The organism is Flavobacterium maritimum (assembly GCF_040049085.1).
GTDB classification, from domain to species: Bacteria; Bacteroidota; Bacteroidia; order Flavobacteriales; family Flavobacteriaceae; genus Flavobacterium; species Flavobacterium maritimum.
Genome location: NZ_JBDLZY010000002.1, coordinates 692,058 through 794,758, shown reverse-complemented (window position 1 = coordinate 794,758; position 102,701 = coordinate 692,058). Strand labels below are relative to the sequence as shown.

General features: G+C 35.7%; 86 protein-coding genes and 3 tRNA genes (1 of these 89 only partly in view). 39 read left to right on the top strand and 50 right to left on the bottom strand.

The window, feature by feature from the left end; translation table 11 throughout:
• Nucleotides 1–176: 176 nt before the first annotated feature.
• The 3 genes from ABEB23_RS07395 to ABEB23_RS07385 all read left to right on the top strand — a co-directional run bounded on the left by ABEB23_RS07395 (nt 177) and on the right by ABEB23_RS07385 (nt 2,265).
• Nucleotides 177–1,028, top strand: coding sequence for an NAD(P)H-hydrate dehydratase (locus ABEB23_RS07395; RefSeq protein WP_348811873.1), 852 nt, complete (start codon nt 177–179; stop codon nt 1,026–1,028).
• Nucleotides 1,029–1,109: 81 nt separating this feature from the next.
• A complete protein-coding gene (locus ABEB23_RS07390; protein ID WP_348811872.1) occupies nt 1,110–1,904 on the top strand; it encodes a HipA family kinase in 795 nt (264 codons plus the stop codon).
• Nucleotides 1,882–2,265, top strand: a complete 384-nt coding sequence (locus tag ABEB23_RS07385; protein ID WP_348811871.1) for a DUF3037 domain-containing protein — start codon at nt 1,882–1,884, stop codon at nt 2,263–2,265. The genes ABEB23_RS07390 and ABEB23_RS07385 overlap by 23 nt, the downstream gene beginning before the upstream one ends.
• A gap of 266 nt (nt 2,266–2,531) precedes the next feature.
• Here ABEB23_RS07385 and ABEB23_RS07380 read toward each other — a convergent pair whose 3' ends face one another.
• The gene (locus ABEB23_RS07380; RefSeq protein WP_348811870.1) at nt 2,532–3,047 is read right to left on the bottom strand and encodes a GNAT family N-acetyltransferase; all 516 of its coding nucleotides are present in this window, start codon (nt 3,045–3,047) and stop codon (nt 2,532–2,534) included.
• Between the two features lie 334 nt (nt 3,048–3,381).
• On the opposite strand from ABEB23_RS07380, the gene ABEB23_RS07375 reads away from it, so the two are divergent.
• Nucleotides 3,382–3,921, top strand: a complete 540-nt coding sequence (locus ABEB23_RS07375) for a lipid-binding SYLF domain-containing protein (protein ID WP_348811868.1) — start codon at nt 3,382–3,384, stop codon at nt 3,919–3,921.
• A gap of 43 nt (nt 3,922–3,964) precedes the next feature.
• On the opposite strand, the gene ABEB23_RS07370 is transcribed toward ABEB23_RS07375, so the two are convergent.
• The 6 genes from ABEB23_RS07370 to thrA form a co-directional block, all read right to left on the bottom strand.
• Nucleotides 3,965–4,444 (bottom strand): GNAT family N-acetyltransferase, encoded by a 480-nt coding sequence (locus ABEB23_RS07370; RefSeq protein ID WP_348811867.1) that lies wholly within the window; start codon nt 4,442–4,444, stop codon nt 3,965–3,967.
• 37 nt (nt 4,445–4,481) lie between these two features.
• Complete coding sequence (locus ABEB23_RS07365; RefSeq protein ID WP_348811866.1) at nt 4,482–4,970, bottom strand: hypothetical protein; 489 nt, start codon at nt 4,968–4,970, stop codon at nt 4,482–4,484.
• A gap of 259 nt (nt 4,971–5,229) precedes the next feature.
• Nucleotides 5,230–6,699, bottom strand: a complete 1,470-nt coding sequence (locus tag ABEB23_RS07360; protein ID WP_348811865.1) for an outer membrane protein assembly factor BamB family protein — start codon at nt 6,697–6,699, stop codon at nt 5,230–5,232.
• 381 nt (nt 6,700–7,080) lie between these two features.
• The gene (gene thrC / locus ABEB23_RS07355; RefSeq protein ID WP_348811864.1) at nt 7,081–8,370 is read right to left on the bottom strand and encodes a threonine synthase; all 1,290 of its coding nucleotides are present in this window, start codon (nt 8,368–8,370) and stop codon (nt 7,081–7,083) included.
• Nucleotides 8,371–8,433: 63 nt separating this feature from the next.
• The gene (locus ABEB23_RS07350) at nt 8,434–9,357 is read right to left on the bottom strand and encodes a homoserine kinase (RefSeq protein ID WP_348811863.1); all 924 of its coding nucleotides are present in this window, start codon (nt 9,355–9,357) and stop codon (nt 8,434–8,436) included.
• Nucleotides 9,358–9,440: 83 nt separating this feature from the next.
• Nucleotides 9,441–11,888, bottom strand: a complete 2,448-nt coding sequence (thrA, locus tag ABEB23_RS07345; protein ID WP_348811862.1) for a bifunctional aspartate kinase/homoserine dehydrogenase I — start codon at nt 11,886–11,888, stop codon at nt 9,441–9,443.
• Between the two features lie 786 nt (nt 11,889–12,674).
• Between thrA and hutH the strand changes: the two genes are divergently transcribed.
• The 3 genes from hutH to ABEB23_RS07330 are packed head-to-tail and all read left to right on the top strand — an operon-like array spanning nt 12,675 to nt 16,224.
• A complete protein-coding gene (gene hutH, locus ABEB23_RS07340) occupies nt 12,675–14,189 on the top strand; it encodes a histidine ammonia-lyase (protein WP_348811861.1) in 1,515 nt (504 codons plus the stop codon).
• Nucleotides 14,190–14,238: 49 nt separating this feature from the next.
• Nucleotides 14,239–14,883 carry a DUF47 domain-containing protein gene (locus ABEB23_RS07335; RefSeq protein ID WP_348811860.1) on the top strand — a complete coding sequence of 215 codons (645 nt, stop codon included), beginning with the start codon at nt 14,239–14,241 and terminating at the stop codon, nt 14,881–14,883.
• Nucleotides 14,884–14,910: 27 nt separating this feature from the next.
• Nucleotides 14,911–16,224 carry an inorganic phosphate transporter gene (locus ABEB23_RS07330; RefSeq protein WP_348811859.1) on the top strand — a complete coding sequence of 438 codons (1,314 nt, stop codon included), beginning with the start codon at nt 14,911–14,913 and terminating at the stop codon, nt 16,222–16,224.
• Between the two features lie 93 nt (nt 16,225–16,317).
• Here the strand turns inward: ABEB23_RS07330 and ABEB23_RS07325 are convergent, their stop codons facing one another.
• The 8 genes from ABEB23_RS07325 to ABEB23_RS07290 all read right to left on the bottom strand — a co-directional run bounded on the left by ABEB23_RS07325 (nt 16,318) and on the right by ABEB23_RS07290 (nt 24,185).
• A complete protein-coding gene (locus ABEB23_RS07325; protein ID WP_348811858.1) occupies nt 16,318–16,599 on the bottom strand; it encodes a GNAT family N-acetyltransferase in 282 nt (93 codons plus the stop codon).
• 11 nt (nt 16,600–16,610) lie between these two features.
• Nucleotides 16,611–17,000: an OsmC family protein gene (locus tag ABEB23_RS07320; RefSeq protein WP_348811857.1), complete on the bottom strand. Its 390-nt coding sequence runs from the start codon at nt 16,998–17,000 to the stop codon at nt 16,611–16,613.
• A gap of 2 nt (nt 17,001–17,002) precedes the next feature.
• On the bottom strand, nt 17,003–17,887 hold the full coding sequence (locus tag ABEB23_RS07315; RefSeq protein WP_348811856.1) for a pirin family protein: 885 nt from the start codon (nt 17,885–17,887) through the stop codon (nt 17,003–17,005).
• Nucleotides 17,888–17,921: 34 nt separating this feature from the next.
• Complete coding sequence (locus ABEB23_RS07310; RefSeq protein WP_348811855.1) at nt 17,922–18,800, bottom strand: pirin family protein; 879 nt, start codon at nt 18,798–18,800, stop codon at nt 17,922–17,924.
• 78 nt (nt 18,801–18,878) lie between these two features.
• Entirely contained in the window at nt 18,879–19,472 is a 594-nt protein-coding gene (locus ABEB23_RS07305; RefSeq protein WP_348811854.1) for a Crp/Fnr family transcriptional regulator, read from the bottom strand.
• Between the two features lie 63 nt (nt 19,473–19,535).
• On the bottom strand, nt 19,536–20,051 hold the full coding sequence (locus tag ABEB23_RS07300; RefSeq protein WP_348811853.1) for a DUF421 domain-containing protein: 516 nt from the start codon (nt 20,049–20,051) through the stop codon (nt 19,536–19,538).
• 71 nt (nt 20,052–20,122) lie between these two features.
• The gene (rimK, locus tag ABEB23_RS07295; RefSeq protein ID WP_348811852.1) at nt 20,123–21,499 is read right to left on the bottom strand and encodes a 30S ribosomal protein S6--L-glutamate ligase; all 1,377 of its coding nucleotides are present in this window, start codon (nt 21,497–21,499) and stop codon (nt 20,123–20,125) included.
• A 139-nt stretch (nt 21,500–21,638) separates the two neighbouring features.
• Nucleotides 21,639–24,185: an ATP-dependent Clp protease ATP-binding subunit gene (locus ABEB23_RS07290; protein WP_348811851.1), complete on the bottom strand. Its 2,547-nt coding sequence runs from the start codon at nt 24,183–24,185 to the stop codon at nt 21,639–21,641.
• A gap of 256 nt (nt 24,186–24,441) precedes the next feature.
• Here ABEB23_RS07290 and gyrA point away from each other — a divergent pair, with 256 nt between their 5' ends.
• From gyrA to ABEB23_RS07275, 3 genes are all read left to right on the top strand, one after another.
• Nucleotides 24,442–27,045, top strand: coding sequence for a DNA gyrase subunit A (gene gyrA / locus ABEB23_RS07285; protein ID WP_348811850.1), 2,604 nt, complete (start codon nt 24,442–24,444; stop codon nt 27,043–27,045).
• Nucleotides 27,046–27,082: 37 nt separating this feature from the next.
• Complete coding sequence (locus ABEB23_RS07280) at nt 27,083–28,354, top strand: tetratricopeptide repeat protein (protein WP_348811849.1); 1,272 nt, start codon at nt 27,083–27,085, stop codon at nt 28,352–28,354.
• A gap of 407 nt (nt 28,355–28,761) precedes the next feature.
• Nucleotides 28,762–29,826 (top strand): tetratricopeptide repeat protein, encoded by a 1,065-nt coding sequence (locus ABEB23_RS07275; protein ID WP_348811848.1) that lies wholly within the window; start codon nt 28,762–28,764, stop codon nt 29,824–29,826.
• Nucleotides 29,827–29,887: 61 nt separating this feature from the next.
• Here the strand turns inward: ABEB23_RS07275 and ABEB23_RS07270 are convergent, their stop codons facing one another.
• Nucleotides 29,888–30,649 (bottom strand): C40 family peptidase, encoded by a 762-nt coding sequence (locus ABEB23_RS07270; RefSeq protein WP_348811847.1) that lies wholly within the window; start codon nt 30,647–30,649, stop codon nt 29,888–29,890.
• Nucleotides 30,650–30,726: 77 nt separating this feature from the next.
• Nucleotides 30,727–31,905, bottom strand: coding sequence for an acetyl-CoA C-acyltransferase (locus ABEB23_RS07265; RefSeq protein WP_348811846.1), 1,179 nt, complete (start codon nt 31,903–31,905; stop codon nt 30,727–30,729).
• Between the two features lie 240 nt (nt 31,906–32,145).
• Between ABEB23_RS07265 and ABEB23_RS07260 the strand changes: the two genes are divergently transcribed.
• The 3 genes from ABEB23_RS07260 (at nt 32,146) to ABEB23_RS07250 (ending at nt 32,419) form a co-directional block, all read left to right on the top strand.
• A tRNA-Ser gene (locus tag ABEB23_RS07260) sits at nt 32,146–32,229 on the top strand.
• Between the two features lie 19 nt (nt 32,230–32,248).
• Nucleotides 32,249–32,323 (top strand) — tRNA-Pro (locus tag ABEB23_RS07255).
• Between the two features lie 22 nt (nt 32,324–32,345).
• A tRNA-Arg gene (locus ABEB23_RS07250) sits at nt 32,346–32,419 on the top strand.
• 533 nt (nt 32,420–32,952) lie between these two features.
• On the opposite strand, the gene secA is transcribed toward ABEB23_RS07250, so the two are convergent.
• The 4 genes from secA to ABEB23_RS07230 form a co-directional block, all read right to left on the bottom strand.
• Nucleotides 32,953–36,300 (bottom strand): preprotein translocase subunit SecA, encoded by a 3,348-nt coding sequence (gene secA / locus ABEB23_RS07245; protein WP_348811845.1) that lies wholly within the window; start codon nt 36,298–36,300, stop codon nt 32,953–32,955.
• Between the two features lie 86 nt (nt 36,301–36,386).
• Nucleotides 36,387–36,608, bottom strand: coding sequence for a DUF2795 domain-containing protein (locus tag ABEB23_RS07240; RefSeq protein WP_007138072.1), 222 nt, complete (start codon nt 36,606–36,608; stop codon nt 36,387–36,389).
• Nucleotides 36,609–36,855: 247 nt separating this feature from the next.
• A complete protein-coding gene (locus ABEB23_RS07235; RefSeq protein WP_348811844.1) occupies nt 36,856–37,425 on the bottom strand; it encodes a cob(I)yrinic acid a,c-diamide adenosyltransferase in 570 nt (189 codons plus the stop codon).
• Nucleotides 37,426–37,494: 69 nt separating this feature from the next.
• On the bottom strand, nt 37,495–38,187 hold the full coding sequence (locus tag ABEB23_RS07230) for an ABC transporter ATP-binding protein (RefSeq protein WP_348811843.1): 693 nt from the start codon (nt 38,185–38,187) through the stop codon (nt 37,495–37,497).
• A gap of 321 nt (nt 38,188–38,508) precedes the next feature.
• Here ABEB23_RS07230 and ABEB23_RS07225 point away from each other — a divergent pair, with 321 nt between their 5' ends.
• Nucleotides 38,509–39,183: a DUF6565 domain-containing protein gene (locus ABEB23_RS07225; protein WP_348811842.1), complete on the top strand. Its 675-nt coding sequence runs from the start codon at nt 38,509–38,511 to the stop codon at nt 39,181–39,183.
• Nucleotides 39,184–39,317: 134 nt separating this feature from the next.
• Here the strand turns inward: ABEB23_RS07225 and ABEB23_RS07220 are convergent, their stop codons facing one another.
• Entirely contained in the window at nt 39,318–39,944 is a 627-nt protein-coding gene (locus ABEB23_RS07220) for a carbonic anhydrase (RefSeq protein ID WP_348811841.1), read from the bottom strand.
• A 28-nt stretch (nt 39,945–39,972) separates the two neighbouring features.
• Nucleotides 39,973–40,764, bottom strand: a complete 792-nt coding sequence (locus ABEB23_RS07215) for an O-methyltransferase (protein ID WP_348811840.1) — start codon at nt 40,762–40,764, stop codon at nt 39,973–39,975.
• 172 nt (nt 40,765–40,936) lie between these two features.
• Here ABEB23_RS07215 and ABEB23_RS07210 point away from each other — a divergent pair, with 172 nt between their 5' ends.
• Nucleotides 40,937–42,484 (top strand): SDR family NAD(P)-dependent oxidoreductase, encoded by a 1,548-nt coding sequence (locus ABEB23_RS07210; RefSeq protein ID WP_438861671.1) that lies wholly within the window; start codon nt 40,937–40,939, stop codon nt 42,482–42,484.
• Between the two features lie 138 nt (nt 42,485–42,622).
• Here ABEB23_RS07210 and ABEB23_RS07205 read toward each other — a convergent pair whose 3' ends face one another.
• From ABEB23_RS07205 to ABEB23_RS07075, 27 genes are all read right to left on the bottom strand, one after another.
• Entirely contained in the window at nt 42,623–43,066 is a 444-nt protein-coding gene (locus tag ABEB23_RS07205; protein ID WP_348811838.1) for a hypothetical protein, read from the bottom strand.
• 293 nt (nt 43,067–43,359) lie between these two features.
• Complete coding sequence (locus tag ABEB23_RS07200; RefSeq protein WP_348811837.1) at nt 43,360–44,394, bottom strand: serine hydrolase domain-containing protein; 1,035 nt, start codon at nt 44,392–44,394, stop codon at nt 43,360–43,362.
• Between the two features lie 57 nt (nt 44,395–44,451).
• Nucleotides 44,452–45,189, bottom strand: coding sequence for an SIMPL domain-containing protein (locus ABEB23_RS07195; protein ID WP_348811836.1), 738 nt, complete (start codon nt 45,187–45,189; stop codon nt 44,452–44,454).
• A 195-nt stretch (nt 45,190–45,384) separates the two neighbouring features.
• A complete protein-coding gene (locus ABEB23_RS07190; RefSeq protein ID WP_348811835.1) occupies nt 45,385–46,182 on the bottom strand; it encodes a hypothetical protein in 798 nt (265 codons plus the stop codon).
• A 186-nt stretch (nt 46,183–46,368) separates the two neighbouring features.
• A complete protein-coding gene (locus ABEB23_RS07185) occupies nt 46,369–46,974 on the bottom strand; it encodes a hypothetical protein (protein ID WP_348811834.1) in 606 nt (201 codons plus the stop codon).
• Between the two features lie 311 nt (nt 46,975–47,285).
• On the bottom strand, nt 47,286–49,148 hold the full coding sequence (locus ABEB23_RS07180) for an ABC-F family ATP-binding cassette domain-containing protein (protein WP_348811832.1): 1,863 nt from the start codon (nt 49,146–49,148) through the stop codon (nt 47,286–47,288).
• 284 nt (nt 49,149–49,432) lie between these two features.
• Nucleotides 49,433–50,386 carry a fumarylacetoacetate hydrolase family protein gene (locus ABEB23_RS07175; protein WP_348811831.1) on the bottom strand — a complete coding sequence of 318 codons (954 nt, stop codon included), beginning with the start codon at nt 50,384–50,386 and terminating at the stop codon, nt 49,433–49,435.
• A gap of 9 nt (nt 50,387–50,395) precedes the next feature.
• The gene (locus tag ABEB23_RS07170) at nt 50,396–51,535 is read right to left on the bottom strand and encodes an FAD-dependent monooxygenase (RefSeq protein ID WP_348811830.1); all 1,140 of its coding nucleotides are present in this window, start codon (nt 51,533–51,535) and stop codon (nt 50,396–50,398) included.
• 43 nt (nt 51,536–51,578) lie between these two features.
• Nucleotides 51,579–52,688: an alpha/beta hydrolase family protein gene (locus ABEB23_RS07165; protein WP_348811829.1), complete on the bottom strand. Its 1,110-nt coding sequence runs from the start codon at nt 52,686–52,688 to the stop codon at nt 51,579–51,581.
• Nucleotides 52,689–52,782: 94 nt separating this feature from the next.
• Complete coding sequence (locus ABEB23_RS07160) at nt 52,783–53,772, bottom strand: VOC family protein (RefSeq protein WP_348811828.1); 990 nt, start codon at nt 53,770–53,772, stop codon at nt 52,783–52,785.
• 158 nt (nt 53,773–53,930) lie between these two features.
• The gene (locus ABEB23_RS07155; RefSeq protein ID WP_348811827.1) at nt 53,931–54,698 is read right to left on the bottom strand and encodes an SDR family oxidoreductase; all 768 of its coding nucleotides are present in this window, start codon (nt 54,696–54,698) and stop codon (nt 53,931–53,933) included.
• Complete coding sequence (locus ABEB23_RS07150; protein ID WP_348811826.1) at nt 54,695–55,885, bottom strand: multidrug effflux MFS transporter; 1,191 nt, start codon at nt 55,883–55,885, stop codon at nt 54,695–54,697. The genes ABEB23_RS07155 and ABEB23_RS07150 overlap by 4 nt, the downstream gene beginning before the upstream one ends.
• Nucleotides 55,886–55,984: 99 nt before the next feature.
• Nucleotides 55,985–56,473 (bottom strand): cupin domain-containing protein, encoded by a 489-nt coding sequence (locus tag ABEB23_RS07145; RefSeq protein ID WP_348811824.1) that lies wholly within the window; start codon nt 56,471–56,473, stop codon nt 55,985–55,987.
• 13 nt (nt 56,474–56,486) lie between these two features.
• On the bottom strand, nt 56,487–56,807 hold the full coding sequence (locus ABEB23_RS07140) for a DUF3861 domain-containing protein (protein ID WP_348811823.1): 321 nt from the start codon (nt 56,805–56,807) through the stop codon (nt 56,487–56,489).
• A gap of 66 nt (nt 56,808–56,873) precedes the next feature.
• Nucleotides 56,874–58,475, bottom strand: coding sequence for a glycoside hydrolase family 43 protein (locus ABEB23_RS07135; RefSeq protein WP_348811822.1), 1,602 nt, complete (start codon nt 58,473–58,475; stop codon nt 56,874–56,876).
• A 12-nt stretch (nt 58,476–58,487) separates the two neighbouring features.
• The gene (locus tag ABEB23_RS07130; protein WP_348811821.1) at nt 58,488–60,785 is read right to left on the bottom strand and encodes a glycoside hydrolase family 3 C-terminal domain-containing protein; all 2,298 of its coding nucleotides are present in this window, start codon (nt 60,783–60,785) and stop codon (nt 58,488–58,490) included.
• Nucleotides 60,786–60,838: 53 nt separating this feature from the next.
• Entirely contained in the window at nt 60,839–61,708 is an 870-nt protein-coding gene (locus ABEB23_RS07125) for an alpha/beta hydrolase (RefSeq protein WP_348811820.1), read from the bottom strand.
• Nucleotides 61,698–63,152 (bottom strand): glycoside hydrolase family 1 protein, encoded by a 1,455-nt coding sequence (locus ABEB23_RS07120; RefSeq protein ID WP_348811819.1) that lies wholly within the window; start codon nt 63,150–63,152, stop codon nt 61,698–61,700. The genes ABEB23_RS07125 and ABEB23_RS07120 overlap by 11 nt, the downstream gene beginning before the upstream one ends.
• 61 nt (nt 63,153–63,213) lie before the next feature.
• On the bottom strand, nt 63,214–64,596 hold the full coding sequence (locus ABEB23_RS07115; protein ID WP_348811818.1) for a DUF1593 domain-containing protein: 1,383 nt from the start codon (nt 64,594–64,596) through the stop codon (nt 63,214–63,216).
• Between the two features lie 59 nt (nt 64,597–64,655).
• A complete protein-coding gene (locus ABEB23_RS07110; protein WP_348811817.1) occupies nt 64,656–65,897 on the bottom strand; it encodes an MFS transporter in 1,242 nt (413 codons plus the stop codon).
• A gap of 40 nt (nt 65,898–65,937) precedes the next feature.
• Entirely contained in the window at nt 65,938–68,790 is a 2,853-nt protein-coding gene (locus tag ABEB23_RS07105) for a TonB-dependent receptor (RefSeq protein ID WP_348811816.1), read from the bottom strand.
• Between the two features lie 760 nt (nt 68,791–69,550).
• Entirely contained in the window at nt 69,551–70,459 is a 909-nt protein-coding gene (locus ABEB23_RS07100) for a helix-turn-helix domain-containing protein (protein WP_348811814.1), read from the bottom strand.
• A 155-nt stretch (nt 70,460–70,614) separates the two neighbouring features.
• On the bottom strand, nt 70,615–71,373 hold the full coding sequence (locus ABEB23_RS07095; RefSeq protein WP_348811813.1) for a cyclase family protein: 759 nt from the start codon (nt 71,371–71,373) through the stop codon (nt 70,615–70,617).
• A gap of 108 nt (nt 71,374–71,481) precedes the next feature.
• Entirely contained in the window at nt 71,482–72,222 is a 741-nt protein-coding gene (locus ABEB23_RS07090) for an SDR family NAD(P)-dependent oxidoreductase (RefSeq protein ID WP_348811812.1), read from the bottom strand.
• Nucleotides 72,223–72,284: 62 nt separating this feature from the next.
• Entirely contained in the window at nt 72,285–73,580 is a 1,296-nt protein-coding gene (gene hisD / locus ABEB23_RS07085; RefSeq protein WP_348811811.1) for a histidinol dehydrogenase, read from the bottom strand.
• A 34-nt stretch (nt 73,581–73,614) separates the two neighbouring features.
• On the bottom strand, nt 73,615–73,914 hold the full coding sequence (locus ABEB23_RS07080; RefSeq protein ID WP_348811810.1) for an antibiotic biosynthesis monooxygenase family protein: 300 nt from the start codon (nt 73,912–73,914) through the stop codon (nt 73,615–73,617).
• 229 nt (nt 73,915–74,143) lie between these two features.
• Complete coding sequence (locus ABEB23_RS07075) at nt 74,144–75,034, bottom strand: helix-turn-helix domain-containing protein (protein WP_348811809.1); 891 nt, start codon at nt 75,032–75,034, stop codon at nt 74,144–74,146.
• Nucleotides 75,035–75,189: 155 nt separating this feature from the next.
• Here ABEB23_RS07075 and pcaH point away from each other — a divergent pair, with 155 nt between their 5' ends.
• The 24 genes from pcaH to ABEB23_RS06955 form a co-directional block, all read left to right on the top strand.
• The gene (pcaH, locus tag ABEB23_RS07070) at nt 75,190–75,897 is read left to right on the top strand and encodes a protocatechuate 3,4-dioxygenase subunit beta (protein ID WP_348811808.1); all 708 of its coding nucleotides are present in this window, start codon (nt 75,190–75,192) and stop codon (nt 75,895–75,897) included.
• A gap of 4 nt (nt 75,898–75,901) precedes the next feature.
• The gene (gene pcaG, locus ABEB23_RS07065) at nt 75,902–76,438 is read left to right on the top strand and encodes a protocatechuate 3,4-dioxygenase subunit alpha (RefSeq protein WP_348811806.1); all 537 of its coding nucleotides are present in this window, start codon (nt 75,902–75,904) and stop codon (nt 76,436–76,438) included.
• A gap of 31 nt (nt 76,439–76,469) precedes the next feature.
• Nucleotides 76,470–77,777: a 3-carboxy-cis,cis-muconate cycloisomerase gene (gene pcaB, locus ABEB23_RS07060; RefSeq protein WP_348811805.1), complete on the top strand. Its 1,308-nt coding sequence runs from the start codon at nt 76,470–76,472 to the stop codon at nt 77,775–77,777.
• 10 nt (nt 77,778–77,787) lie between these two features.
• Entirely contained in the window at nt 77,788–78,912 is a 1,125-nt protein-coding gene (gene pcaDC, locus ABEB23_RS07055) for a bifunctional 3-oxoadipate enol-lactonase/4-carboxymuconolactone decarboxylase PcaDC (protein ID WP_348811804.1), read from the top strand.
• 23 nt (nt 78,913–78,935) lie between these two features.
• Nucleotides 78,936–80,126 (top strand): 4-hydroxybenzoate 3-monooxygenase, encoded by a 1,191-nt coding sequence (locus ABEB23_RS07050; protein ID WP_348811803.1) that lies wholly within the window; start codon nt 78,936–78,938, stop codon nt 80,124–80,126.
• A 53-nt stretch (nt 80,127–80,179) separates the two neighbouring features.
• The gene (locus ABEB23_RS07045; RefSeq protein WP_348811802.1) at nt 80,180–81,526 is read left to right on the top strand and encodes a 3-oxoacid CoA-transferase; all 1,347 of its coding nucleotides are present in this window, start codon (nt 80,180–80,182) and stop codon (nt 81,524–81,526) included.
• A 6-nt stretch (nt 81,527–81,532) separates the two neighbouring features.
• Nucleotides 81,533–82,750, top strand: a complete 1,218-nt coding sequence (pcaF, locus tag ABEB23_RS07040; RefSeq protein WP_348811801.1) for a 3-oxoadipyl-CoA thiolase — start codon at nt 81,533–81,535, stop codon at nt 82,748–82,750.
• Between the two features lie 717 nt (nt 82,751–83,467).
• Nucleotides 83,468–84,691 (top strand): oligosaccharide flippase family protein, encoded by a 1,224-nt coding sequence (locus ABEB23_RS07035; RefSeq protein ID WP_348811799.1) that lies wholly within the window; start codon nt 83,468–83,470, stop codon nt 84,689–84,691.
• A 10-nt stretch (nt 84,692–84,701) separates the two neighbouring features.
• Nucleotides 84,702–85,637, top strand: a complete 936-nt coding sequence (locus ABEB23_RS07030) for a glycosyltransferase family 2 protein (RefSeq protein WP_348811798.1) — start codon at nt 84,702–84,704, stop codon at nt 85,635–85,637.
• Nucleotides 85,638–85,667: 30 nt separating this feature from the next.
• Nucleotides 85,668–86,705 (top strand): ATP-grasp domain-containing protein, encoded by a 1,038-nt coding sequence (locus ABEB23_RS07025; protein ID WP_348811797.1) that lies wholly within the window; start codon nt 85,668–85,670, stop codon nt 86,703–86,705.
• 47 nt (nt 86,706–86,752) lie between these two features.
• Nucleotides 86,753–87,772, top strand: coding sequence for an ATP-grasp domain-containing protein (locus ABEB23_RS07020; RefSeq protein ID WP_348811796.1), 1,020 nt, complete (start codon nt 86,753–86,755; stop codon nt 87,770–87,772).
• A 3-nt stretch (nt 87,773–87,775) separates the two neighbouring features.
• On the top strand, nt 87,776–88,924 hold the full coding sequence (locus ABEB23_RS07015; RefSeq protein WP_348811795.1) for an O-antigen ligase family protein: 1,149 nt from the start codon (nt 87,776–87,778) through the stop codon (nt 88,922–88,924).
• Nucleotides 88,925–88,986: 62 nt separating this feature from the next.
• On the top strand, nt 88,987–90,084 hold the full coding sequence (locus ABEB23_RS07010) for a glycosyltransferase family 4 protein (protein ID WP_348811794.1): 1,098 nt from the start codon (nt 88,987–88,989) through the stop codon (nt 90,082–90,084).
• 7 nt (nt 90,085–90,091) lie between these two features.
• Nucleotides 90,092–90,643, top strand: a complete 552-nt coding sequence (locus tag ABEB23_RS07005; protein WP_348811793.1) for an acyltransferase — start codon at nt 90,092–90,094, stop codon at nt 90,641–90,643.
• Entirely contained in the window at nt 90,640–91,737 is a 1,098-nt protein-coding gene (locus tag ABEB23_RS07000) for a glycosyltransferase family 4 protein (RefSeq protein WP_348811792.1), read from the top strand. The genes ABEB23_RS07005 and ABEB23_RS07000 overlap by 4 nt, the downstream gene beginning before the upstream one ends.
• Before the next feature lie 4 nt (nt 91,738–91,741).
• A complete protein-coding gene (locus ABEB23_RS06995) occupies nt 91,742–92,770 on the top strand; it encodes a polysaccharide biosynthesis protein (protein WP_348811791.1) in 1,029 nt (342 codons plus the stop codon).
• Nucleotides 92,771–92,790: 20 nt separating this feature from the next.
• Nucleotides 92,791–93,207: a WxcM-like domain-containing protein gene (locus ABEB23_RS06990; protein ID WP_348811790.1), complete on the top strand. Its 417-nt coding sequence runs from the start codon at nt 92,791–92,793 to the stop codon at nt 93,205–93,207.
• 61 nt (nt 93,208–93,268) lie between these two features.
• Nucleotides 93,269–94,387 carry a polysaccharide biosynthesis C-terminal domain-containing protein gene (locus tag ABEB23_RS06985; protein ID WP_348811789.1) on the top strand — a complete coding sequence of 373 codons (1,119 nt, stop codon included), beginning with the start codon at nt 93,269–93,271 and terminating at the stop codon, nt 94,385–94,387.
• Between the two features lie 31 nt (nt 94,388–94,418).
• Entirely contained in the window at nt 94,419–95,555 is a 1,137-nt protein-coding gene (gene wecB, locus ABEB23_RS06980; RefSeq protein WP_348811788.1) for a non-hydrolyzing UDP-N-acetylglucosamine 2-epimerase, read from the top strand.
• Between the two features lie 17 nt (nt 95,556–95,572).
• The gene (locus ABEB23_RS06975) at nt 95,573–96,793 is read left to right on the top strand and encodes a glycosyltransferase family 4 protein (RefSeq protein ID WP_348811787.1); all 1,221 of its coding nucleotides are present in this window, start codon (nt 95,573–95,575) and stop codon (nt 96,791–96,793) included.
• On the top strand, nt 96,774–97,379 hold the full coding sequence (locus ABEB23_RS06970) for a sugar transferase (RefSeq protein ID WP_348811786.1): 606 nt from the start codon (nt 96,774–96,776) through the stop codon (nt 97,377–97,379). Before ABEB23_RS06975 ends, ABEB23_RS06970 begins: the two co-directional genes overlap by 20 nt.
• A gap of 941 nt (nt 97,380–98,320) precedes the next feature.
• Nucleotides 98,321–99,430 (top strand): GNAT family N-acetyltransferase, encoded by a 1,110-nt coding sequence (locus ABEB23_RS06965; RefSeq protein ID WP_348811785.1) that lies wholly within the window; start codon nt 98,321–98,323, stop codon nt 99,428–99,430.
• Between the two features lie 834 nt (nt 99,431–100,264).
• The gene (locus tag ABEB23_RS06960) at nt 100,265–101,404 is read left to right on the top strand and encodes a DegT/DnrJ/EryC1/StrS family aminotransferase (RefSeq protein ID WP_348811784.1); all 1,140 of its coding nucleotides are present in this window, start codon (nt 100,265–100,267) and stop codon (nt 101,402–101,404) included.
• A 242-nt stretch (nt 101,405–101,646) separates the two neighbouring features.
• Nucleotides 101,647–102,701, top strand: the 5' portion of a protein-coding gene (locus ABEB23_RS06955) for a polysaccharide biosynthesis protein (RefSeq protein ID WP_348811783.1). 946 nt of this gene lie beyond the right edge of the window; only the first 1,055 of its 2,001 coding nucleotides appear in the window; its start codon is at nt 101,647–101,649; its stop codon lies off the right edge, out of view.

Genomic DNA, 102,701 nt, shown 5'->3' with positions numbered 1-102,701 from the left:
TGCAATTATGTGGGAGAGTATGTCGTCGCCTTTCTTTAATCTGAATCTTCAGATTCTAAAACCCTGTTCTAACGAACAGGGTTTTTTCGTTTATAACGTTTTTTGGTTTCTGTAGAGAGTTATAAGCCGATTTTAGCTACTATTTTGTAATTTTAAGCTAGAAAATTAGCCAAAGAATGAATTCTCTAATCTATATTGACCAAAAAGAAGTCCTGAAACGATATAAACCGATCGATCAACACACCCATAAAGGAATTCAGGGACATGTTATTATTATTGGTGGAAGTTATGGTAAAATTGGAGCGGTTTGTCTTTCTACCAAAGCAGCTCTCAAAACAGGTTGTGGATTAGTAACCGCTTACATCCCTAAATGTGGTTATGAAATTCTTCAAATATCAGTTCCTGAAGTCATGGTTTTGACCGACAATCAGGAAAAATATATTTCTGAAATTATTTTTGAGATCAGTCCACAAGCAATCGGAATAGGACCAGGAATCGATCAGGAAATACAAACCCAGCAGGCGCTGTATAATTTTTTGAAAACAAATACAATTCCTTTGGTAATAGATGCAGATGCCTTAAATATTCTATCACAAAACAAGGAATGGCTTTCTTTATTGCAACCCAAAACGATTATTACTCCACATCCTAAGGAATTGGAACGTTTAATCGGAAAATGGATTTCCGAAGAAGATAAAATCAACAAAGCAATCGCATTTTCGAAGCAGCATCAGCTTATAATAGTGGTGAAAGGCGCTCCTACCCGAATTATTGACGGCGAAATCATCTACGAAAACACTACGGGAAACGCTGCTCTAGCCACTGCCGGTAGTGGCGATGTTCTTACCGGTATGATTAGCAGTTTGTTAGCTCAGTCCTATGATCCAGTCAGTGCTGCAATACTAGGTGTTTATCTCCACGGTTTAACTGCCGATATTGCCTTACCCGAAACTGGTTACCAATCATTTGTTGCTTCTGATATTGTTGCAACTCTTGGTAAAGCATTTTTGAGTTTAGGAAAATTGTAGTAAATAGCATTTGGAGGTAAAATTTCCCCCTACTTATTTGTAAGTTTGTACTCAAGCAAAACAGCTTTATCCAATTCGATTATGGAAAAAATACCCCATCTTAGAACCGTAAATGTTACGCGATACATTACCCCTTTGCGGGAAGGAGGCTCTTTGCCTGCTCTGGCCGAAGCCGATGATGATTTTAAGTATGTTCTAAAATTTAAAGGTGCCGGTCATGGTGTCAAAGCTTTGATTGCCGAATTATTGGGAGGAGAAATTGCACGTGTTTTAAACTTGAAACTACCAGAGCTCGTTTTTGCTAATCTGGATGAAGCTTTTGGGCGCTCTGAAGGGGATGAGGAAATTCAGGACTTGCTTCAAGGGAGTCAGGGACTGAATTTAGCTTTACACTTTTTATCTGGAGCCATTACTTTTGACCCGGTGGTTACTGTAGTTGACCCAAAATTAGCTTCTCAAATTGTTTGGTTGGATGCTTTTATTACCAATGTCGATCGTACCTTTAGAAATACCAATATGTTGATTTGGCACAAAGAATTATGGCTAATCGACCATGGTGCTTCGTTTTATTTTCATCATTCGTGGACCAATTGGGAAAAGCATGCCCAAAGTCCTTTTGCACTCATCAAAGATCATGTATTATTGCCTCAGGCATCTTTGTTAGCAGAAACAGATGAGTTATTCAAAAAAATATTGTCGACTGAAGTATTACAGTCCATAGTGAACCTTATTCCGGAGGACTGGCTAATTTGGGAAGATACAGATGAAACTCCCGAAGCAATACGGAACGTCTATTTCCAGTTTTTGACTACACGTTTAAACCATTCCGAAATTTTTATAAACGAAGCACAAAATGCAAGAAAAGCACTTATATGAGTATGCCGTAATCCGGGTTGTGCCAAGGGTGGAACGCGAAGAATTCCTCAATGTAGGTATTATTCTCTTTTGCAAAAAAGCGAAGTTTATAAAAGTGCTGTGCTCGATGAACGAAACCAAACTTCAATTGTTTGCTGCCGATTTAGACTTGGAGCAATTGCATTTAAATTTGCAGGCTTTCGAGAAAGTAGCGCATGGCGAAAAATCGGGTGGGCCAATCGGGCAATTCGAAATACCGGAGCGTTTTCGTTGGTTGACTGCTATTCGTAGTTCTGCAATCCAAACCTCAAGACCGCATTCGGGATTTTGTGATGATTTAGACCAAACCGCACAACGCCTGTTGGAAGAATTGGTTCTGTAGTGAGAATATAAACTCAAGAATAATTTTTATAATGTGGGCGTAACCCCAAAGCAGAAAATTTCGTTTTTGATTGAAGAATCTGCAACTTCGGGGTCGGGCTTTTGGCTTTATCTTTATTTTTTTAAAGTAAAAAAATAAAGAATATCGCCGCAATCCCTTACGTGGGCTGCTAGTAGACCTAGAAGAATAGTTGGTTATCAGTTAAACCGAGTCAAACGGAGTAAATATTTTCTGTAAAAAGCAAGAATTCTACAATTATGGAACAGCTATAACCGTCCCATTCTTTTTTCTAAAACAATAAATTCCAAAGGCTGTTCCGTGATGGTAACATGTACTCCACTTTCCGGAAACGGCTCTCTTTTTCCTGTTTCAACATAATCGTTGCGTTTATACCATGCAATCAATTCTTCTCGAACCGATATTACAGTCATTACAATTTTAGGTAAACCTAATTCTGAAGCGTGAATTTCAGCCTGTTGTAATAATTTTTTACCAATCCCACTATTTTGTAACTCGGGTGAAACGGTCAGCATTCCTAAATACAATTGATGCTCTTTTTCAATTAGCAATACGCAACCTATAAGTTCGTTGTTCTGGGTAAATTTCAGTATAGTGTTTTTTGGGTCTTGAATGATTTCCGTGAGTTCTTCTCTCGTGGTTCTGAGCCCTTCTAATAAATTAGCCTCTGTAGTCCATCCTTTTTTTGAAGATTCACCTCGGTAGGCTGAATTTATTAATTTATTTAATGGAGAAACGTCTTCTAATGTCGCTTTTGTAATCATTGGTAATTTTTATTCCTGGGTTCTGATTTTGTGTTTTTCAAAGGTAAAAAAAATTGCGACAAAACGGTATTTCATTCTAGTTCGCGTTCGTCTCGTATTGTTGTTGGGAGCGAAAAAAATTCTGCATTATCCAGACAGGAGAGGCTTGAGATTTTCAACCGAGTATGGATTAATTAATGAGCTGATCGTTTCTTTTTTTTATGATATAAAGATGCTTTTTATTGATAAAAATATATTCTTATTGTATTGATAATCAGGTTATTTTGTTGTTATATGAGAAGATTATATTATCTTTGAATAACGAATTTTTACAACAATTTAATATATATAAAGCATGAAAACAATAAATATTATTTGGGTAATAGTATTGGCTTGTGTAGTAAACATAATGCCAATATTCGGACAAGGAGACTCTAAAAAGACTAAAGTTATTGCGGACAGCAATACAGCAAAGGCTGATTTCATTGCTGCAGATGGTCTTATGAAACCAATTTTTGAAAAAGCATATGGTTATGTCATCTTTCCTAATGTAGGTAAGGGTGGACTCGGTGTTGGCGGAGCAGCTGGTAACGGTGCTGTTTACGAAAATAACCAGTTGATAGGCATGGCAAAATTATCGCAGGTGAGCATAGGATTCCAAGCAGGCGGGCAAGCGTATCGTGAGGTAATATTTTTTGAAACAAAAAGGGAAATGGACCGTTTTAAAGAAAGTAAATTTGAGTTTTCCGCTCAAGCTTCAGCAGTAGCCGTAACCGCTGGTGCCTCCGCAAATGCCAAGTATACGGACGGTGTTATGGTGTTTACCATGCAAAAGGGTGGACTTATGTACGAAGCATCGATTGGCGGGCAAAAGTTCAAGTTTAATAAAATGTAACACTCTTGTTTTACTTAAATCCGAGCGATTTGGGCTGTCATTTTCATTCTATATGTTTATATAATGGAAGTGAAGTTAAACGCGCAATTTCTGCTGCGCCCAAATCGCCCTCTTTACTGAATGTCCATACAAACAATGCTTTTATTGGGTGGTCTTTTCGAATGTTGTCAATTGCCTCCATCGTAAGTCGTTTTGCAATTCCTTTTCTGCGATACTCCTGTAAAACTAGCGCAGAGCATAAGTATAGTGCCTCATATTTTGTATTTAAAGGGGTTAGGTCGAAGAGTTCTTTTTCCGAGATTTTATTTTCAATAAATCGGTTCATCAATTCCAGCGTGGTTGGAATTAGTAAAATCCAAGCCACAGGACCATTACCGTCATCATACTCGGATAGAGTAGCTGGATGAATCTGTTTTAATCGTTCTAATACTGCTGGATTTACATCGAGCTGGTTCGGATCATTTTTAACAGAAAAAACTTCTTCTGCCAACTGAATCATTCTCTCCAAGTTACTTAGTGGCATAGGTATAATTTTTAAAGATGGCTTATCATTTTATCAATCAATATAATTCATTTCTTTTTCTCTCTATTAATATGTATTTTTTAAATACATATTTCCAAGGCATGAAGACTATCGGTATGATAATTCCCGAGAACATATACGCCATTTCTTCGGCAGGTGAACCTTTGAGCGTTCCTGCAGACCATAAAGGATAGGCCACAACAATAAGCCAAAGCCCTTTGTAGAAAATCATAAAAAGCATAATGGGTAACATTCGCAACGTATGGAATACACCTAAAAGTGCAAGTGTTGAGTAGGCAGCCCAGGTACACCAAGCCACAGCCCTGGTAGGGTCCCAGGCACCTTCATGGGTAAGAATAACTTTCCATGAATCCGTGGCAACAAAAACAAACATTAAGGCAAAGAACAGCCGCATTACATAAATATTGATTCTGCGCACACCTTCGTACTGTTCGTAGTCAGGAACAAAAATGTTTTTGATACTGAACTTTGATTGCTTCTGTGACGTTTGTTCTGTTGTGTTCATAATTTTCCCTATTCGTTGTTCAAATTGTTAAATCCTATTCTATCAGTGTCTTTTGGTTTTTATTTTAAGCCAAGGTATAAAAAAAAGCTAGGTCTTTTTATGAACCTAGCTTTTTTTGTCTTGTTGTAGTTTATCGTGGGCACGAAAAAAAATTCCGTGCTATCGAACCGAAAGAAATTATGTATATCAGAGCGATGGGGTTATACATTTCGATTGCTTTTCTAGAATAAATTATAAAGATTTCGGGAGAGGCAACGAACTACTGTTTGTTTCCACTGTCCGAAGGATATCCCACTGTCTTGGTTTCGATGTCATAGACTACGGGAGAGGTATAAAAGCTTTTTACATTTGAGACATTCCAGGAATCAAATTTTCCGTAAATCCATAAAGTCACTCCCGATGCAGCATTTATTGCAGCAAGTCCCCCTGGCGCCGCCAAATAAACATAACCATCGAACACGGTAGGCGATTCCCTTGTGGATGTACCGAAACTGGTGTTCTTCCATAACAACGAACCGTCTGTTGCATTAAATGCTTGTAATCCATTGTTGGTACCGCAAACATATAATATGTTATTGTTTTCCGTAGGGGTTGACCAATCAGAAATTGTTGATGGCAAGGTATAACGCCATACTTCTGAACCATTGACCGCATTTAAACAAAACACAGCTTTTTCACTTTGAATATATACCTTGTCATTTGATATAGTTGGTGAATTCTCCCCAGCGATACCGGCATCAAAATCCCAAACCAAAGTTCCGTTTGAAGCATTCAATACATATAATTTCCCGTCGTCCGCACCTACATAAACTTTATCATTTGCAATGGCTGGTGAAGATCTTACATCGGTTGCACCAGTCTTATATTTCCATTTAAGGTTGCCTGAAAGGTCAAGGGCATAAGCATGGCTATCTGGTGCTCCAAAATATATAACGTTGTTTTCTACCGTTGGCACTGAGTTGATAACCGAAAACACTTCTGTTTGAAATGACCATTTTATCTCTCCGTTTGAAGCATCTAGAGCATAGATTTTGCCATTGTGCGAGCTGCAATATAATATATTGTTCGACAGGGTGACGGAACCATTGAAGTATCCCTGCGTAGTTTCGTTCGACCAAATTTGGACTCCGGTATTAATGTTTACCGCACATAAATTTCCGCTGATATTTAGGTAAACGATATCATTGGCAATTGCAACGGTATGCCCAAAACCCAATTTTGACCATAGTAAATTACCGCTGCCATTAACCGCATAAACATAATAATCAAAAGACATATGTGGTTGCCCGCATGAAATAATGATTTTGTTCCCTACGCTATTTGTTTTGGCGGATACGTTTACGTTAAACTGGCAATTGGTGCCACCATAACTTATTGAAAATTTATCCGTTTGTACTATTTCAGGAGTTCCCGAACCTTTTAGTTTGACTTCCTGAATTCCCAAAGTCGAGAAATTGCCACTAGCCGAAAAGCTATAGCCATTAACTGTATTTGTCGTGATTTGATAATCCCCAATCTTGACCACGTTTACTTTTACGGTTATATATTCATTGTCCCCTAAAACTGTTGTACTTTGGAAAGAACCATTCACTACAATTCCTGAGCAATCTCCTAAACTATTGACCTGAGTTGCGGGGGGATCGATAGCTGATTCATTTGTGCAAGATGATACTAGGATTAAAATAAGAATAAGAAAAAAAGCAGAAATTGGTATGGATTTAGACTTCATAAATTTAATTTTTATCAGTGACAGGTTTTTTTATTAGAATATTGATGGTTGTTATTATTGAATTTTTACTGAAGTTTTATATGTTTTATTTCTTCTTAAATTCCGATTCATTCTTTTTTGTTGTGAAAATTTTGTGTAAAAAATTATATTTTACAAGTTATTTATTTTTTATTCGTCTCATTTTGGTATTGGCCTTAACTGGTTATAATTCACCAAAATTAAGCTGGATTTAATTTTATAGGATGCTTAGGTATTATCAAACATAATGATTTTACTTACAGAAAGCTAATTTAATAATAAAAATAATCTGACTAATTTTCATAAAAAAACGACTGAAAATCACTTCTCAGTCGTCTTGTATTTTGGTTAGGATCTGTAATGTTATGCCAAAAACGATTTCAATTCTTCATACGTTTTAATTTTTACGCTTACTTTTTCCTTGTTCAACACACTTTCGATTTGGGTCGGAATTGGCAATTGCACGTTTAAGGTTGGTTCTACCATATCCAAAAACTTAATTGGGTGCGCAGTTTCTAAGAAAATACCAATTGCATTCGGGTGATTTTGTAATTCTTTTTTCAATCCCAAATATCCAACTGCTCCGTGTGGTTCTGCAATATAACCATCGGTATTGTATATGGTTTTCATTGCTGCAATAGTTTCTGCATCAGTGAAAGTAAAAGAAGAAAAATCTTTTTTGAACTGCTCCAAATCATTTTGGTACATTTCCTGAATTCGGATAAAATTACTAGGATTCCCAACATCCATTGCATTCGAAATTGTCGCGATAGAAGGTTTTGGATCATAAATACCGTTTACCAAAAATCTTGGTACCGTATCATTTACATTGGTAGCTGCCACAAAATGTTCAACAGGCAAGCCCATTTTTTTTGCAATGATACCTGCGCAAATATTTCCAAAGTTCCCGCTTGGACAAGAAAAAACTAATGGTTTGTTTTGTTTCTTTAATGCTTTGTATGCAAAGAAGAAATAAAACATTTGTGGCAACCAACGTGCAATATTAATGGAATTCGCCGATGTCAGGTTTTTATGTTTTAAACTGTCATCCAAGAACGCTTTCTTTACCATGTCCTGACAATCATCAAAAACACCATCAACTTCAAGAGCGGTAATGTTCTGCCCCAAAGTCGTTAATTGTCTTTCCTGAATATCACTTACTTTTCCGGATGGATATAAAATAACCACTTCAACTCCATTTACCCCAAGAAACCCGCTGGCTACTGCACCTCCAGTATCTCCGGAAGTCGCAACAAGAACCGTGTTTTTATTGTCTTTTTTGTCTTTATTAAAATATCCCAGACAACGAGACATGAAACGGGCGCCCACATCCTTGAAAGCCATCGTTGGACCATGAAATAACTCAAGAGAATAGATTCCTTTTTCAACTTCAACCACCGGAAAATCAAAACATAGGGTTTCGGCGATGATTTGTTTTAAAGTGTCTGCAGGAATTTCGTCACCTACAAATTGTTTGATCGCTTCAAAAGCAATTTCTTCATTGCTTAGATTTTCGATACTATCAAAAAAAGCTTTGTCTAAAGGGGTAATCGTTTCAGGAAAATACAATCCTTTATCAGTGGCTAATCCTTGTATTACGGCTTCTTGAAAAGAAACTTTTGGGGCATTATGGTTTAAACTGTAATATTTCATTTTTATTTGCTTTATGTGATAGGTTAATTAGGAAGCTTTTGCCTAATACCTACAGCGTATTGCTTATTTAATTATTTTCATTCCCTCGTCATTCACTTTGGAAACGTGAATTTCATACGGTAAATTCATTTCATCATACACGGCACTCATGGCTTCTGCGATTTTTTTGGCGGTTGCTTCTCCTTTGCTTAAAGCAAAAATAGAAGGACCTGAACCGGATATTCCCGAACCTAAGGCGCCGTTTTCATAAGCTGTTTTTTTGATCAGATCAAATCCCGGAATCAATACACTTCGTAAAGGTTCGACGATTTCATCATGTAATGAACGACCAATTAATTCGTAATCCTGCGTGTATAATCCGGCAACTAATCCGCCCACATTTCCCCATTGCGTAATAGCACTTTTTAAGGAAACGGTCTGTTTCAATACCGAACGTGCATCAGATGTTTTCAACTCAATTTGTGGGTGAACCACAGTAGCATACAATTCAGAAGGGCTGTCTATTTTGATAATGTCCAAAGGATTTGAACTCCTTACCAGTGTAAATCCACCCAAAAGGGCAGGAGCCACATTATCGGCATGGGCGTTTCCGCTGGCTAGTTTTTCGCCTTGCATAGCAAATAAAACCAATTCTTTTCGTGTAAAAGGACGTCCCAATAATTCATTGATTCCAAAAACGGCACCGGCTGAACTGGCAGCGCTACTACCAATTCCGCTTCCCGCTTTGATATGTTTGTAGATTTCAATTTCGAATCCAAAATCAGTATCAACCGCTTCCAACATGGCCAAAGCAGCAACTCCTGCTACATTTTTTTCGGTTTCTAAAGGCAGATCGGCACCCACTATTTTTGTGATACGAACCCCTTTTATGTCTGATTTTCGAATAATCATTTCGTCACCGGCAGTTGCTAAACAAAGACCAAGAACATCAAATCCACAGGATAGATTCGCAATTGTGGCGGGGCAAAATATTTTTATTTCTTTCATTTTTTTTAAGATTCTAAGTTCTAAGATTTTAAGATTCTGAGATGACTTAGCATCTTGGAGTCTTAGTATCTTAGCACCTTTTTTTAAACATTACCTATTCTAATTACATCTGCAAAAATTCCTGAAGCTGTAACCGCTGCTCCTGCACCAGCTCCTTTGATCAATAAAGGTTGGTCGACATAACGGTCAGTAAAGAACAATACAATATTATCTTTTCCTTCTAAGTTGTAAAAAGGATGTTCTTTTGGAATAAATCGCAAACCAACATTGGCTTTTCCGTTTTCGAATTGTGCTACATATTTCAATCGGGAATCCTTGCTTAAAGCTTCCTTGTAAATAGCATTAAAATGAGCAGCATGTGTTTTTAATGATTCGAAAAAAGCTTCGTTAGATGTCGTTTCTAAACAAGCCGCTGGCATAAATGATTCATTGACAATCTCATCAATTTCCATTTTATAACCACTTTCTCTGATCAGAATCAGGATTTTTCTGGCTACGTCGATTCCGCTCAAGTCAATTTTAGGGTCTGGCTCTGTAAATCCTTGAACACCGGCTTCTTTAACAACGTCATGAAAACTATGATTTTCATCGAAATTATTAAAAATAAAGTTCAGACTTCCTGATAAAACAGCTTGAATTTTGTTGACTTTATCTCCTGAAGCAATCAGGTTTTTTACGGTATCGATGATTGGTAATCCAGCCCCAACATTTGTTTCAAAAAGGAAAGGCGCGTTGTACTGACGGGATAATTTTTTTAGTTTTTTGTAATTGTCGTATTCAGAAGCGCAGGCAATTTTATTACAAGTTACCACAGCGACGCTTTGTTTTAAATACTGTTCGTAGGTTTTAGAAACCCCTTCATTGGCAGTAATGTCCACAAAAATACTGTTACGTAAATTGAGTGCTTTCACATTAGCAATGAACTTTTCCTGATCGGCAGGCTCTCCGGTTTCTAAGGCAAATTGCCATTCTTTTAAAGAGATTCCATCCTCGTCAAAATACATTTTTCTGGAATTTGACAATGCGATAACGCGCAGGTTTATTTTTAGATTCTCTTTTAGGAATTTCTTTTGTTGGTGGATTTGCTCGATGAATTTTTCACCTACATTTCCAACCCCCATTACAAAAAGGTTTAGCTGTTTGATGTTTTCTTCGAAAAAGTTTTCGTGTAATGTATTCAATGCTTTTTTGACATCTCTTTCGTTAATTACTACAGAGATATTTCTTTCAGAAGCTCCTTGTGCAATCGCTCGGATGTTTACATTGTTTTTACCCAAAGTGCTAAACATACGACCACTTAAACCTTGGTGATTTTTCATGTTTTCACCTACCAGAGCAATGATGCACAGGTTTTTTTCAACGATGCAGGGATCAATTTTGTTTTGGGCAATTTCAATTTCAAAAGCTTTATTGATGGCATTTTCAGCAGCTTCGGCATCCGAATTTAAAATACCGATACAGATGGAGTGTTCTGAGGAAGCCTGGGTAATAAAAATAACATTAATACTTTCATTAGATAATACCTCAAAAAGTCTTTTGGATGAGCCCGCAACACCAATCATTCCTGGACCTTCAAGAGTAATCAAAGTAATATTGTCGATATGACTGATTCCTTTTACAGGCTGACCGTTAGAGTGTACCTGATTAGATATTAAAGTGCCTTCTGCATTTGGATCGAAAGTATTTTTGATATGAATTGGAATATTCTTTCTCAACACCGGTTGAATAGTTGGCGGATAGAGTACTTTGGCACCAAAATGTGACAACTCCATCGCTTCCTGATACGAAATAGAAGCAATAGGCTGTGCTTGTTTTACGATTTTTGGATTAGCAGTAAACATTCCGTTTACGTCGGTCCAGATTTCTAAGTCAGATGCATTTAGTGCTCCGGCAATAATGGCTGCAGTATAATCAGAACCACCACGGCCCAAAGTAGTATTGATACCATCTAGTGAAGAAGCGATAAATCCTGGCATAACCACCACCTGATTCTCATTCGAAGCAAAGAAATCAACAATTCGTTGATTTGAAATCTCAAAATTTACGGCCGCTTTTCCAAAGTTATTGTTTGTTTTGATCAGTTCACGGCTGTCTTTATAACCACTGTTTTTAAGGTGTTGTTTTAAAGCTTCCGCAATAATATATGAAGATAATAATTCACCAAAACTTAAAATCGTGTCTGAAGTTCTAGTGGATAACTCTCCCAAAAGAAAACAGCCGTCTAACAAGGTTTCAAGGTGATTGACAATTCTTTTGATATGACTTAAAAGACTGCTTTGCTCACTTACAGGAATAAGTTCTTTTAAAGCATCTAAATGTTTTTTCTCTATTTCGGCAACAATTTCTTTAAAGCCTTCATCTCCTGAAGCTGCTTTTATTGAAGCCAGTTGAAGCAAATCGGTTACTTTACTGAAAGCGGAAACTACTACTACTAATTTGTCCTCGTTTGCTTTATTGATTACTATATCTAAAACCAGTTTAATGTTTTGTGCATTGGCTACCGAAGTGCCGCCAAATTTTAATACTTTCATACGAAGTTTATATTTTTTTTAATTTGATCCCGATCGCTATCAGGAGGTATCGCCATTTTTTAATTTTTATTCACAAATCTTGAATTTTTATTTATCAGTGATGATTTTCAATTGTATTGTGAATGATGGCGATTTCATTTTGTTTCTTTTATTTTAAAAATGCAATGTTTTTTATACATCCAAAAACTTTCTTCCTTCCGAAAAAAAGTATAATAAACAGGATTATATGTAAAATGTATACCCCTAAGGGGTAGTAGTTGTTGTAGTAAATGTAACAGAAATGGCAACTCGGATTGGAGCTGTTATCGAAGAGTGATATGTAGTTCTGTTATTTGTCATTTTGATTTCCCAAAAGTACAGTTTTTTATAAAATTGAAAACCATAATTTTGTTTTTTGTGAATATTTCAAAAAATAGATGTTGATTGAGTTGATATTGGTTAATTGGTAATATATCGGCTTTATATTGTGCTTATTCGTATATTTATATTGATTTTTTTAGACCAAAGATGTTGTTTTTTAGTTCGTTTTTTTATTTAAAAAAGCTATTTCTGTTTGGTTTGCATTTGAGACACTAACTTTTTTTTGCTTTTTAGAAGCGAACCCTCCTAATTGGAATACCATATTCTAAAAATAGTATGTAATTCGGAAATAAATCGCTAAATTTAGTGTCGCTTGAACGGAAAATATGATTTTATTTTTTTTAGATGTAATTTTTAAATTATTATCAAAAATGTTGCTTTTTAATATTGATTTATTGAATTTTGGGTCCTCAAACACATCGCAAAATGGATAATATACATTATGTAAGTACAGAGGTACTTTCTTTGGAAATAGTAGAGGAGATTATATCCTATAATAAATCATTGGCATTGTCTGATGAAGCCAAAATAAATATCCAGAAATGCAGGGAATATTTAGATAAAAAAATGGCTTCACATTCAGAACCAATTTATGGAATCAATACGGGTTTCGGTTCACTTTGTAATGTGAAGATATCCAATGAAAATTTATCCAAACTACAGGAGAATTTAGTGAAATCCCATTCTTGCGGGACAGGGGAGGAAGTACCTTCCGAAATCGTGAAGTTGATGCTATTGCTGAAAATTCAATCCTTGAGCTACGGCCACTCTGGAATTCAGTTGCAAACAGTAGAACGATTAGTTGATTTTTATAATAATGACATTCTTCCTGTAATTTATACGCAAGGTTCTCTTGGAGCTTCAGGAGATTTAGCACCATTGGCGCATTTGTCATTGCCGTTGTTGGGAGAAGGTGAGGTCTATTTTGAAGGCAAAAAAGTCCATTCAAGCGAAGTTTTAAAGAAGTTTAATTGGGAACCAATCGTTTTGCAATCCAAAGAAGGTTTGGCATTATTGAATGGAACGCAATTTATGAGTGCTTATGGTGCCCATATTTTGATGAAAGCTAATAAATTTTCTTATTTGGCAGATTTAATTGCCACTATATCTTTAGAAGGTTTTGATGGACGTATTGAGCCATTTCACGAATTGATTCATTTTATTCGTCCTCACAAAGGTCAGATTGTAACTGCAAATCGTGTAAAAGGATTTTTAGAAGGAAGTGAAATTATCGAACAGGTGAAAACCCATGTTCAGGACCCATATTCGTTCCGTTGTGTGCCTCAGGTTCATGGTGCTTCGAAAGATGCTATTGAATATGTCAAAAAAGTATTTAAAACGGAAATCAATTCGGTTACAGACAATCCTAATATATTTATAGAAAGTGATGAGATTATTTCTGGCGGTAACTTTCATGGGCAGCCTTTGGCATTAGCCTTAGATTTTATGGCGATTGCTTTGGCAGAATTGGGAAGTATTTCTGAACGCAGAACGTATCAACTGATATCGGGATTGCGAAATCTTCCTGCATTTTTAGTGGATAATCCGGGCTTGAATTCCGGTTTGATGATTCCACAATATACTGCTGCCAGTATTGCAAGTCAGAATAAGCAATTGGCAACACCTTCCAGTATCGATAGTATTGTTTCCAGTAACGGACAGGAAGATCATGTGAGTATGGGTGCTAATGGTGCTACAAAAGCACTTCGTGTGATGGATAATCTGGAACGAATTTTAGCAATCGAGTTAATGAATGCTTCTCAAGCAATCGAATATAGAAGACCATTACAGTCTAGTGACTTCATTGAAATGTTCTTGAGCGCTTACCGTGAGGAAGTTCCATTGGTGAAAGAGGACAGGATTTTGCATTATGATATTGAAAAAACGGTTTCTTTTTTGAATAGTTTTCAGATAGAAGTTGATTTGTTAACAATTACTTAACATTGGCATAAAATAATGAACTAATTTTGCAATTCTAAATTAAACTAAAATGTCATTAAATAGTATTTTCCAATTTCTGGTACCAAAGGACAAAAAATTCTTTCCCCTTTTTGAAGAGGCCTCAACTAATTTAATTCAATTGGCAACATTGCTGCATGAAGCAGTGAATCTTCCTTTGAAAGAAAGAGAAGTGCTTTTTCAGAAAATAGATGAGTTGGAGCAAAGAGGTGAAGACTTAACACGCCAAACTAACCTTGAGCTAAGCAGAAATTTTATCACTCCATTTGATAGAGAAGATATTCACTCGTTGATTACTTCGATTGATAACGTAGCAGATAATCTTCACGGGGCGGCCAGCAGAATGAGATTGTATCAGGTTGATAAGATTACAAAATCAATCAGGAAATTGACTGAAATCAATTTGGAGGCTTGTCAAAATATTGATGTAGCCGTAAAAGAATTGAAAGATTTCAAGAGAATCAAGAATATTACAGCTGCCTGTTCAAGAATCAGTAAATTGGAGAACAAATCAGATACGGTATATAATAAGGCTGTTTTCGAAATTTTCGAAAATGAAACTGATGCCAAAAACATTATTAAGTACAAAGAAGTATTATCCGTTTTGGAAACTGCAACTGATAAATGTAAAAGCGTGGCAAGTGTTTTAGAATCAATTGCTGTAAAACATTCTTAATTCTATCAGTTTTACTGAAACATATTTATGGATTTTACTCTACTTATTATAATTATAGTTTTAGCATTAATCTTTGATTATATCAATGGTTTTCATGATGCAGCTAATTCTATAGCAACGATTGTAGCTACTAAAGTATTGACTCCTTTTCAAGCGGTACTTTGGGCAGCATTCTTTAACTTTTTGGCCTATTGGGTTTTTGGTTTTGGAGTAGCTGATACCGTTGCGAAAACGGCACACACCAGCAGTATTGATTTGACAGTTATATTAGCGGGTGTTATTGCAGCAATTATTTGGAACTTATTCACTTGGTGGAAAGGTATTCCTTCTTCATCTTCACATACTTTAATCGGTGGTTTTGCCGGAGCAGCTATTGCCCATGGATTTTCTGGCGTAGTACAGGATCCGGAACATTACGGACTTAAGATAGTAAGTTGGCTGAAAGCTGCAAAAGAAGGTGAATTGTTGCCATCTGGTGTATTAATTGTCATTTTGTTTATTGTTTTTGCTCCACTATTGGGGATGATCATATCGTATTTTATCTCCTTATGGTTGATGTATTCCTCAAAGAAAAATATATATCCTAAAGTGCTTACTGTATTGTTAATGCTTGTGGCTCTTTGGTTTTTATCAGCAGTGCTAATTCCATACGAAGAGATTAAAAAACCTAGATTTGACAGTCATTTTTGGAGTGTTGTAACAGAACCGCATAATATTAAGTGGTTTTTGGTTGCTGTTATATTCTTTAGTTTAGCCATATTCAATTTATTTTTCAGTTCCTTTTCTACTTCTAAATCAGAGGCTGTATTGAAAAAAATGCAATTGTTATCTTCAGCTGCATTCAGCTTAGGTCACGGGGGTAATGATTCACAAAAAGTAATGGGTATTATTGCTGCAGCAGTTGCTGTTTATGTTAAAACAGCTCATGTCGTTGACATGCCTGCCTGGCTTGATGTAGAACTTCCAAAAGAGGACGGTTCATTTAAAATGCCCGCTTGGATTCCGTTAACCTGTTATTCAGTTATCGCGTTGGGAACCTTGAGTGGTGGTTGGAAAATTGTAAAGACTATGGGGTCAAAGATAACCAAAGTGAATGCCTTTGAAGGTGTTGTTGCAGAATCTGCTGGTGCATTAACATTGTTTTTGACAGAACATTTTAAAATTCCGGTATCAACAACACATACAATAACAGGTTCTATTATTGGTGTTGGTGTAACTAAAAGAGTATCGGCTGTTCGTTGGGGGGTAACCGTAAGTCTGATTTGGGCATGGATTTTAACAATTCCTGTCTCTGCAATTTTAGCAGCTTTGGTTTACTATTTACTTAATTTGTTTCTATAAAATTTTAGATTTTAAATCATATAAAAAAAACCATTCGCTACGAATGGTTTTTTTATGCTTTCTAAGTAATCTCTAATCTTTTTGATTTGGTTTTTAATACAAAAGATCTTGTATTTCTTTCGTTTTGTCAAATAGACTTTTTGCAAAAGGGCATAGCGGTAAAATTTTGAGATTATTTCCACGGGCGAATCGTACGGCTTCCATTACTAATTTTTTTCCTACTCCCAAACCTGCAAAACCGGAATTTACTTCAGTATGGTCAATGATGAATTTATCTGTTCCTGCCCAGGTATAGGTCATTCTTCCAGCTTCAATTTCATTTTCCGTAGCCCTAAAGTAGCCGTTTTTTGGGTCATTTATTTGTTCTATTATCATCTGTCTTTGGTTTAATACTCTGTTGTTATTTCGATTGGGTTGGTTAAAATTTTGTGCACAGGACAACTATTGGCAACGATTATTAATCTTTCTTTTTGGGTGTCGTCTAAGTTTCCTAATAATTCGATTGAACGGTTTATTTGAAATTTGTTTTCAGTTGTACTTTGACCAAATGTAACTTCAACTTTTACATCTGTTAGATCCCAACCTTTCCTGTTGGCGTACATGCGTAAAGTAATACTGGTACAAGCAGCGAGGGCGGAAGCCAGTAATTCTTTTGGCGCTAATCCTAAATCTTTACCACCGCTACTTTCAGGTTCGTCAGAAATAATATAATTTGTTTCTGATTGTATTTCTGTTTTATAAAGTTCGGTGCCAATATGGGCAGCTATTTTAATCATAATTATTGCTTTTTATTTTGCTCCGGAAGAGGAACAAATTCGGTTTCACCAGGAACTTTATCAAAAGTTTGCGCAATCCATTTTTCTTTTGCTTTTTCTATCAGTTCTTTGTTGGAAGCCACAAAATTCCAATAAATGATTCTTTCTTCAGGAAATGGCTCTCCTCCAAAAATATAAATTGTCGTATTTGCTGCCATATTGAAGGAGCAGAGTTTTGTGTCTTTAGCAATCAGAATCTGTTTTGGCCCAAAAACGTTACCTTCACTTTCAATACTACCTTCTAGAATGTATAGAGCGCTTTCGCCAAATAAATGCTCTCCAATAGTTACCGTTTGAGGAGTTGTGCTTTTTAATTCTAAAAGATAAAGAGGACTGTAAACAGGAACAGGTGATTTTCGACCAAGTACTTCGCCAGCTATAAGTTTGAATTTAATATTGTCAGCTTCCCATTCCGGAATCTGATCTTCCGGAACATGAAAAAACGAAGGTTCCATTTCCTCCAAAGCTTTAGGTAAAGCCACCCAAATTTGAAGCCCGTGTAACATTTTATCTGAAGTCCGCAAATAGTCAGGTGTTCTTTCTGAATGGACAATTCCTTTTCCGGCAGTCATCCAATTGATTTGTCCAGGTTTGATTTCCATCTCGGTTCCCAGACTGTCCCTGTGCATGATGCTTCCTTCAAACAAATAGGTCAAAGTGGAGAGCCCGATGTGGGGATGTGGTGCCACATCAAGGTTTTCGTAATCACTCATGCAGGTTGGTCCCATATGATCAATGAATGCAAATGGACCAACCATTCTTTTTTCCCGAAAGGGTAGCAGTCGTCCCACCATAAAATTGCCAATATTACTTGGGCGCTCTTCTATTATCAGTTTGATGTTTGACATTGTATCTGTTTTTAAAAATATAAAAATAAGGAAATTAATCTTCTAAAAAACCAAACTTCCCTATATTCACATCATTGAATGCTTGCAGGATTTCAGCTTGTGTGTTCATTACAAAAGGTCCGTGTGCCGCAATAGGTTCATTTATAGGCTCGCCGCTCAAGATTAAAACTACCGATTTTTCAGTTGCTTCTATAGTAAATGTCTCTCCTTCATTTTCAAATAATACAAAATGGTCTGTTGGAACATTTTCGGTATCATTTACTTTGATACTTCCTTCGATTACCAATAATCCAGTGTTGAAATGGGAAGGGAAAGAGAAAGAAGCTTTGGCGCCTTTGTTTAATTTGGCATTCTGTAAATGAACGGGTGTGAAAGTAGATGCGCTACCTTTAATTTTTTCATATTGTCCCGCAATCACTTCAATGACTCCACCGTTTTCCGGAAGTTCAAATTTCTTGATTTGATCATTGGTAATTCCTTGATATTTTGGCGCTGACATTTTATCTTTTGCCGGAAGATTGATCCACAGCTGCACCATTTGAAAATCACCTCCATTTTTACTGAAGGTTTCTTCATGGTATTCTTTGTGCAAAATTCCTGAAGCTGCTGTCATCCATTGCACATCACCTTCACCAATGATACCGCTGTTCCCTGCACTGTCATGGTGAGCTACTTTTCCGTGATAAGCAATAGTAACCGTTTCAAAACCTCTATGAGGATGTACACTTACACCTCTGGGTTGATCTGTTGGAGGAAAATAAAATTTAGAATTGTAATCCATCATAATAAACGGACTCATTCTTTTCATATCTAAATGATAGCCACTCGGAATAAAGTTATGTACTCTAAATCCATCACCTACCATATGTGGTGGTGGAGGTGCTAATACTAATTCTACTTTTTTTGTTTTCATTGCGATGTCTGATTTAATTATAGTACAAATTTACTATCGTTTAAAACCAGATGCATTGATGTAGGATAAGAAATAAATCTATGACGGTTTAAAGTTTCTTTTTGCTAATTCCTTACGAACCCTGCTTAATGTTTCAGGTGTAATTCCCAGATAAGATGCAATCATCCATTGTGGTACTCGTAGAGTAAGCTTTGGGTAAATAGTTATGAAATCCAAATAACGTTGCTCAGCTGTTGCTCCCAGTAAAAGATTTACTCTTTTTTGAAGTTGGCGGATATGATTATGTAATGCAATATTGTCCTGCTCCCGAAATGAAACACTTAATTCGGCGGCCGCATTGATGAAATTTTTATCGATAAGAACAATTTCAGTGTCTTCAATAGCATCAATAAATAATTCAGAAGGCTCGTTAAAATAGGAACTGCTTCTGTCAGAAATGATCCAATTTTCGGACGCAAATTGAATAATATGTTCCTTGCCGGTTTCATCTATGGTGTACGAACGCAGTAACCCTTTAGATACAAAAAAAGAATGATTACAAATTTCACCCGGATGAAGAAGAATGGATCCTTTTTCTACTTTTTTGAATTGTAATGTACTTGTAATCGAAAGAAACTGCTCGTCCGTCAGATTGGTCTTGGATTGAAAGTATGTTTTGAATGAATCGAGCATATTTATCTCAGGCTACAATGTGAGGTTTGTTTTTTAATTTTTATAAAAAAATCTTAAGTCAGGCTAATTGATGCCACTCAAGTTTTTATGAATACGCTTTCTTTTATAATGGGTCTGACGAAGATTGTGAACACCAGAGATGATACTGATATTGCCGTCAATCTCAAGCATAGCTAGTTTTACATCTTTAAAATATTCAACTCCATGTTCTCGCATCGCTTCTTTCAATTCATCAGAAGAAATGTTTAATTTGCTTAACGCTTTAAAATCCAGATTCCCGTTGTGAATTAAGACTTCCGGTTTTTCTTGCATAAAGCCACTAAATTTCGGAAAACGAAACATCAATTTCTTTAAAGCAAAATTAATGGTAAAAAGTACGGTTGCCGCAGCTAAGCCACCATAAAGGCTGGTGTTGTTTCCAACCATGGCATTTTGCACAGAGTTGCTTATCAATAAAATTAAAATGACATCGGCTGTATTGAGTTGTGATAATTCTTTCTTTCCAAAAAACTGCAAAGCTACAACCATGAAAAAATAAACGGCAACACTGCGAATAATGATGTCAAAATATGGATTCATTGTTTTTATTTTTTCAGTCTCAGTTTTCAGTTACATAGCAGATTGGAAAAGGCGACTACGACTGAATACTCTTAAAACTGTTTCAGTTTAAAATTCTTTTCGATGGCTTTTATCATTTCTCCTGCAATGTCTTTATTGGTAGCGCCTTCAATGCCTTCTAGCCCTGGAGAAGAATTCACTTCCAATAGTAAGGGCCCTTTTGAAGAACGAATAATATCAACACCCGCAACTCTTAAATCCATGGCTTTTGCAGCTTTTATAGCGATACGTTTTTCATCACTTGTTACTTTTATGACAGATGCGGTTCCTCCAAGATGAATGTTGGCTCTAAACTCACCTGGCATAGCCTCACGTTGAATAGCAGCTACCACTTTACCGTCAATTACAAAACAACGGATATCTTTACCATTGGCTTCTTTTATGAATTCCTGAACTAATATATTAGCATTTAGGCTTTTGAATGCGTTAATAACACTTTCTGCTGCTTTTTTTGTTTCTGCTAATACAACTCCTTTGCCTTGAGTTCCTTCTAATAATTTGACGATCAAAGGTGGTCCTCCAACCATTTTTATCAAGTCATTGGTATCTAAAGGAGAGCTGGCAAAACCGGTAGTGGGAATTTCTACGCCATGGTTAAGCAATAATTGCAACGAGAATAATTTATCGCGAGACTGTGTGATGGCGGTTGAAGAATTCAGGCAATATACTTTCAAAGCCTCAAATTGTCGTGTCAGGGCACAACCGTAAAAGGTGATACTAGGTCTGATTCTGGGAATAACAGCATCAAATTGATTTAATATTTTACCACCGCGATAATGAATTTCGGGTGTTTTGGCGTCCAATTTCATGTAGCATTCCTTGATATTTAAAAAATGCATTTCATGACCGCGCATTTCCCCAGCTTCCATTATACGTTTGTTACTGTATAATTCGGGATTGCTCGCTAAAAGACCAATGCGTAAACCCGAGCTGGCTTTTTCAGCATTCTTGTACAATTCTTTTAGATTATCGGTTGTCGGTTGTCCCAATAGATATTTTTGTTCAGGATCTACCAGAACCCTTCCGCTCATGGCTTCACGACCTAAAAGCATTCTGAAACCCATGGAGTCTCTGTTGGTCAATGTCATTTCGATAGGCCATCTCGATTCGCCCATTTTTAAATGGGTTTGAATCACATAGCGTTGTTCCCTGAAACCGCTGGAGCTTTTCACAATTCGTTTATCAACCAATGGAGCTTCGCAATGAATAACGGTTTTTAAGTTATTTTGAATAGGATTAATGTCAAATTTTACCCAATTGGCATCATTTTTAATGAAAGGCGCAATGTTTATAGCATGTAAGGCAGATGTTTTGGCACCCGAATCAACTCGTGCTTTGATGGTAGGAATATCTAACTCAGGGAAAGAACACCATTCTTCGCTACCCAGAATAACTTTATTTTCAGACATAAATTAATTTTAGTTGACCTTTGTTTTAAATATCAAATGTAAATATTTGTTTTCAAAAAAATGGGGTATTTTTATAAAGAATAAACCCGTTAAGTTTTCATAACATAACGGGTTTATTTAATCTAATAAATTAAAGAATTTATGGGTTTGTTGGCTCGCCAGCTTTATGAACCTGAACGGTCAACTCTTGTGCGCCATCTTCAATATCCATGTAAATTTCGTCTCCGGATCCAATTTTAGAAGTGATTATTTCTTCTGCAAGGGAATCTTCAACGTATTTTTGGATTGCCCTTTTTAATGGTCTGGCTCCAAATTGCTTGTCAAAACCTTTCTCGGCAATGAATGCTTTTGCTTTGTCTGAAAGAGTCAGTTTATAACCTAATTCGGCTACACGTGCATATAGTTTTTTCAATTCAATTTCGATAATCAAATCAATATGTTCTTTCTCTAAAGCATTGAATACAATTACATCGTCAATTCTGTTTAAGAATTCAGGTGCAAAAGTTTTCTTCAATGCATTTTCAATAATACTTTTTGAATTATCGTCAGCTTGAGCTACTTTGGCAGCGGTTCCAAAACCAACACCTTGACCGAAATCTTTTAACTGTCTGGCTCCAACATTGGAAGTCATGATAATGATCGTGTTTTTAAAATCGATTTTACGACCTAAACTATCCGTCAAGAAACCATCGTCAAGAACTTGCAATAACATATTGAAAACGTCTGGATGTGCTTTTTCGATTTCGTCTAAAAGTACCACACAATACGGTTTTCTTCTAACTTTCTCTGTTAATTGGCCACCTTCTTCATAACCAACGTATCCCGGAGGCGCGCCCACTAATCTTGAAATAGCAAATTTCTCCATGTATTCACTCATGTCAATACGAATCAACGCGTCTTCAGAATCGAACAATTCTTTTGCTAATACTTTTGCTAATTGGGTTTTACCAACACCAGTTTGCCCTAAGAATATAAAAGAACCGATTGGTCGATTTGGATCTTTTAGACCGGCACGATTTCTTTGAATAGAACGGGCAATTTTCATTACGGCTTCTCTCTGTCCAATAACCTTTCCTTCAATAAGTTCCGGTAATTTTGCCAGTTTATTGCTTTCCGTTTGTGCAATACGATTTACCGGAATTCCAGTCATCATAGACACCACATCGGCAACATTATCTTCTGTAACTTCTATACGATTGTTTTTAGCATCTTCTTCCCATTGCTCTTGAGCTATAGCCAAATCTTTTTCGATTCGTTTTTCATCGTCACGAAGCTTAGCTGCTTCTTCATATTTTTGCTTTTTGACTACAACATTTTTCAATTCTCGAACATCTTCCAATTGACGTTCCAAGTCCAAAATTTGTTTAGGAACCTCAATATTGGTAATATGTACTCGAGAACCGGCTTCGTCTAAAGCATCGATCGCTTTGTCTGGTAAGAATCGCTCTGACATGTATCTGTCAGTTAATTTTACACAAGCTTCAATTGCTTCAGGAGTATAGGTAACATTATGATGGTCCTCGTATTTGTTTTTGATGTTGTTCAAAATGGTAATGGTTTCCGCAACAGAAGTTGGTTCAACGATTATCTTTTGAAAACGTCTTTCCAATGCACCATCTTTTTCTATGTATTGACGGTATTCATCTAGGGTGGTAGCTCCTATACATTGAATCTCGCCTCTGGCTAATGCTGGTTTAAACATGTTTGAAGCGTCCAAAGAACCTGTTGCTCCGCCTGCGCCAACGATGGTGTGAATTTCATCAATGAAAAGAATGATATCGTCATTTTTCTCTAATTCATTCATCACAGCTTTCATTCTTTCTTCGAACTGTCCACGGTATTTTGTTCCTGCGACAAGACTGGCTAAATCTAAGGTTACAACACGTTTATTGAAAAGTATTCTGGATACTTTCTTTTGAATAATACGCAATGCTAAACCTTCGGCAATAGCAGATTTACCTACCCCAGGTTCACCTATTAAAAGTGGATTGTTCTTTTTTCGACGGCTCAAAATCTGTGAAACACGCTCAATTTCTTTTTCGCGTCCCACAACAGGGTCTAATTTTCCTTCTTCTGCCATTTCTGTTAAATCTCTTCCAAAATTATCTAAAACAGGTGTTTTTGATTTTTTATTGGATTTATTGGCCGGATTATTAAAGGAACCTTCTTTAAGACTGTCATCTTGTCCTGAATCGTCATTATATGATTCGTTTCTTGGCAAGTTTTCTAAAAAATCTTCTTCGTTTGGAGTCATGTTTAAATATTGTTCTTTAGCTACATCATAATCAATTTTCATTTTGTTGAGCAGCTTGGTTGTGGGATCGTTTTCGTTTCGTAAAATGCATAGCAAAAGATGCGCGGTACTAATCGAAGAACTTTGAAATACTTTTGCTTCAAGAAAAGTAGTTTTCAAGGCTCTTTCCGCTTGGCGCGTCAGGTGGAGGTTTTTCTTTTCGACACTAACTTCAGTGCTGGGACTTGCAGGGCTTAGAATCTCAACTTTTCTGCGTAAGTGGTCTAAATCTACGGATAAGTTATTCAGTATTTGAATTGCTTTTCCGTTACCGTCTCTGAGGATACCCAGCATCAAGTGTTCGGTTCCTATGAAGTCATGCCCTAATCGCAAAGCCTCCTCTTTGCTATAAGTAATAACATCTTTTACTCTTGGTGAAAAATTGTCATCCATAATATATAATTGATACTGTAAATTTAGTGAATTAGTGACTCAAAAACAAAAATCGTTCCCTTAAGAAGTCCTGTCAGCTAATTGACAAAAAAAAAGGCAGATGACAGGTAAAAAGATGCTTATTTTATCAACTAAAAGGGTGGATTATTTTGTTAATAAATCATTGAAATAAGTAGTCTGAAATATGCTAAAAAAATTCAAAAATCCGTATATTGGCACGTTTGTAAACTAATATAATATTTTAATATAACAACTTATGTCTGAAGGAGAAAAGTTAATTCCTATTAACATAGAAGATGAAATGAAATCTGCTTACATCGATTATTCGATGTCGGTAATTGTATCAAGAGCACTTCCAGATGTTAGAGATGGCTTGAAACCAGTGCATCGACGAGTGCTTTACGGAATGTATGATTTAGGAGTTTTTTCAAATAGAGCCCATAAAAAATCCGCGAGAATTGTTGGGGAAGTTTTGGGTAAATATCACCCTCATGGAGATACATCAGTTTACGATGCCATGGTTCGTATGGCTCAGGAATGGAGTATGCGTTATTTATTGGTTGACGGACAAGGTAACTTTGGTTCGGTAGATGGTGATAGTCCTGCAGCAATGCGTTATACGGAAGCCAGAATGCGCAAGATTTCGGAAGAAATAATGGCAGACATAGAAAAAGAAACTGTTGATTTTCAGTTGAATTTTGATGATACACTTTATGAGCCAAAAGTAATGCCAACACGTGTTCCTACTTTGTTGGTAAATGGGGCTACCGGAATTGCTGTAGGTATGGCAACTAATATGCCTCCACATAATCTTACGGAAGTAATCAATGGGACATTGGCTTACATCGATAATAATGAAATTGAAGTTGATGAATTAATGACTCATATAAAGGCTCCGGATTTTCCAACTGGAGGTGTGATATATGGTTATGAAGGGGTTCGCGAAGCTTTCAAAACAGGAAGAGGTCGAATTGTAATGCGTGCCAAAGTTGGTTTTGAAGAAGTTGACGGAAGAGAATGTATCATTGTTACCGAAATTCCTTATCAAGTCAATAAAGCGGATATGATTAAGCGTACTGCTGATTTGGTAAATGATAAGAAAATTGATGGAATTGCAAATATTCGTGATGAATCGGATAGAAACGGTATGCGTATCGTTTATATTTTAAAACGTGATGCAACACCTAATGTAGTTTTGAACACGCTTTATAAGTTTACGCAATTACAAGCTTCTTTCAGTGTAAATAATATTGCCTTGGTAAAAGGACGTCCGCAAATGTTGAATCTGAAAGATATGATTCACTATTTTGTGGAGCATCGTCATGACGTGGTAATCCGCAGAACGCAATTTGAATTAAGAAAAGCGGAAGAAAGAGCTCATATTCTTGAAGGATTGATCATTGCCTCAGATAATATAGATGAAGTTATCGCTTTGATTAAGGCGTCTAAAAATACAGAAGAAGCCAGAGAGAAATTAATCGAAAGATTTAAATTGTCTGACATTCAGGCTCGTGCTATTGTTGAAATGCGTCTTCGTCAGTTAACTGGTCTGGAGCAAGATAAATTAAGAGCAGAGTACGAAGAAATAATGAAGTTGATTGAGCGTTTGAGAGCTTTATTAGCGGATGTAAATTTAAGAACCGAATTGATCAAAGAAGAACTTATTGAAATTCGTGATAAATATGGTGATGCCCGTCGTTCATTGATTGAATATTCAGGTGGAGATGTAAGTATTGAAGATTTGATTGCTGATGAAAATGTTGTTATTACCATTTCACATGCAGGTTATATCAAACGTACAAACTTATCTGAGTACAAAACACAAAATAGAGGTGGTGTTGGACAAAAAAGTGCCGGGACAAGAGATCAGGATTTCTTGGAGCACATGTTTGTTGCAACAAATCATCAATATATGATGTTCTTTACCCAAAAGGGAAAATGTTTCTGGATGCGTGTTTATGAAATACCGGAAGGAAGTAAAACAGCCAAAGGTAGAGCAATCCAAAATCTTGTTAATATAGAAAGTGATGATAAGGTAAAAGCATACATTTGTACCCAAGATTTAAAAGATCAAGACTACATTAAGAGCCATAATTTAGTTATGGTTACTAAAAAAGGTCAGGTTAAGAAAACTTCTTTAGAGAAATATTCTAAACCAAGGGTAAATGGTGTTGCTGCTATTACTATTAAAGAAGGGGATGAATTATTAGAAGCAAAACTGACCAATGGAGAAAGTCAAATTATTTTGGCTGTAAAATCTGGAAAACTTGTTCGTTTTGAAGAAACTAAAACGCGTCCAATGGGAAGAACAGCTTCTGGAGTTCGTGGAATTACGTTAAAAGATGATACTGATGAAGTTATTGGTATGGTTACTGTAAACGATATGAACAGCGAAATTTTAGTTGTTGCTGAAAATGGTTACGGAAAACGTTCTAGTCTTGACGAATACAGAATTACAAACCGTGGAGGTAAAGGGGTTAAAACCTTAAATATTACCGAGAAAACAGGGAAGCTTATTTCTATAAATGCGGTAACCGATGCAGATGATTTAATGATTATTAATAAATCTGGTTTAACTATTAGAATGGCTGTTGAAGACTTAAGAGTTATGGGACGTGCTACGCAAGGAGTTAAATTAATCAATATCAAAGGAAATGATTCGATTGCTGCTGTTACTAAAGTAATGAAAGATGACGTGGCCGAAGAAGAAGAAGGTGCTTCTGAAGCTATTGAAAGAGTGAAACCAGTCTTAGAAGTACTAGAAGATGATGGTGCCGAAGAAGACGAAGATGAGGATGATGATTCAGCAGAGGAAGATGATGATTCTGAAGATGAGGACGATTCTGATGATGAAGCATAAGAAAGTTAAGAATAAATATAAATAAAAATTGAATATTATGAAAAGTAAATATGTAATACTAGCGTCAGCATTATTGATATCAGTAGCTACTTTTGCTCAAAAGGACCAAATTAAAGCTGCTGAGAAAGCGTTAAAAGCTGGAAACTCTCAAGAAGCTGTCGCAATTCTTAAGGATGCGGAAAATTTAATAACTAATGCTACAGATGCAGAAAAAGCGCAATATTCTTTTGTGCAAGGGAATGCTTATTTGGATTTGGCTAATAAAAAGGTTGAGACATCTAAGAATCTTTCTCTTGCGGCAAAAGCATATCAGGATTTAATTGCTATTGAGAAAGCCTCGGGAAAAGTAAAATATTCTACACAGGCTGCCACTTCAATAACAGATATTAAATACAAATTGATTAACAGTGCTGTTGAAGATTCCAAAGCGGATAAACATGCGGATGGAGCCAAAAAATTATATGATGCATATTTATTAGACAAAAAAGATACGATCAATTTGTATTATGCTGCTTCTACTTATGTAAATGCAAAAGATTATAATGCAGCATATAAGTTATATGACGAGTTAAAAACCATAAATTATTCAGGAAAAGGAACTAATTATATGGCTGTTAATAAACTTTCTGGTGAAGAAGATGCGTTTTCAACAGCTGCTGAAAGAGACAAAATGGTTAAGATGGGAACCCATGAAAAGCCTAGAACTGAAGTAATACCATCTAAAAGAGGTGAGATTTATAAAAATATGGCGTTAATTTTGGTTCAGGAAGGAAAAACTGAAGAAGCAAAAAAATCAATTGCTGATGCCAGAAAAGCAAATCCAGATGATACTTCATTGGTTTTAACTGAAGCTAATTTGTATTTAGAAACAAAAGATTACGATACTTATAAAAAATTAATTGCTGAGGTATTAGAAAAAAATCCTAATAATGCGGACTTGATTTTTAATTTAGGGGTATTAAGTGCTAATGCAAAAAATACTCAAGAAGCTGAGAAGTATTATACAAAAGTTATGGAGATTGATCCTACTTATATCAATGCTTACATTAATATGGCTGCATTAAAGCTAGAAAATGAAAAAGTTATCATTGACGAAATGAATAAGTTAGGCACATCTACTAAAGACATGAAGCGTTATGATGAATTGAAGGCCAAAAGAGAAGCGTTGTTTAGAAGTACAATTCCTTATCTTCAAAAAGCGGTTGAATTAGATCCTAAAAACGTTGATGTAGCTAAAACACTTTTAAATGTGTACAGTGCTCTTGAAATGACTACGGAATACAAAGCGTTAAAAGCTAAAATTCAATAGTTCTCTTTGTTTAAAAAGGATTTCAAATTATATTTTAAAACCCGATTATTTATTAATCGGGTTTTTTTTATGCTTGTTTTAAATAGAAGAGGACTATATTTCTTTTAAAAAATACAAATCTGTGGTAAGTTGATTGGTTTTTGTTTTAAGATATGTTTACTTTTTTGGGTTCTTCTTTATTCTATTTTTATTTTTTGTAACCAAGTATTAATTTAAAGTTAAATTTTATGATAATTTCATTTGCTAAATCAAAATTTAATTCTATTTTAGTTGAAATAATTAATTTAAACCATTTATTAAGGAATAAAATTACACAAAGTAAAAAAAATATTGTTAAATTCTATTTTTTATGTAATGTTTACGATTGATTGTCCCAAATCTATTCTTGAACTAAAAACTTATTTGTTATGAAAAGTAAATTTGTAATACTATCTACAGTATTATTGATGTCTGTTTGCACTTTTGCGCAAAAAAACCAAATTAAAGCGGCACAAGGGGAATTAAATAGTGGGAATCCGCAGGGAGCTTTGAGTACATTAAAAGCCACTGAATATTTAATTGTGAATGCTAAGGATGAGGATAAATCTGATTTTTATTTTTTGAAGGCTAAAGTCCTGACCACTCTAGCGGGCAATAATATCGATTCTGCTGAAAATCTTTCTCTTGCTGTTTCAACTTATGAGGAGTTGATAACGGAAGAAGTAGCTTCTGGTAATTTGAAATATGCTGTCCAAGCAAGAGCGGCTATTAAGGAAATTAAAAGTAATTTAGAGAATAGTGCTATTGCTGATTCTAATTCAGGTAAGTATGTTGATTGTGCCGGAAAAATGTACTATTTGTATCAAATGGATAAGAAGGATACTTTGAAATTATTCTATGCTGCTTCCAATTACGTAAATGCCAAAAATTACGATTTAGCATTAAAACACTATAAAGAATTAGCGCAGTTAAATTATTCTGGAAAAGGATTAGAATATTATGCGACAAACAAAAAAACTAAAACAGAAGAGTTGTTTTCATCTGTAGCAGGTAGAGATGCAAGCGTAAAAGATGGGACGCATGAAAAATCCAGAAATTTCATGGCCCCTTCAAAAAGAACAGAAATATATAAAAATATGGGATATATATATTCTGAAAAAGGGGATTTGGATAATGCTGAAATCTGTTATAAAAAAATTCTAGAATTAGATCCTAAAAACTTAAATGCTTATATTGATTTGGCTTATCTAAAACAGGATTCCAGAAAGAAATTAGTAGATGAAATGAGTGCATTAGGTACATCTGCAAAGGATATGAAGGTGTATGAAGAACTGAGAGTGAAAAAAGATGAAATAATAAAAAGTGCCGTTTTTTATCTGGAAAAAGCAAATCAGATGGACTCTAAAAACGTTGAGGTTTCAAAAATGTTGCTGAACTCTTACAGGGCCTTAGATATGACAACAGAGTACAATGCTTTAAAAGCAAGAATGTAGTTTTAATCAAGAATATAAAAAAAACCTATCAAGAATTGTAATTCGAGATAGGTTTTTTTATTTATATAATTTTTTTAATTACTCTCAACTTATGAGTGTGCTTATTTATTTCTGGATTGTAGATTCCAAGATGATCTAAGCGGTCGATCCGGACTTTTCCACTGGCGTGAATGATATAGTTATTTTCCATGATGATTCCCACATGGATTATATTTCCTTCGTCATTGTCAAAGAATGCTAAATCTCCAGGTTCGCTTTCTTCTATAAAACTTAATGGTTCACCCTGTGTTGCCTGTTGGGAAGCATCCCGAAGTAATTTGTAGCCATTGAGTTTATAAACCATTTGCGTGAAACCGGAACAATCAATACCAAAAGGTGTTTTTCCTCCCCATAAATAAGGGGCGTTAAGATACATAAAGGCCGAACGAATTAAAGAATCTTTAGTTTTTACACCACTAATTTTTGTTCCTTCAAATTCAAAATTTAAAATATTAATATCATTGTAATTTAAAAAAGACAAAGAAGAAGCCAGTGGTATAGGAATTAATAAGTTGTTTGGAGTTGTGATGTATTCTATCAAATCGGCATTCAAAATAATGGCGTCTTTTGATAATTGATGATAGTTGGTTTCGGAAATGGGTTGAAATTGCTTTGAATCTACCCAACCTTCATATTCGTCATATTGCATTTTGATTCTCGACCATTGTTTGTATTGCTCCAAAACTTCAAAATGTTCACCAAACAAAACTTGGGAAACAATTTCGCTTTTGTCGCTGGGTTCAAATCGTAGAGGGATAATGGCTAGATTACAAATTCCGAACATCTATTGTGTTTTAAATTTTTAATGATGCATTCTAAATGATGAGGTTTCATTTAAAATGCATCATTTAGAATAATTTTTTAAATTCTTTCAATAACTATAGCAGAAGCGCCACCACCACCATTACAGATAGCTGCAGCACCAATTTTACTGTTATTTTGTTCTAAAACGTTTAAAAGAGTAACGATGATTCGAACTCCTGAGCATCCTAATGGATGTCCTAAAGATACAGCGCCACCATTTACGTTTACTTTATCGTTGTCTAAATTTAAAATCTTTGCATTCGCTAATCCAACTACTGCAAATGCTTCGTTGAATTCGAAATAATCTACATCCTCTATTGATAAACCTGCTTTCTTTACGGCTTTAGGAAGTGCCAGTGCGGGACTGGTTGTGAACCATTTTGGCTCTTGCGCTGCATCTGCATAACCGCTGATGTAAGCCAAAGGTTTTAAATCTAATGAAATTGCCTTTTCTTCACTCATCAATACTACTGCAGCAGCACCATCATTTATTGTTGAAGCATTGGCGGCTGTAACAGTTCCGTCTTTAGTAAAGACAGCATTTAAAGAGGCAATTTTGTCTAATTTAACGTTAGTGAATTCTTCGTCTTTTGAGATTATAATTGGATCTCCCTTTCTTTGAGGAACTGAAACCGGTACAATTTCGTTGTCAAATTTTCCAGATTCCCAAGCTTTCGCAGAACGCTCATAGGATTGAATTGCGAAGTTATCTTGATCTTCTCTGCTGATATTGTATTCGGCAGCACATAAGTCCGCACAAACACCCATAGCGCTGTTATCGTAGGCATCAGTAAGACCATCCTTTTGCATGCCGTCAACCATTGTGCCTGGTCCAAATTTGATTCCATTTCTCAAATGCATGTAATGAGGAATCAAACTCATGTTCTCCATACCTCCAGCTACAACGATTTCGGCGTCACCACATAAAATGGCCTGTGTTCCGAGCATAACAGATTTCATTCCTGAAGCACATACTTTATTTACAGTGGTACAAGCAACACTATTTGGTAAACCTGCAAATAGGGCAGCCTGACGAGCAGGGGCTTGACCCACACCAGCCTGAACGACATTACCCATAAACACTTCGTCAACTAAATTAGGATCTAATTGGATTCTATCCAAAGCACCTTTTATGGCTACTGCTCCTAATTTGGGAGCTGTAACTGTAGATAATCCGCCCATAAAACTTCCGATAGGTGTCCTAACGGCTGAAACGATAACGACTCTTTTGTTCATGATTTATATAATCTTAGTTTATGTAGCAAATTTAATCTTTTTTAGGTAAATTCATATTTTCATGTCAGTATTATATTTTTCAAAAAAGGACGTGTTTTTTAATTTTGGCTATAGGCTTGATAGTGAAGTGTTTTAAGAAAAATATGAAAAAACATTGAAAAAAAGTGTCAAAATAGTTGCGAGTAATGCAATGTTGTGTTACATTTGCAACCGCAAAATAGGACATGTTTCCTTGAGCTTGGAGAGGTGCCAGAGCGGTAATGGAGCAGATTGCTAATCTGTCGACGAGTAATCGTCGCCAGGGTTCGAGTCCCTGTCTCTCCGCTTATTAAATTTTGTGCATCGGGGTGTAGCGTAGCTCGGTTATCGCGCCTGCTTTGGGAGCAGGAGGCCGCAGGTTCGAATCCTGCCACCCCGACAAATTCTTTTTAATGAGAAATGGACGCATAGCTCAGCTGGATAGAGCACCTGCCTTCTAAGCAGGCGGTCGAAGGTTCGAATCCTTCTGCGTTCACATCAAAACCCACTTTTTATAAGTGGGTTTTTTGTTTTTGGGTGTTTTCTTATTTCTGTCTTCATGAGTCAAACCCAAAACCTGTGGGGTAGTAAAAATTAGGCAATATTAGTTAGTCTAAAAATGAAAAAAAGGTAATGTTTCTAACTCCCTTGAATTGTAATCAAAAACTATGATTTAGACATTAAAAGATTCAGCCGAAACATTTGTACTTCTGTTGTCAAAATAATTTAAGATTGATCTGTTAGTATTCAATTCTCTTTTGATTGAAATGAATAGAATTAAGCCCTTCCTTTTTTTAAAACCAATATTGGTAGTTGATTGCTTTTATCGTGTAAATAAGCCCTGTTTTAAAGCAATAGACCTCTAGTTGTAATTAAACCTGACTAATATAGATGCATACTCTAATTCATTTGTGATCGTCTCAAAGTGTTTGGGGAATACAAGATTTAATTTTTGTTTTATTATAATGTCAAAAAAAAATCCCCAATTACAAAAGTAATTGAGGATTGAATTATTAATTAATAGAAATATTATTCGTTGACAATAACCCATTCTCCAGTGGATAATAGATTTTCTGCTTTTTTATATTTCATACTTTCTGTTTTTCCTGTAGCAACCTGTTTGATAGTAACAGTATCATTACGATTGATTTTTGGCATATCTCTCACGATTGTTTCCGTCACGTGATGTTGTTGTGTTTCGCCAGCTTCACGATTGATACTTTCGCTATTTGGAATTTCGTCTTTACTCAATTTATAATCTTCTTTTTGACGAACTTCTTTTGCTTCTTCGATTTTTGGCGTGTTTTGAGCTGGTAAATCACCTTTGAATAAGAATGAAATCACTTCTTTGTTAACATCGTCAAGCATCGCTCTAAACAAATTGAAAGCTTCCAGTTTATAGATAAGCAATGGGTCTTTTTGTTCGTGAACGGCTAATTGAACAGATTGTTTCAACTCGTCCATTTTACGTAAATGTTTTTTCCAAGCTTCGTCTACAATAGATAAAGTGATGTTTTTCTCAAAATCAGCAATCAATTGGGCACCTTCAGTCTCGTATGCTTTTTTCAAATCGGTAACCACATTCAAGGTTTTGATCCCGTCTGTAAACGGAACTACAATACGCTCAAAGTGATTGTTTTTTTCTTCGTAAACTCCTTTTATAATAGGGTAGGCTTCTCTGGCGCTTCTTTCCGTCTTTTCAGTGTAAAATTGAAGTGTAGCTTTATAGATTTTACCAGTTAATTCCATTTCTGATAATTTCACAAACTCACTTTCCGAAACCGGAGAAGTGATAGAGAAATAACGGATCAATTCGAACTCGAAATTTTTGAAATTATTAGTTACTTTATTTTCACTTACAATTAATTCGCAAGTATCGTAAAGCATATTGGCAATATCCAGTTTTAAACGCTCGCCAAACAAGGCATGACGACGACGTTTGTAAACTACTTCACGTTGCGCATTCATAACATCATCATACTCTAATAAACGTTTACGAACACCGAAATTGTTTTCTTCTACTTTTTTCTGTGCACGCTCGATAGATTTAGTCATCATTGAATGTTGAATCACTTCACCTTCCTGCAATCCCATTCTGTCCATTACTTTAGCAACTCTTTCAGAACCAAATAAACGCATTAGGTTGTCTTCAAGTGAAACATAAAACTGAGAACTTCCCGGATCTCCCTGACGACCGGCACGACCTCTTAACTGACGGTCTACACGACGGGAATCATGACGTTCTGTACCTACAATTGCTAAACCTCCTGCTGCTTTTACTTCGGCAGATAATTTAATATCCGTTCCACGTCCAGCCATGTTGGTTGCGATTGTAACTACTCCAGGTTTTCCTGCTTCTTCAACAATTTGGGCTTCTTGTTTGTGCATTTTTGCATTCAATACATTATGAGTAACCCCTCTCATTTTTAGCATTCGGCTTAATAACTCCGAAATCTCTACAGATGTGGTACCAATAAGAACAGGTCTTCCTGCTTGTGATAATTCTGTTACATCTTCAATAACCGCGTTGAATTTTTCGCGAGTAGTTTTATAGATAAAATCTTCTTTGTCTTTTCTAGCCATCGGTCTGTTGGTAGGAATTTCTACAACATCCAATTTGTAAATTTGCCATAGCTCACCAGCTTCAGTAACAGCTGTTCCAGTCATACCTCCCAGTTTGTTGTACATCCTGAAATAGTTCTGAAGGGTTACTGTAGCAAATGTTTGTGTAGCAGCTTCAATTTTTACGTTTTCTTTTGCTTCAATTGCTTGGTGTAATCCATCAGAATAACGGCGACCATCCATGATACGACCAGTTTGTTCATCAACAATCATAATCTTATTGTCCATGATAACATACTCAACATCTTTTTCAAAAAGAGTATAGGCTTTCAAAAGCTGTGTCAAAGTGTGAATACGCTCACTTTTTACACCGAAATCTTGGAATAATTTTTCTTTCTCTTCTGCTTCTGCGTCTTTATCCAGTTTTTTCTTTTCGATAGCAGCAATTTCGGTTCCAATGTCTGGAAGTACAAAAAAGTTATTATCAGCTGAATCTGAAGACAAGAATTTAATTCCGTTATCAGTCAATTCAACCTGATTGTTTTTTTCTTCAATTACAAAATACAAAGCTTCATCCACTTTATGCATGTCACGTTTGTTATCTTGCATGTATTGATTTTCAGTTTTTTGAAGCAATTGCTTAATGCCTTCTTCACTTAAAAACTTAATCAAAGCTTTATTTTTAGGTAAGGATCTATACGCTCTCAATAGGTTGAATCCGCCGTCTTTTGTGTTTCCTTCTTTGATTAGTCTTTTTGCTTCCGCTAAAAAGCCGTTAGCCAATTGTCTTTGTAAACCAACAAGGTTTTCGATTTTAGGTTTTAGTTCGTTGAACTCATGACGATCTCCTTGCGGAACCGGACCCGAAATAATAAGAGGTGTTCTTGCGTCGTCAATCAATACAGAATCGACCTCATCGACAATTGCATAATTGTGTTTTCTTTGAACCAAATCATCAGGAGAATGTGCCATGTTATCTCTTAAGTAGTCAAAACCAAATTCATTATTGGTTCCATAAGTGATATCAGCATCATAGGCTTTTTTTCTACCTTCGGTACTTGGTTGGTAATTATCAATACATTCAACTGTTAACCCATGAAATTCGAATAAAGGAGCTTTCCATGTGCTGTCACGTTTAGCCAAGTAATCATTTACTGTAACCAAGTGTACACCATTTCCAGTCAAAGCATTCAAGTAAAGAGGTAAGGTTGCTACCAATGTTTTTCCTTCACCCGTTTGCATTTCAGCAATTTTTCCTTCATGTAAAACCATTCCACCAATCAATTGTACGTCATAGTGAATCATGTCCCAGGTAATTTGCTTACCTGCTGCATTCCATGAATTGGCCCATATAGCATTGTCTCCGTCCAAAGTGATATAATCTTTAGTAGCAGATAACTCTCTGTCTTTAGGCGTTGCGGTTACAACTAATTGGGTGTTTTCTTTAAATCTTCTGGCTGTTTCTTTGACAACAGCAAAAGCTTCAGGAAGAATTTCCATCAATGTTTTTTCAGAGATGTCGTAAGCTTCCTTTTCTAAAGCATCAATAGCGATATAAATATCCTCTCGTTTATCTATATCTTCAATAGTTTCCACTTCTTTTTGAAGTGCGGCAATTTTCGCGTCTTTTTCAGCGCGGTCCTGTTTTATTTTTTCTTTAAAAAAGACTGTTTTAGCTCTAAGTTCATCATTGGATAATGCCATTAAAGGACTCTCAAAAGTCTTAATTTTATTTAAATACGGTTGTAAAGCCTTGACATCATTTTGTGACTTGTCACCCACAAAGACTTTAATAATGCTGTTTATGAAACTCATGATTTATTGGTATTTCTATTTTTTGTAATTGTGTAAATTTAAACAAAAAAAAAGCCTCTTTTGAGACTTTTTCCTTGGGTTATTTTTTAATATTCATCCTCGTTCCAAAGATAATCTTCGTCTGTAGGATAATCTGGCCAAATTTCTTCCATTGATTCATATATCTCGCCTTCATCTTCTATTGATTGAAGGTTTTCTACCACCTCTAATGGAGCTCCTGCTCTAATAGCGTAGTCAATAAGTTCGTCTTTGTTAGCAGGCCATGGTGCATCACTAAGATAGGATGCTAATTCTAATGTCCAATACATGTTTTGTCGATTTAGTTTGTGCAAAAATAATTTTTTTACTGAAAAAGACAAGTAAAAATCGATTTATTTTGATAAAAAGTTAAGAACGTCTTTTTTATAGCTGATTTCTGATTTTTGATTAACAATTTTTGATTTTAAAAAAAAGGATATTTAAATCTTTTAAATCAATTTTTTTGATCTGTTAAACTGGAATCTTTAAGTCTTTAAAAAATCTGATACCAAAATAGTTAGTCTGAAATCAAAAATTTTATTTCCTTGGAATCCATTGAACTTCCTCAGCGTTTAAATCGTGTGACAACTTTCGTGCCAACACAAACAGGTAGTCAGAAAGTCGGTTTAAGTACCGGATTGCTATTTCGGCGACAGGCTCATTGTGGCTCAAATGTACCGCTAAACGTTCAGCACGACGGCAAACGCAACGTGCAATATGACAATATGACACAGTAGTGTGTCCTCCGGGAAGAACAAAATGCGTCATTGGTGGTAACGCTTCTTCCATACTGTCAATTTCGTTTTCGAGTAATTCGATATCAGATTCTAAAATTCCGAGTTTTTTTAAACGGAGTTCACCATTTTTTAGAACTTCTTTTTCTGGGGGAGTGGCAAGAATGGCTCCAACAGTAAACAAACGATCTTGAATTTCGATAAGGATATTTTTGTAGTGGGCATCCATTTCCTGATCCCGAATTAGGCCGATATGAGAATTCAGTTCATCAACTGTTCCATAACTTTCGATACGGGCATGATCTTTTGGAACTCTGGTTCCGCCAAAAAGTGCTGTGACTCCCTTATCTCCTGTTTTTGTATATACTTTCATTTTTTGTGTTTAATCGGTCATTTGTGTATCTGTTTAATCGATTTAACAATAACCGAATAAACAAATGATCTATTTAATTTTAATTGTATCGCTTTCTATCATTCCGTCACGCAAACGAATAACTCGGTGTGCATACGCTGCGATTTCTTCCTCGTGTGTTACCAGAATAACGGTGTTACCATTGGCATGGATATCACCAAAAAGTTTCATGATTTCAAGCGATGTTTTACTGTCTAAATTTCCGGTAGGCTCATCGGCAAGAATAATGGATGGTTTGTTTACCAAAGCTCTTGCAACAGCCACACGTTGACGTTGTCCTCCTGAGAGTTGGTTAGGTTGATGATCCATTCTGTCAGCAAGATTTACTTGTGCTAATACTTGCTTGGCACGTTTGTATCGATCGGCCTTAGAGTAACCTGCATAGATCATCGGTAAAGCAACATTGTCTAAAGCGGTTGTTCTGGGCAAAAGATTAAAAGTCTGGAAAACAAAGCCAATTTCTTTATTGCGAATTTCAGCTAATTCATCATCTTTCATCTGACTGACATCTTTTCCGTTCAAAATATAAGTTCCAGAAGTAGGTGTGTCCAAACATCCTAAAAGGTTCATCAAAGTAGATTTTCCTGATCCGGAAGGTCCCATTAGCGCAACGTATTCGCCTTTATTTATTTCTAAGTCAATGCCTTTTAATACATAAACGATTTCGTTTCCGAGAACAAAATCTCTTTTGATATTGGTTATTTTAATAAGCGGTTTTGCCATCGGGATTTAGGATTGTTGAATTACAATTTTCGATTTTAAAAGTACAAAAGACTTTTGAATTAAGACATAAGTAGCCATAAATACATTTTTGTTACAGCCGTTTTGTTACAAAAAAACAACGGCTTGTCATTGACTAATCTATTTTTGAGTATTTAAATATTGGTTCAAACAATAGTTGATTTTCAAATGAATATATTAGATCAGCCTGTTAATTGTTTTTGTTTCATAATTAAGAGGATTGTTTTCATAATTTTTGGATTTGTATTGAATGTCAAGTGTTTAAGCCTACATTTACTTGAATAATAAAAAAAATATAAAATTATGAAAAACGCAAAATTGTTTTTAGTGATAGCGTTAGTCGCTTTAGGATTCTCCTCTTGTAAAGATGAAAAGGAAACACAAGCTCAAAAAATAGTAGACACCTATGTAATGTATGTTGATTCATTAGGAAATGTTTCTTCGTTAGATGCCGAAGGAAATTGGGAAGATATTGATGGCAATTATCAAATGAGAAGTAAAGAAGCTGATGCGGCTTTAGCTAATTTGAAAGATAAAATTGAAGCTCAGAAACGTATTGATGCAAGTAGGGCTAAATATTTAGAATTAAAAGCTAAAGTGGAAGCAGATAGAGCAGCAGCTCAGAAAGCAGCAGCAAATACAAATCCGAAACAACAATTGCGTAATGCTTTGTTTGGTGAAGGTAAAATAGGGGATGATATGAATTTTAATTGGGTAAATGCTTCTAATATTCTTAGTGTATACCAACAATTTGTGCAAACTGCCGAAAGTAATAAGGACAATTATTCCCGTGAAGATTGGGATGAGGTGAAATTGATGTATGAAGCATTAGATAGCAGAAAAAATACAGTGGAAAATGAAGGGCTTACTTCTGAGGATAATAGGAAAATTGCAAGTTTAAAATTAAAATTTGGACCAATGTTTAAATTGAATAGAATGGGAGCAAAATCAGAAGAAATGGCTAAGGCTAAAGATTAGGTAATTATTAATTCAAGGAGAGATGACCGCAGTAATTGCGGTCATTTTTTTTGGTACAAATATAAAAAGGTTCTTGTTTCTGTTCTTTTCTAAAGAATACTACTAATTTTCAGGTTCTTGAAGCAAGAGCTCAATTATGATATTTTGTAAATTTTTGTAATATCCTTTAATATTTCATCAAAGTCAATCTTCAGATCAATTAATTTTCCGGTATGAATATCAAAAATCCATCCGTACACTTTTAAATTTCTTTCAATATTTGCTTTTTGAACTTCGGCAGTTTTGATGATATTAATGCATTGTTCCTGTACATTTAATTCCACCAGCTTTTTATATTTCTCTTCCTCATTTGTAATGGCGTCGAGTTTTTTTCTGTGTAGTCGGTATACATCACGAATATTTCTTAACCAAGGATTTAATATTCCTAAATCGGATTGTTGCATGGCCGCGAGCACACCGCCACAACCATAATGTCCACAAACAACAATATGATTCACTTTTAAATGCATGACGGCATAATTGATCACCGACATGGAGTTTAGGTCGGTATTGGGAACCATATTAGCGATATTGCGATGCACAAAAACCTCTCCCGGTTGCAGCCCCATAAGTTCTTCGGCAGAAACACGACTGTCAGAACAACCGACATAAAGGAATTCCGGTGACTGGCCCGCTGATAGTTTATCAAAATAGTTTTCGTCAGCTTGAAGTTGTTTGGCAATCCAATTTCTGTTATTCTTGAAAATCTGTTTGATATCCATACTGTTTTTTTTGTTTAAAGTTATTAATCTATGTTCGAATGACAAAATGTTGTTTTTCCTGTTCTCTCCTGAAAAACACCAATCCCCATTGAAAAGTATCAATGGTGACTTTTACTTTTGGATGATTTTTAATGATTTCCCAAGCTTCTTCCATTTCCGGAGACCAATGAATATCATCAAATATCCAGACGCTATCGTTAGTAATGCTTGGTAATAAAAGTTCAAAATAATCTAATGTTGCTTTTTTTGAATGATTCCCGTCGAAGTAAATAAGGTGAAAGTCAAAAGGCGAAAGTTGAAAGTCGCTCAAATAACTATTGAATTCTGTCACGACTGAATTTATATTGGTTAAGCCAAATTGTCTGAATTGGTTTTGGGCAATTTTAGCAGTTTCCGGACAACCTTCAAGGGTTGTGATTTTTGCTTTTGTCCCGACACTTCGGGATCCAAGAGAAAGAGCAGAAGTGGCCAGTCCCAGCGAAGTTCCAATTTCCAAAATAGATGAAGGTTGAAAATAATGTACAATTCTGAATAATAATTCCGCTCGTTTTGGACTAATTCCTGCCGTTTTAGCAATCTTGGAGATTTCTCTGGTATTGGATTTAAAAACTTTAGAACCCGCACCAAAATCAGTTACTTCAATCGAATTTTTATTAGTCAGAAGCGCTTTTCTGTATTCTTTTAAAATGGAATATTCCGGTTTTGATTTTTTATCGTAAAAACATTTGGTAATCAAATTAAACACAAAAGGCGAATGCACCGCATGTTCGTTTTTTGAGTGCCAAAGGAATTGTAGGTATGATTTTATTTGGAATACCATAGCGAATTTTACAAAGTGGGCACGAAGATACTAAGATAATAGTCTAAAGTCAAATGTCATAAAGTTGAAAGTTTCAGCGCGTCAAAGTCAGCATGAAGACTTTACGACTTTTAAAACACTATCTTTGCGGTCTTGGTGTTTTTGCTAATGAAAATGCCCGTTTTATATAATGATGACACCAGAAATAGAAAATAAGACAGCCATAAGTTCAGAAGAAATTGACCGCTGCATCGCTATTCTTGCACAATTGAATACCGATACTGACCAAATTTTTGAAATACCAAAAGAACAGAGAACGGCTTTAATCAAAGCGGCTGGACAATTTTCGCGCCCTGACCGTGATGAGTTTGCTAAAAGGAAAAAGGATGGAAAAGCTGTAGCCAAACGCAAACAGGAAAAGAAAGACAGAACCGCCCGCAAAGTAACCGGAATCCGTTCTGCCCGTGAAGCGAGTGTTTTTGTCGCACCAAAACTATTGGCTTTAAACGATCTTGCTCACAAAGAACAATTAGAATTGGAGACGCCAAGAAACTGCTATGTCTGTAAAACAGAGTTTACCAAAATGCACCATTTTTACGATACCATGTGTACCGATTGCGGTGATTTTAATTATGCTAAGCGCTTTCAAACCGCAGATGTAAAAGGACAGATTGCCGTGATTACAGGCTCTCGTTTGAAAATAGGTTATCATATTACCTTGATGTTATTAAGAGGAGGAGCTACGGTTGTTGCAACGACCCGTTTTCCTGTGGATTCAGCTTTGCGTTTTTCTAAGGAAGATGATTTCATGGAGTGGGGGCATCGCTTAAAAATTCACGGATTGGATTTGCGACACATTCCAAGTGTGGAGATTTTCTGCAATTTTATTGAGCAAAAGTACGGACGTTTAGATATTCTGATTAATAATGCGGCGCAAACCGTAAGACGTCCAGCTGGATTTTATACCCATTTAATGGAAAACGAAGAACGCTCCATAAGTTTTTTGCCTCAACAAGCACAAGATTTATTACTGGATCATACCAATTGTCTGGAAGAACTTAAAGTATTGACCACAGGAGCTTCACCAAATCAAAATATGCCGGTGACTTGGCACGGACCGGAACCGGGAATTGGGTTGCGGGCTTCCGCCAAATTATCCCAGATTCCGTATTCGTTTGATAATGCGCTGGTGGCCAATGAAGTTTTTCCGGAAGGGGAACTCGATGCCGATTTACAGCAAGTAGATTTGAGAAAAACCAACAGCTGGCGATTAAAACTAGGACAAATAGAAACCACTGAAATGATTGAAGTGCAGTTGGTGAATTCGGTAGCGCCTTTTGTATTGTGTAACCGTCTTTCAGAAGTAATGAAGAAGGATAATACAGGTAAAAAACACATTATTAATGTTTCGGCTATGGAAGGGAAGTTTTACCGAGATTTCAAGGAAGACCGTCATCCGCATACCAATATGGCCAAAGCCGCTTTGAATATGCTGACCCATACTGCTGCAGGAACTTTGGCAAAAGACGGTATTTTTATGAATGCGGTTGACACCGGTTGGGTAACCGACGAAGATCCCGCCGAATTAGCCAAAAGAAAACAGGAAGAAGAAGATTTTCAACCGCCATTAGACATTGTGGATGGTGCTGCACGGGTGATGGATCCTTTGTTCGACGGTATTAATTCAGGGAAACACTGGTGTGGGAAGTTTTTGAAAGATTACAGGCCAATTGCTTGGTAGTTTTCAGTCGCAGTCTCAGTTTTCAGTTCGGTAACTGTGATTGAAAAATCCTTTACCAGATAAAATAAAAACCACAACAAAATTGAATTTTGTTGTGGTTTTTTTAGTGGCTCGGCTTGGTTTCAGGCTTGTATTAGCCTAAGGGTTTAGTCTTTCAACACCTTTTGCGATAACATGTTCCGAAACAGCAAAAGTGTCTTTTTTGATTTCCCAGAATTTTTTGACAAAGGAGGCAATCTCATTTTCTAATTCCTCGTGCTCGGTTCTAAATTTATGAGAATCATATTTAAAGGGATCATCAATTAGTTCGGACAAATGATACAGGTGTTTGGACGTTTTCTCCAGCAGTCTGTCGCAGTTTTTGACATTTTCAGACAAGCCGGATGCTATATTTCTCATTTTATCCAAATTTTCTTTATTGACTAGCCAAATGAAATATTTATCAATAAGATGATACAAAAAATGCAAATCACCTTTATAGAATTTCAAATCTGACTGCCAATGTTCTGTCAGGACATATAACTCTCGGTATTCGGCAGTCCAGATAAAATCGCCTTGTGGTCTTAAACTAAAATTTATCATGATAACTAAGTATAGGATTAATAATTAGAATATTAAAATTAATTAGCTGGCTCAATACCAGTAGTAACCATAATTATTTTCTGTTCCCAACTTGGAATAGAATCTGCAAAAATCTATTATAAATTTAAGGATTTTAATTCAAAGAAAGGGTTTTACTTAGCGGTTTTTTTGCGTTGAGGTGCCGCAAAAATCATAGATATTTGGAGTGTAATCTAGAGCTATTTTATACTTAAAGGAGTGTGGGGCATTAGGAGTTTATTGCTTGAGCCGCTCATTCAGAGAACCTTTTGCTGTTAGTTATAGTTTTTTATTTCGTTTCTAATAATTTTCAAAATTTCGGTATGATAATAAAATGTCTTTTTTAAGTCATCCGTGTCATAGACAATATTTTCAAGTACAATGACACTGGTCTGGGTTTTCGGAAAGTAATAGTTCATTGAAACAAATCCTGGGGCAAAACCCGTCTGTCCATATTGTAAAATAGCGTCTTTTGTGTCAACCGTTATTCCATAGCCATATTCGGTAACGCCAAAAAGAGGATGGTTTCTGACAGCGCCTTTTTGTTTGGTCTCCAGCATTTTCATGGTTTCCCCTTTTAGCAATTTCCCACTATAGAATGTTTTGTTCCAAATGTTTAAATCTTCGGCTGTTGATATGAAAGAACCGGCAGCAACATAATTTTGAAAAGTTTTGGTTTCAAATTCAATTTTTCCGTTTTCATTTTCTGTGTAGCCTTTCACCAAATTTTTATATTCCTTTTGGTCTGGATGAAAAGTATTTTTCATCCCACATTCTTCAAATAGGTTTTTAGAAAGTTCTGCGAATGTTTTACCCGAAGTTTTCTCGACAATTTTAGCTAATAAATCATAGCCAATTTGTGAATAGGAATATTGAGTTCCTACTGTAAATATTGTGGGCTCATCAAGTTGCACGATGCCGTGCATATGTGTTAATAAATGATGGACAGTAACTGTATCTGCCCAACTTTGTGTCAGTTCTGGTAAATATTTACGAATTGGTGTAGTTAAATCAAGCTTTCTTTTGTCAAATTCCCGAAGTGCCAAAACTGCTGTAAACTGCTTGCTAATGGAACCGATTACAAATTGGTCATTAAATTTTAAATCCTTTTTTTTGTCAATATCCGAATAGCCATGAATTTTTGAATATTTTGTCTTTCCCTTTTGTGAAATAAGTATTATTCCGTTAAACGGTTTTGTTTTTTTATCAGAAACTACAGCGTCTATTTGTTTAGCAAAATTCAATTGTTGTCCATAAGACGCACTTAGTATTGTCAGGAATAAAAGAGTGGAGAGAAGTCGTTTTGTCATATTGTTTTTGCCTGTTAGAATAGGAACAAAGGCGGGAGAATGTATGCGATTACTTTTTTAACTTTTTGTTATTTCGTATATTATTGTGATTGTTTCTTCAAGTTGTTTTTCTTCAACTTCAAATTTGTCAAAAGATGTTTTTTGTATTACTTCTGATGCAGATTTAAGACTTGGTTTTACAAATTTAACAGCACTTCCGGAAATCATTTCGTCATAATCATGTTCACCATATTTTGTAACTTTTTTTATATTTACTAATTTCAAATTTAGTTCACTTGCAATATTCTCCGCATTACTTTTTGCATCAGAAATTGCTAATTTAACTAATTTTTTTCTTGATATATTTTCAAGTTCACTTGATATTTGAGTTTCAAATTCCACATCTAAATCTTTAAAATTTCCTAATTGAATTTCTTGATAAAACAAATCAATAAGTATATTGTTAATTCCAAATTCAACTTTCAAAGAATTCGATGCATAATATATTTTTTTCTCCTCTCGATTTTGTTCAGAATTGAGTTCAAAGTCTGAAATTTTGATTTCCTTGTTAGAAAATCCAATTTTCATTAATACGTCTTGCAATTTTCCAATTTCATCATTTAATTCTTTTATTGCTATTTTTTCAATTTCATTTCTTTTTTCTACAGTAATTTTAAAAATTCCAATATCAGGTTTTATATTAATTTTTGAGTTTCCTTCGGCTGTAATTTCATTTGGATTATTAGTTTGCGAATACGAACATAAGTTGATGCAAATAATTGCTACAAGGGTCAATATTTTTTTCATTTCTTTCATTTTTTTTGTTTACTGTCGCTCGAAGGTCTCGCCGAACGTTCTGGTAGCGGGTTTGGGATTAAATTAAGCCCATTCTTCGGATTTGCCACCCGAGCGATAGCGAACAGGCGAAGCAAATCATCCCAAATACAAAACCAACTTTCCATTAAGCCAATTGCCCAAATCCGTTGTAGTAGCTGTTGGCAGCTGGCTTATTTATGAATGAATGCTTGCTGCTTGGTTCAGAACCCATTTTACAAAGCTTAAACCAGCTTCATTTAAAAAATTATCTGAATCTTTTGTTTTTTGTAAAAAATCATATTTTCTGAAGATATTTATAATTTTTGCTCCTATGTTAACAAAAGGAATATCAGAATTTGTGTCTTTAGGAAATCGTGAGAAGCGTTCTAAATCCATTTCGGTTAGGTTCTCATCAATTATTATCTTTTGATAAAAATTATTTTTATTAGATCGATTATATTGGCTTTTTAAATTTATGGATAAAGTGTTATTTAGGTCATTAAGTTGGTTTTTATAACTATCGACAACAGTTTTATTCGATTCATTTAAATCAATTATTTGGTTTTCAAGTTGTTTTATTTTATCTATAAAATCTTGTTTTTCTTTGTTACCTGATCTTATATCTTGAAGTATTAATTCTTGTTTTGCTAAATCAATTTGGTATTCTGAATCAGAAATTTTTGTTTTATAGACATATTTTAACCTTGTTTTTTTTGGAGAAGAAATACTCCAATCTATTAATGTCATTAAAAATGGAACTCCTATTGTTATTATTAGTGCAATTAAAAATGGACCTAATATTGCTCCTAAATTACAGTACTCATTATTGATTACAATTATTTTATCTGATATTTTTGCATCTTCAAATAAAAGGACAAGAATAGGTCTCCAATTCCAAAGAATAAAAGCTATTGTGTATGCACCTGTAATTGGAGTTTTAATTCGATCTTTTGAAGAATCATAAATTTCTTTAAGAAGTTCTGATAAGTTCATTAATTTTAAGTTTAATTTATTGTTTTGCGATTCTGCGGTTTGCTTGCTGCCAACGTTCCGCTACTACAGCGGGTTTGGGGTTAAATTAAGCCCATATTTGGATTTGCAAAATCCCCCCAAATACAAAACCATTTTCCCATTAAGCATATTGCCCAAATCCGTTGTAGTAGCTGTTAGCACCTGTATTTATTCACCTTTGCAAGTTGTCAAGTATTTTGTGTACTCATTAATAAATTTATCACGCTGTTTTTTGTAGTCGTCAACATTTTCAAAATTTCTGTATTCTGGTTTGAGATTGTTGAAGTAGAAATAAACTGTAACACCATTTCCAGGGAACATAATAAATGTTCCTAATGTACTTCCAGATTCAATATTTCCTCTGCTAAGGCCATAAATTTTGTAACCATTAAATTCAAGTTCAATTAGGTTTTTAGTTTCCATTCCACTCGAATTTGAATTTAAATATTTTAAGTTTTCTAGTAGGTTCTTTTGATCCTTTTCATACTCTTTATTTTCTGAAAGCTCTACTTTTAGATTTACAAAGGGAACTTTTTTGTCGTTATTATACAAAACTCTATAACCGTCAATACAAGTAATTTCGACTTCGCCTTTATCCGTGGCAACTTTTCTCCCTTTTCTATAAGCTTCAGGAAGTCTGTCTGGTGTTGCAGGTGTTAGATTGGTTGATGATTTAAAAGAAATAAAGCATTCGTCAATTTCATTTTTATTAGTGAAACTAAATATAAGTACCGTAAGTATTAGAATTGAAATTGTTATTAATTTTGATTTCATTGTTGTTTTTCGTTTTTTGGTTGTATAGGTGCTAACTTATATATAGGTCTGACAAAACCATCCCAATCTACCCAAAATGAGCTGGCTTGGTCTCATTAACCTCATGTTTTATTTCCCTCAAAAATATACAAAATAAACTACAAAACATCAGTGGAACTTTTATTTTGTTCTACTTTTTCGTACTAATTTTAAATCGCTTTTTTGCTAAAAAACAACACCCACAACAAAATCTCATTCTGTTATGGGTGTTGTTACATTTTATTTTAAGAAAGTGTTCACGGCAAACTGCGACTGAACATGGGATACTAATTTTATCCTTCTATCTTCGCACTCAATTCAAACCATCGTTCCTCTTTCTCTTCAATTTTATTGATGATGTTTTTCAACTCGTTCGCTTTCTTTTCGATCGCTGATTCTTCAATTTTTCCGTCTGAAAAGAGTTGTTCAATATTCGTTTTCTGAATTTCTAAATCCTTGATTTCTCTTTCGATTTTTTGATATTCTTTTTGTTCGTTGAAAGTCAAGTTTCCTGTTGGATTGTTTTGTTTCCAATCTTTCTTCTCGGCTTTGTTTTCTTCTTTTTGAGCGACATCAGCACTGTCTTCGTACGCTCTGAAATCAGAGTAATTTCCTGGGAAATCTTCAATTTCACCTTCGCCTCTAAAGACAAATAAGTGGTCTACAATTTTATCCATAAAGTAACGGTCGTGGGAAACTACCAATAAACATCCGGGATAATCCAAAAGGAAGCTTTCCAAGACATTTAAGGTTACAATATCCAAATCGTTTGTTGGCTCATCGAGAATCAGGAAGTTTGGATTCTGAATCAGAACCGTACATAAATACAAACGTTTCAATTCACCACCACTTAGTTTTTCTACATAGTCGTGCTGTTTTTTTCGGTCAAAAAGAAAACGTTCCAGCAATTGTCCGGCCGAAATAATTTTCCCCTTCGTTAACGGAATGTATTCACCGTATTCTTTGATGATATCAATAACTTTTTGTCCCGGTTTTGGATTGATACCGCTTTGGGTGTAATACCCCATTTTAATCGTTTCACCCACAATTACTTTTCCGCCATCAACGGGAATAGTACCCGTTAATAAATTCAGGAAAGTAGATTTTCCGGTTCCGTTTTTTCCAATAATCCCAATGCGTTCTCCTCGTTGGAAGTCAAAACTGAAATTATCCAAAATCACGCGATCTTTAAATTTTTTGGAAATCTTGTGAAGCTCAATAATCTTGCTTCCCATTCGTTCCATATTAATTTCAAGCTCGACTTTATTTTCGCGACGACGACTTTGTGCTTTTTCCTTAATCACATAAAAGTCATCCTGACGCGATTTTGATTTGGTTGTTCTTGCTTTTGGCTGACGGCGCATCCATTCCAATTCTTTTACAAAAAGGTTTTGTGCTTTGTCCACACTGGCGTTTTCTGAGGCAATACGCTCTTCTTTTTTCTCTAAATAGTAAGAGTAATTTCCTTTGTATTGGTATAATTTTCCGTTGTCTAATTCGATGATTTCATTACAAACACGTTCCAAAAAGAAACGGTCGTGTGTCACCATAAACAAGGTGATGTTTTCTTTGGCAAAATAACTTTCTAACCATTCAATCATCTCTAAGTCCAAGTGATTGGTAGGCTCGTCAAGAATTAATAAGTCGGGACGATTAATCAGGATAATAGCCAATGACAAACGTTTTTTCTGGCCACCTGAAAGATTTTTTACTTTCAATTTGAAATCTTCCAGCTTTAATTTGAACAAAATTTGCTTGAACTGTGTTTCAAAATCCCAGGCATTGTATTGGTCCATTTGGTCAAAAGCTTTTTGGTACGCTTCTTCATCTTCCGGATTTTCAAGTGCTTTTTCGTAGCGTTCAATCACCTTCAAAGTTTCGTTATCGGAAGCGAAAATACTTTCTTCAATCGTCAATTCATCCTGTAGGTTATTGTCTTGTGAGAGGAACGCCATTTTAATGCCTTTTCTCAAAACAACCTGTCCTGTATCTGGTTCGTCTAAACCATTAATGATACTCATGATGGTCGTTTTTCCTGAACCATTTTTGGCTATAAATGCAATTTTTTGATCTTTGTTAATTCCAAAAGAAATATTTTCAAACAATGTTCTCTCACCAAAGGATTTAGAGATATTTTCAACAGATAAGTAATTCATGTAATTTTTGCAGCTGTAAAACAGCATTTTAATATATTAAGAAAGCATAGGTCTCTAATTAAGTCTCTAGTTTTAAATAGATACCCTGTATTAGTTTTTGCAAAGGTAGCTTATTTTAATAATAAAAAAAGATAGCGTTATGCTATCTTTTGGATTCAAATTTTAATGCGTTTTTTAATACGTTTTGGAGTTTATATCTGGGAATTACCGCAACCAAAAAAATATCTAAAACAACGGGTGCTTCAGATATTTAATCACTAATTCAAAATATTTATGTAAGCGTATTATACAACTGTGTTTTTCAGGATTCCAATTCCTTCAATTTCTAGTTCTACCACATCACCAGGTTCCAAAGGACGATGAACAGAAAAATTATTTTCAATTAAACTGCCCCAGCCCACAGTTCCTGAACCTAAAATATCTCCGGGCATAAGCGTTACATTGTTTTCTGAAGCACGTTCCATCATTTGAGGGAAAGTCCAATGAACGGTTTTATAGTTTCCTTCGCATATTGTTTCACCATTAATTTTAGAAGTCATTTTGATATCGAAACGGTCGGTTGTGCTTTTTGGCATGGCCAAATGTTCCGGATGTGATTCCCTTGAAATACTGCAACGGTATTTTTCAAACTCATCTTTGGTAACGATACACGGTCCAATAGCATTAGCGAAATCCTTTCCTTTGTGGGGGCCAAGAGGTACAGTCATTTCGTACTTTTGGATGGCGCGCGCAGTCCAGTCATTAAAAACCGTATAACCAAAAATATAATCCTCTGCATTTTCAGCTTTGATGTCTTTTCCTTTCTTGCCAATAATAACCGCCATTTCCAATTCGATATCCAGTTTCGTTTCTTTTTCAGGACGTTTAATGGCGTCATTTGGTCCATAAACACCATGATGATTGGTGAAATAGAAAATAGGCATTTCGTACCAAGCCTCTCCAACCGTATGACCAAAGGATTTAGAAGCATTCAACATGTGTTGTTCAAAACCAATATAATCTCTAAAGCTTCTTGGGTTTGGCAAAGGAGCCAATAGTTTTACTTCATTTAGAAAATAGTGCGGTTTTACCTCGCCAAGTTCCTTTATGATTTTAAAATTAGCTTCATGATTGTCTATGAACGAAAGCATGTCTGTCGGCAGTCTTGAATCGGCCAGATTCATATCTACTACCGAAACATTATCTAACCAGCCAATGCGACTTTCGCCTGCTTTATTTTCGAATGTTATTAATTTCATCTTAATTTTTTAAATGGGTTGTGTAAGTGCCATGCATGTTTTTCCCATTGTCGCTCCAATATTGGCGCCTTCCGGCAATGGTTTTCCTTCGAATGTCATTAATTCCCATTCTCCGAGTTTTTCAGAAGCTTCAACAACCATTTTACAACGGTCGTATCTGCGTTCCATGAATCTTGAAAAAATAGCATCGACACCATCTTGCTTTTTAATTTCTTCGGCCAATACTACAGCATCTTCAATAGCCAATGCCGCACCTGAACCTAATTGTGGAATCGTTGCATGGGCTGCATCACCAATAATAATAACATTTCCTTTGTACCAAGGTGCCGGAAGATCTAAAGTTTCTAATGGTCTGTAGTTTACCAGTTTTGGATCGACTACCTGATCGATTAAGCCTTGTATCATGGGAATAGGATATTCTGCCATGTAAGACTGTAACTTTGGAATCATTTGGTCCTCTGTTATAAAAGGATTATCAGCACCTTCTGCAGAAACTACAAAAATGTAGCAACTATCTTCTGTCATAGGAATTATTCCTAATTTACTTTTTTTGCCAAAATATATATATCCCGTATCTAAATCCTTGGGTCTTTTAAAAGCATAGCGCCAGTTAGATAATCCCACATAATTAGGTTTTGATTCCCCAAAAATTAAATTTCTAACTTTAGAGTTTATACCGTCTCCACCAATCAAAATATCATAACTTCCTGTAGATCCATCAGAGAAAACAACATCAACGCCATCTTCCTTATCTGTAATTGTATCAACAGTAAGCCCCATACGGTATACCGCCCCAACTTCTTTACTTCTTTCTAATAATACTTCGTGTAAAACTTTTCTTGAGATTCCATTATGACTCGGAAATCGTCCAATAGGTGGCGTTCCGGCTTCGGCTATTTGGTGACCGGTAGGCGTACACATTTTTACCATAGGGTAGGGCGAACCTCTTCTAAGGGCCTCATCTGCACAACCTAAAGTGTCAAGTGCCCTTAAAGCGTTTGCCTGTTGAATGATTCCCACACCATACACATCAAATTTTGGTTGCAGTTCTACTATTTCTACTTCAATACCTATTTGTCTAAGAGCAATACTAGCAGATTGACCACCAATGCCACCACCAACAATTAATACTTTATTTATGGACTTCATAATTTAGTCGGTTTTTGTAATTAAAATCAGTTATTATGACAGTTTACAGTCTTTTAGCGATCCAATCATACATGTTAAATGTCTTGGTGAAATCATCAATTTGGCAATGTTGCGAACCACTTTCTCCTGTCGGAATTACTTCTAACTTATGCTCGCAAGTTAAATGTTTTTCAAGGTTGTAAGCATGTTCAACAAAATTTTGTTTATCATCTTCACCATGAAGAATATAAGTAGGCATCGAAATTTTTTCGGCAACACCATTTTCAAGTGTAAAACCTTCCAGTCTTTTGCGAGTTTCCGTCATGTCTGGAGCTCCCACGATATGCTGAACAATTTCTGCCAGTGGATGACTGTCTGGACGTCCTGCCCAAACATCATAATAAGACCAAACGGCACCGTAAACCATACATACTTTGAAACGCGGTTCAAAAGCAGCACAACGGGCAGCCATATAACCTCCCATAGAAACCGCTCCGATACCAATGCGATCAACGGCTATTTCGTCTTTTAAATTTTCAATACTCCAATCTAAAACGGCTGTACCTGCAACATTGTAATCATGACGCGTATGGATATTATTTAAACGCAAAGCGGCTCCCTGACCTGGTCCATCCATTGCCAAAAGCGCAATGCCACGCTCGTTTAAATGCTGGCCAATACCAAAATAAAGCTCCTCAGCCAAACTATCCAAGCCACCAAACATAATCATCATCGGCGGGTTTTTTACTCCTGCCGGTTTAAACAAATACCCTGGAAGAAAGGAACCTTCAAAAGGAACTTCAACCTGCAATACTTTTTCATCAAAATATTTAATTGCTCTCAGGAACGCTTCTCTTGCTTTTAAATAAGTCGGTATTTTTTTCTCATGGCCAAGGTTCATAAAAAACTCAGCCGAACGCAGGTAATTAAAGGCTCTCAGATAGGTTCTTCTGGCTGAAATAAAGTTACCGTTTTTTTCAAAATCTTCGGCAAGTTCGTAAACGGGATTTCCCATTTCCAGCCAAGCTTCATTATAGGATTCTCTGTTATTAGGGTCTATTTTACTAGCTACTTCTAATATTTCTGCAAATTCGCCTCCTCCATAATGTGCCTGGGTAAGCGCACGGTTTACTTGATAAGAAGGCATGTATTGCCCTGGAAAATAGTGCCACATAATTTTTTCTATTAATAAGTTATCATTTTTAGTGAATACCAGTTGTAAAAATTTTATTGATTTTTTACAACTGACAACACTTAATTATTTTAGATTATACATCGGCTGGTTTTACCACTCCATCTGTTAATCCTAGTTTTTTACCTTTTGCCATTTCTGCAAATGGATTGGCTGATCCCCAAGCATCGTTTGGATTGTCTTTTAAATAGTGAACATCTAAATGGTCAGGTGCGAAAACCAATCTGGCGCAAGCGTAGTATTCGAATAAAATACCACTTCCCGGATCAACTATATAAATGAAGAATCCTTCGTCAGCTTTGTGACGGGTAGGAGCTCCCATAACACTTTTGTATCCTTTTTCGATAAAATAATCTAATGCCAACAGAACTTCTTCTCGGCTGTCCACATTCCAACAGATGTGATTTAGAACCGCTTCGTTTTCGCCAATATTTGGATCGGAGAAAATAGCAATATCGTGAGAAAGATTTCCGGTAGTCCATAAACCACCAATAGGCGGGATGTCATCAGCAATTCGGATTTCGTCCGGATTTCTTAAACCCAGACCTTGCCAAAATTCTTTTTCGGCTGCGTATTTACCTTTAGCTACCATGTAAGTTACGTGATCAAGTCGGCGTGGGTTAGCGCCTTTAAGACGGTTACTGGCATAACGATCTGTGTAAATACTTCCTGTTTCTCCTTCTGCGCGCAACCAAACAACATCCCAAAACACTTCATGAATATGACCTTCCGGAGATTTAAAGCGATAGGCTTTTCCATGTCCCAGATCTCCTTCATCCCAACCAATACCCGCTCCGGTTTTCTCTAGATAAGCGACTACTTCTTCTAAAGCTTCAGGGCTATCGGCACGCCAGCCTAAATGTCCTAAGCCTGATTTCTCACTTTGCGTGAGTTTCAAGGTGTGATGAAAATAATCACCCCAAGCTCTTAAGTAAACAGAATTATTTTCTCTTGCTGTTTCATCCATTCCTACTACATCGCGAAAAAATTCGACAGATTTATCTAAATCTGTTGTCAAAACTTCTACGTGAGCTAATTGTGAAAAATAATGTGGGTTCTTTGCCATTTTTATTTTTATTTACTGGTTTTTTTATATTTAGTGTAATTTATTTTACAAATTTATATTGATTTAGAAATAGGAGTGAATCAAACTAATTCTAATGCTATTCAAAATCAATTCATTTGTCTTTTTTGTAGGCTTATTTGCTGTTTTTTGTATTCTTTTTATGCAAATGCGCCGCCATCTACCGCCATGGCATGACCTGTAATAAAAGTCGATTGATCAGAACACATCCACAAAGCCACATCGGCAACTTCTTGTGGTTGTCCCATTCTTTTCATTCGTTGTAAATTGACAGCCGCTTGCAATGCTTCTGGGTTGTGTGCCAGTTTTCTTCTGCCTTCCATAATCATCGGGGTTTCAATAGCGGTTGGGCAAATGGCGTTGACACGAATATTTTTAGTGGCATATTCTATTGCGGCACTTTTTACAATACCAATCACGCCATGTTTGGATGCCGAGTAGGGAACGTTTTCTGGTTGTCCCACTAATCCGGCCGCCGATGCGACACATACGATATTGCCGCCGCCATGTTTTAGCATTTCGATTAGCTGGTATTTTACACAATACCAAGTTCCGGTTAAGTTGATATTAATTTGTTGCAACCAGGCTTCTTCTGGGTATTCATGTGTGGGTAACGAGAGCGACCCCGCTATTCCGGCAGAATTTATGGCGCAATCCAATCGACCAAATTGGGCTACGGTTTGCTGTATCAGGTTTTCTACTTCTTCTCTTTTTGAAATATCACATTTTACGAATATCGCCTGATGGCCTAAATCCATAATTTCTTTTACCACAACTGCTCCAGCTTGTTCATTCACATCCGAAACAACTACTTTGGCTCCTTCTTTTGCAAAGGAAAGTGCTGTAGCTTTTCCTATTCCTGATGAGGCGCCAGTGACCAGGCAAACTTTGTTTTCAAATCTTTTCATGTTGTTTTTGGTTTTAAAAAATATTGCATGCTAAAGCTCACGCTGCTTAATACAAGCATAGTTGTCACCATGGGAACCGCGCTGCCATTCTGAAAATAGCTAAGGATTCCGGTGATTAAAGCACTAAATGCCATTTGTGTAACCCCCATAATAGCATTGGCACTGCCTATGTTTTCTGTAAAGGGACGTATAGTAATGGCCATGGTATTAGGGGTAATCAAGGATAGAAACAACATAAAAAAGCACATTCCTAGCAGCAAATGAATTACGGTTAAAGAATACATAGCGGTATAAAGAAGAAAGCAGCAAACCAGTAATTGCAAGCCCACAGCCCAAAGTGCGATCGTATGGCTGGAAAATTTTCGTAATAATAGTCTGTTTATCTGACTTCCCAGAATCATACAGGAAGCAGTACAGGCGAATATCCATCCAAAATGCTGTTTGCTAATTCCTAAAATTCCAATAAATATCAAAGAAGAGCTGGAAATCCAACTGAATAATACGGCAGAGGCCAAAGCGGTAATGATAGTGTATCCGATATATCCTTTGGTTTGGATTACTTTTTTATAATTTCCCAATATGGCTTTAGGTTTTAAAGAATAGTTGCTGTCAGCTTCTTTTACATGGGGAAGAAAAAAATGAAGCGCAACTAATAAAGCCAAAGCCATTATTGCCAAAAAGATAAAAATGCCTTTCCAATCTGAAAAGAGCAAAATAAAACTTCCTAGTGTTGGCGCTATAATAGGTGCAACTCCCATAACAAGAGAAAGGGTCGAAAATATAGAAGCAATTTTTTCTACAGGAAATACATCTCTAACCATAGCACGACTTCCCACGGCACAAACGCTGATACTAATAGCCTGAAAAAAGCGAAAGACACATAAAACCGTGATATTATTTGCCATAGCACATCCTAAAGAAGTCAGGAAAAAAAAGAATAAGGCTATTAACATTGGGTTTTTACGTCCAAAGCGATCCAAGAGGGGACCATTAAAAAATTGACCCACACACGCCCCGGCAAAAAAAGTACTCATAGAAAGGGTTACCAGACCGGCATTTGTACCTAAATTTTCAGCCATCGCGGGGAATGCAGGTAAGTATAAATCGGTTGAAAAAGGCATCAGGCCATTCAAACAGCCCAATACGATAATTAGGGATTTTATATTAATTTCTTTTGATTTTGTCATTTGAATTTATTTCCAATTCCTCATTTTTCGTTTCATTAGACAAAAAGCATTCGGATTGAAGATTTAATAATTATGCAGAACTGTTATAGTAATGGATTTTTAATGTTGCATATATTCAGGAAGTGGGATTCCGTTAATCTCGTATGGTTTTGACTCAATGAGTACAAAAACAATTCTACAAATTTCCGTTTCACTTGGGTTTCTCCATTTATGTAATGTACCGCGTTGAATAATAATTTCTCCTGCACCAATTCTCTTTGAAGTTTCATTTTCTAATTCCAATTCGATTTCGCCGGTAATTACAATTCCATAATCGATACTGTTTGTTCGGTGAAGTGGGGAAGAAGCCCCTGGTAACATATCTACAATACGAATTACCGAACCTCCTTTTAGTGTCGTTCCTGCATCTCTTTTGGCACCATCGATTTCGTCATTGCAATCTGCTGGAACGCTAGTTGTTGTCCATAATGTTGCCATAGCTGCATCGCCAGTAGGGATAATAACGGTATTAAATTCTTCGTCGGAAGCAAATACCGCAGTACCTTCTGGAGTATGGCCCGTTACAATTCGTCTAATTGGTAAGTTCATTTTGCCTTTATTTTTATTCTTTTTTGTCTTCGTTTTGAGTTGGGGTTGATTTTAGCTTTTTCATAAACTCACTAAAAGCAGGTCTAAACTCAGTAAAAAGTTCATTCTCTCTGTTTTTTAACATGACTTCGCTAAACATTTTTAATCCAATAGCAAATTCAACGGCTTGGTTTTCAGTGTGAAAAATATTTCTTTGTTTCATCCTTTCAACAATGGTGAATATATTATCATGATTGTCAAACTCTAATTCTATTGGGGGATAGTTTGTATCATCGACTTTTGCTGTTGCTAACAGTTCCAATTTCAGTTTGTATTTGTTTGTTCTTTTTTCCATTTTTTTGTTTTTATGGTTGATTCTTAGTAAAGTGTAATTGTCTGGTTCGTCATCGGATCTTTAGAATTACTGTTGGACTACTTTGTAAATAAAATTATCAAAATCGGCAGTTGCTTTAGATTTTGCATTGTTCCCAGTGGCGTACAAACCGATATATGCTCCGGTAAAACCTCCTGCTGTTTCGGTACTTAAGTATTTTGTTTCCACTTTTCCGAGTGTTGTTATAGAATCATTTTCTTGTGAAAAACCAAATTCATAAAACTCTGGTGTTCCCGAAACACTCAATTTTACAGTTCCTTTTTTTAAAGGCATTCGCTTTTCAACCGCCTTGATGGTACCAATATGATACGCCAAAACGAGTTCCCGTTCTTTTCCGATTTTCCGAATAAATAGTTTGTAATGATGTAAAGCATCTTTGTACATTGTAATTCCTGCCTCCTCATTGTCAGTAATCGGATTAAAATCAATTGTAGTAACAGCATTAAAATTAAATTGCTGTTGTCTTCTGCCTACAAAGGTTACGCCCGGATTTTCACTCAAGGATTTTTCACTTCCAAGAAGTCTTAAATATCCTTTACGTTCTGTTAGCGAGTAGTTTTGAGGTGTTGGATTGTTGATGTAATTCCATTCCAATCCCAATTGATCTTTAGAAAAATCTTCCATCTGATCGTAGTTTTTAACGCTCAGTTGTCCAGGAAGTTTATCCACTTTCATGTCCAAAGAAATAGAGCCAGTAGCATTTACAACCGGCCATTCGTTTGGGTTCCAAACTACCGGAGTTAAAAAGGTTTCCCTTCCTAAAATTTGGTGGTCGTTTAAAGGGCGGAATCCTAGTGCTACCATAAACCAAGAACCATCGGTAGTCTGAACTAAATCCGCATGGCCTGTACCTTGAATCGGATTGTTTTCTTCGTTGGAATTGGCGTGTGTCAGTATGGGATTAGCGGGATTAGATTCATAAGTTCCCCAAATGTTTTTGCTTCTGGCGATGGTAACTTTATGTCCGTATTCTGTTCCACCTTCTGCTATCATCAAATAATATAAACCGTCTTTTTTATATAAATGTGGGCCTTCCGGATATTTACCACCGGTTCCTTTCCAAATCGTTACGGGTTCTGAAAGCAGTTTTCCGGTTGTGATATCTATTTCGGACATCACAATACGATTTTTTACGGCTCCCCAATTTTGCGCGGACGTAACATAGACTTTGCCAGTATCGTCAAAAAACAAGCTAGGGTCAATACCTGGAGTCGCTATCCAGATTGGATTTGACCAAGGGCCGGCAGGATTTTTTGCTGTTACATAAAAATTACCTTTATCGGTAATATTGGTCGTTATCATATAAAACAAACCATTATGGTATCGGATAGTAGGTGCAAAAATACCCAAAGTAGTTTGCGCTTTCGATAATGGTAATTGTTCCTCTCTATTCAAGACATAGCCAATTTGTTCCCAATTGACTAAATTTTTACTGTGAAAAATTGGCACTCCCGGAAAATATCCAAAACTGCTGTTCACCATATAATAGTCGTCATTTATCTTACAGATACTTGGGTCTGGGTAAAATCCCGGCAGCACAGGATTCTGGTAAGTTACCTGAGCATGCACTACTGCTTGTAGCAGCAATAGAAGTACCGTTGGAATTAATTTGGTTTTAATAGGACTCATTTTAGCATCTGTTTATTTTATTTTTATATCCTTTTTCAAGCTGAACTCTTTTGTTTGTTTGATATCCAATGAAGAGGCTCCAGTTCGAATAGTATATTTTCCCGCTTCGGCTATCCAAGAAGAAAGGCTAGGGTCATAAGACGCTAATTCTTCAGGTGTAAGAGTGAATTTGATAGTTTGTGATTCGTTCGGCTGTAATAATTTAGTTTTTGCAAATCCTTTCAGCTCTTCTGAAGGTTTTTTCAATTTTTCGGAAGGAGCGCTTAAATACAATTGTACTACTTCTTTTCCTGCGGTTGTACCACTGTTTTTTATGGTAATCGTTGCCGTGATTTTATCTTTAAATTCAGTTGAACTGAGTTTGACAGTGCTGTATTCAAATTGGGTGTAACTCAAACCGAAACCAAATTCATAAGCCGTTTTTATCTTTTTAGTGTTGAAATAACGGTAACCCACATAGATGTCATCATCGTAGGTTATCTCAGCAGGATACGATGGCATAACAGGATCCAGTGTTTCATTTTCTCTAAGAGGAAGTTGTTTTCCAGGGAAATTTTGTGATGAAGGTACGTCGGTATAGGAAATAGGAAATGTAGCCGTTAATTTTCCTGATGGGTTTACTTTACCTGATACTATATCGGCTATGGCATTACCACCCTCCATACCCGGTTGCCAAGCCATCAAAATAGCATCTGCCCAATGACTCCAACTCGCCATTTCAATAATACCACCAGAATTGATAATCACAATAACTTTCTTGTTTTTAGCATGGAAAGATTCTGAAAGTGTTTGAAGTGTTTGCTTTTCAGCATCGGTTAAATTGAAATCATTTTCTACTTTACGGTCTTTAGATTCGCCGGAGATTCTGCCGATTGTGATAATAGCAACATCAGCATTAGCGGCTGATTCTATAACCATCTCGTTTTTAACCTCCATTTCTTTTATATAAAAAGGATTAAAAACGTCCATAAATGAAGGAGCCGGTTTTTTTGCGTTTTCTGATTTTATATAATCTTCATAAATAGACTTGCTGTTTTGTTGTAGTTTGAATCCAGAATTTACTAAGCCCTCGTCAAGAGAAATCGTATATTTCTTTACCACATCTCCACTGCCAGTCCCTCCCGCAATAATGTCATAAGAAGCATTACCAAATAAGGCAATAGTACTGGATTTTGATAATGGTAACGCATGGTCATTTTTTAATAAAACCATTCCTTCTGATGCTACCATTCTGGAAATAGCTGCGTTTGCCGCTAAATTAGGCTCATTTGAATAGTTGTAATTATTGAACGTAATGGTTTTTACAACAAGATTTAACATGCGTTCGACACTCGAATCCAAATCACTCATAGCAAGCGAACCGTTTTTTACCGCATTGATAATGGTTTGCGCCTGATCTGGTCTTCCCGGCATTTGCAAATCATTTCCAGCTCCTAGGGAAATAGCCGCATTTTGTCCAGCAAACCAATCACTCATCACCAGACCTTTAAAGCCCCATTCTTTGCGTAAAATATTGTTTAACAAATTTTTGCTTTCGGAAGTGTAAGTACCATTGATTAGATTGTACGAAGTCATCAACGTCCAAGGATTTGATTTTTTGACTGCTATTTCAAAACCTTTCAGGTAGATTTCCCTTAAGGCACGTTCGCTAACAATCGTGTTCAATTTCATTCTGTTGGTTTCGGTATTATTAGCTGCAAAATGTTTTACGGAAACACCAATACCATATTTTTGAATACCGTTAGTTACCGCCGCGGCAATAGTACCTGAAAGGAAAGGGTCTTCAGAATAGTATTCGAAATTTCGACCTCCCAAAGGATTTCTTTGGATATTAAAAGCAGGGGTCAGTACAATATCGATTCCATAATCCTTAGCTTCACGACCTAATATTTCGCCCGCTTTTTTTGTCATAATGGTATCCCAAGTGCTGGCCAATAATGTACCTATTGGGATGGCTGTCGCATATTTTGGTTTGGCATTGGTTAAATCCATAAAATGAATTCCAGCCGGCCCGTCCGATAGGGTAATACTAGGAATTCCTAAACGGTTTATGGCGTGTGTTCTACCGGAGGTTCCCGGAACTTTAGGAGCTATTTTGTCATCTTCGGGATCATTAGGAGGTAATAAACCAGCTGGAGCTCCCGGAATATACATGCCCATACCCACGACTAATTTTACTTTTTCATCAAGGGTTAATGCTTTGATGACTTGTTTTATGTTAGTCTTGTTTAATTGTGGCAATGCTTTTTCCTGTGCCGAAACCATCAAGTTAAGACAAGCAAAACAAATTAGAAGAAGAGTTTTTTTCATGATGTATTATTTTTATCTTTTTAAATAAAATGGAAATTCGATGTAGACTATTACTACAACATTCCTTGTAGTTTTAACCAATCACCATAGCGATCAATCCAACTTTCAACGGGTAAATTCATTTTGCGCATTCCAAAACCATGACCACCTTTGGAGTAGATATGCAATTCGGCTGATTTTCCGGCGGTCAACCAATTGGAATAAGTTTGCACACTATTTGGGGCTAAACCCAATTGGTCGTCCGAGGCGGCTGCAATAAATAAGGGCGGAGCATCAACAGGGACAACAGTATTTTTTAAGGCTCCGGTATAAGCGTAAATTGGGGCTGCAAAATCCGGGCGATTGCTTCCTTTCGAATTGTAAACGGTTCCGGCAGCAACTGTTCCTCCGGCTGAGAAGCCTATAATTCCAATTTTATTTTGTTTAATATTAAACTCGGCGGCATGCTCTCTTACATATTGTATCGCTGCTAATCCATCGGCAATAGCCAAAGTGACAACAGGGGCATTGATGGAATCTAATTTTTTTCTGTTTTCGAATAAAGGAAAAAGTTCTTTTACGGGATCGTCGGTTTCGCTTTTTACGAGTCGGTATTTCAATACGAAGGCAGTTATTCCTTTTGCATTTAACCATTTCGCCACCTCAATTCCTTCACTGTTTATCGATAAGGTATGAAAACCGCCTCCGGGACAAATGATTACTGCAGTCCCATTTGCCAAAGCTTTGTCCGGTGCATAGATCGTAAGTGTGGGTTGGGAAACATTGTACACCACTTGGGTCTGAAACGTTTCTGAAAACATTTCTTTTTCCTGCCAATCCCATTTTTCTGAACCGGGAGCTTTGCCTTGATATAGAGGGATTGTTTTTTGGGCATTTGAAATAAATGCAGCTAATAATATAATTAGGAAGATTTTATTTTTCATTTTTATACTCTTTGATTAATTTTTGATACTCATAAAAACTTTGTTTTGGGATACGCTCCTGTGTTTCAAAATCAACGTAGATTAATCCGAAACGTTTGGTATAACCAAACACCCATTCGAAGTTATCCCAACCGCTCCATGCAAAATAACCAATCATTCTAACGCCATCTTTTTTAACTTTTTCAACCGCTTCAATATGACGTTTGATGTAGTCAGCTCTTAAAGGGTCTTTTACAATAGGATTTGCCTTGATATCTTCTCCTTCAAAACCAGCCCCATTTTCGGTAATCATAATCTCAGGATTGTTGTACTCTTTTTTTATTTTAATAAGGAACTTGTACAATTCTTCGGGCCTTACAGGTCCATTGTGGGATTTAATTTTGTCTGTGTTTACATCCATCCACTTCGTTTCAAATGGCTCTGAAGCATCATGTTTTACTAGGGCTGGAGCATAAAAATTAATCCCTAAGAAATCTGGCTTGTTTGCTGCCAGTATTTTCATATCGGCAGCTGTTGGTTGGAATGCAGGATCATATTTTGTAAAAAGATCAGTTACTTCTTTTGGATAAGTACCTTTGAAATACCCATCAAGAAAAACAGTGTTCAATAATTTTTCTTGTAAGGCAGAAGCTTGCACATCTTTTGGATTGTTAGGATCTAGTGGGGAACAAGGAGAAAAATTGAAAGTCATACCAATTTTTCCGCCCAAATTCATTTCGTGATACATTTTGATTACCTCGGCACTAGCCACCATCTGTCTGTGTGCTTTCATCATTCCTCTGGCAAAACGGATAACAGCAGCTTCTTTGCTTTGTTCCATGTTCATAAGATATTCTGCAACAAAGAATTCAATATAAGGCTCGTTGAAAGTGATGAAATGTTTAACCTTTTTACCGTAACGTTCCAAGGCTATTTTAGCATAGTTTTTATACCAGTTAATCATTTCCGGATTTCCCCAGCCTCCTTTTTGTACTAAAGCAAAAGGATAATCAAAATGATAAAGCGTAACTACCGGTTCTATTCCGGCGGCTTTCAAATCATCAATCAGAACGTCATAATGGGCTAATGCTTTTTCGTTCACGGCGCCAATGCCATCAGGAATTATACGGCTCCAGTCTAATGAAAAACGGTAGGAGTTAACCCCTAATTCTTTCATCAATTGAATGTCTTTCAAATATTGTGTTCTGTCATACATGTTGATGGATACATTGGCTGTTTCTTTTTTACCAATGATAAATTGAGTTACACCTACTTTATTGGTCAGGAAATCCCATTTCGATTCCCCTTTACCATCTGCTTGATAAGCGCCTTCCACTTGGTAAGCGGCAGAAGCTACTCCCCATAAGAAAGGTTCTTCTGTTGGTTGTTCCTGCGTTTTTATTTTTTCTTTGCATCCGATGAGACTTACTAATGCAATCAAAAGAATGGAGATACGTTTAATCATGATTTTTATGTTTATAAGTGATATTTATTTTTTTATTTCGACGTATAATGTGATTAAAAAATTAAAGAGATGGTAATACTGTTATTATAACTCTTTTGTAACGTGTTAATGAAGGAATACCATCATCATTTAAAATTAATACTATATGTATTGTTTCTGGTTTTGATACATTTGGAGCTACGAAAGAAGCTTTGGCAGCATTTTTATTTGTAATTTCAATAGGTCCCCAATTCATATAAGTACCTACTTCCTGATAATACATCCATTCAAATTGCAATTTGTTTTTATCGGGATCGTCACTATTTGAAGCATCTAAATAAACGGTTTCTCCACTTTTTACTGTTATCAAATCAGAATGCGTAATTTTAGAAATAGGTGGATGATTAGCCTCTTTATATGTTTTTACACACCAATCCATTCTGGCGGCAAAATCATTTTGATAGGCATTTCTCCAGCGCCATACAGTGGCTTTGTCACTAAAATAGAAATTGCCATCAAAGCCTTTTACTTTATCTTCGGTGTTAGTCCAAATTGGTCGGGTTTCAATTTCCGTATGCCAATTTCGATGGCGGGGAGTATACAGTTCATATCGACCACCCCAACTGCCATAATTTGGATTTTCAGGACTTCCTAAGCCATTGTTAATTAGGTACAAAAAACTTGGACTGTCACCTTCCATAATAAATTTCCATTCTGGGTACTCTGCACCTAATGCACCGTGATTAGTACGTATATTTTCTAATAACCATTTGTTGCTAACCAAATTAGAATCTGGTCCGGAAAATTGTCCCATTTTCTCACCGCTTATTCCTGCCCAAGTGGAATAATCGTAATAACCTGGACTAACTATATAGAACAAATTTGGAAAAGTTTTGCGTATCCAATAACCGGAGTCATCCTGATCACTGATTGTATATACCCGAAGTTTAGAAACAAACTTTTCGACTTCAAATGCTGAACGGGTCATTCTTACTTTCCATAAAGCCTGTGCTAAACAATTTGGGCCACCCCATACAGTAACCCAAACAGGTCTGTTGTCCTCCTTATCAACCACGGAAATTATCCAATCAGATCCTTCTGAATCTTTGTCTTTTCCAACGCCTTCCATTCCAAAAAGAGGAATTCCCTTTTTGATAATTCCATGTAAATAATCTTCTTTAGGAAAACCTTCTTCATGTAAAGTCAAATTGTTTCGGACTTTTCCATAGGCCGTGACAATTTCGTGCATTCGCCAATCTGCAATTTTATTTTTCATGTGAGCAGAAGTTGAAGCAATTATTCCTTCAATATCCCACATGTTTGAATATGTTAGAAAACGAACTAATGATTCAGCATCATCGGGCTCATTTTCAATATCACTTATTACTAAAACCCGTTGTTTTTGACCAAATGATAAACAAGAAAAAAGGATTAAAGAAAACGTTAAGATTATATATTTGTTCATAAGACGATTTTAAAATTGTAATCTGCAAGTCAACATGATTTTGCGTGTCTCGTTTGTATTTAATTCGTTTCAAATGCTGTTTCAACTTCCGAAAAACTTTCTTTTTTACTTAAGCTTTTATTGCTTTCCAGTAATTTAGAAACGAAAAACAAACCTAATGCAGCCATTACAGCAGAAACCCATAAAAATGCCGAGGGATCTGTTTTATCTGACAGAACACCTGCGATCGCAGGGATAATCACACCTCCCACTATTTCTCCAAGTCCCATTACGAGTCCCATGGCTTTAGCTCTTAAATGGATTGGCACCGCTTCCGAAGGAATCACTGCAGCCACCATCGCAATACAGCCCATCGCAAAATAGCTGATAAACATTATAGGAAGTTGAAGGAAATTGCCTTTAAGAAAGTATACTGCAAAAGGATATAAAATCCCTAGGCTTATAAAGATGTACATGATAGGTTTGCGTCCGTATTTATCAGAAAGTCCGGGAACAATTATTGAGCCTACTAAGCCAGATAATCCTAAGAGTCCCATCGTTTTTCCCATTTCATCCGGGCTCATGCCTTGTGCATCGACAAAATATTTAGAAATGAAGGGAAGTGTGGCAAACCACCATCCAAAGGCACAACAAGCCAAAGGAATTCCCCATTTTATATTGTTGTATTGTAAAAGTTCCGAAAAATTGATTGTTGATTCCGTTTTTGTTTTTGTACTTTCTGCTGTTGATTTTTTGATATAACGCCAGGAAAGTAATGCCAAAACAATTCCTGGGATTCCTGCTACATAAAAAGCGTTTCTCCATCCCATACTTTCAGCGATAGCCACTAAAATAATCGGGGCGAGGATAGAACCAAAAAGAGCCGATCCCACACCTTGCAGAATTCCGGCGTTGAGTCCTAACCGACTGGGAGACGATTCTCTTTCTACAAAATTTTGCGCCAGCGGGATGACCGCGCCTTCCGAAAATCCCATGATGAATCGGGCTAAAAACAGTCCTGCAAAGGAAAGGGCTATCCCTGAACCAAAGGAACACAGTGAAAAAGTGATTACGGCGGTCAGGAAAACCAATTTTTTTCGGTTTTTGACTTCTGCCCATGCCACTGTAAAATAACTTGAAAAAGCCCAGGCTAATGAAAGAGACCCAGCTAGTAATCCTATTTGGGTGTCACTCAACACAAGGTCTTTTGCAATATAAGGCATAAGGAAATTAAGCGCCAATCGGTCGAAAAAAAGGCAGCCAAATACTAAAGCCATAAGGCCAACCATTCCGTTTTCGTAAGTTAAAAATTTGTTTTTCATGATAAGGTAAATAATCCCCCTTTCGGGGGATTTAGTTAAATTAAAATCTGTAAGTACCTGTTAAGAAAAGGGCTCTAGGCATACTTCCTTGTGTAGAATAAGCTGCATTAGGATTCGCTGCAACAAACTCTTTTGTAACTGATTGACGGTCTAAGGCAGCAGGAAAACCTCCTGTACCGGACCAGCCCATTACGCCATAAGTGTTGAAAATATTATTTACGTTAGCTTGAATTCCGAATTTTTTGTTGAAATCGTAACCCATAGATAAATCTACTGTGGTGAAAGCTGGTAGTTTAAAAGCGTTTTGAACATTAGCTTGTCTCGAACCCATGTAGCTAATATTTAAAGAGCTGTAAAATTTATTCAAATTATAAGTTGGAGTAACGTTAAAAATTAATTTAGCATTATTATCTGTTTCATTTCCAGATAAATCCTGTACTACGTCATCATCCGGTCCAGGATTATTGGCAATCCATGTTTTATAGGTTGTTGCTTTAGAATTTTGCATTGTTGCACCAACTCTTAAACCCAAGGCATCAGTAAAGGCATAGGTGCTTTCTAATTCAAGTCCATAAGTTTTATATGCATTAAATTGGTTACCGGGATTGTAATAAGTTCCATCTGTATTGATGAAAGTTTGCACTGTTGACACATTGCTCAATACACTATAAAAAGGCGTTGCAAATACTTTCAATTTAGGAGTACTTATTTTATATCCTATCTCCAATTGCTCTACTTTTTGGGCATTAGCTTCAGTATTGTCAATCAAAAATTGAGTTGTTTGAGCCAAATAGAAATTAATATCCGGAGATTTTTTTCCATTAGAATAACGAACATAAACGGCTTGGTCATCAGCTAGTTTATAGTTTAAACCTCCTGAAAATGAAACTGTATTAACTGTGTTGTCAATATTCAAATGTGGTCCCGCAGTTCCTCCAAAATTGTCATATATGGTTAATGGATTATTGTCAAGACCTGCTGATTCTGCATTTGCAACAGCTGGTGCGTTATAACCATAAACATGTAATGATTCATAGCGAATTCCCCAATCAAAAATCAATTTATCAGTAATGTTCCATTCATGTCCAAAGTAGGCTGCAGATTGTATTTGTCTGAATGATGAGGTAGTAGCTCCAGAACTTCCAGGAAGCTGTACTCCATTTGGATCTGTTACTTGATAAGTATTTCCGTCAAAACCAGCTAAACTAATGTCAACCAAATGGGGTTTGTCTTGCATAGTACCCACTGCAAAACCGAAATCTTGAGATCCTCCAATTCGGCTCGTTTGAGAATTGGCATAAAAACCTCCCAAAATGAAATTCATGTTTTTTACTTTTTTGTTTATGCTAAAATTATCCATGAATTCATTCGTTTTATTTTCAGTATAGAAAAGTGGTAAAAAGAATAAAGAGTTGGCTTGTACATTGCCGCCAGGGAAATTATTATTAGCACCTGGTGTGAAATTAAATCCTGCAAAATTTCCATTAATTATATTAGGAGATTGTGTAACCGTTCCTAAAACTTGTCCATTTACACGATCAGTAAAAGTATAGGTTCCAAATTTTCCTAATGTATGTCCGATTGCATAAAATAATAAATCATCTGTAGCAAACGGAGTAACAACAGCAGGTGAATTGTTTTCGTATGTCATTTTTTGTATACGGGCATCATTTTTAAGTTTAAATCCTGCGCCTAAATCATGATTCCAGTTAATACCTGCAGCTTGTTGTTTTGAATGCGATTTCTTGCTGGAATCAAATGTTCTTGAATCAGTGTCATTGATAGGAATTTCCATTTTTAATTTTGGAAGATAATACGAGTCAGTAGAAGAGAAACCAGCAGGGATTTCTGGATTATTCCATCCTATTGTTGGTGTAAATTCGGCTGTCGCATTTTGATCATCAAGTATTTTAGCATATACTTTCACACTTCCTTTTTTATATTTGTTCATAATATTGGCTCTGAATTGACCACCATTATTCATAGGATAACCTAAGTCTCGTGCACCATCAGATTGTCTGTAAAAACCACTTAAGTCGTAAGTCAAAGAACCTGATTTGTTTATAGGTCCTCCTAGATTAAGATCGGTTCTGAAGTAAGGATTTTTCATGTTTCCTTCTAATCCAAATTTGGATCTTAATTCTCCACCAAAACTTTTTCCACCTTCTTTAGATACATAATTAAAGATGCCTCCAGGTGCATTAGCTCCTAGTATTGAAGCTGTTCCTCCTCTTACTGCTTCAACTCTCGCAGTTCCTGCATCGGCTCTTAAATAATAATCTACATTTGAATTCAGGTTAGTTACCGGTAATCCATCTTCCTGCATAGAAACATAATAGTATCCATTAGCATTTTCAACGGATCCTGCCGAAATTCCTCTTGAGTATACTGTATTCATTACTTCTCCTCGGGCTTGATTTACATAAAGACCAGGTATGTTTTTTAATAAATCAGCGGCACTAGTAGGTGCAGTTCTTTCAATTTGTTTAGCATTCAGTGTAGAAATCGCTACAGATGACTGCATTCTGGTACGTTTGTCAAATACTCCGGTTACCACAACTTCGTCTAAGGCTGTTTGGTCTTCTTGTAATGTGATGTTTGTTTTAGTAGTTTGAGGAACCGTAACCGATATTTTTTGGGTTATAAACCCCATAAAGGAAACCGTTATTTTATGGGTACCATTGGAAACATTTAGGAGGGTAAATTCTCCATTGAAGTCGGTAACACTACCCTTAGTATTTCCTTCGATAACGATTGCGGAACCAGCGATAGGCAAGCCTTTAGCGTCAACTACTTTTCCTTCAATTTTACCCTGTTGTGCTAACAAATTATTGCTGCTTAAGGCAAATCCGACAACTAGTATCAAAGTCCTAATTAAATGTGTTGTTTTCATAAATTTTAGTCTTTTTTTTTGGTATTAATTTTTTTTGGTTTGGTAAAATAAATATTCAGCAATATTTACTTTACAAAAGTGGTCATCTAAAATCAATTCCGTGAATCAAAAGAAGGCTACTGCTATTCAAAATCAATACACTTGAGGATATTTCATAAGAATTTGATTTTTTTTAAAAATATTTCTGCAGCAATGGTTAAAGCAAATTTTTATTTTGGATGCGTGGATTGGAGAAATGACCTCAGCAGAATTAGGAGTCGAAATTGGTCAAATAAATCCGATAGCAGAACTTTGTCTGAAGTAGTTTTCATGTCTTCGGATAGACTACCCAATTTGTTACGGTGTTGCGTTTTTACCGAAGGTTTTCGTTCTAAATTTAAAATAGGAGATGATGCCAGGATAGAGGTTGTCTGTTAGTTTTTGACAGTAAATATCCTTTAAAATAGGGATGTAGTGCTTTTGTTGTTTCTTCTGCTGACAAATAGTAATCGAGTTAATTTCGTCTTTTTGAGCAGTTTTTTTATGTTTTATTTCTTGCGTAACTGAAATTATCGCTAGAGCAGCTGGATAGGAAAATAATGATTTATTTCTCTGAAAAGAGTACTGTTTTTATAATGCTGTTCTTTGTTAATTTGGTTTTCACAACGGTTTATCGGAATGCCTGAATTTAAGAAAGCAATAAAAGAATAAGGCCGATGATTCAATAAAAAAAGCTTATTTGTAAGTATTCAAAATCAATATAGATGTGGTTGTATAGCGACTAACACATTTGTAGGTATTCCAGAGGGGTTACTCCTGTTTGTTTTTTGAAGAAGCGGGCAAAATTACTTGGTGTTTGGTCACAAAGTTTAACCGCAATTTCTGAGATATGAAGGTCGGAATATTTCAGAAGTGTTTTAGCTTCCAAAATAATCATTTCTTTTAATAAATCTTGTGCGGTTTTATTAGTGCTGGATTTTACACATTTATTCAGGTAATTTGGAGTGATGTGCAGTAATTCGGCGTAATCAGAGATGTTCTGAAGATTGTAGATGTTTTGAGACAGTGCGTGTTTGTATTTTTCGGTAATGTCAAAAAATGAATTTTTTGTTTTACTGGTTTCAAGAGGAATTTCATTCTTGATTTCCTCAAAAATAGCCAATAAATAAATCGCAATCAGATTCATGTTTGATTCCGCTGCGTCGTTGTACAAAATCAATAAACGCTCTAAGAGTGATTCAATAGTCTTAAGAGAAGTATCGGACATTGTAATCACTGGATTGGATTGGTATTGAAAAAAAGGAAATTGTTTGCTAAGATAGTTTTTAGGCAAAAAGCCAAAAATTTTTTCATCAAAATGGCAATAAAATCCTTCGGCATCATCGCTCATCATCTCATGTTGTGTGATTTGATACGCCGGTAAAAAAAACATACTGGCAGCACTGAAATCGAAATGATTCAATCCTTTACTTCTAATGGAGCGTCCTTTTTTTAGAAATATAAAATCGTGTAAGGTTTTACGATGCGGAAGCACTTGAAAACTCGATTTATTAGTAATGTCTTCTATTCGGTTAATGTGGTAATCCTGATGGCTACTAAAAGAAAGCACCGGCAGCCAATCAGTGGTGCTGGAATGGAATCCGTTCATTTCTGAAGGATTGATAGTAGGTATGTTTTCTTTATTAGGCATCAGGAATGTTTTTTGTAATAGAAAATTAAAATTACTTAAAAAAAGAATATAAAGTGGGGTGAGCATTTAGTTTTTAGTCCCCGTTTTCAGCCTCAAAAGGTGTTAATTTTATAAGTCTGAAAACTGTGACTTAAAACTAATGGTTACAAAATAAATTAATCCTCAATTATCGCAACGGCTCTTGTCCATCCTGCACTGGCTCCTTTTATTTTTGCAGGGAAACATGCCACTTTAAAACCAAATGGAGGCAGGGCTTCTAGATTGGCTAATTTTTCAATCTGACAATATTCTTTTTCGATACCTACATAGTGTGCCTGCCAAATAATGCCTGGACGCGGGTTGTTTCTAAAATCTTCTGCCTGAATGTGTAATGGAATATCCCAGCCCCAGCCATCAGTTCCCATTACTTTTATTCCTTGGTCGATCAACCAATGCGTTGCTTTTGCGGAAGCACCAACATGAATTCGGACAAAATTATCATTATGAATACGTTTATCAGCATCACAACGAATCAGTACAATATCATAAGGTTTTAAAGTATAGTTTATCGCCGCTAATTTTTCGATTAAATCTTCCGGCTCAAACATGTAACCGTCTGGTTTGTCAGTGAAATCTAAAACAACTCCATCGTGAAAAAACCAATCCAACGGCATTTCGTCAATAGTACGGGAAGGTTTTCCTTCGCAGGTTGGGTAATAATGATAAGGGGCATCTACGTGAGTACCACAGTGACTGGTTACCGACAGGAATTCTCCTGCAGGACCGTTGCCTTCAATGAATACATCTGTTAAGCCTTCAAAAAGTTTTCCGCCCATTTTTTTGGCTCCTTCTTTATGGTCTTCATAGACAATTTTAGTTGGTAACGGCTCTTTAATTTCCTCAGAAATTGTAACGGAAAGATCTATTATTTTCATGTTGTTTGTTTTTTAATTGTAAAATTGAATGGATAAATAATGCATTCTTTTAAATCATAAGTTTTTTAGCTCGAACGACTTTGTAACTTTCGATTGTAGGACTTTCGACTATTTCAAAAGTCTTCCGCCGTCCACAGTTATGATATTTCCTGTAGAAAACGTCAGTTGGGTAGCGACCGAAAAAACAGCGTTGGCAACATCTTCGCCTAAAGCAAATCTTCCTAAAGGTGTATGGTCTTTTTGAATTTTCAAAAAAGCAGGATCCATCGTCGCGGTGTATTCTCCTTCTACAAATCCGGGTGATACGGATACCACTCTTATTTTTGGTGCCAAAGCTCTTGCCAGAGAACGCGTCATAGAATCCAAAGCGGCTTTGGAAGCGCAATAAGCGACATTGCTTCCTGTGCCAAAAATTCCGGCAATGGAAGAAATGTTTACGATTAGTCCAGTGTCTGAAGCTGATTTTTGGAGCAAATCATGGAATGCTCTTGCCATCGCAAATGAACCGCGGAAATTAGTTTGCATGATTCGGTCAATCCATTCATCGGTCAAACCTTCAAGATCGTCATGTGGAACTGGAGTAGTTATACCGGCATTATTGACCAGAACGTCCAGTTTGCCATATTTCTCTTCAACGAAAACTCTAAAGGCATTTACTTTTTCAGTATCGGTGCTTGGCGCGTGAAAAACAGCATGGTTTCCTTGAGGTAATGTTGCAATAAATTCCTCGGCTCTTTGTGCGTTAGAATTATAGCTGATGATAACATCGAATCCGTTGTCAGCAAATCTTCGGCAAATCGCCGAGCCTATTTCACCGGAACCTCCTGTAACTAATACCGTTTTACGCATGTTGTTGTTTTTAAAAATAATTTGAATTTTATGGTAGTCAAGAATTGAAAACTGTGACTGATTTATTCTTGCACTACTTCTTTAGGTGAATATCTTCTTACTCGGATATCGGCTTGTTCTTTATGTCCCCAGAAATTTTCTATAGCACACAAACGGGAGCAATATTCTCCAATCATCGCACTTGCTTCCGGTGTTCTGATTTCCTGATAGGAGCATGTTTTCATGAATTTCCCAACCCATAATCCTCCGGTGTATTTTGCTCCGTGTTTTGTCGGTAAGGTATGATTGGTTCCAATTACCTTGTCGCCATAAGCTACATTAGTATATTTTCCTAAGAACAAAGCGCCAAAATTGGTCATGTGTTTCAGGAAGTATCTTGGGTCTGCCGTCATTACCTGCACGTGCTCGCTGGCAATGCGGTCGGCTTCGGCTACCATTTCGTCAATAGTGTCTACTAAGATAATTTGACCATAGTCTCTCCAGGAAATACTGGCAACATCTGCGGTAGGCAACGTTTTTAGTTGTCGTTCTACTTCCGCCAAAGTTTCATAAGCTAATTTCTCTGAATTGGTAAGTAATATAGAAGGAGAAGTTGGTCCGTGTTCCGCTTGTCCTAATAAATCTACCGCACAAATCTCAGCGTCAGAAGTTTCATCAGCAATTACTAAAGTTTCGGTAGGTCCAGCCAATAAATCGATTCCAATTTTTCCGAACAATTGTCTTTTGGCTTCCGCTACGTATGAATTTCCGGGACCAACAATCATATCGACTGCTTCAATAGTTTCTGTTCCTATTCCCATGGCTGCAATGGCTTGAATACCACCTAGTAAGTAAATTTCATCGGCACCGGCCATATACATTGCGGCAATTGTGGCAGCAGGAATTTGACCGTTAATAGGCGGTGTGTACGCAATAACTCGTTTTACTCCGGCCACTTTTGCGGTAAGCACACTCATGTGAGCAGAAGCTACCATTGGGTAACGGCCGCCCGGAATGTAACAACCCACACTGTTTACCGGTATATTTCTATGTCCAAGAAAGACACCTGGAAGTGTTTCTACTTCAATGTCATGCATAGAATCTTTTTGATGTTGCGCAAAATTTCTAACTTGTGTTTGGGCAAATTTAATGTCCTCTAAAACTTGTTCCGGAACACCACTGATAATTTCTTCTATCGCCTCAGCAGAAAGGCGGAAGCTTTCCGGCGACCATTTATCGTATTTTTCAGATAAAAATCGAATAGCATCATCGCCTCCTTTTTTTACTTCATCTAATACAGTTTCAACAATTTCTCTAACTTTTTTGTCATTTGATTCCGCTTCAAATAAAGCAATTCCTTCTTTAATAATTCTTTTCATTTTATTGATGCTTTTTTATGTTTGATTTTTTGGACTATTCTACTTTACTAATAATTTCAAAATGTTCTGCAACTGGCGGATTCTGGAAGTGCGGAGACAAAAGAGCTCTCCATTGTGTAAACAAATCCGATTCTCTAAAGCCTATGGTGTGGTCTTCTAAAGTTTTCCAGTGTATCAAAACAACATATTTAGTGCTGGTTTCGATGCAATGTTGAAGTTCTAATTTTATAAACCCTTTGGATTTTGAAACGACAAGTTTGGCTTCCTGAAAGGCATTTTCGAAAGCAGTCTGCGCTTCTTTTTTTATATCAAATGTGGCTATTTCTAAAATCATATTTGTAATTAAAAGTGTTTAAAATAATCTATTTGTTAGTTTAATAGCTTTATTATTATCTATTGAATAATAAATCAAAGTATTTTTTACAAATGTCATATAAATTAACACACGAAAAGAATCATAAAACTGCCAGATACATTCAAAATCAATCAATTTTGGTGTTTTAAAAGAATTTTAACATGATTGAGTATTCAATTTTAATATATATCTATAAGAAATATACTAACTATGAATTTTTTTGGGTGTTGTTGCTCCTGAAAATATTAGGAGAAAGGCCGGTTTGTTTTTTAAATAATCTTGAAAAATAAGCAGGGTCCTTAAAATTCAACAAATAGGAGATTTCGGAGATCGAATGAGAAGTATAAAGAAGGTATTTTTTTGCTTCAGTAAGATAGTATTCATGTACGACCTGCAAAGCGGATTTTTGTACTAGGGTCTGGCAAATTCGGTTTAAATGGACAGGAGTGATTCGCAACTCGCTGGCATACTCTTTTATGAGTTTAGATTCCGGAAATGTTTTTTTTGTCAGTTTTTGAAAAGCAAGGAAATAATCCAATGTTCTATTGTTGGAATGTTCTTTTTGACCTTCGAATGAGTTTTTTAAACTATGCAGTCCTATAAAGAATAACTGAAATAGTGATTGAAGACTAATTTTTTTATAGGGATTGTTCTCCGAAATGGCTTTGACTATTTTGCTTTTTAGATAGGTGAAATCATTTAAATCTTGACTATTATCATCAAAACTATATTGCTTTGCCTTGTTTAATTCTAATAAAATAAGGGGGGTGTTTTTAAAAATAGTTTCAATAAACTGTTCTGCAATTGTAAATACTTCTCCTGTCACATCTGATTGAAATTCAAATCCGTGAAAGGTATTTGTAGGGATTAAAAGTATGCATGGCGCTTTCAAATCCATTCGTTTATTGTCTTGAATGAGGACACCTTCTCCTGAAGTGATAAAGAAAATTTGAAACAGATCAGTGTGTAAATGTTCGTTGATTTCCCAGTCGTATAATTTGCTTCTGGTGGCCAATAATTCATGATGTACATAATCGTCAAAATCATGTCGATTATTATCTCCATAGAGTCCTTTATAATTGAGAAGATTTTTTTTCATGTTTCTTTTTGTTGATGCAATACTAATATTTTTTTTCGAATTAAAAACATGAAATGTTTCTTTTGTGCAAGACTATAATCGGATTATGCAAAATTCTAACAATTCCTTAGGATACATTTGTTTTATAGATTTTTATAACTATTTAATTCAATTATATGTGTGATTTCATTGAAAGCTCCTTTGATATAGATGTGCAGCCATCCCGTTTGTACACAGAATATACTTCTACAATTTTGCGTGCACCGAGTAAGGCATTGATTATTTTGAAGAAATCTTTAGCAGAAAAAACGGGGCCGCTTTTTGAAGATTTTAATTTGGGCATTTTAGATCATGATTTGACCAAAAATTCTATCAAAAACGGTGAGCCATTAGGAGAACGAATTGTGGTTCATGGTAAGGTGACGAATGAGAAAGGCCAACCGTTGCCTCATACACTCATTGAAATCTGGCAAGCCAATGCAGCGGGACGTTATGTACACAAAGTAGATCAGCATGATGCACCTTTGGATCCCAATTTTTTAGGAACAGGACGTTGCATGACGGATTCAGAAGGAAACTATAGATTTTACACCATTAAACCCGGAGCTTATCCATGGGGAAATCATCCCAATGCCTGGCGTCCCAATCATATTCATTTTTCGTTATTTGGAAATGAAATCTCTAGCAGATTAATCACACAGATGTATTTTCCGGGAGACCCTTTGTTAGAATATGATCCCATTTACCAGGCAGTAAAAGCTAAAGGCCGCGAATTATTGATTTCAAAATTCGATTTAGATATTACCGAACCCAATTTTGCGTTAGGCTACCGTTTTGATATTGTTTTAAGAGGTCACAATGCAACACCATTTGAAAACAGATAATATTATGAACACTACTATGATACAAACACCGTCACAAACCGTTGGACCTTATTTTGCTTATGGACTGACTCCTGAACAGTATGGTTATGATTTTAAAAGTCTAGTTGGTAATCACATTATCAATTCAGATGAAAATGCTGATTTGATAACGATAAAAGGGAAAGTTTTTGATGGAGAAAACAATCCTATTCCGGATGCGATGATTGAGCTTTGGCAAAATGACGGACAGAGCAAATTTTTTGGTAGATTTGGTACAGGTACAGATGTTGAAAATCATTTTGTTTTTCAAACGATAAAACCAAAATCGCTTGAGGGTCAGGCACCTTATGTTACCCTTATTGTATTTATGCGTGGACAATTAATTCATTCGTATACACGCATTTATTTTTCGGATGAAGAGGAGCTAAATGCAGGAGACAGTATTTTGAATGGAATTCCGCCTGAAAGAAGAAATACAATTATAGCACAAAAGAAAGCAGGAATTTACGAGTTTAATATTTACATGCAGGGATTAAACGAAACAGTTTTCTTTGCGATCTAGACTACATTTATATTAATCAAATACGGTACTTATGAGCTTATACACCCAATTATTTTATTCTAAAGAAATTGATACGTTGTTTTCTGATGCGGAATCCATCACACAAATGTTGCGTGTAGAAGCTACATTGGCAGAAGCACAAGCCAATAAAGGACTGTTTTCAAAAGCTGTTGCCGAAACAATAAAAGCCAGTTGCACGGTTTCTGAAATTGATATTGAAAAATTAAAGACGGAGCTATCGCTTGGCGGAAATGCAGCCATTCCTTTGGTAAAACAATTGACTCAAATAGTGAAAAGTAAGGATGCCAATGCTGCTAAATTCATTCATCTGGGAGCAACGAGTCAGGATGTGGTTGATACCGCCATGGTTTTGCAAATTCAGGAATATATAATTTGGCTGAATAAAAAAATTAACGTTTTAGAAGAACTATTGGTGTCGCTTACCCAGAAGCATCGCCAAACGATTATGATTGGCCGCACGCTTTTGCAACAGGCTAAACCAACAACTTTTGGATTCAAAACGGCCGGTTGGTTAGCGGCTGTTTCGAGAAGTAAACAACGTCTGGAGCAAGTTAAAAAGCGTGTTTTGGTCATTCAATTGGGCGGAGCAGTTGGGAACGGAAACACGAATATTTCAATTGAAATTCAAGAAGAATTTGCTCGTTTATTAGGTTTACAACCTTCTTTTACGTGGCATTCACACCGAGATAATTTAGCAGAAACAGCGAGTGTTTTAGGAATTTTGAGTGGCAGTTTAGGAAAAATAGCCAAAGACATTTCGTTACTGATGCAAACAGAAGTGGGAGAAGTTTTTGAAGGAGCGGCTGAAGGAAAAGGTGGTTCAAGCACAATGCCTCACAAAAGAAATCCGGTGACTTGTGCGGCTATTTTGGCCAATAGCAATCGAGTTCCGCATTTGGTGGCGAGCTTACTATCTGCAATGCCCCAAGAGCACGAACGTTCTGTTGGATTATGGCATTCGGAATGGGAAGTACTAATTGAAATCATGCAATTGACCGCCGGTTCTCTGGAAAAAAGCATTGCCTTACTCGAAGGATTAGAAGTTGATGAAAACCGAATGTCAGCAAACCTCGAATTGACCAAAGGATTAATTTATGCCGAAAATATTGCTTTGGCTTTAGCCCAAAAAATAGGGAAATCTGAAGCGCATGAATGGATTGAAAAGGCTTGTAAAAAAGCGGTTGAAGAGCAGAAACATCTAAAAGAAGTGGTTCTGGAAATGAATATTGATGTAATCGATCTGGATTCCTTATTTGATCCTAAAAATGCGATTGGATTAAGTCTGGAATTAATCGACCAAGTTGTAAAGAAATACTAATAAAGCGAGTATGAAAACAAATTATAAAATATCAGGAACGCCAAACAGTCCGGTTTTGGTTTTCTCTAACTCTTTGGGTGCCGATATGGGAATGTGGGATGAATTGATTCCTTTTTTGTTGCCTTATTTTCGAGTGTTGCAATACGATACCCGCGGACATGGAGGCAGTGAAGTTACCGAAAGTCCTTATACGATTGATGTATTAGGGAATGATGTTATTGCGCTATTGGATGAATTAAAGATTGACAAAGTATATTTCTGTGGTCTTTCGATGGGCGGATTGATCGGTCAATGGTTGGGAATTAATCATCCGGATCGAATTTTAAAATTGATTATCAGCAATACTGATGCAAAAATTGGCACGGCTGAAATTTGGAATGACAGAATCAATACCATCACCAAGGAAGGAATGCAAATCATTGCTGACGGGACTATGGAACGGTGGTTTACCGATGATTTTAGAAAAAATAATCCAAATAGAATTGCTGAAATTAAAGCGGTTTTTGTTAAAAATAATGCCCTGGGTTACGCCAATAGCTGTGCTGCGGTGAGAGACGCTGATTTTAGAAAAGATTTGCATAAAATAAGTGCAGAAACATTGGTGATTACTGGAAATGAAGATGCCGTTACAAATGTAGAGCAAGCTAAAGAATTGGTCAAAAACATCCCAAATTCCAATCTGGAAATACTTGCTGCCAGACATTTATCGAGCACAGAACTTCCTGAGGCCTATTCCGAAATACTGATCAATTTCATTATAGGAGAAAGCACTTTTGAGAGAGGAATGCACGTTAGAAGCACTGTTTTAGGAAAGGAACATGTAGATAAAGCGACTGGGAATATCAATGAGTTTAATGGTGACTTTCAAAATTTTATTTCCAATTATGCCTGGGGAGAAATTTGGACACGACCGGGATTATCCAAACACAACCGCAGTCTGATTACCATTGCGATGCTAATTGCATTAAACCGAAAAGCAGAATTACAAATGCACATCAAAGCAGCTTTCAATAATGGGGTTTCTAAGGATGAGATTAAAGAAGTAATAATGCAATCGGCATTGTATTGTGGCTTGCCAGCAGCCAATGAAGCCATTCATACCGCAGAAGAAGTTTTTAAAGAAATAGAAAAATAAAATTACAACAAAGAAACAGAAGGATGAAAAATATTAAAACACAGGTTGGAATTATTGGTGCGGGACCTGCAGGATTAACACTTGCCAATTGGTTAAGAAAACAAGGGATTTCATCCGTTATCATTGAACATCGCAGTAGAGAATATAGTGAATCTCGTGTACGTGCAGGATTGTTGGAGCAAAATACAGTAGATATTTTAGAGAATTTAGGTCTTGCAGACCGCTTGAAAAGAGAAGGAAAAGAACATCATGGAGTTAATTTGAGTTTTGATGGAGAGCGTATTCGGGTACCTTTTGGGGAACTCACTGGCGGTCGAAATATTACTATTTATGGACAACAAGAAGTAGTGAAAGACCTTACGGATGCTTGGCTGGAGGGTGGCGGTCAGCTGTTTTTTGAAGCGCCTGCAACTAAAATTGCCGATTTCGATACGGATCATCCCACTATTCATTTTGATTACGAAGGAGAACCTGCCACTTTAGAATGTGATTTTGTAGCGGCTTGTGATGGTTTTCATGGGTTGGGTCGTAAGACTATGCCAAAAGGTTCCTACAATGAATTTACAGTGACCTATCCATTTAGTTGGTTGGGGATTTTAGCGAATGTAGCTCCTTCGTCAGAAGAGTTAATCTATGCGTATCACGAACGCGGATTTGCTTTGAGCAGTTCCCGTTCCGAAAAAGTGAGCCGTTTGTATGTGCAATGTGATAATGATGACACGGTTGAGAATTGGTCTGATGAGAGAATTTGGGACGAGTTATCGGTGCGTTTGGGAACGCCGGGTTGGGAATTGCAACGCGGACCAATTTTCGAAAAAAGCATCACGCCCATGCGCAGTTATTTTATAGATAATATGCAAAGTGGCCGTTTGTTTTTGGCGGGTGATGCGGCACATATTGTTCCTCCAACGGGTGGAAAAGGATTGAATTTGGCTGTTGCCGATGTAAAGCATTTGGTAGATGGGTTGACTGAATTTTATCAAAATGGCTCTACGGCTGGTTTGGATTCCTATTCAGAAACGGCTTTGAAACGAATTTGGCGCGCACAGGATTTCTCCAATTTTATGACGACTTTATTTCATAAACAAGATGAGCATGGCTCTTTTGCCTATCAGTTGCAAAAAGCGAAATTCGATTACATAAAACGCTCAAAGGCTTATGCCACAACTATTGCGGAGAATTACGTAGGATTGCCATTTGAGGCTTTTGAATAAAAAAGAATTCAAAAAAGGAACCTCAATATTTAAAATTATTTACAAAAATAGAAATGAAACAAGTCCCTATAATAGATTTACATACAGCTGCCAAAATGGTAAAAGACGGTGATACATTGTTGCAAGGCGGTTTTGGAATGACTGGAAATCCTGTTCATCTGATGCATGCGCTGGCTGAAATTGGCACCAAAAACTTAACTTTTATTGGTAATAATACTGGTGAGGCTGGTCTTGGAGGAGGCCGTTTATTAAGGAACGGTCAGCTCAAAAAAATGATTGGTTCTTTTTTTACTTCTAATCCTGATGCAGTAAAAGCAGCGCAAACAGGACAAGTAGAGTATGAATTGTTACCGCAAGGAACCCTGGCTGAAGCGATTCGGGCAGGTGGTGCAGGAATTGGAGGTTTTTATACCCCAACTTCTGCCGGAACTTTGATTGCCGAGGGGAGAGAGACTAAAATTATCGATGGAGAAGAGCAAGTTTTTATAAAAGGAATTCGTGGAAACGTAGCCTTCATTAGAGCTTGGAGAGCTGATACGGCTGGAAATTTGCAATACCGAATGACCGAAAACAATTTCAATAAAGCCATGGCTACGGCTGCTGATTTGGTTATTGCCGAAGTAGAAGAAATTGTTCCAGTGGGTGAAATTGCCCCTGAATTTGTTCATACTCAAGGTTGTTTTGTGGATTATTTGGTTGAAGCCAAAATTACGCTGGAAGATTTAGGAAGCTCCGCCTCAGTATCGACTTCTAAAAAGGTAGATGAAAGCCGAATGAATATGGCCAAGCGTGCTTTGGCAGAATTAAAAAAAGGAGATGTAGTGAATTTAGGAATCGGAATTCCAACCTTGGTTGCCGATTTAATAAACGAAGAACACGGTATTATCCTGCATACCGAAAACGGAATGTTAGGTGTTGGTCCAGTTCCTACAGATGGTGGCGGTGCAATGGATTATCCTGTAAATGCGGGTAAAATTCCGGTTACAGCACTCAATGGGAGCAGTTATTTTGATAGCGCCGATTCCTTTGCCATGATTCGTGGAGGACATGTTGATACAGCCATTATGGGAGGATTGGAAGTGGATGAGTTTGCTAATTTGGCAAATTGGGCGGTTCCAGGAAAACCTTTATTGGGAGTAGGGGGCGCTATGGATTTGGCTAAAGGCGCCAAACGATTAATCATCACCATGACACATTCTAATCCCGATGGTTCCTCGAAGATGGTACCCAAATGTGTTTTGCCATTGACGGCCTCTAATGTGGTCGATTTGGTTATTACAGACTTAGCTGTTTTTTCTTTTGATGGAGGTATATTAACATTAATCGAAATTATGCCTGGTAGTTCTTTAGAAGAAGTACGAGAAAAAACAAGTGCAAAATTTATTGAAAAATTAAATTAGAAAATCATGAATCAATCCTATATCATAGATGCTATTCGAACGCCAATAGGGAGTTTTGGAGGAAGTTTATCTACTGTAAGAGCTGATGATTTGGCGGCATTAATCATCAAAGAGTTGGTCAAAAGAAACCCGAATATTCCTGTGGAAAAGATTGATGAGGTGATTTTGGGGAATCATAATCAGGCAGGCGAAGACAATCGAAATGTAGCTCGTATGGCTACTTTATTGGCAGGATTGCCTTATACGGTTCCAGCTCAGACTGTCAATCGTCTTTGCGCTTCTGGTATGTCGGCTATTATTGATGCATCACGCAGCATTCAAGTGGGTGATGCCGATATTATGATTGCCGGAGGAATGGAACACATGACCAGGAGTCCCTGGGTTATCTCAAAGACTTCAAAACCTTTTGGAAATGATGCCAAGATGTTTGATTCCAGCTTTGGATGGCGATTTGTAAATCCAAAAATGGAAGCGATGTATGGCACGGATGCGATGGGAATTACGGCAGAGAATCTAGTCGAAATGTATCACATAAGTCGTGAAGACCAAGATTTATTTGCTTATAATTCGCAACAAAAAGCTTTTGCAGCACAACAAAGTGGGCGTTTTGATGAAGAAATCATAGCGGTAGAGCTAGGCGATAATAAAGGAGCTTTGACTTCATTTTCTAAAGATGAATTTATAAAAGGAAATACTTCTCTCGAAAAACTGGCGACATTAAGAGCGGCTTTCAAGAAAGATTCAGGCAGCGTAACCGCAGGGAATGCATCGGGACTTAATGATGGTTCGGCAGCCATGTTTTTAGCTTCTGAAAAAGCCATTAAACAATACAGTCTGACTCCAATGGCCAGAATTGTTGCTTCGGCAGTAGTAGGAGTGGAGCCAAGAATTATGGGGATTGGTCCGGTAGGTGCGACTCAAAAAGCACTTCAAAAGGCCGGATTAACATTAGAGGATATCGATATTATAGAATTGAATGAGGCTTTTGCTGCCCAAGCATTGGCCTGTACAAGAGCTTTAGGATTGGCAGATAATGATGCAAGAGTGAATCCAAACGGGGGTGCAATTGCATTGGGACATCCACTGGGTATGTCAGGAACCCGTTTGATACAAACGGCCGCTATTGAACTTCAAAAGCAAAATAAAAGATTTGCCTTATGTACAATGTGCATTGGTGTTGGAATGGGCTATGCTGTCATTATTGAGAATGCGAATGTAGGATAGTTGTAAATACTGTCTAACTAATATTAAAAAAATAGATGCGAATCTATTATATTCACCTCTTTTGAGCTGTCTTTTCAACACAAATTCTCCGTGTTTAAAAGACAGCTTTTTTATTTTTTGTATGAATTTTTCAAAAGATATTTCTTGACTAAACAACTTCGAAGGATAAGTCAACGTATTGTACTTCTTCTTCAAATGGAGAATGATCAATTTAAGAAGCACAATTGTTTTTAACTTGTGTTTTTTTTAAATTTAATCTCCTAAGCTAGTGTGATTTAATAAAAAAATTTGTAATTTCACTATGTGGGGGTTACGATATATTTAGTAAAATTTTAGCTATGAAATAAGTCACTTTACACATTGTTTCAATAGCTTTTTTTCTCTCTCGCTTTCTCTCTCTGTATTCTTGTTTTTGATGATTTAAGTTGTAATTAGGTTTACTTTAAAATATCGTTTTCAACTCATTTTGTGAGTGTGAAGCGCGAAGCCGTACCTTTCTTTAAGGTTTTTTCTGAAAAATATAGTTTAAAAATAATGAAAAGATGGATAGATATTCGGAAGTAAGGGAGCATTTTTTTATGGCTTTTTGAAGTTTAGTTGTTAATCAGGTGGTTGAGATACTGTTTTTATGGAGATTTTGTTATTCGAAACAAAAGGGCATAGAAATTTGTAATATAATATCAAGAAAAATACGATTAAAAAGTTTCAGAAAAAAGAATGAATAAAGACGCTAAAAGGTTATTGGAGAATTTTATTTCCATCTATTCGATACAGATAGTTGGAATGATTTTACCTTTAATTACTTTGCCTTATGTCATAAAAACACTTGGATTTGATAAGTATGGCTTGATTATTTTGGCATCTTCCTTAATTGCCTATTTTCAGTCTATAACTGACTTTAGTTTTAGAATAACTGCCACACGGGATGTTGCCGTTTTTAGGGATAGCCCAAAAAAGCTCAATTTAATTTACAGTAAAGTGCTTACGGTGAAAGCAATTTTTTTATTGGTTTCTTTCTCTCTTCTGACAATAATTATTTTAGTTTACCCTCCATTTTATAAAGAGCGACTGGTGTTTTTTTTGACAATGCCCATGTTGCTGGGATACACATTATTTCCTGAATGGTATTTTCAAGGAATTGAAAAAATGAGGTACATTACAATATTGAATTTTTCCCTGAAAATCTTCTTTACTGTATGTGTTTTTATATTTATCAAAAATAAAACCGATTATTGGATTTATCCTTTGTTGCAAAGTGCCGGTTCTGTGGGTGTTGGGATTATTGCACAGTACATTTTAATAAAAAAACACAAATTAGAATTTATTTGGCTACCGTTAAAAATAATTAAAAGGACAATTGTATCCAACTTTCCTATTTTCTTAACACAATTTCTTCCAACATTATATAATAATACCACAACGTTTTTATTAGGTGTTTTAACAACAAATAATCTGTTAGGAATCTACAGCGCGATTTACACAGTTGTTGATATAAGTATTACATTATTGCATACCATATCACTTGTTTTCTTTCCTTTTTTAAACAGAAAAAAAGAAGCCTTTCAGAAATATAAAAAACTAATTTTTTCTTTAAGTTTTATATTGGTTTTTGGTTGCATACTCTTTCATCCTTTAGTGTTTTGGTTTTTGAATATTACCTATAAAGATGCTTTGGTTGTTTTATGCATCTTATCTTTTGGGATTCTGGGTATAGGAATGAACGATATATTTGGAACGAATTACTTTATAATCAAAAGAGATGACAAGTTAGTCATGTATAACACCATCATTGCATCCATTATGGGGTTAATTTTTTCATTCCCTTTAGTTTATTTTTTTGGAATTATTGGAGCCGCATTAAATCTTACTTTTTCACGTCTCATGATGGGCGGTCGATTATATTATAAATACTTATCTATCAAAAAAGGAATCATTACTTAAACGCTATGGTATGGAGAATTTTAGATTTTCAGTTTGGACAGCCACTTTCAATAGAGCCACTTTTTTAGTAAGACTGTATGAAAGTTTAAAAAAGCAGACATTTAAAGATTTTGAATGGATTATTGTTGATGATGGATCTACTGATAATACCAAAGAGATTGTTGATGGATTTATAGCAGAAAACAGCATAAAGTCCATCCGTTATTTAAAAAAAAATCATGGTGGCAAACATACTGCCTGGCGTGCTGTAATAAATGAGTTTCAATCAAAGTATGTTGTTACTATTGACAGTGATGATCAATTAAGTGAAAACGCTCTTGAGATATTTGACAGGCATTGGACTGAGCTGGAGAAATCGGAAGAATATGAGTCTTTTTGGGAAATTAAGGGCAGGGTTCAAGGTTCTGGGGGATTGATGATTGGAAAGCCACTCCCGACAAAAGTTTTTGACTCTACCTATGATGAGTTAACGTATAAACACAAATATACGTGGGAAATGCATGCATGCCGAAAAACGACTGTACTTCAAAACGAAGGAAAAGTTCCAGAGAATTTTTTGTTTGATTCGTTGTGCAGTAACTTTTCTGAAAGTATCCGATGGTCAAGGGCGGGCCAGAAATATAAATCCAGATTTATAGATGAAATAGTCAGAACCTATTTTTTTGATGCAGGAGATACACTGTCAAAATCTAATAATAAAACGAGATCAATAAAAAATACGTACAACAATTTGGTTGATGCAAAATATACGATTGAAGAACGAAAAAAATGGATGTTGAAGTGGGATAAAAAAGCCTATGTCTTTAGTTTAGCAACACTTCTATATACATCTTTTTGTTTGTCGAAAAACCCATTTTCAATTCTGGACAAAGCATCCGTTTCTGAGAATTTACTTTTGGGAGTTTTGTATATCCCCATTTTGACGATTTATAAAATAAGAAAATAAGCTGAGTTTAAATTAATAAAACAGTAGGAGATGAAAATTGCAATACACCATACCGAAGATACTTTTTCAGAACGTTGGATAGAATATTGCCAACAAAACAACATAGATTATAAATTAGTTAATTGTTATGAAAATGACATCATTAAACAAATAGAGGATTGTGATGCATTAATGTGGAATCATCATCAATCGGAATATAAAGATGTGCTTTTTGCAAAGCAACTATTATTTTCAGTTGAATTTTCAGGTAAAAAAGTTTTCCCGGATTTTAATACCAACTGGCATTTTGATGATAAAATAGGTCAGAAATATTTATTGGAAATTCTGGAAATACCCTTTATACCATCTTATGTTTTTTATACTAAAAAAGAAGCGATGGATTGGATTAAATCAGCAAGCTTTCCTAAAGTTTTTAAATTAAGAGGCGGGGCTGGTTCCAATCACGTCAAATTGGCCCGAACAAAAAATGATGCGATTAGGTTTACCAAAAAAGCCTTTGGTCGCGGATTCTCACAATTTGACAGATGGGGGTATCTGCAGGATAAAATATTGAAAGTAAAAGGAGGTCAGGAAACTTGGGTTGGAATTTTGAAAGGCATTGGCAGATTGTTTATTCCTACTGAGTTTGCAAAGATGCATGGCAGGGAAAAGGGCTATGTTTATTTCCAGGATTTTATTCCGAATAACAACTATGATACACGTGTGGTCGTGGTAGGGGATAAAGCGTTTGGTTTTAAACGAATGACTCGGAAGAATGATTTTCGGGCATCGGGAAGTCAAAATTACCATTTCGAGAAAAAAGGAATTGACGAGAGATGTGTTCAAATTGCTTTTGAGGTAAATAAGAAATTGAATTCCCAAAGTACCTATTATGATTTTGTTTTTGATGCCGCAAACAATCCTTTAATTATAGAAATAAGTTATACCTCTCTTGTTCATCCATATGATAATTGTCCGGGATATTGGGATGACAGTGTTAATTTTCATGAAGGGGAATTTAATCCGCAATACTGGCACATGGAAAACATAATTTCAACTATAAAAAAAGAGGAAAAAGTAATAGTTTGAGAAATTTATAATGTTTTGACGAAGGGAATGACTAAATGCATTAAAAGATGAAAATTGCAATACACTTTACCGAAGATAATTTTTCAGAACGTTGGATAGAATATTGCCAGCAAAATGACATAAACTATAAATTAGTTAATTGTTATGATACCAATATTATACATGATTTAGAGGACTGTGACGCCTTAATGTGGCATCATCATCACAGAGAATATAAAGATGTGTTGTTTGCCAAACAACTAATGTATTCGGTTGAATTTGCAGGTAAAAAAGTTTTTCCAAATTTCAATACAGCTTGGCATTTTGATGATAAAATTGGCCAGAAATACTTGTTCGAAGCCATGGGAGTTCCTTTTGTTCCAACCTATGTTTTTTACACCAAAAAAGAAGCAATCGACTGGATCGAATCCACAACTTTCCCTAAGGTCTTTAAGTTGAGATCTGGAGCAGGGGCAAGTAACGTTAATTTGGCCCGAACAAAAAAAGAAGCCATTTCTTTTACTCATAAAGCCTTTAGTCGTGGTTTCTCCCAATTTGACAGAATGGGTTATCTTAAGGATAAAATTATGAAAGTGAGGGCAGGTAAAGAACCTTTAATTGGTATTTTGAAAGGGATTGGCAGGTTGTTTATCCCTACGGAGTTTGCAAAGATGCATGGCAGGGAAAAAGGCTATGTTTATTTTCAGGATTTTATTCCCAATAACACTTTTGATATTCGTGTAGTAGTTGTAGGAGATAAAGCATTTGGCAATAAAAGAATAAACAGGAAGGATGATTTTAGGGCTTCGGGAAGCAGGAACTATCGATTCGAAAGAAGTGAAATTGACGAGAGATGTGTCCAGATTGCATTTGAAGTAAATAAAAAGCTGAATTCACAAAGTACGTATTACGATTTTGTTTTTGATGAAGCGAACAACCCTGTAATATTAGAGATCAGTTATTGTTCCGTTGTGCATAAATACGATAAATGTCCGGGATATTGGGATGAAAATCTCAATTTTTATGAAGGGAAATTTAATCCGCAATATTGGCATATTGAAAATTTAATTTCGACTATAAAACAATAGTTTATGAGTGATAGCCGCATTACTCGTGATTTGCTTTTTGGCCTTTTTGCAGTATATTATCTGCAAGGGACTTTTTATGCGCAAGGGTCTGTTATTTCTCAGGTTAGTCTAATGTTAATAATTGTAATTTCAAGTATTTATTTTATAAAGACTTTAATTGTCGAAGAAAGAAGACCTCTTTTTTATAATGTTTGGTCTTTATTAGTAGTACTCAATATTTTCGGATATATTTTCACAGCGGATTTTGATAATGAATACCATGTTAATATGTTTAAAGGGGTATTGTTATGCATGCTTCCTTTTTATCCTTTTTATCATTTTGCTCGAACAGAAGAATTAAAAGCGTATCATCTTCTTCGATTTTTTGCGATTATGGTTCCTATCATAATTGTCCTGTTTTACGCCAATCAAAGTAATATTTTACTGGAAAACGACCCTGAAGTCACTAATGTGGTTAACAATGTTTCTTTTTCTTTTGTCAGGTTGCTGCCTTTTGTGTTTTTGATTAAAAAAAATAAAATTATCTCCATTGTTTTGCTAATGGTTTTTTTGTTTTTCATTATCCAGGGAGCAAAACGAGGGGCGATGATTGTGGGAGTTCTGGCTATGCTATTATATTTTTTATTTCAAATATTGAATTTAGAAAGAGAAAGACGTGTCCAAGGGGTTTTAATTGCGGTTATCAGTCTTCTTTTTATAGGATTCTTTGCCTACAAAATGTATTTGGAAAACGAATTTTTAATAAGAAGAATGAATTCTATAGCGGAAGGTAATTCAAGCGGAAGGGACGAGATTTTTAATAAGATCCTTGACTCATGGTACAATGAGGAAAGTTTTAAGGTCTTTTTACTTGGATTTGGATTCGCAGGCTCTGTACAGCTGGCAGGCAATTATGCGCATAATGATTGGCTGGAATTGTTGTCTAACTTCGGCATATTAGGGGTTACAGTTTATTTGGTACTTTTTTATGCGGTAGCCAAACAATTATTGGATAGAAATTGGAAGATAGATAAGAAAATGTTGTTGTTTTCAATTAGTTTGATGTGGTTGACAACGACTATGTTTTCGATGTGGTATTCTGCCGGGCAGGGATTTTCGCAAGCAATTTTATTAGCGTATCTCATAGGGAGTAAAAAGGAATCATTGGTGTAACTGTTTTTTAGTAGAAAATTCTGTGATTGATTAATTTACTGTTGCAATTAAAAAAAGATAAGATGAAAATACTTTGCGTCATAGATAGTCTCGGTTCCGGTGGTGCGCAGCGCCAAATGGTGAATCTGGCCAGAGGATTCAAAGAAAAAGGAAATGAGGTTTCGTTTCTGACCTATCATCCAGATGATTTTTATGGTAAACTTCTGGACCAAGTTACTATTCCCGTCAAAACGATTACCGAAACAAATCATTTTAAACGCCTTTTTAAAATGCGAAACTACATCAGGTCCGGAAAATATGATGTGGTGTTATCCTTTTTGGAAGGGCCTAGTTTTATATGTGAAATGGCTGCTTTTCCTTCAAGAAATTGGAAACTGTTGGTTGGTGAAAGAAATGCAGATCCCAACATATTTAAATCGCGTAAACTTACGGCATACCGTTGGTTCCACGTAGTAGCAGATTATGTGGTATCCAATTCCCATGAAAATATTAAGATGGTGAAAAAAATTAACCCTTTGCTGTCTGATAATAAATGCAAGGTGATATATAACATGGTTGATTTTGAAAAATGGAAGCCTTCAGAAAACTTTGAATACAGAAGTAAAGATAAATTTTCATTAATTGTAGTTGCGAATCATCAGGAATCAAAAAATGCAAAGGGACTGGTTAACGCATTGCATTTACTTCCTCAAAAATATAAAGACCAAATTACAGTACATTGGTTTGGAAGAAGAGATTCATTTGAATTAGAATTAGCTTATTCTGAGGCTGAAAGTCTGGTGAAAGAGTTTGAATTAGAAGATATTATCTCTTTTTTTGATCCCAATCTTTCGATTCACGAAATAGTTCCCGATTATGATGCTTTGGGACTTTTTAGTTTTCATGAAGGATTATCGAATTCGGTTTGTGAAGGGATGGCAAGTGGTAAGCCCATAATATCAACAGATGTATCTGATATTAAATTAATTATTGAAAATGGTTTTAATGGATTTGTGGTGGATAGCTGTCAGCCAGAATCAATTAAAAATGCTTTAATTAAACTCCTGGATTGTTCTAAAGAAGACTTAGTAAAAATGGGAAAGAATGCAGGAGTCACGGCCAATAAATTATTTAATAAAGAGACTGTAGTTTCGGCCTATATTGATTTAATGCTTAAATAAGATTGGTATGTCATCTGTAAAAATTTACGACAATTTCCGCAATTCAGTAGCAGTATTAAATTTTGTTTTATTGCAATTTTATTTTTTTAGGAAGGCCTCATTTACTTTTCCGTCATTAACCTTTAATTACTTCCCTTTTTCAATACATAAAGGAGGTTCATTAGAGATTGGTCGAAGAGCAATTATAAATAAGCAAACAGAAATTTTAAGTAAAGGGGTTTTAAAAATCGGCAATAATTTCACCTTAAATAAATTTTCCAGAGTTGTGGCTCATGAGAATATTAATATTGGTGATAATGTTACCATAGCACAATTTGTTGCCATTTTGGATCATGATCATAAATATACAATGGTTGATGGAAATATGCTCTTGGAAGGATATCTCACAAAACCAATAACAATAGGAAATAATGTTTGGATTGGAGATAAAGTAACTATTTGTAAAGGAGTCACTATTGGTAATAATGTCATCATTGGAGCCAATAGTGTCGTAACAAAAGATATAGAAAGTGATAGTATAGCGGTAGGAAGCCCATGTGTTAAAATTAAACAGATATGAGGAAGATTATTTATATAGCACCTTTTGTTAAAAACCGTTATAAAGGCGGTATCATGCGAATTGCAGAGTATTTGAAAGAGGACGATGCTGGTATTCAATTTGAAAATAATAAAATTGAAATGGAATTTTTTAATTCAACTGTTCTGGACCAAAAAAAGAATTCCGAAGGCAAATGGACCGTAGAGAATATAAAACAAGCATTATATCTTTTATATACCCTTTCAAAAAGAGTCCTTAATAAAGATTTTGATGCGGTTCATATCAATTCTTCTGCTAAAGTCCCTTTGTTAAAAGATCAGATCATTTTCTTTTTAGTCAGTAAGCTGGCATCAAAAAAATATATTTTTCAGATTCATTTCAGTGGTGTAGAGGAAACGTTCTTATCAGTAGGTTTTTTAAGATCGCTTCAATTTTGGTTTCTTAAAAGATTAGATACAATTGTATTATTATCAGAAAGCTTCAAAAATGAATTAGTAATTGCTGGAATTCCGGAACGCAAGATTACTGTCCTGTATAATTTTCACACTGTAAAAAATGACTTAAAAAACAATACTTTAAGTTCAGGTCGTGAGCTGCAATTATTGTTTGTGGGAAGCATCAATCAAAGGAAAGGGTTCAATGATTTATTGGAAGCCTTACGACTCTTAACTATTGATTATAGCTTAAATGTTCTTGGTGATTTTTCATCTGATGAGATGAAAGAATTTTGCAATAATTTTATTAAAGAGAATCAATTAAAAGTAAACTTTCATGGGTACTTATCGGGACAAAATAAGTTTGATGTTATTGCTAAATCAGACCTATTACTGTTGCCATCTTATGCTGAGGGATTTCCAATGGTGATACCGGAAGCCATGGCTTTGGGATGTGCCGTTATTTCTACTAATATAGCCGGTATTCCTGAAATAGTTCAAAATGAGTTCAATGGATATTTAATAAACCCTGGGCAGATAGATGAATTAGCTAAAAAGATCACATATCTAGATAGCAATAGAGAAGTGCTTAAAGTATTCAGGGAAAATAGCTTAAGTCTGTCGTCACAATATAATTTGGAAAATTATATTGAAAAGATTTGTACAATTTATAACAATTGAAAAAATGGAAAATAAAACGCTCCTTATTACAGGTGGTACAGGCTCTTTCGGGAATGCTGTATTAAACCGTTTTTTGCATACAGATCATTTTAGCGAAATTCGTATTTTTTCCCGCGATGAAAAAAAGCAGGACGACATGCGTAACCAATTAAAGAACGACAAACTGAAGTTTTATATTGGCGATGTTCGTGATTATAACAGTATAGAACGTGCCATGCATGGTGTTGATTATGTATTTCATGCCGCCGCTTTAAAACAAGTGCCATCTTGTGAATTTTTTCCATTGGAAGCCACCAAGACCAATGTGTTCGGGACACAAAATGTTATTGATGCAGCTACTGCAAATAAAATACAAAAAATGATTTGCCTAAGTACAGATAAAGCCGCCTATCCCATCAATGCTATGGGGATTTCGAAAGCCCTGATGGAAAAAGTAGCCATTGCTGCTTCAAGAAATACAAAGGACACTACCGTTTGCCTTACACGTTATGGAAACGTGATGGGGTCAAGAGGATCGGTGATTCCGTTATTTTTAAAACAAATAAAAAATGGAGAACCCATCACAATCACGGACCCAAATATGACCCGTTTCTTAATGTCTTTGGAAGAAGCTGTAGAATTGGTTTTATTTGCTTTTCAACAAGGAAATTCAGGAGATTTGTTTGTAAATAAAGCACCTGCAGGAACCATAGGCGATTTGGCACAGGCATTAAAAGAAATTTGTCATGCGGATAATGAAATAAAAATTATTGGAACCCGTCACGGAGAGAAATTATACGAAACCCTATGCACACGGGAAGAAATGGTAAAAGCAGAAGACATGGGCGATTTTTTTAGGGTTCCAGCCGATAACCGTGATCTGAATTATGCAAAGTATTTTTCGAAAGGAAAAAAAGATGTTTCTGTAATTGAAGATTATCATTCTCACAATGCAGAGCAACAAGGAGTAGAAGGAATGAAGCGTTTGTTGTTACAATTACCACTGATACGAAAAGAAGTATTTGGTGAAGATGTAGCGCAAATGCCAGGGTAAAAACATAAAATAGAAATACAATGATTCCAGAAATAATTACAGGAAGTATTCATTCTGACGAGAGAGGTACTTTGTCTTACAATAATGATTTTGATGCTTCGATTATTAAGCGTGTGTATAGTATCGAAAATATAAACACCAATTATATACGTGCTTGGCAAGGGCATAAAATTGAACAACGATGGTTTTCGGCTATCAATGGATCGTTTAAGATTCAGTTGATTAAAATTGACAATTGGGAAAAACCATCAAAGGACTGCCAGTCTTTTACTTTTATAATAAGTGCCGGAAAACTGGATGTGCTTCATATTCCTGGAGGATATGTGAGCAGTATTCAGTCACTTGAGCCTAATTCGAAATTGTTGGTAATGGCGAATTATTTGTTGGGTGAAACCAAGGATGAATACCGTTATGAGGCAGATTATTTCGGAAATTAAAAATTAGAAATTGAAATTGTATAGAAGTTAATTTTTTATATTTCTAAAAAGAAAAAGATACATGTTAAGAATTGGAATAACGGGACAAGGAGGTTTTGTGGGGACACACCTCTATAATACATTAGGATTGTATCCTGAGGAGTTTATTCGGATTGATTTTCAAAGAAGTTTCTTTGGAAATGAAACACTTTTGGACACTTTTGTTTCTCAATGTGATGTGATTGTACATTTGGCAGCTTTGAACCGTCACAATAATCCCGAAGTAATTTATGGAACCAATTTAGGGTTGGTAAATACTTTGATCGCTTCATTAGAACGAACAGACAGTACAGCACATGTGATACTGTCATCATCTTCTCAGGAAGAAAGGGATAATATGTATGGCAAGTCTAAAAAGGAGGGAAGAGAACTTTTGGCGCAATGGGCTAATAAAGCCAACGCTACCTTTAGCGGTATGGTTATTCCAAATGTGTTTGGTCCTTTTGGTCAGCCTCATTATAATTCGGTTATTGCCACTTTTTCACATCAAATTGCCAGAGGAGAAACGCCACAGATTCAGGTTGACGGGGATTTAAAACTGATTTACGTTGGAGAACTGATAAGCGAAATCCTAAGTAAAATTAGAGCAAGACAAAATGAACCTATATGTATTGTTTCTCCTACGTCCGAAGCTAAGGTCTCGGAACTGTTAACTTTATTGCAGGGATTTAAAACAGGGTATCAGGAGAAAGGCGAAATACCCTCAATCAAAAACACATTTGAATTAAATTTGTTCAATACTTTTCGTTCTTACATGGATATTGCTAATCATTTCCCGGTAAAGCTCGTCCAGCACACCGACCCCAGAGGCTCTTTTGTAGAGGTGATACGATTGGGTATTGGGGGGCAAGTATCCTTTTCTACCACAGTTCCCGGCATTACTAGAGGGAATCATTATCATACCCGAAAAATTGAACGATTCGCAGTAATTAAGGGAAAAGCTTTAATTCAATTACGCCGTATAGGTACAGATGATATTTTAGATTTTTATTTGGATGGTAACGAACCAGCTTATGTTGATATGCCAATTTGGTATACGCATAATATTAGGAATATAGGTGAGGAGGTTTTGTATACCAACTTTTGGATTAATGAGTTTTATGATCCAAATGATCCGGATACGTATTTTGAAAATGTATAATAAAAAGGGAAGCTTAGATAAAAAATATAAGATGAAGGCAAAGTTAAAAGTAATGACCGTGGTGGGTACCCGTCCTGAGATTATTCGATTGTCGAGAGTGATGGCTGCTCTAGATCATTCTGAAGCGATAGAGCATATTCTCGTTCATACCGGACAAAATTATGACTATGAATTGAATCAAATTTTCTTTGAGGATTTAGGGATTCGCAAACCAGATTTTTTCTTAGATGCTGCCGGAGCAACTGCTGTTGAAACAATCGGCCAGATACTGATTAAAATTGACCCCTTATTGGAAAACGAAAAACCGGACGCCTTTTTGGTTTTAGGAGACACCAATAGTTGTTTGTGCGCTATTCCGGCTAAAAAACGGCATATTCCTATTTTTCATATGGAAGCCGGGAATCGTTGTTTTGATCAAAGAGTTCCTGAGGAAACTAATCGTAAAATTGTGGATCATATTTCGGATATTAACTTAACCTATAGTGATATTGCCCGTGAATATCTGCTGCGGGAAGGTTTGCCTGCTGATAGAATCATCAAAACAGGTTCTCCAATGTTTGAAGTTTTGAACCATTATTTACCTGAAATTAACGCTTCTGATATTCTAAATAAACTGGGGCTGGAGGAAAACAACTATTTTGTGGTTTCGGCTCATCGAGAAGAAAACATTAACAGTGAAAAAAACTTCAAGGGTTTGATGGATAGTCTGAATTTGATTGCGAAAAAATATAGATATCCAATTATTGTAAGTACACATCCGAGAACGCGTTTGATGATTGATAATAAGAAAATCGAAATGGAACCCGAAGTTCAGTTTTTGAAACCAATGGGGTTTAATGATTATAACGCATTACAAATGAAATCTTTTGCGGTCTTGTCTGATAGTGGAACCATTTCGGAAGAATCCTCTACACTAAATTTTCGGGCTTTAAATATTCGCGATGCGCACGAACGGCCCGAAGCTATGGAAGAAGCTTCTGTCATGATGGTGGGCTTGAATCCGGAAAGAATTATACAGGGATTAACCCAATTGCAATACCAGAAAAGAGGTGCCGAACGTAATTTTAGACCTGTGGCCGATTATTCAATGCCCAATGTGTCGGAGAAAATGGTTCGCATTATTTTGAGTTATACCGATTATGTGAAGCGTGTGGTTTGGAGTGAATAAAATTAAAACTAGTTTTTATGAATATTCTTTTTTTGACTTTGGATAAAATTGGATCGCTGGAGGAGCGAGGGATTTATACTGACTTGCTCCGAAAATTCAGAGAAGAAGGACATCATATTTTTGTTATGAATCCTTCGGAAAGAAGGGAAAATAAAAAGACCTCTCTTGTGAAGGGAGAGATGTTAAATATTTTGAGCGTACGCACATTGAATCTTCAAAAATCGCACATTATCGAAAAGGGGATAGGAACTTTAGCGATTGAATACCAGTTTGTAAAAGCCTTGAAAAAGTATTTTTCAAATGTAAAGTTTGATTTGGTTTTGTATTGTACTCCTCCCATTACTTTCTATAGAGTGATTCAATTTGTTAAAAAAAGAGATAATGCCTATTCCTATTTGATGTTAAAAGATATTTTTCCGCAAAATGCTGTTGATATGAGAATGCTTAAAGAGGGTGGTTTTTTACATCGAATGTTTTTAAGAAAAGAGCGCAAGTTGTATGAACTGTCCGATACAATAGGGTGTATGTCAGAGGCCAACAAGGAATATTTGATAAGGCATAATCCCGAGATACCTGTTGACAAAATAGAAGTAAATCCCAATTGTATAGAGCCGATAGTTTTTGACCAAACTGGTGAGGAAAAAATAAAAATAAAACAAAAGTATGGATTGCCTTTAGATAAGAAAGTCTTTGCTTATGGAGGGAATCTTGGAAAACCTCAAGGGATTGATTTTCTTTTAGAAACAATATCTTCAACGACCATTCCCGAAGTGTTTTTTTTAGTGGTAGGAAGTGGGACAGAGTACGGCAGGATTGTTAAATGGTTTCAGAACAAACAACCCAAAAACGCAATATTACTGGCAGGATTGCCTAAAGAAGATTTTGATATGCTTTTGAATGCTTGCGATGTGGGAATGATTTTTTTACACAAAGACTTTACGATTCCTAATTTTCCATCACGATTATTATCTTATTTAGAAATGAAACTGCCGGTGATCGCCGCCACTGATCCCAATACAGATATAGGAAGTGTAATAGAAAATAACAAATGTGGTTATTGGGTTTTATCAGGAGATGGTAGAGCTATGCAGACAGCCATCCATACCATGTGCTCTGATGAGATTGATTTCAATCAAATAAAGGAGAATTCTTGGAATTTGTTACAACGGGAATACAAAGTAGATTATTCTTACCAGCTCATAAAAAATAGATTAGAAAATGTACAAATCATTTTTTAAAAGAATACTGGATATTCTTGGGGCAATTTTTGGACTATTAGTATTAAGTCCTTTATTTATCATAGTGATGATAGGACTTTTTTTTGCCAATCAGGGCAAACCTTTTTTCTTTCAATCACGTCCCGGTAAGGATGAAAAAAGTTTCAAGATTATAAAGTTCAAAACCATGAATGACAAGAAAGATGTCTACGGGAATTTGCTTCCCGATGTACAGCGATTAACTCCAATAGGAATATTTGTTCGTAAAACATCTTTAGACGAAATTCCTCAATTGCTTAATGTTATTAAGGGTGACATGAGTCTTATTGGGCCAAGACCTTTGTTGCCCGAATATTTACCCTTGTATAACAAGGAGCAAAAACGCCGTCACGAATTGCTTCCTGGGATTACAGGTTGGGCACAAGTGAATGGCAGAAATGCAATTTCCTGGAAAAAGAAGTTTGAATATGATATCGAATATATTGACAATATAGATTTTAAATTTGATTGTAAAATTATTTTTTTGACAATAAAAAAAGTATTGAAAAGTGAGGGAGTTAATTTAAACGAACAAGTTTCAGCTGAATACTTTAATGGAAATAACTAAACGATCCATTTTTCCGTAGTAATGAAGAGTCAGTAAAATATAAAATTTGAGTCATTTATAGTAAAGATTAAATCAAAGTTTAATAGAGTAGTATCTCATAACGATAAAAAAATAACGGGGTTTTATAACTCCGTTATTTTTTTTTGCACTATTGTCAATGTAATGGTTTAAAGAAATTTGGATTAGAAAAACAAAATGCATCTGTTGAAACGGTAAAGTGATTGGTCTCAAAAATTATAAATATTTAATGGACAGAATTGCCATAATTTAGAAATCAATTTACAAATTATAAGCATAAAAAAAATATAAGTAAACCTGTCTTAAAATTTATTTTTTTACAATGTTAAGGTATTCTTAAAATAAAAATGGTCTAATGTCAAAAAATGCATTTGAACGATTATTTAGGTAGTTGATTTGAAAAAAAAAATTAAGTAATTATTTTTCTATAACTTTGATAGTAGATGTTAAATATTTGTTATTCAATGATTTATAATCAAATAAAATTGAATAATTTTAGTAGGAAAAGCTTCTTTAACCCCAAAAAAAGAAACCGCTCATACTTGATTAATTGTTACATGCATCTGGTTTTTTAGATTTTATTAATTTTAAAAAAAAATGCATTATTGACTACGAGGAAAAGGTTTTTTATCCCCAAAAAAGAAATCTTTCATCCCTGAAAAATTTAGATAAGCATCTAAATTTTAGATTTTAAATTTTAAAATTAATTCAAAGAGTATCACGTAAAAATTAGAAAGCAAAACTTTTTAAAAAGTCATGTTGTTGGAAATAATGTCCAAACAATACAAATGGCCTGTATTACCCATACTATTTTTTGGGAAGATATGGAATTGCGGTTAATAAGAATAAAATACATTCTTAAAGACAAGTATAGAAAAAATACTCCAGGAATACTATTGATTTTAACCAGAAATAATTAGACAATGATAATCTCAAAAATATATCATTCCAGCCCGCTTATAGGTTTAAAAAAACGAAAATACATTCAGAAAGCATTTGATCCCATTTCTATAAATAAATTTTCCGTTATAGAAGTTAATGACTCCAGCTGGTCAGCTATTGTAAAAAGAAGTAAGCAATTTGATTTTTATCATACACAAGAGTATCATTTATTAGAAAATGAAAATCGCCCGGTTTTGCTTGTTGCTTTTTTTAATAATGATTTTATAGCATTACCTTTAATCATTAGGGCAATTCCGGATACAAATTTGTTCGATTGTACTTCTGTTTATGGTTATTGCGGACTTATCAGCAGTACTGAAATCAGTACTATACCCTCAGAAAAAATCAATTATTTTAAAGAGCAGCTTTTGATTTTTTTTGAAAATAATGGAATTGTTTCCGTTTTTTCGAGATTACATCCTTTAATTGCACTGGATAGTTTTTTTAATGATTTTGGCTTAGTTAAATATATAAATAAAACGGTGGCTATTGATTTACGTCTTTCACCAGAGCAGCAACGTACACAATATAGAAAATCATGTAAATCTGAATTGAATCAATTACGAAGAAATGGGTATGAGGTGACAAATGCTAAAACGAAAGAAGATATTGATGCCTTTGTTGCCATTTATTGGGAAACCATGAAACGGGTGGGAGCTGATGAAAAATATTTTTTCAGCCATAATTATTTTTATACTTTTCTGAAAAATGAAGGATTTAAGTCCAGATTATTATTAGCTAAAAAAGACGGAGAAATCGTTGCTGGAGCGATTATTACAATTACAAATAAAATCATGCAATACCATTTGGCAGCAACTGCTGAAGCTCATCTAAATGAAAGGGCCATGAGATTGATTATAGATGAAGCCAGACTATTGGGAAATGAGTTGGGATTAGATTTTTTTCACATAGGTGGCGGTGTTGGCGGGAGTGATGATGATTCTTTATTTTATTTTAAATCTGGTTTTTCAGATTATAGATGTGAGTATAAAATTTGGCAAATGATTATCGATCCAGAAAAATATAATGAGTTGACTCAAAAAGTAACTATTGATGTCAATAAGAAATTTTTCCCATTGTACAGAGCTTAATAAGAAAGGCAATAAATAGGGAGGAATTACAATCATTATTAAATGTAATAATGCTAACAAAAAAATTGTAAGAATGGAATCAATTCATAATTTGATTTTTTTTGGCAGGACATTTTTTTAAGTTGTGGCTGTAAATTTAAACAGATAGGAACTTTTTTTTTAATAGCATTTTACCTCCAAATTTTTTTATTTTTCAAATGTTAATGTATTCTAAAAAAAAAAGACTTAATCTCAAAAAAATGCATTTGAACGATTATTTAGGTTATTGATTAGAAAAAGAAATTAATGTTATTTTTTTTATTTAACTTTGAGTACAGGTGTTAAATAATTGTTATTCAGTTATTTATGTTTGATAAAAATGAAATAATAATTTAATAGGAAAAGATCCTTTAATCCCCGAAAGGCAAAACTTTTTATCCTGAAGAAATTTTAAAAACATCTAATTTTAAGATTTTTAATAGTTATAAACAGTAAAAATCGTTTTGTTGGCTAGAAGGAAAAGATTCTTTAACCCCAAAAAAAGAAATCTTTCATTCCTGAAAAATTTAGAAACAGATCTAAATTTTAGATTTATAATTTTAGTACTAATTCAAATAGTGTTAATTTAAAATTATTAAGTTAAATCGTATTTAAGTAATTTTTTGAAACTCAAGTTTTTTGAAATTTGAGGTAGGGTAAAATCCCTTCTTTTATGAAAGTGGTCTGTATTACCAAATAGAATTTTTGGCGAGATATGGGAATGAGATTAATAGGAATGAAATATTCTTAAAAATTCAGTTATAGAAAAAAAATACTCTTGTAGTTTTCTTGTTTTAAATCAGAAATAAGTCGAAAATGATACACTCAAAAATATATCTCTCCAGTCCTCATATGGGAGGACATGAGCAAAAATACATCCAGGAAGCCTTTGATACAAACTGGGTGGCACCTTTGGGACCTAATGTCACTGGATTTGAGCAAGATATTGAAAATTATATTGGAGAAAATTCTTTTGTTGGAGCTTTAAGTTCGGGAACAGCGGCCATTCATTTAGGTTTAATCTTATTGGGAGTGAAAGCTGGGGACGAGGTACTTTGTCAAAGCATGACTTTTTCAGCTTCAGCCAATCCTATTCTGTACCAAGGTGCATTACCGATTTTTGTAGATAGTGAAATTGGTACCTGGAATATGTGTCCTATTGCGTTAGAAAAAGCCATTGTAGACAGAATGGCAAAAAACAAGAAGCCCAAAGCCATCATTACAGTCGAATTATATGGGATGCCTTATAATGTTGAAGGAGTTCATGCTGTAGCCGAAAAATATCAAATACCTATATTAGAAGACAGTTCAGAGGCATTAGGAAGTACCTATAAAGGGCAAAAATGCGGTACTTTCGGAACTATCAGTTCTTTATCCTTTAATGGGAATAAAATTATTACCACATCCTGTGGTGGTGCTATTGTTACTAAAACCAAAGAACTAAGGGACAAAGCAGTTTTTTTTGCCACGCAATCCAGAGATGTTGCGCCTTATTATCAACACAGCGAAATAGGCTATAATTACCGAATGAGTAATATTTGTGCAGGGATTGGTCGGGGTCAAATGGAAGTATTGGACAGTCATGTGGAACTAAGACGACATAGAAACGCATGGTATCAGGACTTTTTCAAATCGATTCCCGGTGTGACTGTTTTTAAAGAGCCAAGTAAGGATTATTTTTCTAACCATTGGTTGACCGCTATTGTAATCGATCCTAAAATAGTGGGAAAAACAAACGAAGACCTTCGATTGGCATTAGATGCCGTAAATATTGAAAGCCGACCGTTATGGAAACCAATGCATTTACAGCCTATTTTTGCAAATAATCCGTATTACGGAACTGATGTGGCCGAAAAATTATACTCCGATGGATTGTGTTTACCATCAGGTTCTAATTTAATCGAAGAAGACGATGAAAGAATCGCAGAAGCATTGCATCTTTTTTTTGATGTTTAAATGAATGTTTTTTAAAAAAGAATGTCACATTTGAATAGTAAAAAAGCTTGTCATTTTTGTAATCCAATAAATAGAACTCTTTAGAAGTTGATGGTTTACATAAAGAATTTAGGGAGATTTTATGAATTTATAGAAAAAGTAAGTGAATTGTTCACCGTTTCCTTACTTTTTCATATAACTTAAAAAGAATTAATCTTCACCCCACTGGTTAATTCTTCGGTAATCAATAATTTGTTTTGAAAATGGATTCAGAATTAAATATTAAATCGCCATTAAATCAGTTTTTTAGCGGAGCTCGAATTGATTTTAATATCAGAAAGCTTAATTATTTACCGAGGTGGATTATTCTTTCGATTGATATACTGCTAGTTTTCTTTTCAGGGATTCTAAGTTGTTTATTATTGAAGGAGGTTGGGGTTGATTTTGTTCCCAATAAATATTTTGAAACTCTTGTATTCATTTATTTTGCGGTCACAATTTTCTTTTTTTGGCAGTTTCGTACCTATTCGGGAATCATTAGGCATTCTACTTTTATCGATGAGATAAAATTGCTTGTGGCACAATCCTCTACTTTTGTAATTATGTTTTTGCTCAATACAGGTTTTGAGATTTGGCAAGGGGAAAAACTATTTTTAAATGCCCAATTGTTTATATGTGTTTTATTGACTTTTTGTAGTTTGATGTTGTACCGCATTGTTGTAAAGCTGGTATTTAAACATTATTTGATTGAAAAAGCAAAACACAAATTAATTCCTGTTTTTATATATGGGGCAGATTCAAATGCTGTGGCTGTGGCCAATGCCTTAAATTCAGAAAGTCCACGTCGTTTTCGATTGATTGGTTTTGTTGATAAGTACAATGAAAATAAGTGTAAAAAGGTAATGAGTTTGCCGGTATTTGATAATCTTAGAGCAGTACCCGCACTGATGCGTTCGCGAGGTGGTGAAATATTGATTATTGCGGATAATGACTTAAATGGTGAGGCGATGTCAATAATAAGAGAGGATTGCTTGCAATACAATTTCAAAGTGTATTCGGTTCCGTCGATATTAAATTGGGAAAATCAGGATGAGATCTTCAAGAAAGTCAGGAATTTCCAGATTATGGATTTACTGGAGGGAAATTCGATTGCAATTGATACGAATTCAATATCAGGACAGTTGAAAGGGAAAACGGTTCTCATAACCGGTGCCGCGGGATCCATAGGTCACGAATTAGTATGGCAGGTGCTTGCATTTGCTCCAGAAAAAATTATTATGGTCGATCAGGCGGAAACACCTTTGCATAATTTGATTTT

Coding starts and splice junctions, on each gene's coding strand:
- hisD (WP_348811811.1), bottom strand. CDS start 73,580: ATGAAAAGAATTATTAAAGAAGGAATTGCTTTATTTGAAGCGGAATCA.
- ABEB23_RS07135 (WP_348811822.1), bottom strand. CDS start 58,475: ATGAGTCCTATTAAAACCAAATTAATTCCAACGGTACTTCTATTGCTG.
- ABEB23_RS06975 (WP_348811787.1), top strand. CDS start 95,573: ATGAATATTCTTTTTTTGACTTTGGATAAAATTGGATCGCTGGAGGAG.
- ABEB23_RS07230 (WP_348811843.1), bottom strand. CDS start 38,187: ATGGCAAAACCGCTTATTAAAATAACCAATATCAAAAGAGATTTTGTT.
- ABEB23_RS06970 (WP_348811786.1), top strand. CDS start 96,774: ATGTACAAATCATTTTTTAAAAGAATACTGGATATTCTTGGGGCAATT.
- ABEB23_RS07010 (WP_348811794.1), top strand. CDS start 88,987: ATGAAAATACTTTGCGTCATAGATAGTCTCGGTTCCGGTGGTGCGCAG.
- ABEB23_RS07140 (WP_348811823.1), bottom strand. CDS start 56,807: ATGGAAAAAAGAACAAACAAATACAAACTGAAATTGGAACTGTTAGCA.
- ABEB23_RS07090 (WP_348811812.1), bottom strand. CDS start 72,222: ATGCGTAAAACGGTATTAGTTACAGGAGGTTCCGGTGAAATAGGCTCG.
- ABEB23_RS07275 (WP_348811848.1), top strand. CDS start 28,762: ATGAAAAGTAAATTTGTAATACTATCTACAGTATTATTGATGTCTGTT.
- ABEB23_RS07240 (WP_007138072.1), bottom strand. CDS start 36,608: ATGTATTGGACATTAGAATTAGCATCCTATCTTAGTGATGCACCATGG.
- ABEB23_RS07080 (WP_348811810.1), bottom strand. CDS start 73,914: ATGATTTTAGAAATAGCCACATTTGATATAAAAAAAGAAGCGCAGACT.
- ABEB23_RS07115 (WP_348811818.1), bottom strand. CDS start 64,596: ATGAACAAATATATAATCTTAACGTTTTCTTTAATCCTTTTTTCTTGT.
- ABEB23_RS07155 (WP_348811827.1), bottom strand. CDS start 54,698: ATGAAAAGATTTGAAAACAAAGTTTGCCTGGTCACTGGCGCCTCATCA.
- ABEB23_RS07045 (WP_348811802.1), top strand. CDS start 80,180: ATGAAACAAGTCCCTATAATAGATTTACATACAGCTGCCAAAATGGTA.
- ABEB23_RS07200 (WP_348811837.1), bottom strand. CDS start 44,394: ATGACAAAACGACTTCTCTCCACTCTTTTATTCCTGACAATACTAAGT.
- thrA (WP_348811862.1), bottom strand. CDS start 11,888: ATGAAAGTATTAAAATTTGGCGGCACTTCGGTAGCCAATGCACAAAAC.
- ABEB23_RS07160 (WP_348811828.1), bottom strand. CDS start 53,772: ATGGCAAAGAACCCACATTATTTTTCACAATTAGCTCACGTAGAAGTT.
- ABEB23_RS07190 (WP_348811835.1), bottom strand. CDS start 46,182: ATGAACTTATCAGAACTTCTTAAAGAAATTTATGATTCTTCAAAAGAT.
- ABEB23_RS07385 (WP_348811871.1), top strand. CDS start 1,882: ATGCAAGAAAAGCACTTATATGAGTATGCCGTAATCCGGGTTGTGCCA.
- ABEB23_RS06965 (WP_348811785.1), top strand. CDS start 98,321: ATGATAATCTCAAAAATATATCATTCCAGCCCGCTTATAGGTTTAAAA.
- ABEB23_RS07330 (WP_348811859.1), top strand. CDS start 14,911: ATGGATTTTACTCTACTTATTATAATTATAGTTTTAGCATTAATCTTT.
- ABEB23_RS07225 (WP_348811842.1), top strand. CDS start 38,509: ATGAAAAACGCAAAATTGTTTTTAGTGATAGCGTTAGTCGCTTTAGGA.
- ABEB23_RS07290 (WP_348811851.1), bottom strand. CDS start 24,185: ATGGATGACAATTTTTCACCAAGAGTAAAAGATGTTATTACTTATAGC.
- ABEB23_RS07305 (WP_348811854.1), bottom strand. CDS start 19,472: ATGCTCGATTCATTCAAAACATACTTTCAATCCAAGACCAATCTGACG.
- pcaDC (WP_348811804.1), top strand. CDS start 77,788: ATGAAAACAAATTATAAAATATCAGGAACGCCAAACAGTCCGGTTTTG.
- ABEB23_RS06990 (WP_348811790.1), top strand. CDS start 92,791: ATGATTCCAGAAATAATTACAGGAAGTATTCATTCTGACGAGAGAGGT.
- ABEB23_RS07235 (WP_348811844.1), bottom strand. CDS start 37,425: ATGAAAGTATATACAAAAACAGGAGATAAGGGAGTCACAGCACTTTTT.
- pcaF (WP_348811801.1), top strand. CDS start 81,533: ATGAATCAATCCTATATCATAGATGCTATTCGAACGCCAATAGGGAGT.
- ABEB23_RS07125 (WP_348811820.1), bottom strand. CDS start 61,708: ATGAAAAATAAAATCTTCCTAATTATATTATTAGCTGCATTTATTTCA.
- hutH (WP_348811861.1), top strand. CDS start 12,675: ATGGATAATATACATTATGTAAGTACAGAGGTACTTTCTTTGGAAATA.
- ABEB23_RS07265 (WP_348811846.1), bottom strand. CDS start 31,905: ATGAACAAAAGAGTCGTTATCGTTTCAGCCGTTAGGACACCTATCGGA.
- ABEB23_RS06995 (WP_348811791.1), top strand. CDS start 91,742: ATGGAAAATAAAACGCTCCTTATTACAGGTGGTACAGGCTCTTTCGGG.
- ABEB23_RS07185 (WP_348811834.1), bottom strand. CDS start 46,974: ATGAAATCAAAATTAATAACAATTTCAATTCTAATACTTACGGTACTT.
- ABEB23_RS07310 (WP_348811855.1), bottom strand. CDS start 18,800: ATGAAAACAAAAAAAGTAGAATTAGTATTAGCACCTCCACCACCACAT.
- ABEB23_RS07035 (WP_348811799.1), top strand. CDS start 83,468: ATGAATAAAGACGCTAAAAGGTTATTGGAGAATTTTATTTCCATCTAT.
- rimK (WP_348811852.1), bottom strand. CDS start 21,499: ATGTCTGAAAATAAAGTTATTCTGGGTAGCGAAGAATGGTGTTCTTTC.
- gyrA (WP_348811850.1), top strand. CDS start 24,442: ATGTCTGAAGGAGAAAAGTTAATTCCTATTAACATAGAAGATGAAATG.
- ABEB23_RS07105 (WP_348811816.1), bottom strand. CDS start 68,790: ATGAAAACAACACATTTAATTAGGACTTTGATACTAGTTGTCGGATTT.
- ABEB23_RS06960 (WP_348811784.1), top strand. CDS start 100,265: ATGATACACTCAAAAATATATCTCTCCAGTCCTCATATGGGAGGACAT.
- ABEB23_RS07270 (WP_348811847.1), bottom strand. CDS start 30,649: ATGTTCGGAATTTGTAATCTAGCCATTATCCCTCTACGATTTGAACCC.
- ABEB23_RS07030 (WP_348811798.1), top strand. CDS start 84,702: ATGGAGAATTTTAGATTTTCAGTTTGGACAGCCACTTTCAATAGAGCC.
- ABEB23_RS07020 (WP_348811796.1), top strand. CDS start 86,753: ATGAAAATTGCAATACACTTTACCGAAGATAATTTTTCAGAACGTTGG.
- ABEB23_RS07350 (WP_348811863.1), bottom strand. CDS start 9,357: ATGAAAGAAATAAAAATATTTTGCCCCGCCACAATTGCGAATCTATCC.
- ABEB23_RS07005 (WP_348811793.1), top strand. CDS start 90,092: ATGTCATCTGTAAAAATTTACGACAATTTCCGCAATTCAGTAGCAGTA.
- ABEB23_RS07375 (WP_348811868.1), top strand. CDS start 3,382: ATGAAAACAATAAATATTATTTGGGTAATAGTATTGGCTTGTGTAGTA.
- wecB (WP_348811788.1), top strand. CDS start 94,419: ATGAAGGCAAAGTTAAAAGTAATGACCGTGGTGGGTACCCGTCCTGAG.
- ABEB23_RS07325 (WP_348811858.1), bottom strand. CDS start 16,599: ATGATAATAGAACAAATAAATGACCCAAAAAACGGCTACTTTAGGGCT.
- ABEB23_RS07110 (WP_348811817.1), bottom strand. CDS start 65,897: ATGAAAAACAAATTTTTAACTTACGAAAACGGAATGGTTGGCCTTATG.
- ABEB23_RS07095 (WP_348811813.1), bottom strand. CDS start 71,373: ATGAAAATAATAGATCTTTCCGTTACAATTTCTGAGGAAATTAAAGAG.
- ABEB23_RS07170 (WP_348811830.1), bottom strand. CDS start 51,535: ATGAAGTCCATAAATAAAGTATTAATTGTTGGTGGTGGCATTGGTGGT.
- ABEB23_RS07195 (WP_348811836.1), bottom strand. CDS start 45,189: ATGAAAGAAATGAAAAAAATATTGACCCTTGTAGCAATTATTTGCATC.
- ABEB23_RS07210 (WP_438861671.1), top strand. CDS start 40,937: ATGACACCAGAAATAGAAAATAAGACAGCCATAAGTTCAGAAGAAATT.
- ABEB23_RS07280 (WP_348811849.1), top strand. CDS start 27,083: ATGAAAAGTAAATATGTAATACTAGCGTCAGCATTATTGATATCAGTA.
- pcaB (WP_348811805.1), top strand. CDS start 76,470: ATGAGCTTATACACCCAATTATTTTATTCTAAAGAAATTGATACGTTG.
- ABEB23_RS07025 (WP_348811797.1), top strand. CDS start 85,668: ATGAAAATTGCAATACACCATACCGAAGATACTTTTTCAGAACGTTGG.
- ABEB23_RS07150 (WP_348811826.1), bottom strand. CDS start 55,885: ATGACAAAATCAAAAGAAATTAATATAAAATCCCTAATTATCGTATTG.
- ABEB23_RS07370 (WP_348811867.1), bottom strand. CDS start 4,444: ATGCCACTAAGTAACTTGGAGAGAATGATTCAGTTGGCAGAAGAAGTT.
- ABEB23_RS07300 (WP_348811853.1), bottom strand. CDS start 20,051: ATGAATCCATATTTTGACATCATTATTCGCAGTGTTGCCGTTTATTTT.
- ABEB23_RS07395 (WP_348811873.1), top strand. CDS start 177: ATGAATTCTCTAATCTATATTGACCAAAAAGAAGTCCTGAAACGATAT.
- secA (WP_348811845.1), bottom strand. CDS start 36,300: ATGAGTTTCATAAACAGCATTATTAAAGTCTTTGTGGGTGACAAGTCA.
- ABEB23_RS07015 (WP_348811795.1), top strand. CDS start 87,776: ATGAGTGATAGCCGCATTACTCGTGATTTGCTTTTTGGCCTTTTTGCA.
- ABEB23_RS07380 (WP_348811870.1), bottom strand. CDS start 3,047: ATGATTACAAAAGCGACATTAGAAGACGTTTCTCCATTAAATAAATTA.
- pcaG (WP_348811806.1), top strand. CDS start 75,902: ATGAACACTACTATGATACAAACACCGTCACAAACCGTTGGACCTTAT.
- ABEB23_RS07390 (WP_348811872.1), top strand. CDS start 1,110: ATGGAAAAAATACCCCATCTTAGAACCGTAAATGTTACGCGATACATT.
- ABEB23_RS07360 (WP_348811865.1), bottom strand. CDS start 6,699: ATGAAGTCTAAATCCATACCAATTTCTGCTTTTTTTCTTATTCTTATT.
- ABEB23_RS07205 (WP_348811838.1), bottom strand. CDS start 43,066: ATGATAAATTTTAGTTTAAGACCACAAGGCGATTTTATCTGGACTGCC.
- ABEB23_RS07165 (WP_348811829.1), bottom strand. CDS start 52,688: ATGTGGCACTATTTTCCAGGGCAATACATGCCTTCTTATCAAGTAAAC.
- thrC (WP_348811864.1), bottom strand. CDS start 8,370: ATGAAATATTACAGTTTAAACCATAATGCCCCAAAAGTTTCTTTTCAA.
- ABEB23_RS07180 (WP_348811832.1), bottom strand. CDS start 49,148: ATGAATTACTTATCTGTTGAAAATATCTCTAAATCCTTTGGTGAGAGA.
- ABEB23_RS07315 (WP_348811856.1), bottom strand. CDS start 17,887: ATGTCAAACATCAAACTGATAATAGAAGAGCGCCCAAGTAATATTGGC.
- ABEB23_RS07120 (WP_348811819.1), bottom strand. CDS start 63,152: ATGATTAAACGTATCTCCATTCTTTTGATTGCATTAGTAAGTCTCATC.
- ABEB23_RS07320 (WP_348811857.1), bottom strand. CDS start 17,000: ATGATTAAAATAGCTGCCCATATTGGCACCGAACTTTATAAAACAGAA.
- ABEB23_RS07335 (WP_348811860.1), top strand. CDS start 14,239: ATGTCATTAAATAGTATTTTCCAATTTCTGGTACCAAAGGACAAAAAA.
- ABEB23_RS06985 (WP_348811789.1), top strand. CDS start 93,269: ATGTTAAGAATTGGAATAACGGGACAAGGAGGTTTTGTGGGGACACAC.
- pcaH (WP_348811808.1), top strand. CDS start 75,190: ATGTGTGATTTCATTGAAAGCTCCTTTGATATAGATGTGCAGCCATCC.
- ABEB23_RS07100 (WP_348811814.1), bottom strand. CDS start 70,459: ATGCCTAATAAAGAAAACATACCTACTATCAATCCTTCAGAAATGAAC.
- ABEB23_RS07075 (WP_348811809.1), bottom strand. CDS start 75,034: ATGAAAAAAAATCTTCTCAATTATAAAGGACTCTATGGAGATAATAAT.
- ABEB23_RS07145 (WP_348811824.1), bottom strand. CDS start 56,473: ATGAACTTACCAATTAGACGAATTGTAACGGGCCATACTCCAGAAGGT.
- ABEB23_RS07000 (WP_348811792.1), top strand. CDS start 90,640: ATGAGGAAGATTATTTATATAGCACCTTTTGTTAAAAACCGTTATAAA.
- ABEB23_RS07130 (WP_348811821.1), bottom strand. CDS start 60,785: ATGAAAAAAACTCTTCTTCTAATTTGTTTTGCTTGTCTTAACTTGATG.
- ABEB23_RS07175 (WP_348811831.1), bottom strand. CDS start 50,386: ATGAAATTAATAACATTCGAAAATAAAGCAGGCGAAAGTCGCATTGGC.
- ABEB23_RS07220 (WP_348811841.1), bottom strand. CDS start 39,944: ATGGATATCAAACAGATTTTCAAGAATAACAGAAATTGGATTGCCAAA.
- ABEB23_RS07215 (WP_348811840.1), bottom strand. CDS start 40,764: ATGGTATTCCAAATAAAATCATACCTACAATTCCTTTGGCACTCAAAA.
- ABEB23_RS07050 (WP_348811803.1), top strand. CDS start 78,936: ATGAAAAATATTAAAACACAGGTTGGAATTATTGGTGCGGGACCTGCA.
- ABEB23_RS07365 (WP_348811866.1), bottom strand. CDS start 4,970: ATGAACACAACAGAACAAACGTCACAGAAGCAATCAAAGTTCAGTATC.